General features: G+C 35.5%; 90 protein-coding genes, 13 tRNA genes, 2 pseudogenes and 3 riboswitches (1 of these 108 running past the window's edge). Of the genes and pseudogenes, 77 read left to right on the top strand and 28 right to left on the bottom strand.

What is annotated here, in order from left to right:
* The first annotated feature begins 16 nt into the window (after window positions 1–16).
* From ACK1U5_RS26675 to glmS, 13 genes are all read left to right on the top strand, one after another.
* Window positions 17–92: transfer RNA gene (locus ACK1U5_RS26675), tRNA-Val, on the top strand.
* 17 nt (window positions 93–109) lie between these two features.
* Window positions 110–193 (top strand) — tRNA-Tyr (locus ACK1U5_RS26670).
* A gap of 65 nt (window positions 194–258) precedes the next feature.
* Window positions 259–333 (top strand) — tRNA-Gln (locus ACK1U5_RS26665).
* A 5-nt stretch (window positions 334–338) separates the two neighbouring features.
* A tRNA-Lys gene (locus ACK1U5_RS26660) sits at window positions 339–411 on the top strand.
* An 8-nt stretch (window positions 412–419) separates the two neighbouring features.
* Window positions 420–491: transfer RNA gene (locus tag ACK1U5_RS26655), tRNA-Gly, on the top strand.
* Between the two features lie 10 nt (window positions 492–501).
* Window positions 502–574, top strand: a tRNA-Ala gene (locus ACK1U5_RS26650).
* Between the two features lie 117 nt (window positions 575–691).
* Window positions 692–1,837: a glycerate kinase gene (locus tag ACK1U5_RS26645; protein WP_050964583.1), complete on the top strand. Its 1,146-nt coding sequence runs from the start codon at window positions 692–694 to the stop codon at window positions 1,835–1,837.
* A gap of 210 nt (window positions 1,838–2,047) precedes the next feature.
* Window positions 2,048–2,941: an arginase gene (gene rocF, locus ACK1U5_RS26640; protein WP_000711563.1), complete on the top strand. Its 894-nt coding sequence runs from the start codon at window positions 2,048–2,050 to the stop codon at window positions 2,939–2,941.
* Window positions 2,942–3,189: 248 nt separating this feature from the next.
* Window positions 3,190–4,011, top strand: a complete 822-nt coding sequence (gene cdaA / locus ACK1U5_RS26635; protein ID WP_001115697.1) for a diadenylate cyclase CdaA — start codon at window positions 3,190–3,192, stop codon at window positions 4,009–4,011.
* On the top strand, window positions 4,004–5,497 hold the full coding sequence (locus ACK1U5_RS26630; RefSeq protein WP_061140065.1) for a CdaR family protein: 1,494 nt from the start codon (window positions 4,004–4,006) through the stop codon (window positions 5,495–5,497). The genes cdaA and ACK1U5_RS26630 overlap by 8 nt, the downstream gene beginning before the upstream one ends.
* A complete protein-coding gene (glmM, locus tag ACK1U5_RS26625; protein WP_000521476.1) occupies window positions 5,490–6,836 on the top strand; it encodes a phosphoglucosamine mutase in 1,347 nt (448 codons plus the stop codon). Before ACK1U5_RS26630 ends, glmM begins: the two co-directional genes overlap by 8 nt.
* A 288-nt stretch (window positions 6,837–7,124) precedes the next feature.
* Window positions 7,125–7,310: a hypothetical protein gene (locus tag ACK1U5_RS26620; RefSeq protein ID WP_001206405.1), complete on the top strand. Its 186-nt coding sequence runs from the start codon at window positions 7,125–7,127 to the stop codon at window positions 7,308–7,310.
* Between the two features lie 12 nt (window positions 7,311–7,322).
* On the top strand, window positions 7,323–9,125 hold the full coding sequence (gene glmS / locus ACK1U5_RS26615) for a glutamine--fructose-6-phosphate transaminase (isomerizing) (RefSeq protein ID WP_061140066.1): 1,803 nt from the start codon (window positions 7,323–7,325) through the stop codon (window positions 9,123–9,125).
* A 138-nt stretch (window positions 9,126–9,263) separates the two neighbouring features.
* Here glmS and ACK1U5_RS26610 read toward each other — a convergent pair whose 3' ends face one another.
* On the bottom strand, window positions 9,264–10,391 hold the full coding sequence (locus ACK1U5_RS26610; protein ID WP_080481925.1) for a DUF3994 domain-containing protein: 1,128 nt from the start codon (window positions 10,389–10,391) through the stop codon (window positions 9,264–9,266).
* Between the two features lie 604 nt (window positions 10,392–10,995).
* Here ACK1U5_RS26610 and ACK1U5_RS26605 point away from each other — a divergent pair.
* A complete protein-coding gene (locus ACK1U5_RS26605; RefSeq protein ID WP_069605349.1) occupies window positions 10,996–12,960 on the top strand; it encodes a S9 family peptidase in 1,965 nt (654 codons plus the stop codon).
* Window positions 12,961–13,067: 107 nt separating this feature from the next.
* Window positions 13,068–13,634 (top strand): DUF4256 domain-containing protein, encoded by a 567-nt coding sequence (locus tag ACK1U5_RS26600; RefSeq protein ID WP_114556461.1) that lies wholly within the window; start codon window positions 13,068–13,070, stop codon window positions 13,632–13,634.
* Window positions 13,635–13,706: 72 nt separating this feature from the next.
* On the opposite strand, the gene ACK1U5_RS26595 is transcribed toward ACK1U5_RS26600, so the two are convergent.
* The 3 genes from ACK1U5_RS26595 to ACK1U5_RS26585 all read right to left on the bottom strand — a co-directional run bounded on the left by ACK1U5_RS26595 (window position 13,707) and on the right by ACK1U5_RS26585 (window position 15,853).
* Window positions 13,707–14,213, bottom strand: coding sequence for a DoxX family membrane protein (locus tag ACK1U5_RS26595; protein WP_448814846.1), 507 nt, complete (start codon window positions 14,211–14,213; stop codon window positions 13,707–13,709).
* 237 nt (window positions 14,214–14,450) lie between these two features.
* A complete protein-coding gene (locus ACK1U5_RS26590; protein ID WP_000381492.1) occupies window positions 14,451–15,362 on the bottom strand; it encodes a sigma factor regulator N-terminal domain-containing protein in 912 nt (303 codons plus the stop codon).
* Window positions 15,362–15,853: an RNA polymerase sigma factor gene (locus ACK1U5_RS26585; RefSeq protein ID WP_000514134.1), complete on the bottom strand. Its 492-nt coding sequence runs from the start codon at window positions 15,851–15,853 to the stop codon at window positions 15,362–15,364. The genes ACK1U5_RS26590 and ACK1U5_RS26585 overlap by 1 nt, the downstream gene beginning before the upstream one ends.
* Window positions 15,854–16,267: 414 nt before the next feature.
* On the opposite strand from ACK1U5_RS26585, the gene ACK1U5_RS26580 reads away from it, so the two are divergent.
* Window positions 16,268–17,044, top strand: a complete 777-nt coding sequence (locus ACK1U5_RS26580; protein WP_002098920.1) for an SDR family oxidoreductase — start codon at window positions 16,268–16,270, stop codon at window positions 17,042–17,044.
* Between the two features lie 38 nt (window positions 17,045–17,082).
* Here the strand turns inward: ACK1U5_RS26580 and ACK1U5_RS26575 are convergent, their stop codons facing one another.
* From ACK1U5_RS26575 to ACK1U5_RS26560, 4 genes are all read right to left on the bottom strand, one after another.
* Complete coding sequence (locus ACK1U5_RS26575) at window positions 17,083–17,751, bottom strand: methionine ABC transporter permease (protein WP_050964590.1); 669 nt, start codon at window positions 17,749–17,751, stop codon at window positions 17,083–17,085.
* Entirely contained in the window at window positions 17,726–18,766 is a 1,041-nt protein-coding gene (locus ACK1U5_RS26570; RefSeq protein WP_000571308.1) for a methionine ABC transporter ATP-binding protein, read from the bottom strand. The genes ACK1U5_RS26575 and ACK1U5_RS26570 overlap by 26 nt, the downstream gene beginning before the upstream one ends.
* Before the next feature lie 12 nt (window positions 18,767–18,778).
* The gene (locus ACK1U5_RS26565; protein WP_000756992.1) at window positions 18,779–19,591 is read right to left on the bottom strand and encodes a MetQ/NlpA family ABC transporter substrate-binding protein; all 813 of its coding nucleotides are present in this window, start codon (window positions 19,589–19,591) and stop codon (window positions 18,779–18,781) included.
* An 85-nt stretch (window positions 19,592–19,676) separates the two neighbouring features.
* A riboswitch (SAM riboswitch) is annotated at window positions 19,677–19,791 on the bottom strand.
* 79 nt (window positions 19,792–19,870) lie between these two features.
* The gene (locus ACK1U5_RS26560) at window positions 19,871–20,779 is read right to left on the bottom strand and encodes an NAD(P)-dependent alcohol dehydrogenase (RefSeq protein WP_000643865.1); all 909 of its coding nucleotides are present in this window, start codon (window positions 20,777–20,779) and stop codon (window positions 19,871–19,873) included.
* 157 nt (window positions 20,780–20,936) lie between these two features.
* Here ACK1U5_RS26560 and ACK1U5_RS26555 point away from each other — a divergent pair, with 157 nt between their 5' ends.
* The 6 genes from ACK1U5_RS26555 (at window position 20,937) to ACK1U5_RS26530 (ending at window position 27,673) form a co-directional block, all read left to right on the top strand.
* Window positions 20,937–21,701: a hypothetical protein gene (locus ACK1U5_RS26555; RefSeq protein ID WP_000733615.1), complete on the top strand. Its 765-nt coding sequence runs from the start codon at window positions 20,937–20,939 to the stop codon at window positions 21,699–21,701.
* Between the two features lie 66 nt (window positions 21,702–21,767).
* Complete coding sequence (locus tag ACK1U5_RS26550; protein WP_000746275.1) at window positions 21,768–23,204, top strand: FAD-binding oxidoreductase; 1,437 nt, start codon at window positions 21,768–21,770, stop codon at window positions 23,202–23,204.
* Window positions 23,201–23,734, top strand: a complete 534-nt coding sequence (locus ACK1U5_RS26545) for an MFS transporter (RefSeq protein WP_000222367.1) — start codon at window positions 23,201–23,203, stop codon at window positions 23,732–23,734. Before ACK1U5_RS26550 ends, ACK1U5_RS26545 begins: the two co-directional genes overlap by 4 nt.
* A gap of 78 nt (window positions 23,735–23,812) precedes the next feature.
* The gene (locus ACK1U5_RS26540; protein ID WP_000674048.1) at window positions 23,813–25,531 is read left to right on the top strand and encodes a DUF3981 domain-containing protein; all 1,719 of its coding nucleotides are present in this window, start codon (window positions 23,813–23,815) and stop codon (window positions 25,529–25,531) included.
* A 117-nt stretch (window positions 25,532–25,648) separates the two neighbouring features.
* Window positions 25,649–26,908: a multidrug effflux MFS transporter gene (locus tag ACK1U5_RS26535; RefSeq protein WP_223153447.1), complete on the top strand. Its 1,260-nt coding sequence runs from the start codon at window positions 25,649–25,651 to the stop codon at window positions 26,906–26,908.
* A gap of 261 nt (window positions 26,909–27,169) precedes the next feature.
* On the top strand, window positions 27,170–27,673 hold the full coding sequence (locus tag ACK1U5_RS26530; RefSeq protein WP_000756517.1) for a hypothetical protein: 504 nt from the start codon (window positions 27,170–27,172) through the stop codon (window positions 27,671–27,673).
* Window positions 27,674–27,689: 16 nt separating this feature from the next.
* On the opposite strand, the pseudogene ACK1U5_RS26525 reads toward ACK1U5_RS26530, so the two are convergent.
* Window positions 27,690–27,915: pseudogene (locus tag ACK1U5_RS26525) on the bottom strand (DUF3951 domain-containing protein).
* A 169-nt stretch (window positions 27,916–28,084) separates the two neighbouring features.
* A riboswitch (SAM riboswitch) is annotated at window positions 28,085–28,190 on the top strand.
* A 136-nt stretch (window positions 28,191–28,326) separates the two neighbouring features.
* Here ACK1U5_RS26525 and ACK1U5_RS26520 point away from each other — a divergent pair.
* The 5 genes from ACK1U5_RS26520 to ACK1U5_RS26500 are packed head-to-tail and all read left to right on the top strand — an operon-like array spanning window position 28,327 to window position 33,626.
* The gene (locus ACK1U5_RS26520) at window positions 28,327–29,244 is read left to right on the top strand and encodes an ABC transporter permease (RefSeq protein WP_000289322.1); all 918 of its coding nucleotides are present in this window, start codon (window positions 28,327–28,329) and stop codon (window positions 29,242–29,244) included.
* A 16-nt stretch (window positions 29,245–29,260) separates the two neighbouring features.
* Window positions 29,261–30,265: an ABC transporter permease gene (locus ACK1U5_RS26515; RefSeq protein WP_000501529.1), complete on the top strand. Its 1,005-nt coding sequence runs from the start codon at window positions 29,261–29,263 to the stop codon at window positions 30,263–30,265.
* The gene (locus ACK1U5_RS26510; RefSeq protein ID WP_069605351.1) at window positions 30,222–31,232 is read left to right on the top strand and encodes an ABC transporter ATP-binding protein; all 1,011 of its coding nucleotides are present in this window, start codon (window positions 30,222–30,224) and stop codon (window positions 31,230–31,232) included. The genes ACK1U5_RS26515 and ACK1U5_RS26510 overlap by 44 nt, the downstream gene beginning before the upstream one ends.
* Window positions 31,229–32,002, top strand: a complete 774-nt coding sequence (locus tag ACK1U5_RS26505; protein ID WP_000205679.1) for an ABC transporter ATP-binding protein — start codon at window positions 31,229–31,231, stop codon at window positions 32,000–32,002. The genes ACK1U5_RS26510 and ACK1U5_RS26505 overlap by 4 nt, the downstream gene beginning before the upstream one ends.
* Before the next feature lie 13 nt (window positions 32,003–32,015).
* Complete coding sequence (locus tag ACK1U5_RS26500; RefSeq protein WP_000714099.1) at window positions 32,016–33,626, top strand: peptide ABC transporter substrate-binding protein; 1,611 nt, start codon at window positions 32,016–32,018, stop codon at window positions 33,624–33,626.
* Between the two features lie 24 nt (window positions 33,627–33,650).
* On the opposite strand, the gene ACK1U5_RS26495 is transcribed toward ACK1U5_RS26500, so the two are convergent.
* Complete coding sequence (locus tag ACK1U5_RS26495; RefSeq protein ID WP_001221553.1) at window positions 33,651–34,118, bottom strand: YusW family protein; 468 nt, start codon at window positions 34,116–34,118, stop codon at window positions 33,651–33,653.
* 172 nt (window positions 34,119–34,290) lie between these two features.
* On the opposite strand from ACK1U5_RS26495, the gene ACK1U5_RS26490 reads away from it, so the two are divergent.
* Genes ACK1U5_RS26490 through ACK1U5_RS26480 form a run of 3 tightly spaced genes read left to right on the top strand, consistent with a single transcriptional unit; the run spans window position 34,291 to window position 35,747 of the window.
* Window positions 34,291–35,190, top strand: coding sequence for a helix-turn-helix transcriptional regulator (locus tag ACK1U5_RS26490; RefSeq protein WP_000544203.1), 900 nt, complete (start codon window positions 34,291–34,293; stop codon window positions 35,188–35,190).
* A gap of 18 nt (window positions 35,191–35,208) precedes the next feature.
* A complete protein-coding gene (locus tag ACK1U5_RS26485; RefSeq protein WP_000922552.1) occupies window positions 35,209–35,400 on the top strand; it encodes a hypothetical protein in 192 nt (63 codons plus the stop codon).
* Window positions 35,397–35,747 (top strand): hypothetical protein, encoded by a 351-nt coding sequence (locus ACK1U5_RS26480; protein WP_000156942.1) that lies wholly within the window; start codon window positions 35,397–35,399, stop codon window positions 35,745–35,747. Before ACK1U5_RS26485 ends, ACK1U5_RS26480 begins: the two co-directional genes overlap by 4 nt.
* A 40-nt stretch (window positions 35,748–35,787) precedes the next feature.
* Here ACK1U5_RS26480 and ACK1U5_RS26475 read toward each other — a convergent pair whose 3' ends face one another.
* The 4 genes from ACK1U5_RS26475 to proC form a co-directional block, all read right to left on the bottom strand.
* A complete protein-coding gene (locus ACK1U5_RS26475) occupies window positions 35,788–37,428 on the bottom strand; it encodes a peptide ABC transporter substrate-binding protein (protein ID WP_000730942.1) in 1,641 nt (546 codons plus the stop codon).
* A 404-nt stretch (window positions 37,429–37,832) separates the two neighbouring features.
* Window positions 37,833–39,473, bottom strand: a complete 1,641-nt coding sequence (locus ACK1U5_RS26470) for a peptide ABC transporter substrate-binding protein (RefSeq protein WP_000726464.1) — start codon at window positions 39,471–39,473, stop codon at window positions 37,833–37,835.
* 132 nt (window positions 39,474–39,605) lie between these two features.
* Window positions 39,606–39,710, bottom strand: a riboswitch (SAM riboswitch).
* A gap of 152 nt (window positions 39,711–39,862) precedes the next feature.
* On the bottom strand, window positions 39,863–40,696 hold the full coding sequence (locus ACK1U5_RS26465) for an aldo/keto reductase (RefSeq protein WP_113710828.1): 834 nt from the start codon (window positions 40,694–40,696) through the stop codon (window positions 39,863–39,865).
* A 1-nt stretch (window position 40,697) separates the two neighbouring features.
* Complete coding sequence (gene proC, locus ACK1U5_RS26460; protein ID WP_000956278.1) at window positions 40,698–41,501, bottom strand: pyrroline-5-carboxylate reductase; 804 nt, start codon at window positions 41,499–41,501, stop codon at window positions 40,698–40,700.
* A gap of 116 nt (window positions 41,502–41,617) precedes the next feature.
* On the opposite strand from proC, the pseudogene ACK1U5_RS26455 reads away from it, so the two are divergent.
* Window positions 41,618–41,719: pseudogene (locus tag ACK1U5_RS26455) on the top strand (nicotinamide riboside transporter PnuC); the annotation flags it as partial.
* A gap of 67 nt (window positions 41,720–41,786) precedes the next feature.
* Here ACK1U5_RS26455 and ACK1U5_RS26450 read toward each other — a convergent pair.
* The 3 genes from ACK1U5_RS26450 to modA form a co-directional block, all read right to left on the bottom strand.
* Complete coding sequence (locus ACK1U5_RS26450; RefSeq protein WP_000353544.1) at window positions 41,787–42,638, bottom strand: GRP family sugar transporter; 852 nt, start codon at window positions 42,636–42,638, stop codon at window positions 41,787–41,789.
* A 300-nt stretch (window positions 42,639–42,938) separates the two neighbouring features.
* Window positions 42,939–43,613, bottom strand: a complete 675-nt coding sequence (gene modB, locus ACK1U5_RS26445; protein WP_000020526.1) for a molybdate ABC transporter permease subunit — start codon at window positions 43,611–43,613, stop codon at window positions 42,939–42,941.
* Between the two features lie 5 nt (window positions 43,614–43,618).
* Entirely contained in the window at window positions 43,619–44,425 is an 807-nt protein-coding gene (modA, locus tag ACK1U5_RS26440) for a molybdate ABC transporter substrate-binding protein (protein WP_001032231.1), read from the bottom strand.
* A 133-nt stretch (window positions 44,426–44,558) separates the two neighbouring features.
* On the opposite strand from modA, the gene ACK1U5_RS26435 reads away from it, so the two are divergent.
* Window positions 44,559–45,506, top strand: coding sequence for a substrate-binding domain-containing protein (locus ACK1U5_RS26435; protein WP_000675609.1), 948 nt, complete (start codon window positions 44,559–44,561; stop codon window positions 45,504–45,506).
* 65 nt (window positions 45,507–45,571) lie between these two features.
* Here ACK1U5_RS26435 and ACK1U5_RS26430 read toward each other — a convergent pair whose 3' ends face one another.
* A complete protein-coding gene (locus ACK1U5_RS26430) occupies window positions 45,572–45,673 on the bottom strand; it encodes a DUF3948 family protein (RefSeq protein WP_001060018.1) in 102 nt (33 codons plus the stop codon).
* A gap of 254 nt (window positions 45,674–45,927) precedes the next feature.
* Window positions 45,928–46,794, bottom strand: coding sequence for a LysR family transcriptional regulator (locus ACK1U5_RS26425; protein WP_000423040.1), 867 nt, complete (start codon window positions 46,792–46,794; stop codon window positions 45,928–45,930).
* Between the two features lie 127 nt (window positions 46,795–46,921).
* On the opposite strand from ACK1U5_RS26425, the gene ACK1U5_RS26420 reads away from it, so the two are divergent.
* Complete coding sequence (locus ACK1U5_RS26420; RefSeq protein WP_058839661.1) at window positions 46,922–47,890, top strand: DMT family transporter; 969 nt, start codon at window positions 46,922–46,924, stop codon at window positions 47,888–47,890.
* A gap of 21 nt (window positions 47,891–47,911) precedes the next feature.
* Window positions 47,912–48,052, top strand: a complete 141-nt coding sequence (locus ACK1U5_RS26415) for a YrzO family protein (protein ID WP_061140073.1) — start codon at window positions 47,912–47,914, stop codon at window positions 48,050–48,052.
* 60 nt (window positions 48,053–48,112) lie between these two features.
* Here ACK1U5_RS26415 and ACK1U5_RS26410 read toward each other — a convergent pair whose 3' ends face one another.
* Window positions 48,113–48,208, bottom strand: a complete 96-nt coding sequence (locus ACK1U5_RS26410) for a DUF3948 family protein (RefSeq protein ID WP_064774791.1) — start codon at window positions 48,206–48,208, stop codon at window positions 48,113–48,115.
* Window positions 48,209–48,545: 337 nt separating this feature from the next.
* On the opposite strand from ACK1U5_RS26410, the gene ACK1U5_RS26405 reads away from it, so the two are divergent.
* Window positions 48,546–49,151, top strand: coding sequence for a lysophospholipid acyltransferase family protein (locus ACK1U5_RS26405; protein WP_000277777.1), 606 nt, complete (start codon window positions 48,546–48,548; stop codon window positions 49,149–49,151).
* Window positions 49,152–49,223: 72 nt separating this feature from the next.
* Here ACK1U5_RS26405 and ACK1U5_RS26400 read toward each other — a convergent pair whose 3' ends face one another.
* Complete coding sequence (locus ACK1U5_RS26400) at window positions 49,224–49,319, bottom strand: DUF3948 family protein (protein ID WP_001060007.1); 96 nt, start codon at window positions 49,317–49,319, stop codon at window positions 49,224–49,226.
* Between the two features lie 305 nt (window positions 49,320–49,624).
* On the opposite strand from ACK1U5_RS26400, the gene ACK1U5_RS26395 reads away from it, so the two are divergent.
* The 6 genes from ACK1U5_RS26395 (at window position 49,625) to ACK1U5_RS26370 (ending at window position 55,696) form a co-directional block, all read left to right on the top strand.
* Window positions 49,625–50,602 carry a LacI family DNA-binding transcriptional regulator gene (locus ACK1U5_RS26395; RefSeq protein ID WP_448814845.1) on the top strand — a complete coding sequence of 326 codons (978 nt, stop codon included), beginning with the start codon at window positions 49,625–49,627 and terminating at the stop codon, window positions 50,600–50,602.
* A gap of 160 nt (window positions 50,603–50,762) precedes the next feature.
* The gene (locus ACK1U5_RS26390) at window positions 50,763–51,092 is read left to right on the top strand and encodes a PH domain-containing protein (RefSeq protein ID WP_001004251.1); all 330 of its coding nucleotides are present in this window, start codon (window positions 50,763–50,765) and stop codon (window positions 51,090–51,092) included.
* A gap of 118 nt (window positions 51,093–51,210) precedes the next feature.
* Entirely contained in the window at window positions 51,211–52,047 is an 837-nt protein-coding gene (locus tag ACK1U5_RS26385) for a YitT family protein (protein WP_000248040.1), read from the top strand.
* A 138-nt stretch (window positions 52,048–52,185) separates the two neighbouring features.
* Window positions 52,186–52,542, top strand: a complete 357-nt coding sequence (locus ACK1U5_RS26380) for a YxeA family protein (protein WP_000728422.1) — start codon at window positions 52,186–52,188, stop codon at window positions 52,540–52,542.
* A gap of 737 nt (window positions 52,543–53,279) precedes the next feature.
* Window positions 53,280–54,062 (top strand): TatD family hydrolase, encoded by a 783-nt coding sequence (locus tag ACK1U5_RS26375; RefSeq protein ID WP_044584061.1) that lies wholly within the window; start codon window positions 53,280–53,282, stop codon window positions 54,060–54,062.
* 128 nt (window positions 54,063–54,190) lie between these two features.
* Window positions 54,191–55,696: a DL-endopeptidase inhibitor IseA family protein gene (locus ACK1U5_RS26370; RefSeq protein ID WP_000513543.1), complete on the top strand. Its 1,506-nt coding sequence runs from the start codon at window positions 54,191–54,193 to the stop codon at window positions 55,694–55,696.
* A 35-nt stretch (window positions 55,697–55,731) separates the two neighbouring features.
* On the opposite strand, the gene ACK1U5_RS26365 is transcribed toward ACK1U5_RS26370, so the two are convergent.
* Window positions 55,732–57,381: a DUF2334 domain-containing protein gene (locus tag ACK1U5_RS26365; RefSeq protein ID WP_030029832.1), complete on the bottom strand. Its 1,650-nt coding sequence runs from the start codon at window positions 57,379–57,381 to the stop codon at window positions 55,732–55,734.
* A gap of 239 nt (window positions 57,382–57,620) precedes the next feature.
* Between ACK1U5_RS26365 and ACK1U5_RS26360 the strand changes: the two genes are divergently transcribed.
* Entirely contained in the window at window positions 57,621–58,151 is a 531-nt protein-coding gene (locus tag ACK1U5_RS26360; RefSeq protein WP_000713248.1) for a transglycosylase SLT domain-containing protein, read from the top strand.
* A gap of 167 nt (window positions 58,152–58,318) precedes the next feature.
* Here ACK1U5_RS26360 and ACK1U5_RS26355 read toward each other — a convergent pair whose 3' ends face one another.
* The gene (locus ACK1U5_RS26355; RefSeq protein ID WP_016119007.1) at window positions 58,319–59,113 is read right to left on the bottom strand and encodes a DUF4931 domain-containing protein; all 795 of its coding nucleotides are present in this window, start codon (window positions 59,111–59,113) and stop codon (window positions 58,319–58,321) included.
* 136 nt (window positions 59,114–59,249) lie between these two features.
* Window positions 59,250–59,378 carry a hypothetical protein gene (locus ACK1U5_RS26350; protein ID WP_001998915.1) on the bottom strand — a complete coding sequence of 43 codons (129 nt, stop codon included), beginning with the start codon at window positions 59,376–59,378 and terminating at the stop codon, window positions 59,250–59,252.
* A 421-nt stretch (window positions 59,379–59,799) separates the two neighbouring features.
* Here ACK1U5_RS26350 and ACK1U5_RS26345 point away from each other — a divergent pair, with 421 nt between their 5' ends.
* Both ACK1U5_RS26345 and abc-f read left to right on the top strand, forming a co-directional pair.
* Complete coding sequence (locus ACK1U5_RS26345; RefSeq protein ID WP_069605150.1) at window positions 59,800–59,934, top strand: RAxF-45 family protein; 135 nt, start codon at window positions 59,800–59,802, stop codon at window positions 59,932–59,934.
* A gap of 124 nt (window positions 59,935–60,058) precedes the next feature.
* The gene (abc-f, locus tag ACK1U5_RS26340; RefSeq protein WP_069605149.1) at window positions 60,059–61,939 is read left to right on the top strand and encodes a ribosomal protection-like ABC-F family protein; all 1,881 of its coding nucleotides are present in this window, start codon (window positions 60,059–60,061) and stop codon (window positions 61,937–61,939) included.
* Between the two features lie 391 nt (window positions 61,940–62,330).
* Here abc-f and ACK1U5_RS26335 read toward each other — a convergent pair whose 3' ends face one another.
* Complete coding sequence (locus ACK1U5_RS26335; RefSeq protein WP_000369254.1) at window positions 62,331–62,528, bottom strand: hypothetical protein; 198 nt, start codon at window positions 62,526–62,528, stop codon at window positions 62,331–62,333.
* Window positions 62,529–62,895: 367 nt separating this feature from the next.
* Here ACK1U5_RS26335 and ACK1U5_RS26330 point away from each other — a divergent pair, with 367 nt between their 5' ends.
* From ACK1U5_RS26330 to ACK1U5_RS26310, 5 genes are all read left to right on the top strand, one after another.
* The gene (locus tag ACK1U5_RS26330) at window positions 62,896–64,623 is read left to right on the top strand and encodes an ABC transporter substrate-binding protein (RefSeq protein WP_061140075.1); all 1,728 of its coding nucleotides are present in this window, start codon (window positions 62,896–62,898) and stop codon (window positions 64,621–64,623) included.
* A 103-nt stretch (window positions 64,624–64,726) separates the two neighbouring features.
* Complete coding sequence (locus ACK1U5_RS26325) at window positions 64,727–65,683, top strand: ABC transporter permease (protein WP_000860748.1); 957 nt, start codon at window positions 64,727–64,729, stop codon at window positions 65,681–65,683.
* A gap of 12 nt (window positions 65,684–65,695) precedes the next feature.
* Window positions 65,696–66,616, top strand: coding sequence for an oligopeptide ABC transporter permease (gene opp4C, locus ACK1U5_RS26320; protein ID WP_000451080.1), 921 nt, complete (start codon window positions 65,696–65,698; stop codon window positions 66,614–66,616).
* 10 nt (window positions 66,617–66,626) lie between these two features.
* On the top strand, window positions 66,627–67,607 hold the full coding sequence (locus ACK1U5_RS26315; RefSeq protein ID WP_000030767.1) for an ABC transporter ATP-binding protein: 981 nt from the start codon (window positions 66,627–66,629) through the stop codon (window positions 67,605–67,607).
* Window positions 67,604–68,569, top strand: coding sequence for an ABC transporter ATP-binding protein (locus ACK1U5_RS26310; protein WP_001294486.1), 966 nt, complete (start codon window positions 67,604–67,606; stop codon window positions 68,567–68,569). Before ACK1U5_RS26315 ends, ACK1U5_RS26310 begins: the two co-directional genes overlap by 4 nt.
* Window positions 68,570–68,603: 34 nt before the next feature.
* On the opposite strand, the gene ACK1U5_RS26305 is transcribed toward ACK1U5_RS26310, so the two are convergent.
* Window positions 68,604–69,476, bottom strand: coding sequence for a Cof-type HAD-IIB family hydrolase (locus tag ACK1U5_RS26305; protein WP_000766421.1), 873 nt, complete (start codon window positions 69,474–69,476; stop codon window positions 68,604–68,606).
* A 441-nt stretch (window positions 69,477–69,917) separates the two neighbouring features.
* On the opposite strand from ACK1U5_RS26305, the gene ACK1U5_RS26300 reads away from it, so the two are divergent.
* The 14 genes from ACK1U5_RS26300 to uvsE all read left to right on the top strand — a co-directional run bounded on the left by ACK1U5_RS26300 (window position 69,918) and on the right by uvsE (window position 83,049).
* Window positions 69,918–70,025 (top strand): DUF3948 family protein, encoded by a 108-nt coding sequence (locus ACK1U5_RS26300; protein WP_000664237.1) that lies wholly within the window; start codon window positions 69,918–69,920, stop codon window positions 70,023–70,025.
* A 34-nt stretch (window positions 70,026–70,059) separates the two neighbouring features.
* Complete coding sequence (locus ACK1U5_RS26295) at window positions 70,060–70,176, top strand: DUF3948 family protein (protein WP_000654250.1); 117 nt, start codon at window positions 70,060–70,062, stop codon at window positions 70,174–70,176.
* A gap of 34 nt (window positions 70,177–70,210) precedes the next feature.
* Window positions 70,211–70,327 (top strand): DUF3948 family protein, encoded by a 117-nt coding sequence (locus ACK1U5_RS26290; RefSeq protein ID WP_000654250.1) that lies wholly within the window; start codon window positions 70,211–70,213, stop codon window positions 70,325–70,327.
* Between the two features lie 41 nt (window positions 70,328–70,368).
* A complete protein-coding gene (locus ACK1U5_RS26285; RefSeq protein ID WP_000664237.1) occupies window positions 70,369–70,476 on the top strand; it encodes a DUF3948 family protein in 108 nt (35 codons plus the stop codon).
* A gap of 43 nt (window positions 70,477–70,519) precedes the next feature.
* On the top strand, window positions 70,520–70,630 hold the full coding sequence (locus ACK1U5_RS26280; RefSeq protein ID WP_001083690.1) for a DUF3948 family protein: 111 nt from the start codon (window positions 70,520–70,522) through the stop codon (window positions 70,628–70,630).
* A 393-nt stretch (window positions 70,631–71,023) separates the two neighbouring features.
* Entirely contained in the window at window positions 71,024–72,142 is a 1,119-nt protein-coding gene (gene hppD, locus ACK1U5_RS26275; RefSeq protein WP_000810922.1) for a 4-hydroxyphenylpyruvate dioxygenase, read from the top strand.
* Window positions 72,143–72,208: 66 nt separating this feature from the next.
* Window positions 72,209–73,165, top strand: coding sequence for a fumarylacetoacetate hydrolase family protein (locus ACK1U5_RS26270; RefSeq protein WP_000673989.1), 957 nt, complete (start codon window positions 72,209–72,211; stop codon window positions 73,163–73,165).
* Window positions 73,131–74,303: a homogentisate 1,2-dioxygenase gene (locus tag ACK1U5_RS26265; RefSeq protein WP_013141710.1), complete on the top strand. Its 1,173-nt coding sequence runs from the start codon at window positions 73,131–73,133 to the stop codon at window positions 74,301–74,303. Before ACK1U5_RS26270 ends, ACK1U5_RS26265 begins: the two co-directional genes overlap by 35 nt.
* A 231-nt stretch (window positions 74,304–74,534) precedes the next feature.
* Window positions 74,535–75,950: an amino acid permease gene (locus ACK1U5_RS26260; protein WP_030029850.1), complete on the top strand. Its 1,416-nt coding sequence runs from the start codon at window positions 74,535–74,537 to the stop codon at window positions 75,948–75,950.
* A gap of 108 nt (window positions 75,951–76,058) precedes the next feature.
* A complete protein-coding gene (locus ACK1U5_RS26255) occupies window positions 76,059–77,330 on the top strand; it encodes an MDR family MFS transporter (protein WP_000799725.1) in 1,272 nt (423 codons plus the stop codon).
* 228 nt (window positions 77,331–77,558) lie between these two features.
* Window positions 77,559–78,644, top strand: coding sequence for a D-alanine--D-alanine ligase (locus ACK1U5_RS26250; RefSeq protein ID WP_000161427.1), 1,086 nt, complete (start codon window positions 77,559–77,561; stop codon window positions 78,642–78,644).
* A 62-nt stretch (window positions 78,645–78,706) separates the two neighbouring features.
* Window positions 78,707–80,083, top strand: a complete 1,377-nt coding sequence (gene murF, locus ACK1U5_RS26245) for a UDP-N-acetylmuramoyl-tripeptide--D-alanyl-D-alanine ligase (protein ID WP_000595962.1) — start codon at window positions 78,707–78,709, stop codon at window positions 80,081–80,083.
* 305 nt (window positions 80,084–80,388) lie between these two features.
* Complete coding sequence (locus ACK1U5_RS26240) at window positions 80,389–81,990, top strand: DEAD/DEAH box helicase (RefSeq protein WP_000206585.1); 1,602 nt, start codon at window positions 80,389–80,391, stop codon at window positions 81,988–81,990.
* A gap of 96 nt (window positions 81,991–82,086) precedes the next feature.
* Window positions 82,087–83,049 carry a UV DNA damage repair endonuclease UvsE gene (gene uvsE, locus ACK1U5_RS26235; protein WP_000961161.1) on the top strand — a complete coding sequence of 321 codons (963 nt, stop codon included), beginning with the start codon at window positions 82,087–82,089 and terminating at the stop codon, window positions 83,047–83,049.
* Here the strand turns inward: uvsE and ACK1U5_RS26230 are convergent.
* Complete coding sequence (locus ACK1U5_RS26230) at window positions 83,042–83,614, bottom strand: rhomboid family intramembrane serine protease (protein ID WP_000908523.1); 573 nt, start codon at window positions 83,612–83,614, stop codon at window positions 83,042–83,044. The genes uvsE and ACK1U5_RS26230 overlap by 8 nt on opposite strands.
* Window positions 83,615–83,707: 93 nt before the next feature.
* On the opposite strand from ACK1U5_RS26230, the gene acpS reads away from it, so the two are divergent.
* From acpS to ACK1U5_RS26200, 6 genes are all read left to right on the top strand, one after another.
* The gene (gene acpS / locus ACK1U5_RS26225; RefSeq protein ID WP_000583417.1) at window positions 83,708–84,067 is read left to right on the top strand and encodes a holo-ACP synthase; all 360 of its coding nucleotides are present in this window, start codon (window positions 83,708–83,710) and stop codon (window positions 84,065–84,067) included.
* A gap of 156 nt (window positions 84,068–84,223) precedes the next feature.
* Entirely contained in the window at window positions 84,224–85,174 is a 951-nt protein-coding gene (locus tag ACK1U5_RS26220; protein ID WP_002004297.1) for a LolA family protein, read from the top strand.
* A 117-nt stretch (window positions 85,175–85,291) separates the two neighbouring features.
* On the top strand, window positions 85,292–86,461 hold the full coding sequence (gene alr, locus ACK1U5_RS26215; protein WP_000390617.1) for an alanine racemase: 1,170 nt from the start codon (window positions 85,292–85,294) through the stop codon (window positions 86,459–86,461).
* Window positions 86,462–86,769: 308 nt separating this feature from the next.
* Window positions 86,770–87,057 carry an antitoxin EndoAI gene (locus ACK1U5_RS26210; protein WP_000004570.1) on the top strand — a complete coding sequence of 96 codons (288 nt, stop codon included), beginning with the start codon at window positions 86,770–86,772 and terminating at the stop codon, window positions 87,055–87,057.
* A 4-nt stretch (window positions 87,058–87,061) separates the two neighbouring features.
* Window positions 87,062–87,412, top strand: a complete 351-nt coding sequence (gene ndoA / locus ACK1U5_RS26205) for a type II toxin-antitoxin system endoribonuclease NdoA (RefSeq protein ID WP_000635965.1) — start codon at window positions 87,062–87,064, stop codon at window positions 87,410–87,412.
* A 67-nt stretch (window positions 87,413–87,479) separates the two neighbouring features.
* Window positions 87,480–89,648 carry a Tex family protein gene (locus ACK1U5_RS26200; protein WP_061140076.1) on the top strand — a complete coding sequence of 723 codons (2,169 nt, stop codon included), beginning with the start codon at window positions 87,480–87,482 and terminating at the stop codon, window positions 89,646–89,648.
* Between the two features lie 57 nt (window positions 89,649–89,705).
* Here the strand turns inward: ACK1U5_RS26200 and cmpA are convergent, their stop codons facing one another.
* Window positions 89,706–89,822 carry a cortex morphogenetic protein CmpA gene (cmpA, locus tag ACK1U5_RS26195; RefSeq protein ID WP_001143642.1) on the bottom strand — a complete coding sequence of 39 codons (117 nt, stop codon included), beginning with the start codon at window positions 89,820–89,822 and terminating at the stop codon, window positions 89,706–89,708.
* A gap of 195 nt (window positions 89,823–90,017) precedes the next feature.
* On the opposite strand from cmpA, the gene ACK1U5_RS26190 reads away from it, so the two are divergent.
* From ACK1U5_RS26190 to ACK1U5_RS26155, 8 genes are all read left to right on the top strand, one after another.
* On the top strand, window positions 90,018–90,476 hold the full coding sequence (locus ACK1U5_RS26190; RefSeq protein ID WP_000344242.1) for a SprT family protein: 459 nt from the start codon (window positions 90,018–90,020) through the stop codon (window positions 90,474–90,476).
* 113 nt (window positions 90,477–90,589) lie between these two features.
* Window positions 90,590–90,664: transfer RNA gene (locus tag ACK1U5_RS26185), tRNA-Asn, on the top strand.
* Window positions 90,665–90,667: 3 nt separating this feature from the next.
* A tRNA-Ser gene (locus tag ACK1U5_RS26180) sits at window positions 90,668–90,758 on the top strand.
* An 8-nt stretch (window positions 90,759–90,766) separates the two neighbouring features.
* A tRNA-Glu gene (locus tag ACK1U5_RS26175) sits at window positions 90,767–90,841 on the top strand.
* Between the two features lie 5 nt (window positions 90,842–90,846).
* Window positions 90,847–90,922, top strand: a tRNA-Val gene (locus ACK1U5_RS26170).
* A gap of 25 nt (window positions 90,923–90,947) precedes the next feature.
* Window positions 90,948–91,024: transfer RNA gene (locus ACK1U5_RS26165), tRNA-Met, on the top strand.
* Between the two features lie 3 nt (window positions 91,025–91,027).
* Window positions 91,028–91,103, top strand: a tRNA-Asp gene (locus ACK1U5_RS26160).
* 87 nt (window positions 91,104–91,190) lie between these two features.
* Window positions 91,191–91,192: transfer RNA gene (locus ACK1U5_RS26155), tRNA-Gln, on the top strand; it runs 73 nt beyond the window's last position.

Below are 91,192 nucleotides of genomic sequence, written 5' to 3'. Positions count from 1 at the left end.
ACGGGTCACCACTTTTGGAGGATTAGCTCAGCTGGGAGAGCACCTGCCTTACAAGCAGGGGGTCGGCGGTTCGATCCCGTCATCCTCCACCATATATATTTAAAATGTCGGAGGGGTAGCGAAGTGGCTAAACGCGGCGGACTGTAAATCCGCTCCTTCGGGTTCGGCAGTTCGAATCTGCCCCCCTCCACCATTTTCTTTAAAATAACCTGAGAGGGTTTATTTTTTTGAAAAGATAACCATACTAGTAAATATTAATGGGCTATAGCCAAGCGGTAAGGCAACGGACTTTGACTCCGTCATGCGCTGGTTCGAATCCAGCTAGCCCAGCCATTTACGAGCCATTAGCTCAGTTGGTAGAGCATCTGACTTTTAATCAGAGGGTCGAAGGTTCGAGTCCTTCATGGCTCATCATTTTTGCGGAAGTAGTTCAGTGGTAGAATACAACCTTGCCAAGGTTGGGGTCGCGGGTTCGAATCCCGTCTTCCGCTTAATTAATAAGGGGCCTTAGCTCAGCTGGGAGAGCGCCTGCCTTGCACGCAGGAGGTCAGCGGTTCGATCCCGCTAGGCTCCATCTAAATAAAAAAGCTTACATCATATGATGTAAGCTTTTTTTGTTTTTAAAAAGACAACTTTTATACTTGTCGTTTAAAATGAAGAAAACGTAAAAATAAGGGATGGGGAGATAATTGTGAAAGTTGTTATTGCATCTGATTCATATAAAGAAAGCCTAAAAGCTATAGAAGTATGTGGAGCTATTGAAAGAGGTTTTAGAGCAATTTTTCCTAATGCAGAGTATGTGAAAATACCAATTGGAGATGGAGGAGAAGGGACGGTTGAATCACTTGTTGATGCTACAGGGGGGAGAATTATATCAATTAGTGTGACAGGACCGCTTAGAGAAGGTATACAAGCTTTTTATGGCATTTCTAAAGATAAAAAGACAGCGTTTATTGAAATGGCAGCAGCATCAGGATTACAGCACGTTCCAGTTGAAAAGCGCAACCCACTTATTACAACGACAAAAGGAACAGGAGAACTTATATTACATGCGCTAGATCAAGGAGTGGAGTACATAATTTTAGGACTTGGAGGAAGTGCTACAAATGATGGTGGGGCAGGTATGTTAGCAGCTTTAGGAGTAAGATTTATAAATGACAAGGGTGAAGTAATAGATCCATCTGGAGGCACATTACATTCGATTGTTGCTATTGATTTTTCACGAATGGACCCCCGCTTAAAGGGGGTAAAGATAGAAGCGGCATGTGATGTGGATAATCCATTAGTCGGAATGCAGGGAGCATCTTTCATATTTGGGAGACAAAAGGGTGCAAATGTAGGGATGATGAAAGAGCTAGATGAGAATTTACAACATTATGCGAATATGCTTAAACGATATGTATCTTTTGATGTATCTGAAATACCTGGTGCAGGGGCAGCGGGAGGAATGGGAGCGGCTGTTATTTCAGTGTTAAAGGGAGACTTGCGGAGGGGCATTGAAATTGTATTAGATTATACAAATTTCGATAAACATATAGAAGATGCAAATCTCATTATAACTGGTGAAGGTAGAATAGATAAACAAACTGCATATGGAAAGGCTCCTGTGGGTGTTGCGGGGCGTGCAAAACGTTTTTCTGTGCCTGTAATTGCTCTTGGAGGGTCTGTATCATCTGATTATTCAGCTGTGTACGAGAAAGGAATAGATGCGGTATTTAGTATTACAACGAGACCGATGACACTAGAAGAAGCATATAAAGTAGCAGAAGAAAATATTGAAATGACAACAAAAAATATTGCAATAGTATGGAAAATAGCATCAGAAAAACACTTCTAAATGTAGGAGTGTTTTATTATTATTATTTAATAATAGTGATTGCGATTGTTTCATTAAGTTAACTTTATACATAGAATAGTCTTGAAATTTGGTTTTCAGTATGAATATAAGTGAATAAATTGTATATCCATACAGAAAAATGTCGAGTTGAGTCAGACTATATAAAAGATTTAAAATATTTAGTGAAGGCATAAAAGGGGGATACTATCTATGAAAAAAGAAATCTCAGTTATTGGAGTTCCAATGGATTTAGGACAGATGCGTCGTGGAGTTGATATGGGACCTAGCGCGATCCGTTATGCAGGGGTAATTGAAAGAATTGAAGAAATTGGATATGACGTTAAAGATATGGGAGATATATGTATAGAGAGAGAAAAAGAGATAGATGAAAATACAAAATTAAGAAACCTTACACAAGTTGCAACTGTATGTAATGAATTAGCAAGTAAGGTGGATCATATTATAGAAGAAGGTCGTTTTCCACTTGTATTAGGTGGTGACCATAGTATTGCTATCGGTACATTAGCTGGTGTAGCAAAACATTATAAAAACTTAGGCGTTATTTGGTATGATGCACACGGTGATTTAAATACAGAGGAAACTTCACCATCTGGAAATATTCATGGTATGTCACTTGCAGCAAGTTTAGGTTATGGACATTCTTCACTTGTAGATTTATACGGAGCATATCCAAAGGTGAAAAAAGAGAATGTCGTAATTATCGGTGCGCGTGCATTGGATGAAGGAGAAAAAGATTTCATTCGCAATGAAGGTATTAAAGTGTTCTCAATGCATGAAATTGATCGTATGGGGATGACGGCTGTTATGGAAGAAACAATCGCATATTTATCTCATACTGATGGTGTACACTTATCATTAGATTTAGACGGTCTTGATCCTCATGATGCACCAGGTGTTGGAACGCCTGTAATTGGCGGTCTATCTTATCGTGAAAGTCATTTGGCGATGGAAATGTTAGCAGAAGCTGATATTATCACATCTGCTGAATTTGTTGAGGTAAATACGATTTTAGATGAGAGAAATAGAACGGCAACAACAGCAGTTGCTTTAATGGGTTCTTTATTCGGTGAAAAACTAAAATAAATGTAAGAAAAGCAACTGAGAAGTTGCTTTTTTTATTTGAAAATAGGCGTATAATAATGATTTATATTATACTGTACAATAAAAATGTTTGACATCTTACCAATTTGAGCTAAAGGGGGTTGTTTGTAATTGTCGTTTGTTTCATGTATGGTATAATTAACTAGTTGTTGGAAATACATACAGATAGAGCATAAAACAATATTTCAATATATGGATAGAATTGCTCGTAAGTAGGAGGAAGGGATAGCATGCCTTTTGAAGATACGACCATTTTGAAATATCTTAGTACGGCATTAGATATTGCCATTGTATGGTTTATTATATATAAGCTAATTCTTATAATCCGAGGGACGAAAGCTGTTCAACTTTTAAAAGGGATTACAGTTATTATCGTCGTTAAGATGATCAGTATTTTCCTTGAATTGCGTACGCTATCTTGGCTAACTGAACAAGTATTAACGTGGGGATTTTTAGCCGTTATTATTATCTTTCAGCCAGAATTGCGAAGAGCACTTGAGCAGCTAGGGCGCGGAAGTTTATTTTCGCGTGTTGGAACGCATGAGGATGATGAACCTGAAATGGTTGCAACAGCGATAGCAAAAGCAACCGAATATATGGGGAAACGTAGAATTGGTGCATTAATTACTTTGTCAAAAGAGACCGGTATGGGTGATTATGTGGAAACGGGTATTCCGCTGAATGCAAACGTATCATCGGAATTACTTATTAATATTTTTATTCCAAATACACCTCTTCATGACGGAGCGGTAATTATGCAAGGAAGTACAATTAAAGCAGCAGCATGCTATCTTCCATTATCAGAAAGTCCGTTTATTTCTAAAGAATTAGGAACTAGACATCGTGCTGCAATGGGAGTTAGTGAAGTTACTGATAGTATTACAGTAGTTGTGTCTGAAGAAACTGGTCAAATTTCTTTAACGAAAAATGGTAAGTTGCATCGTGATTTGAAGACAGAACAGCTGAAGGATATGTTATTAGCTGAATTTAGTGGAAACGAAAAAACGACTTCTTCGTCTTTATGGAATTGGAGGAGAAAGCGTCATGGATAAGTTAATGGAGAATCATTGGTTTTTAAAAGGGATCTCATTACTATTGGCGTGTATGCTTTTTATGTCAGCGACGTTAACTGAAAAAAATACGACATCAGGTATATTACCTTTTGCAAATGATACGAAAGAAACATTAACTAATTATGCTATTAATCTTAAGTATGATGAGGAGAAATATATTGTAAGTGGTATTCCGGCAGAGGGCGTTAAAGTAAAATTAGAAGGCCCAAAAGCATCAGTTGCTACAGCAAAAGCAAAAAAACAATTTGACATACCGGTTGATTTGCGAGATAGTCCAAAAGGAACTTATGAGATTTCTTTAAAAACGAACGGGCTTCCAGATGATGTGAAAGGAACAGTTCAGCCATCAACAATTAAAGTTACTCTTCATGAAAAGGCGAGAAAATATGTTCATGTAGATCTGAAATTATCAAATGAGGATCAGATGCCAGCGGGGGCTACTCTAGAAAAATCAAGCCTTAAACCGGATACTGTTGAGGTAGTTGGGACGAAAGAAGAAATTGAAAGCATTTCATCTGCCAAAGCGTATGTTGATTTAAAAGGTGTTAATAAAACTGTTACAAAAACGCCCGAAGTTACATTATACAATAAAGAAGGAAAACGTTTAAATGTAAGAACAAGTCCATCTAAGATTAGTGTAACGTTGAATGTGGCAACGCAAAATACAGCCAATAATACTGAAAAAACTGTTCCTGTAACGTATACGAAGAAGGGGAGTTTAGCAGAAGGATTGGCGGTTACAAATATCAGTGTTGAACCGAGAGAAGTAACGATAGCTGGTCCAAAAGATATTTTGGATAATATACAATCGCTAGAGGGGGTCGAAGTAGATCTTAGTCAATTGACAGAGTCTACAACATTCGATGCCTCTGTTTTATTACCCAAGGGTGTAACAAGTGCCAAACCGAATCAAGTGAAGGTTTCGGTGGGAGTGCAAAAAACAAAACAAACGAAAACAAAAACGATTGATGGTATCCCAATCCAGAAAAATGGACTTTCTAAAGATGTTACTGCTCAGCTACTTTCGCCGCAAGATGGAAAGATAAGTGTTGATATTTCAGGAGAAGCAAGTATAGTAGATAAAATAACAGCTGCTCAAATAACAGCGGTAATTAATCTGCAAAATGTATCTCCAGGAACGAAAGATATTTCAATTCAAGTGAGTGGTCCTGGTAATATTTCAATAGAGCCAAAACAAAAAAGTGCTAAAGTTACTATTGTGAAGAAAGAAAAACCAGATAAAGAAGTACAGGGTAACGGTCAACAACCGGATTCAAACACCGATCAAGAAAATCAAAATGAGAAACCAAAAAATCCTGAACCTGATTCAGAAAAAGAACAGGAAAAGAATCAAAACCAAAATCAAAATCAAAATCAAGATAAAGATAAAGAAACGAGTCAAGAACCAACAGTAGATAATCACAATCAAAAAGAGCAAGAAAAAGGAGCGAATCATAATGGGTAAATATTTTGGTACAGATGGAGTACGCGGAGTTGCAAATAAGGAGTTAACACCTGAATTAGCTTTCAAAATTGGACGTTTTGGTGGTTATGTATTAACAAAAGATACAGATCGTCCAAAAGTAATTATTGGTCGTGATACACGTGTATCTGGCCATATGTTAGAAGGAGCTTTAGTAGCAGGGCTATTATCAACTGGAGCAGAAGTAATGCGCCTTGGCGTTATTTCTACACCGGGCGTTGCTTATTTAACAAAAGCACTAGACGCACAAGCGGGTGTTATGATTTCTGCATCTCATAATCCAGTACAAGATAACGGTATTAAATTCTTTGGTTCAGACGGCTTTAAATTAACAGATGAGCAAGAAGCTGAGATTGAAGCTTTATTAGACAAAGAAGTTGATGAACTACCACGTCCGACAGGTACTAATCTTGGACAAGTGAGTGATTACTTTGAAGGTGGACAAAAATATTTACAGTACATTAAACAAACTGTTGAAGAAGATTTCTCTGGCCTACATATCGCTTTAGATTGTGCACATGGTGCAACTTCTTCTCTTGCTCCATACTTATTTGCAGACCTAGAAGCTGATATTTCAACGATGGGAACTTCTCCAAATGGTATGAATATTAATGAGGGTGTAGGATCTACACATCCAGAAGGCTTAGCTGAATTGGTAAAAGAAAAAGGTGCGGATATCGGACTTGCTTTTGATGGCGATGGCGACCGTTTAATTGCTGTAGACGAAAAAGGAAACATCGTTGACGGTGATCAAATTATGTTCATTTGTGCGAAGTACATGAAAGAAACTGGTCAATTAAAACATAATACAGTTGTTTCAACTGTTATGAGTAACTTAGGTTTCTACAAAGCACTTGAAGCAAATAATATTACAAGTGATAAAACAGCAGTTGGTGACCGCTACGTAATGGAAGAAATGAAGCGCGGAGGTTACAACCTAGGTGGAGAACAATCAGGCCATATTATCTTACTTGATTACATTACAACTGGTGATGGAATGTTAAGTGCACTTCAACTTGTAAACATCATGAAAATGACGAAAAAGCCATTATCTGAGCTTGCAGGGGAAATGACGAAATTCCCACAATTGCTAGTAAACGTTCGTGTAACAGATAAAAAATTAGCATTAGAAAATGAAAAAATTAAAGAAATTATTCGTGTTGTAGAGGAAGAAATGAACGGTGATGGCCGTATTCTTGTTCGCCCATCTGGAACAGAGCCACTTATTCGTGTAATGGCAGAAGCACCAACACAAGAAGTTTGTGATGCATATGTACATCGCATTGTAGAAGTTGTGAAAGCCGAAGTTGGCGCTGAATAATTAGCTGAATTTATATGAAAAAGGAGCACAAAAAGTGCTCCTTTTTCATATGTTTTATAGACGATGAAAAAAATTTCATTGACGGTTTATCCATGTTTGTTATAAGATGGTCTTGTTCTTTTTCTCAAAGGAAATATTGTAAATTATAAAAGCGCCAGAACTACAAATAGTGTAGTTGACGAGGTGGGGTTTATCGAGATTTCGGCGGATGACTCCCGGTTGTTCATCACAACCGCAAGCTTTTACTTAAATCATTAAGGTGACTTAGTGGACAAAGGTGAAAGTGTGATGAGAGAAGAGGAACGGATGAAAACTAGCTGTATAAGTATATACGGACTTAAACCCAATCGAGAGGAAGGTGAAAGCCGTTACAAGCTTACAGGGCTAGCAATATGTAATCCGTTTTTTAGTATAAATAAAAATGGTATCGGACTATGTCGTTACATGTTCGCAGAGCAGTGTAAGCATTTGTAACGGCGACTAAACATGTGTGGAATCGTAGGATTTATTGGAGAGCAAGATGCAAAGGAAATTTTATTAAAAGGTTTAGAAAAGCTAGAATATCGTGGATATGATTCAGCAGGTATTGCAGTACAAGCAGAGAACGGTGTTGTTGTATACAAAGAAAAAGGCCGTATCGCAAAACTTCGTGAAATCGTAGATGAGAACGTAGCAGCAAGCGTAGGTATCGGACACACACGCTGGGCTACACACGGTGTTCCAAGTAAAGTAAACGCGCATCCGCATCAAAGTACATCAAAACGCTTTACATTAGTTCATAACGGTGTAATTGAAAACTATGAATTAGTGAAAAAGGAATATTTACAAGATGTAACGTTCGTAAGTGAAACAGATACAGAGGTTATCGTACAGCTTATGGAACAACAAGTGAGCACAGGATTAAGTGTAGAAGAAGCGTTCCGTAATACGCTATCTCTTTTACATGGCTCTTATGCAATCGGATTACTTGATGCTGAAAATCCAAACATGATTTATGTTGCTAAAAACAAAAGCCCGCTATTAGTAGGTGTTGGTGACAACTTTAATGTTGTGGCAAGCGACGCTATGGCGATGTTACAAGTTACAGATCAATTCATTGAGTTAATGGATAAAGAAATCGTAATCGTAACGAAAGAAAGTATTACAATTAAAAACTTACAAGGTGAAACGATTGAACGTGCACCGTTTACAGCGGAATTAGACGCAAGTGATATTGAAAAAGGAACATATCCTCATTTCATGCTTAAAGAAATCGATGAGCAACCACTTGTAATCCGTAATATAATTCAAAAGTATCAAGATGAAAATGGCGAAATTGAATTAAATCAAGACATCCGCAATGCGATTTTAGATAGCGATCGTATTTACATCATTGCATGTGGAACGAGTTATCATGCAGGTCTTGTTGGAAAACAATTTATCGAGAAGTTTGCAAAAATGCCAGTTGAAGTACACGTGGCAAGTGAATTCTCTTACAACATGCCATTATTAACAAAAAGACCATTCTTCATTTACATTTCACAAAGTGGTGAAACAGCTGATAGCCGTGCAGTACTTGTACAAACAAATGAAATGGGTCATAAAGCATTAACAATTACAAACGTGCCTGGTTCTACGCTTTCTCGTGAGGCTGATTATACACTTCCGTTATACGCTGGACCAGAAATTGCAGTTGCATCAACGAAAGCTTACACAGCACAGCTTGCAGTACTTTCAATTTTAGCGGCTGATATTGCTAAAGCAAAAGGTGAAGTTCTTGATTTCGATTTAACACACGAACTAGGACTTGTAGCAAATGCAATGATAGAACTTTGTGATCAAAAAGAAGAAATGGACGCATTAGCAAAACAATTTTTAGCAACAACGCGTAACTGTTTCTTCATCGGACGTAGCGTAGACTTCTACGTAGGATTAGAAGGTGCGTTAAAACTAAAAGAAATCTCTTACATCCAAGCAGAAGGATTCGCTGGAGGAGAGTTAAAACACGGTACAATCGCTTTAATTGAAAATGGTACACCAGTTATCGCACTTGCTACACAAGAGCACGTAAACCTTGGAATTCGTGGTAACGTGAAAGAAGTAGTAGCACGCGGAGCTAACCCATGTATCATCTCAATGAAAGGCTTAGAAATGGAAGGTGACAGCTTCGTATTACCAGCTGTACACGAAGCGCTAGCACCGCTAGTAGCAGTTATTCCATTACAACTTATCTCATACTACGCAGCACTTCACCGCGAGTGTGACGTTGATAAGCCACGTAACTTAGCTAAGTCTGTTACTGTTGAGTAGGAGATTGGTAGGTTAATAAATATAGTTATGCGTTTGAAATAAATTTTGATAGTTTATAAAAAAGTCTGATCGTTTATAATAAATTAAAACTAAGAAAAGAACTCTGTAAAAATCATTTTACAGAGTTCTTTTAGTTATTTATTGTTTTACATAACAAATTGTTACTTGTTCGTCTATGTGGAAAATCTGTAATGCTTTACCATCTAAATTTTTAACCTCATATGATGAATAAATAGGTCGTTCCAATTTCACTTCTTGACCATTTTGAGTTCCTTTTTCCACCATTAGCGTTAACTGATGGGAAGAAACGTCTGCTTGGTATGTTCCTGTTAAGTAATTATCTTTATTTGGATAAGAACCATTTGCATATGTTTCAAATGTCTTATCTGCTTTTAGGACTAACGTAGTTTTGACTCCGTCTCCGTAATCAATACCCCAATTACCTACAAGCTCTGTACCGTCTTTATAGTTGTTCTGTACATTCTTAAACTTAGCCGAACCCTCGTCTGGTGTATCAATTTTTCCTTTGAATATACCAGTTTTATCTTGGGTACTGTATGTTTTAACTGTATTACCACTAGATAAACTCGGTGAGTTAGAAGAACTAGTACCACTTGTTGTAGAAGTAGTTGTTGAACTACTCTTAGCTTCCGCTTTTAACTTATCAAATACAGGTTTCCAAATGCGTTTTGCTTCATCTAATTTATTGTTTGCTTTATCTATGATTGCATCATCCGTATCTTTAAGTGTTTTAGAGTAATCAAATAACTTCGATACTTCTTTGAAAGATTCTTTTAACTTTTGAACAGCTTTTACAATTTCCTTATGATCTTCCTTGTATTTTCCTGGTGCATCTATACGCTCTATTTTATTAAATACTTTATCTAAGTCTTTAATACTATCTCGTACCTCTTCATTTGACTTACTTCCCTTTTTATTATCCCTCACAGAAGCATCATAGTAATCTAGACGTCTTAATAAGTCTTCTTCAATGTCTACCATAAGTTGTGGGTAATCCTCAGGTAAAACCATAATCATCTTAACATCTTTACTTTCTTCTTTTGAGTTAGTTGATTTTTCCTTTGTTTCAGATGATTTACCTTCTGTCTTAGTTTCTTTACTTTCTTGTTTACCAGATTCAGCATTTGTTTTTTCTTTTTCTCCAAATAAATTAGTTACACTACAAGCTGACATAGAAACTACTAATCCGGATGCTAGTAAAATTTTACCTGTACTCTTTTTGAAATTCTTCATATGATTTTTCAATTCTCCCTCTAAAAACATAAAATAGATGTGCTTTAGCCCCTTTAAAACTAAAAAACATACCCCTTCTATATTTATTTTATAATACCTTTCTATGTATAATATTTTACAATTAATTACAGATTCGGTCAAAATTTATCTTAGTTTAACGATGTTCACAAAAAAGATACGAAGCTTTATTCTTCAAGTAAAGATTCTAAGTGAGTTTTGATTAAAATTTTTTTATAAAAATCTCATACTTAGTTAAAAAGAGTAATTCTATTTTGATCAATCGTTTTTTCAAAATGAATTTTTTTGTTGTTAAATAAAGATTTGTGACTTCATTTTTATCAAATTTTATTCCAAACCAACATATAGTTATAGCTTTAAAATAAATTTACAAATTTGCACCCCTTTAGATATTTTATCTAAAGGGGTATTTTTGTGTCGAAAAAGAACATCTAAAATTGATAAGCGGAAAGAGCCCTATAGATTAAAGTTTTACTTTATCGGAGTCACTTTTATTTATCTGAATTTTCCGTTACTATTTTAAGTATCCGTGAACAATTTCCTTTATTACGACAAGAAGAGACGGTAGATTCATGGACATTACAAGGGGGCTTATTATATGAAAGTGAAAGCAAAAACATATTTAAGTATAGAAGAGATTATTTCATTACCAACCGTATCAAGTACAAACATAAGTGATGATGGTAAAAACGTAGCATTTGTTAAGAAGACGGCTGATTGGAAAGACAATACATATAGGAATCATGTATGGATATATGAAAAAGATAAGAAGCAGAGTTACCCATTATCAAATGGTGATATAGATAGTACACACCCATTATGGTCTCCAGATGCTAGGTGTATCGCATATCTTAGTCCAGTTGGTGACGGGGGAAATCAGATATTTGTTAAGTCACTAGATGATTATAGAGAGGTTCAAATTACTGATGAGAAAGAAGGAGTCAGTACATTCAAATGGGGTCCTACTGGCAAGGGGCTTTATTATGTTACGCAGTCAAAAGAATGTGAAGAGATAAAGAAACGTAAGGAGCTATATGGAGATTTTCAACATATAGGTAAGGAACACCAGAATGATTGTTTATATTACATTGAAATAGAAAAGGTGATACAAAGTGATACAGATGAACACGAGAACAGAGTTGTTTATCAATTAACGGATGGTAAGGACTTTCATATCCATGAATTTGATATTTCAAATGATGGTAAAAAGGTTGTATTTATAACGACACCAAGCTCAAATATGGCAGATTATATAAATGGAGATCTATACATACTCCATATTAAAGCTGGAGAGCTACAAAAGCTGAATGTGGATAAGTTGTTGGGAGGGAGTGTTTGCTTTTCTCCTGACGGCAGTAAAATATGTTACACAGCAAGCATAAGAGAGAAGGATTACTATAGAAACCATATACAAGATAGTACGTTAGAGATATATGATATGAATACTGGAGAGGTAATTCAGCCTCTAACAAACTTTGATAGTACAGTTATGCCATTACAGTGGACAGCTAAAGGAATTTTAATTAGATGGCAGGATAAAACGAATTATCGTATTGGATTACTAGCTGAAGATGGCACTGTGGAAGCATTAAGCGACAAGATAGATGGCTTTATAATGGATGCCTCTATAACAAAGGATGGAAATCATATAACCTATAATAAGGCTATAACAAATGAAACCTTTGAAATCTATTTAGACGATAAAAAAATAACGGATGAAAATAGCTTTTTCAAAGGGAAACTTAAAAGTAACAGGGAAATCATCTCATGGAAAAGTAGTGATGGTCTTGAAATAGAAGGTGTTTTATCAGCGCCAGTAGAGTTTGACACTAATAAAAAATATCCTTTATTAGTAGTAATTCACGGTGGTCCGGCTTGGGCATCTTTTCCGATATTTTCAGACTGCTTCAATGAGAAATATCCGATTGAACAGTTTGTTGAAAAAGGCTTTATCGTTTTAGAGCCAAATTACAGAGGAAGTTCAGGTTATGGTAATGAATTTTTAAAAGCTAACTATAGAAAACAGGGGATTGCTGACTACGACGATGTTATATCAGGAGTTGATAAACTAGTTGATCAAGGGATAGTAGATAAAGATAGAGTAGGAGTTATGGGATGGAGCAACGGTGGATATGTATCAGCTTTCTGTTCTACATTTAGTAGCAGGTTTAAAGCTATTTCAGTTGGCGGTGGAATAACTAACTGGAGTACCCATTATGTAAATACAGATATACCTTACTTTATTAGAATGTATTTAGGAAATACTCCATGGAATGATCCAGATATATATACGAAGACATCACCTATGACGTATATTAAATCAGCTTGTACGCCTACCTTAATTCAACATGGGGAAAAGGATGCAAGAATTCCGATTACAAATGCATATGATCTATATCAAGGATTAATGGATATGGAAGTTGATACAGAATTAATTATATTTAAAGGAATGGCATATAGTTCTGACCAACCAGGAGTTCATGTGGCTATTATGAAGCAGAACTTGATGTGGTTTTCACACTATATGCTTGAAGAGAGTATGGAGGGTTTTAGGACTTTGTAATAGATGTTTGTACAAGACATATGATTGAAACGGTCTTCATATTGAGATGATTTATTATAAAATATATACTTAAACTACTATCAGTACATACATCAGGGAGGACTAATATGACAGGAAATAAAAATGACTTACTAGTAGAAAAACGTGAAGAGTTATTGAAAGTATTGCAAGCTCGTTTTGAGAAAAACATGAACCGCCATGAAGGTCTTGAATGGGGTAAAGTTGAAGCGAAGCTGACTACTAATAATGAAAAATTGTGGTCACTTAACGAAATGGAAGTAACTGGTGGTGAGCCGGATGTTATTGGTTATGATGAAGAAAAGGACGAATATACTTTCTATGATTGTTCAAAGGAGAGTCCTAAAGGCCGCAGAAGTCTTTGTTATGATCTTGAAGCGTTAGAATCAAGAAAAAAGCATAAACCAGAAAATAACGCTATTGATGTGGCGGCCGCTATGGGTATTGAGTTATTAACGGAAGAACAATATCGAGAGTTACAAAAACTTGGAGATTTTGATATGAAATCATCGAGTTGGGTACAAACACCTTCAGATATTAGAGAGCTTGGTGGTGCTCTATTTTGCGATTATCGCTTTGGACATGTTTTCGTGTACCACAATGGAGCAGACTCTTACTATGCTGCCAGAGGTTTTCGTGGTTCGTTAAAAGTTTAAATTAGGATAAATAAGAAAAAGAGCCTATATTCAGGCTCTTTTTCTTATTTATATTTTAAAAGTAAATTGTTACTACGCAGTTTTACTTAATTTATATATTCCGTGGTTGTTTTTACGGAAAAGTTTAGGGAAAACATAGCCATCTAATCCAATACGTCCAGCGTTCTGCCCTGCAACTAAAATGAACATAGTCGAAATAAGCAGGTTTGGGTTTACACTAACAGTTCCGCTTAATAAAAATGAAAGATTCATTATGATTCCGAAAAATGCAGCTGTTTTTGTTAATCCGCCTAAAATCAAACCTAGACCTACTAAAATTTCTCCCCATTGAACTAAAAAGCTAAATAGGTCTGCGTTTGAAAGGACAAAATGTTGAAGAAAATCTGCCCACCAACTTTGTACTGCAGGATGGTCACCTGATGCTTGAGCAATAGCACCCTTTAGAAAACCGCTTGCGTCAAAAGATTGTCCGAAGACTTTGCCTATCCCAGCAGCGAGCCATGTATATCCTATGTAAAGCCGTAAAAGTAATAATATGAAAGTAGCACGTTTATCAGTTCTTAAAAAATTGATAACCATTGAAATCCCTCCAATATTGTATTTACACGTTTATTATATATCTAATGTGAAAAGATTCACAATAGATATAATGTGAACAAATTTATGATTTTTCATTTGTGAAATTGTACAAAGCATTTTGAAGTTTATTTTTGGAAGGTGAAGAATAAATGTGGTCTGGGAGCTATCTATTGTAGTAGAGAGCTCCCAGAGTAAATAGATTCATTTAGTTTTTTTAGTGTATCTGCGCATTACGTATTATTTCTCTGGCTTTATATAAGGAACAATTTGCGCAGTCACCCCTACAGAAGCACCACGAATAAAGTCTTGGTTTTCTAACGCCTTAAAGTTTTCCGTTCTCCCAGTTAGCATAACCCCTAAAATTTTCACTTGATCAAATGGTTTGTCCTTGTTTGATTTTAAAAACTTCTGGATATCTTTATCATGACCATCGTCATCGTATTGGTTAAGTGAATCAACGAACTCTTTATAGGCTTCTCCAGGTGACTTGTCTGGATTAAATCCATAAACGGGCATACCAGCAGGCCCTTTGCTTTCATCTCTAATTGGTGAGGTCATGTATAACCATACAATGTTTAAGTTGTCTGGAATCTTCTCTTTAATTTCTTGTAGTGTGTAGGGCTGGTTGAAAGAAATAGCAACTTCGGCAACATAGTTATTCATTTGTGAAACTTCCCCTAATTCATTTTGGACACCATCAAAATATTCCTTAATAGCGGGATTATAAAATGTTGCAAATTTTTTCTTTGTTTGTTTATCATACTCATAGAACTCTGTATCGGACCAATAAAATCCGGGTGTTAATTCATTGGTATCAATGTTGATACGGAGCCAACCATAGGAACTTGTTAAAGTGTTCCATGGGACTACATAACCATTAATATTTTTAGATCGATTTGATATAATATTGCCGCCAAACATAGTTGAATTACTTGTAACTTGAGAATCGATTTGCACATTAGGTTCGGCAATTGCATTATGTAAAAAGAGACTTTCGTGAAGCTTTGTCGAACTTTTCGCCGCAAAGTAATTGCCAACTTTATAAATTATAGGTATAAGCATGATTACAACGATAATTGAGGTAATGATGATTTTAAGTAACTGTTTTCTTTGAGCTTTTTTTAATGCATCTTTTAAAGAAGTATCCATTAAGGTTTTCCTCCTACTGTAGAATGAATTGTTTTACGTGCACGATGTAATTTTTGTTTTACGCTGTTCACTTGAATATCTAGTATTAGAGCGATTTCTTCATATGAAAAGTTGTAATAGTATTTTAAAAAGAAGGCTTCTTTATATTCTGGTTTTATATCTTTTAATAAATAGAAAATCTCATCTTTATTTAAAACAGCGTCTAATTCTCGGTCTGTATATTGTAATTTTGAATAAATATCTTCAGTTAAATAGATGTTCTGTTGCTCTTTTTTTCTCTTTAAGTCAATGTATTCATTTAATGCCACCCTAAAAAACCATGGTCGTATGTTACTCTCGGTTAGGTGATCTAGCAACGTATATACTTTATAGAAAGTATTTTGGATGATGTCTTCTGCATCTTCTTTTATAGCCCCTTTCGCTAGTAGTAGTTTGAACACTTCCTCCCCTAGATTGATAAGATAGGAGGTAAATATATTTTCTTTTCCCATCACTTTTCCTCCCTACACTTATACAACGAATAGGTAATGATAAATGTATACACTTAAATTTAAATTAGTTATTAACTATGGTTTATAGTACACGATACTTTATAAATAGGAGTGGTTATTTTATCTTTTGAAATATTAAATCTTTAGTGCTAAAATAAAATTTGGAGATATATGGAGAGGAGACAAAGACTCAATATGTGGATGAACTTGTAATGATTAGAAACTACTAGATAGATAAATTTTGCTCTCATAAGCGAGGGTTTATTTAGTTATCTGTAAATCATTCAAGGAATGCATATTTGGCTTGTACATCCCTTTTATAAGGATAGGTGCCTATTTTATGTATCTGTCTTTTTTGTGGGAAAGTTTATATCTCTTATATAAAATATGCGTCCTTTAAACTTGGAGGAGTATATGATGAACCAATTAAAAAATAAAGTAGCAGTTATTACAGGGGTAAGTCGTCTAGATGGTATAGGGGCAGCGATTTGTAAAGAATTAGCTGAATCAGGATACGATATATTTTTTACGTATTGGACAGCTTACGATAAAGAGATGCCTTGGGGCGTTGATAAAAATGAACAAATACAATTAAAAGAAGAGTTACTAAAAAACGGTGTTAAAGTATCAAGTATGGAGTTAGATTTAACTCAGAATGATGCACCAAAAGAGCTTATAAATAAAGTTACTGAACAATTAGGGTACCCTCATATATTAATTAATAATGCAGCATATTCTACGAATAATGATTTCTCTACGTTGACTGCTGAAGAATTAGATAAGCATTATATGGTAAATGTTCGTGCGACTACATTGCTCAGTAGTCAATTTTCCCGGGGATTTGATAAGAAATCTGGTGGTAGAATTGTTAATATTACTTCGGGGCAATTTCAAGGTCCTATGGCAGGAGAACTAGCTTATGCGACAACGAAGGGAGCTATTGATGCTCTTACTAGTACGTTGTCAGCAGAGGTAGCTCATTTAGGAATAACAGTGAATGCAATTAATCCAGGACCAACCGATACAGGATGGATGACTGAAGAGATAAAACAAGGGTTAAAGCCGATGTTTCCTTTTGGCAGAATTGGTGAGCCAAGGGATGCAGCTAGACTCATTAAATTTTTAGTAAGTGAAGAGGCCGAGTGGATTACTGGGCAAGTTATTCATTCAGAAGGTGGATTTAAAAGATAAAAAAGAAGGCATCTCACCAGGGTGAGATGCCTTCTTTTTTAATCTTTCTTCAATCTTCGTGCAACACCATTCCCTAAAGACTGTAATCCTTGAACGAGGATAATTAAAATAAAGACGGTTGCATACATTACTTCAGGCTCGTAGCGTAAATGTCCGAAGCGGTATGCTAAATCCCCTAGCCCGCCAGCACCTACAAGGCCAGCCATTGCTGTTGCGCCGATTAAGCCGATCGTTGCGATTGTTAATCCGAGTACAAGGGAGGAACGAGCTTCTTTCACCATGACGTGCCAAATGATTTTTATAGTAGAGACTCCCATCGCTTGGTAGGCTTCAATGACACCGCGATCGACTTCTAGTAAAGCTGTCTCCATTAAACGTGCGATATAAGGGGCTGTGAAGACGACAAGCGGTACGATAACACCTTGCACGCCAATGGACGTTCCCATTAGAAATTTTGTAAAAGGTAAAATAAAGAATAATAGAATGATAAATGGAAGAGAGCGAATGATATTAATAATTGTATTAAGAATAGGATAGATGATTTTATTTTCACGCTGCCCACCAGGTCTCGTTAAAACAAGTGTGACGCCAAGTGGTAATGCAATAAGGATCGAGATGAGTAATGAGATAGATGTCATTTGAAAGGTTTGGATTGTGGCTTCCCATATGACTTTACCCCATTCATCCAAAAAGGACTTGTTTCCCATAATCTGTTCTACCTCCTTCTACGATGATTCCTTGCTCTTGTAAAAATGATAAAGCATGGTGGATTTCATTTTGTTCCCCTTGCATATGAACGACTAGTTTCCCATATGCTTCATGTTTTAACTGCGTAATATTACCGGATAAAATATTCGGATACACTTGGAAACGTTTTGTGGCAACGGCTAAGGCAGGTTCCCCTGAAGTAGTGCCAATAAATGAAAGTGTTACAATTTCTCCAGTACTTTGTAGTTCTTTCTGTACCTCTTTTGGAATTTTCGCTGCAAATGCGCTATTTACAAATTTCTTCGTGGTTACATGTTGTGGGTTTGTGAAAATATCTTTTACAGTCCCACTTTCGACTACAGATCCATGTTCCATAACAGCAACGCGGTCACATATACGCTGGATGACATTCATTTCATGTGTAATGAGTAAAATCGTAATTCCGATTTCTTCGTTAATCTTTAATAACAAATCAAGGATAGAATCGGTTGTTTCGGGATCTAATGCGCTCGTTGCTTCATCACTTAATAACACTTCAGGTTCATGTGATAGCGCACGAGCAATTGCAACACGCTGTTTTTGACCACCAGAAAGTTCGCTTGGATACGCATCTTTTCGATTAAAAAGATCGACAATGCGTAAATACTTTTCTACTCTTTTTTCAATTTCTGCTTTTGGAATGCCAGCAAGCCGTAACGGTAATGCGATATTTTCATAAACGGTAACAGTTTTAAGTAAATTGAATCCTTGGAAGATTATTCCGATTTTTTGTCTCGCTTTTGCTAGTTCTTTTGTCGATAACGTTGTTAAGTCTTGTTCGTTTACAATGATATTTCCTGTCGTTGGTTTTTCTAATAAATTTACACATCGAATCAATGTACTTTTACCAGCGCCACTATATCCAATGATTCCAAATACCTCGCCTTTTTCTACTTTAAGGGAAGTAGACTTAAGAGCCTCAACATTCCCTTTTTTTGTTGTAAATACTTTGGATATGTTTTTTAATTCAATCATTATCGTCAGCTCCTACCAAGATGGTAAAACTGAACCATCAAATTTTTTCTCGATAAACTCTTTTACTTCCTTAGACTGATAAGCTTTCTTTAATTTATTTACAACGGCATCATCTTTATTTTCAGTACGAACAACGACCCAGTTCACATATGGTGAATCTTTTCCTTCGCGGAAGATAGAATCTTTCGCTGGACTTAATTTTGCACCTAATGCAAAGTTTGTGTTAATTGCAGCTGCTTTCACTTCACTTAGTTGCGTTGGTAATTGAGATGCCTCTAATTCGACAATCTTTAATTTTTTTGGATTTTCAATTACATCTTTTGCAGTCGCTTTTTCTGTAGCCTTTGGATCAACTTTTAAAACCCCTGCTTTTTCAAATAATTTTAAAGCTCGAAGTTCATTCGTTGGGTCATTTGGTACAGCAATTGCGTCGCCCTCTTTTAAGTCTTTTACATCTTTTATATCTTTAGAATATACGCCCATAGGGAATGTTACTGTTGAAAATACTTCAGCTAATTTCATATTGCGTTCAGCTTTAAATACATCTAAATACGATTTCGTTTGGTAGCTATTTACATCAAGGCTTTTTTCATCTAAAGATACGTTTGGCGCTACATAATCATTAAATACTTTTATATCAATTTCGAGACCATCTTTTGCTGCAACTTCTTTTACCTTTTCAAAAATTTGTTCATGTGGTCCACCTGTTACACCGACAGTAATCTTTTTCTCGTCTAATGCTTTTACCTCTTTATCTGAACTCACGCTACATGCGCCTAATAATAATACTGCTCCGCTTACAATGCTTAATAATACCTTTTTCATCTATAAATCCCCCTTCATATACGTTCCAAAATAAAAAGCACCTCCCAAAAATAAGAGAGGTGCCGAATAGACGAAATAGATTCCTCTCTTATCTTCCAAAACGAAAACTCGTTTTGCAGGAATTAGCACCTTAGCTTATACGTCATAAGCTCGGTTGCCGGGCATCATCGGGCCAGTCCCTCCGCCACTCTTGATAAGAGTATGTGTATGTAGTTTTGAATATGGTACTAATAGTAAATCGTATAAAAAGAATTGTTAATGATATTTTCTGAATATATTTTATTTTAAGATAATCGAAACATTCCCCTTTTTATGTCCTTTTTCTACATATATATGAGCTTCAGCAATTTCTTCTAATCGGTAAGTTCTATCAATAACAGGTTTTAGCTTTCCTGTTTCAGCTAGTTGTTTTAGTAGGTTCATATCTTCTTTACTGACCTTTGCCATCATTCCGTTCACAGATACATATTTTCCATTAGGCATTAATGCATCTGTACAAAGAGACTTTTTATATTTTCCAACTGCATCAAATATAATATCGTAGTGCTCGCCCTGCTTAGTAAAATCTTCTTTCATATAATCAATTACGTTGTCTGCCCCTAAAGCTGTTACTAATTCGAAATTCGAACTACTACAAATGGCTGTGACAGTCGCCCCGAAGTATTTAGCAAGTTGTATGGCAGCTGTCCCTACTGACCCAGAGGCGCCGTATATAAGTACTCGTTGCCCTTTTTTTATCTGTCCTTTTCTAAGGAAGTGCAATGCTGAAGTTCCGCCGAAAGGAATAACGGCAGCTTCTTCATATGTCACATTGGTAGGTTTTAATGCTATTAATCCACTTTCATGCACGCATGTGTATTCCGCATAACCACCAAGGTTTAGTTCTGTTAATGCAAAAACTTGATCTCCTTTTTTAAATTGTGTTACATCTGTTCCAATGTCTTCGATTTCACCGGATAACTCTACGCCAAGTATAGGTTTTCTCGGTTTTCTGAAACCTAATATGATCCGCATAGGAATCCAAAATAAGAGGGGGCTATTAAAGCCACGTATTCTACAATCTCCAGTCGATACACTTGTTGCGTGAATTTTAACTAATACTTCATTTTTTTTAGGTTTAGGCTTTTCTACATTTTGAAGCTGGAGAACATTAGGTGGTCCGTACTTTGTACAAATAATCGCTTTCATAATGACCTCCTGAAATGAGTTGTTATTATTTACATCATATTTAAACTTTTTCTCAAACATGTTGTTATATAGGAAATAAATTTAAAGATAAATATTACGAATTATATAGATTTCATAGGAAAAGAGATGATATTATTTTTGGGAAGGAGGGGACGTTATGAAAAAACTTATTTTAATTTCAAGTTTAGTACTTGCAGTCGGTCTAGGAGTAGGGTGTAGTAATGAGAAAACAAAAAAGACTGACGAACCGAAAAAAGAAGCTGTGCAGAAAGAAAAGGAATTAACAGCGAAGGATGTTTTTAATAAAGCGAATGAAGCTTTTAAAAACGAAGAAAATGTAACGATGACATATGATGTGGGAATAAAGGCTGAAGGAACAGAGATGAATGTAATAAAGGCTAAAATGCAACTAGAGCCGAAGAAAAGAAATTCTCGTTCTGAAATGAATGTTTCTGGTACAGAGGTTGTTGTTTATGATGTGGGTGGCAAAATTGCTGGTCAGTTAAAAAATCCTAATACGGGTGAAATTATGTCTGTACCAGAGGAACAATTGAATGCTAACGGAATGAACGCGACTCAAGGAATGGTAGATAATTTAGAGATTCCATCGGAAATTTTAAATAAAGTGAAGATGGAGAAAATTGGAGATAATTATAAGCTGAAGTTTGCATTAAAAGGGCAAGAGACAGAGAGTATGCTAGCTAGTATGGATGAAAAGCAGAAACAAATGCTACAAGGCCAAAATGCAAAGATAGAAGAAATAGATGGGGAATATATTATTACAAAAGATTTTAAATATGAATCAGCAAAGATAGATATGGTTATGAGTAGCAATGGTGAGGATAAAGCGCACATTATTACGGATGCAAAGTTTACATCGTATGATAAATTTGATCCAATACAATTGCCAGCAGCAAAGTAATCACTGTCAAGAGAGGTACCTGAAAGAAAGGGTATCTCTTTTTGTTGCTAATAAGGAGAGTGTCCTTTGAAAAAAAGAAAGATAGCAGCGGTCATTGTCGCATATACGGTTTTGCTTGCAACGTCTGTACATACGTATAAAAAACAAATTGATCATCCTATTATGAGTGATGTAGGTAAATTGCTTCCGACAAAAATAAAACGTGTTGAAAGTGCTACGGAAGAGCACTCGTTAATAAAATTAGTGCGAGATGCAAAAGTTTCAGGAGAGAAAATTTCCATTGCAGGCATGCAACATAGCCAAGGAGGACAGACATATTATCCGAATGGCACGATGCTCGATATGAAAGGATATAATAAAATATTAGAATTTGATCCAGAGAAGAAGCGGATTACAGTTCAAAGTGGTGTCACCTGGAATGATATTCAGAAGAAAATAAATCCTTATGGCCTTGCGGTACAGGTCATGCAGTCTCAAAATATTTTTACTGTTGGCGGTTCATTAAGTGTAAATGTACACGGGCGTGATATTCGTCATGAGGCACTGATTGATACAGTAGATTCATTTAGATTGTTAATGGCAGATGGCACGGTACGTAATGTAAGTAGAGAAGAAAATGCAGAGTTATTTCCATATGTCATTGGGGGTTACGGTTTATTTGGAGTTATTTTAGATGTGACGCTGAAGTTAACAGATGATGAATTATATGAAATGCACACGAGAATGATAGATTATAAAGAATACGCATCTTATTTCAAAGAGAAAGTGAAAAGAGATGAGAATGTTCGTATGCACTTAGCGCGTATTTCTGTTGCTCCAAATTCATTTTTAAAAGAGATGTATGTGACAGATTATACTTTGGCACAAAATCAAAATATGAGAGAAGAGTACAGTGAATTAAAGGAAGAAAATATTATAGCTGCACCGAAATTTTTACTTGGGTTATCACGTTATAGTGATTGGGGAAAGAATACATTTTGGGATATACAAAGAGGTTATTTTGAACGTACAGATGGAAAGTATGAGACGCGTAATAATGTTATGAGATCAGATAGTGCTTTTATGGAATATGAAAATCCAAATAGGACCGAAGTGTTACAAGAATACTTTGTGCCTATAGATGCTTTCACAGAGTATATAGATGATTTACGTAACGTATTAAATGAAGATGAGTTTAATTTACTCAACATTACGATTCGTTACGTGGAAAAGAATGAAAATGCAGTTTTGTCCTATGCGAAAGATGATATGTTTGCGCTGGTTCTTTTGATTAACCAGGGACGCTCAGAGAGTGAGATAAAGAAAACAGAGGATGTCATTCGAAAGATGATTGATGTTACTTTAAAGCATAATGGTAGTTACTATTTGCCGTATTATTCTTATCCAACGAAAGAGCAGTTAAAGAGGGCATATCCTCGCATTGAAGAATTTCTCAAGAAAAAGAAGGAAATAGATTCAGAAGAGAGATTTGTGAATTTATTTTATAGGGAGTATACGAAATGACATATAGAAGATTTGTGGCTTCGCAAAGTATCATCATGATGGCAGGAAGTATGGTATTTCCTTTTTATATATTATTGCTTCGAAACGTTGGAAATAGCTTCTCGCAATTTGGCTGGGCGTATGGCTTATTTGCTTTAACATCAGCACTTGTATATCCACTAGTGGGAAAGGTATCTGATCAAGTAGGGGATAAAAAATTATTAATCATATACGCTTGGTCCATGGCAATCTTAATGCTTTGCTTTCCAATTGCCACGGAAGTTTGGCATGTGTATATTCTTCAAATTGTAATGGGCGTTTTAGGTGCTGTGCAGCGTAATACTGAGAAGACTTCGTTAGCACGAAAGGTTGCGCAGGAAAAGGCTGGTTATGAGATTGGAAAATACCATGTGTGGACATCCATTGGCGGAGCAGTAGCGGTTATTGCCACGGGATATTTAGTAGATTTCTTTACGATTGGTACAATTTTTTATATTGCATCTATTCTATATGTAGTGAGCGGGATTGTATTAAGTAGTAAAAAAATATAACTATTCCTATTTTCACCTTAATAACCTTTATTTGTTATACTAAAAGGGAATACAAAAGAAAAGGGGACAGTGCCTTTGATGAAATTTGTAGTTTTAGCTATTCTTACTTTGTTTTTGATTCCATGGACAAGAAGTAGTAGTAAGCTTCGAGCAGTGGATAAGAAGGGAGATAAGAAGGTTGTAAAGGGTAAGAAATCATCTATTTTAGTTATTCCTGTTTTATTTTGGATAGGTATTGCAATCTATGAATACTTTTGGCTAATTGATGATCGAGTAGATTCGATTCTTACTCATTATTCTGTTGCAGTAGCAATTTTAATTGGGCTTGTTTTATTTTCACAAGATCAAATAGGGAAATTAGAAGGTACATTAAAAGGACTTCTAATGTTTATTTTACTCGCAAGTTACGGCTACTTTGGTTATTTGCACGATATAGTAATCTCGCAAAAGAAATATGATTCTGTTGTTAAGGTAGAGAAAGATATTTCAGAGCCATTTACTGAAAATGACCAGCCGTTTACAGTGCCGCCAAAGACAGCGGAGAATAAGATGAAAAAAGTATTTGGTGATATTCCAAAAGTAGCTTATTTTGAGCTAGGAGAATTAACGCCACAAATGGTAAACGGCGAGGCTTTATATGTAGCGCCGATTGAAGTTTCAGGATTTTTTAAAGCGCGTAAAGCTGAGACAATTCCAGGGTACGTAACGATGTCAGGTACGAATCCTGATGCGGAAGCGAAACTGCACCTCGGTTATAAAATGAAATATGTGCCAAGCATGTTTTTTGGTAATAATTTAGAGCGTGTGGTAAGGCAAGCAGAACCAAATTTAATCTTTAAAGGAAAACCTAAATTTGAGGTTGATGATAAAGGAAAACCATATTATACAATGACGTATGGTGAATTTATTTCAGGAAGATCTGGATTTGAGGTAGAAGGTGTTGTCGTAGTAGATGCACAAACAGGTGAAGTGAAAAGATATGATAAAGGAAAGGCACCTAAATTTGTTGATGGTGTATTAAATCATGAGACTGCATCTACGTTAAATACGTACTTTGGCAAATATATTCACGGATTTTGGAATACGAAATTCTCGCAAACAGATATGAAAATTCCGACTGAGTGGGGAACGAAAGAAGGCGTGACCCCGATCTTTGGTAAAGATGGAACACTGTATTATTTTACAGACTTTACTTCTCCAAAAGAAGGAGTAGATTCAGCTCTAGGCTATTCATTAGTAGATGCACGCACAGGCAAGCTATATTACTATAATGGAAAAGAAGTAAAGGGGATTATGGATGGTTCAGCAGCTACAGAAGTAGTAGATAATTCCTTTAAGAGAGAGAAATGGCATGGGACAATGCCTGTCATTTATAACGTATACGGTAAACCAGCTTGGATTATTCCGGTTGTTGATGACGGAGGCCTAGTACGTGCGCATACAGTTGTATATGCTGCTAATGCAAAAATATTTGCGACAGGTTCTTCGCAGAAAGAAGCGCTTGAGAATTATAAAAACGTAATGAGCGGTAATGGTGATACATTTAGACCAACCTCAACAGGAAAAGAAGCGCAAAAAGAAGGTATTGTACAACGTGTATATAAAGAAAAATCTGGTGAAAATACAATCGTGTACGTACTTTTAGAGAATGAACAAAAGGTATTTATGATACCAGTGAAGAAATTCCCATATGCTATGTTTACAGAAGTAGGAGATCCAATTCAAATTACATATTTAGATACGGGAGAGACGATGGCCTCGGTATCTAAATTTACGAATAGCAATGTGAAAAAGTAAAGCGGTAGAATTTCTATCGCTTTTTTTACATTATGAAAGAGGAAAATGCACTGTACTTGACGTATGTTTATGATGTAACTATAATTGTTACGATTCAGTGTGTATAGGAAAGGGTGAATTGAAAAAGTGAATGAAGTTAATCACGAAATATATAAACCTGTAAAGGCAAACAGGTTGTGGATGATTCTTGTATTAGGGACACTTACGGCGATTGGGCCATTATCTATTGATATGTATTTGCCTTCATTACCGAAGTTAACGGATGACTTGCAAACAGGTGCATCCCTAGCGCAGCTTACATTAACAGCTTGTTTGCTTGGGTTGTCAGTAGGGCAATTATTTGTTGGCTCAATTAGTGATATTTACGGAAGACGCAAACCACTTATTATTGCTCTTATTATTTATGTTGCTTCTTCTTTACTTTGTGCTGTTGCGCCATCTATTTGGACATTAGTATTATTGCGCTTCCTACAAGGAGCTTCAGGATCAGCCGGGATTGTTATATCACGTGCGATGGTAAGAGATATGTACTCAGGTTCTGAAATGACGAAGTTTTTCTCACTGCTTATGTTAGTAAACGGAGCAGCACCTATTTTGGCACCGATTATTGGGGGGCAATTGTTACAGTTTACAACGTGGCGCGGTGTTTTCATCGTTCTTGGAGCAATTAGCGTATTCATGTTAATCTCAGCTACTTTTGTATTGCGTGAAACATTACCTCCTGAAGAAAGAGAAACAGGTGGTTTGTCAGGGACTTTGGCGACGTACGGAAAATTGTTAAAGGACCGTCTATTTATGGGATATGCATTGTCACAAGGATTAGTAACAGCGGCAATGTTTGCATACATTTCGGGCTCACCATTTGTGTTGCAGAACATATACGGAGCATCACCACAGCAATTTAGTTTATTCTTTGCGATTAATGGCATCGGTATTATTATTGCTAGTCAGGTAACGGGTCGTTTAGCGGGGAAAGTGAATGAGAAGACATTATTTGTTGCGGGTATTATTATCGCAGCTGTTGGTGGCCTATCTTTACTACTGACAATCGTACTAGGAATAGGTTTAATTGGTGTTTTATGTTCGTTATTCCTTGTCGTATCAAGTGTCGGGGTTGTATCAACAACTGGGTTCTCATTAGCGATGAGAAATCAGAAACAAGCTGCAGGAACAGCATCAGCTTTATTAGGTTTATTACAGTTTATTTCAGGAGCTCTTGTTGCTCCGCTAGTAGGTATCGGTGGAAGTAATACAGCATTACCGATGGGTATTGTTATTGCGCTTTGTGAAGTAGGAGCAGTGTTATGTTATCTATTTATGGCCAGAAGAAGTGAGAAACAGTTTGAACTGCAGCAAAAACAAAATCTAGAGGCTTAACAAAAAAGAACTGATTCAAAGGGAATGTTTGAATCAGTTCTTTTTTCATTTCTTTGAAATACCTCATACAGTTTTGTAAGGTGATGTAGTAAAGCATTGCAAAAGTTATTTGTATAAAGTGACGATACTGTGACAAACATGTTGGTATATATATTACGGTGTCGTCTTAAGTGTAAAAAGTAGGATGTTCTCGGTATAATAACAAGTGGAGATAAAAGAAACTATAATGAGTAATAGTTGTAGATAAAAGGAGAAGAAGAGATGAAGAAGGTTTTGGGTATTGCCGTAATGGGAGGAATGCTCCTTCTAGCAGGATGTAATGGAAATAAAGATACGAAAGAACCGAAAGAAAAGGTAGAGCAATCTACAGAACAAACAGAAGAGATGAAAGAATACCGTGCAGTACATGAAAAATACGATATGAAAATGAATAAAGAAATTAATAAAGCACTGCAGTTATTTGAAGTAGCAAAAGAAAAGGGCGGTAAGGAAATAACGACTGCTACATATAAAGAAGATGTGCAAAAGGTAACAACGAGCATGTTAGAAGATATTGATCATATACGTAAAGAAATTCGTGTTCCGAAGTCGAAAGAGCAAGAACATGAAGTATATGTTGGTTTCTTGAATGAATCGGAGCAAGCAATGAAAAAATTACAGAAGTTAGCTAAAGAAGAAGATTCATCGTTGATTCGTGATATAGAAATTAATTTTGCAACAGCATCGACATACTATAAACGTTTTCAAGCAGAAACGAAAAAATAACCTTGCCTGTGCAAGGTTATTTTTTCTTATTACCATCTCCGTCTTCATCTTCATCTTCATCCTCGGATACTAATACCTTCTGCTCTTCGTGAAATTCGGAAATAGTTTGCCCGGTAATATTATCGAAAGGAGTATAAAAAAGTAATACGTTTCTTTTTAATAAAGAGTTTATAGAAGCCGATGATGACAAGTATAACGATTGTTAAGGGTAATCCTATAGTAGCAAGAAGTAAGGGGTCCATCTTATAACTCCTTTAACATCATTTCTTTTTATTATAAGCTGAAAAATGTAATTTCGATAAATGGATTAAAAACTGATTTTTCTAAATATACCCAATTTGATTGACTTTTCATTTTTTCAGAATTATAATTCGAAATATACAATTTGAACCAAATAATAATATAGCAATTTACTTATCCAGAGAGGTAGAGGGACTGGCCCTATGACACCTCAGCAGCGGGTTCTGTAGTAGGAACACCGTGCTAATTCCAGCAAGCAAGTCTTGAAAGATAAGTGATGGGCCTTTGTTTATTAAGCCTTGATCTTATTTTTTAAGATCAAGGCTTTTTGTATTCTAAAAAGAGAAAAGGGAGTAATGGAAAAAGTACGTTCATAAAACTAAGTAAATATATGTGTTTAGGGGGTTATTGAAGTGTATGTAATTAAAAAATTATCAGTTATGGTGTTCACGCTATGGGTTATTACGACGGTGACATTTCTAATTATGCATATTATTCCGGGGGATCCATTTTCATCAGATGCAAAAATCTTTCCTGAAGAAGTGATCCAAAACATGAGAGCGAAGTATCACCTTGATGAACCGTTGTGGAATCAATATGTGGCTTATTTAGACGGTGTAGTTCATTTTGATTTTGGTGAATCTGTTCAATCAACCGGGCAAGGTGTATCAGAAATTATAACAACTGGCTTTGGTCCATCAGCAATTATTGGTCTACAAGCACTTGTTATTTCGTTGTTAGTCGGAATTGCTGCAGGTACATTTGCTGCTCTATATCATGGGAAAGTAATTGACTATAGTGTGAGTTTGCTCGCAATTCTAGGTATTTCTATTCCAAGTTTTATTTTAGCACCACTATTTATACAAGTATTCGCTATTCAATTCGAGCTTTTACCAGTAGCCTCTTGGGGAACATTCGAACATACAGTATTGCCATCCTTTGCGTTAGCGTTAGGGCCAATCGCAGTGATTACAAGGTTTGTTCGTTCTAATATGATCGAAGTACTGCAGAGTGATTATATTAAGTTAGCAAGAGCAAAAGGCATACCAATTAAGAAGATTATTATAAGACACGCTCTTCGAAATGCGATTGTTCCAGTACTTACATTTGTTGGACCGTTAATGGCTGGACTCTTAACGGGGACTTTCGTTATTGAAAAAATCTTTTCAATTCCTGGCCTAGGAAAATATTTTGTAGATAGTATTTTTAACCGAGACTATCCGGTGATTATGGGAACAACAATTTTCTATAGTGCATTATTAATTACTTGTATTTTCATTACAGATATTATTCACCGTATTGTTGATCCACGTATTCGTTCTATTACGTAAGGAGGGGGATGTTTAGATGGGGGCTTATGAAATTAATGACCAGTTATTAACAAATGAAGAGAAAAAAGAATTAACGATAAATAAAAATCAGCAAACGATTAGCAGAAAGAAAGAAGTGTTTCGTAAGTTTATATCGAATCCAATCGCAGTTTTAGGAACAGTGACGTTATTGCTAATTATTGTTTTCTCGCTTATTGGCGAAAGTTTAACTTCATTTACTGCGAGTGAACAAGTAAAAGAGGCAACAAATTTACCGCCGAGTAGTGAACATTGGTTTGGAACAGATGATCTAGGGAGAGATATTTGGGCACGTACTTGGGCTGGTGGGAAGATTTCACTAACAGTTGGATTAGTAGCAGCTGCCCTCGATATAGGGCTCGGTGTACTGATTGGTGGATTTAGTGGATATGTGAGAGGGCGTAATCGCCTTGGAACGTTAATTGATGAGTGGATTATAAGAGGAATTGAAGTATTATACGGCATCCCATATTTATTAATTGTTATTTTACTATTAATTGTTATGAAACCAGGTCTTTTCACCATTATTATCGCCCTTGCATTAACGGGATGGATTGGAATGGCTCGTCTCATTCGAGCACAAGTATTGTCTTTAAAACAACGAGAGTTTGTTATTGCAGCAGAGCGATTAGGTACATCACATATGAAAATTATATATGGGCATTTAATTCCGAATTTAACAGGGATTATTATCGTCAATTTATCATTTACAATTCCAGCAGCTATTTTTTCAGAATCATTTTTAAGCTTTATAGGACTTGGGGTACAATCACCAGCGGCAAGTTGGGGGACGATGACGAATGATGCACTCGGGACATTATTGAGCGGAGAATGGTGGCAGCTATTTTTCCCAGCAATCATGATTGCACTCATTATGTTCGCATTTAATGCAATTGGTGATGGTTTGCAAGATGCAATTGATCCAAAAATCGTCAAACGGAATCGAAAGGAGAAAAAACATGGGACAAATCTTATCTTTAGAAAACGTAACGTTAGCCGTTGAAAAAGAGGATAGTAAGCAAGCAATTGTGAAACATGTTTCCTTTTCTATTAACGAAGGTGAAATAGTTGCACTTGTAGGAGAAAGTGGTTCAGGAAAAAGTGTTACAGCACAATCCATTATCGGCTTGAATCAAGAATTAATTCATATCGATGATGGAAATGTATCTTTCCAATCAAAGGAATTAACGAATTTACAAGAATCAGAATGGAATCAAATTCGCGGAAAAGATATTTCCTTTATATTTCAAGATCCGCTTTCATCTTTAAACCCAACGATGAAGGTAGGCAAACAAATTACAGAAGTAATTTTGCAACATGGGAAAAAGTCGAAAAGAGAGGCAAAGGGAATTGCGATTAACTTGTTAACAGATTTAGGGATACATGAAGCAGAGAAACGCTTTGAACAGTACCCACATCAATTAAGCGGGGGGATGAGGCAACGTATTTGTTTAGCAATTGCGTTTGCTTGTCATCCAAAGCTTGTAATTGCAGACGAGCCGACAACAGCGTTAGATGTAACGATTCAGAAACAAATTATGGGGCTATTAAAAGAAAGAAAAGAAAAACAAAATACGAGTATTTTATTAATTACACATGATTTGGCACTTGTACGTGAGGTAGCTGATCGAGTAGTTGTTATGTACGGGGGACGTGTTGTTGAAAAAGGAACGATACAGGAGGTAATAGGTTCTCCTAAACATCCATATACGAAAAGCTTATTACAAGCCATTCCGAATATGGATGTTTCCGAAAAGGTATTACGTGCTATAGAAGGAACGACACCTTCCATTGAAACATTAAATAGCTTTGGTTGTCCTTTTGTAAATCGTTGTCCAGTAGCCATAAAAGAATGTATTCATCGTTTCCCAGAGAGAACAACGTATTCTAAGGAGCATAGTTCACATTGCTGGCAGCATGTTCTGGAGCATAATAAAGCGAAATCAAAAGAGAAGGTGAATGCCTCATGACGACAGATTTAATTACTGTAAAGCAAGTAACGAAAACATATGGAAGTAAAAGTAAAGAAATCACAGCGTTAAAAGATATATCACTTTCTATCCCGAAAGGAACAACACTTGGCATTATTGGTGAAAGTGGTTCAGGAAAAACAACACTTGGAAAGCTCATAGCAGGGATTGAGAGTCCAACGTTTGGTGAAATTGATTATAACGGTCAAGTTGTTCACATGCTGAAGTCAGCTCATAAGCGAGATTTTTTACAGAAAGTACAGTTCATTTTTCAAGATTCTACAGCTGCATTAAATCCGCGCTGGAAAATACGCGATAGCGTAACGGAGGGTTATATTTCATTCGGTTTAGGTGATAAAGGATTGAAGGATAAAGTAGCGGGTGATGCCCTGGAGCGTGTTGGATTAGATAGAAGATATATTGATCGATATCCGCATGAATTTAGCGGAGGACAACGTCAACGTATCGCTATTGCAAGAGCGTTATTGTGTGAGCCAGAAGTATTGATTCTTGATGAACCAATTTCAGCATTAGACGTTTCATTGCAAATTCAAATTGTACATCTGCTGCAAAAAATCCAAAAAGAACAAGGTTATACATATTTATTCATCGCTCACGATTTACCGATGGTTCACTATTTATGTGAAAAAGTAGCTGTCTTATACAAAGGAGAACTTGTTGAATTTGGAAATACGGACGAAGTATTCCGTAATCCACAACATTCTTATACAAAAACATTATTAGCATCAACACCAAAAATTTCAGGTTAAAGGAGAATGTAGGATGAAGAAGTTTTTACTGTTTGTCATTATGACTGTTTTAGCAATTACTTCTGTTGCTTGCGGTAAGAAAGAAACGCCAAAGGCGAGTGCTGGTAAGGGAGAAGGAGATCGATTAGTAACGAATATTAGTAGTGATCCATATACACTTGATTCTGCTATTGCAACAGATAGCACGTCAGGTTATATAATTGGGCAGTTGTTTTCAAGTTTATATACGCAAGATAGTGATGGGAAATATCAAAATGAATTAGCGGAGAAAGAAGAAGTAAATGCTGATGGAACTGAATATACAATTCATTTGAAGAAAGATATTAAATGGTCAGATGGTTCGCCTATTACAGCAAATGATTTTGAATTTGCATGGAAGCGATTATTAAATCCAAAAACGGGTTCTATGAATGCGACAGAAATGTATTTTATTAAAGGGGCAGAGGCGTATAATACTGGGAAAGGTGAAGAGGGGCAAGTTGGTATTCAAGTTGTTGATCCTCAAACATTAAAGGTAACCCTTGAACACCCAGTTGCTTCTATTAAACAAAAACTAGCAAGCTCACTATTTATTCCATTAGCTAAAAAGTCGATTGATGATAATAATAAATTAAAAACAGATCCAAAAGAGTTAATTACGAATGGGCCATTCACGTTAAAAGAGTGGAAGCATAACCAGGCTATTACAGTACAAAAAAATAAAGAATTCTATGATAAAAAGGTAACTCTAAAAGAAATTGAGTTTCGTATTATTCCAGACTCTAAAACAGCGTATCAATTATTTAAATCCAAAGAATTAGATTTACTAAGTGGTTTACCACAAGAGATGATCGAAAAAGAAAAAGGAAATAAAGAATATAAGCGTGTTGCAGGTTTCTCTTCGTATATTTATTCGTTTAACGTAGAAAAAGAGCCGTTTACAAATGCGAAGGTACGTAAAGCATTTTCATTAGCGGTTGATCGTAAATTTATCGTTGAAAAATTGTATAAAAATAATGCGCAAGAAGCATATGCATTCGTTCCAGAAGGAGCAAAAACACAAAGTGGCCGTGATTTCCGTAAAGAAAAAGGTGATTACGTTAAATTTGATCCAGCAGAAGCGAAAAAGTTATTAGAAGAAGGCATGAAAGAACAAGGCTGGTCTACATTACCTGAAGTAACATTAAAATTCACTACAGATACACAACATAAAAAAGTAGCAGAAGCAATGCAAGAAATGTTTAAGAAAAATCTTGGCGTAGATATTAAATTAGAAAATAAAGAGTGGAAGAGTTACATCGACACATACAAGCAAAGTGATTTCCAATTAGCTTATATGGGATGGGGCGGCTCTTTATTAGATCCAATTACTAAACTAGATTTATATGCAGGTGATGGTCCGAATAACTATGCAAAGTGGCATAATAAAGAATTTGACGCTTTAATAAAAGAAGCAAAAGTTGAACAAAACGAGGATAAGCGCTTTGAATTATTACATAAAGCGGAAGATATTATGTTTACAGATTCACCATTAATCCCAATTATTTTCCCAAGTGCCTCATATTTACAAAAATCATCAGTATCTGGTGTCCAATTCATTATTGGTTCTAGTCCAGAATTAAGATACGCAAAAATTAAAAAATAAAGAAGTAGGCAACCGCCTACTTCTTTATTTTATTTCTCTTTTGTATTCTTTTTTCGTTCCATCAGAGAAGACAACTTCTAAATCAAATTTTTGATAGTCTTTATCAAGTTTGAACACGTTCACTACTTGATCGATTACTTCTTGGTCAGCAGTATTTTTATCAAATTTTAATTCTTGTAAGAGTGGGCTTAATTTTGTGATAGCCTCGTCTCCTGTTAATTTTACATCTGCTTTATGATCTTCAATTTTTGCTTCCATTTTCTTATCAGCTGCTACATTTTTATAGTCTGCTTCGTAGTCTTTCTTTGTATCTTGGTAGTCTGCCTTTAAATCGAATTCATTGAAGTTTAGTTTTAAATCTGCAGGAGCCTCATTTTTTGCTTCTTCAGTCGTCTTTTTATTAGAAGTTGTGTCTTCTTTTGCAGGAGCTTTACATCCTGTTAATGCAGGTACTAGCATAAGAGCTAATAAAACTGATAGTAGAATTCTCATTATAAATTCCTCCTTATGTAAATTCGTTCTATACAAGTTTTTCCCAAAAACATGTAATTATGTATGTGTTGAAAATAAATTATTATTCTGTAGTTGCAAGGGCTAATCCGCAATTTAAATCAAAAAAGATTTGTATGTATATGGTAAATTGAAGTTGTGAGGAGGGGCTAAAATGCATGAAGAATATAAAGAGATAATAAAAAAATCAATTGAATATATAGAGAATCACTTACATGAGGAGCTTACAACAGAAAGAGTGGCATCTCACAGTGCAGTATCGATGTACCATTTTCATCGCATCTTTCAAAGATATGTTGGGATGAGTGTAACAGATTATATTCGAAAGAGAAGGTTAACTCATGCTGCGCAAGTTTTAGTGTCAACGGAGAGAGCTGTTATTGATATTGCAGTGCAATACGGTTTTTCCTCACAAGAGGCATTTACGAGAGCTTTTAAAAGAATGTTTCAATTGCCACCAAAGAAATATCGAAAGTACTTTCAGTCATTTTATATAGAAAGAGAGGGTGTTTCAATGCAAAAAGGTATACCGAAAGGATGGATCTTAAGTGGAAGTCATCCTGCTGAATATGAGATGGGTTTAGATTATGAAGTTGTCCATCAGGGGAAAGTATCTGCATACATAAAAGCAAAAGAGAATGTTACGCACGGAGGATTTTCAACATTAATGCAAATGTTCCGAGCGGATAAATATGTAGGAAAGAGATTACGTTTTACAGCATTTATTAAGAGTGAAAATGTAAGAGATTGGGCAGGATTGTGGATGCGAGTAGATGGAAAAGATACAGAACCGCTCGCTATGGATAATATGCAAAATCGCCCCATTAAAAATACGAATAACTGGCAATCGTACTCGGTTGTATTAGATATAAAAGAAGAAGCACTTGGTATTGCATTTGGTGTTTTATTATCAGGAGAAGGTTGTGTGTGGCTAGATAGTATTCGATTTGATGAAGTAGATGAAAAAATTCCTTCAACAGATTTGGCAGAGAACTTTTATGAAACACTTTTAGAAGAGCCGGTGAATCTACAATTTGAAGAAGTAGAAAAATAAAAAACAAGGAGAAAAGATATGCTCAAATATGTAAAACTAATAAGTATTAGTTTAGTAATATCGTCTTGTATTATGGGAGTTAATTATTTAGTTAGCTATCTTTGGTCAGGGCATATACCTTCTTTGACGTGGAGAACATATTTGATGTTTGTGTTTATATGTATGATGAGTTTTGGTTCAATGCAAAAAGAAGGAAAAGAGGATTATTGACAATAGTCTTCTTCGCCTTTCTTTCATTAACACAAATGGTTGTAACTGTTTTTGGAGATGCAGGTATGATTTTCAATATCATCTCACTATCGTTACAACTTGTAAGTTTGGGTGTAATTGTACCACATGAAATGCTTTCTAAAACATACCAAACAATCAGTGAATTATTTCCTGCAATATATGCAGGAAATGGCTATTATACAATAATATTTGGAGGAGTTAGTTTAGAAAGAAATATTATTTCATTATTAGTTATTGTATTGGTTATACAATTAGTAGCAGGTATGATTTTAGCTATAAAAGGAATGGCAAAGGGAAGAGGAAGCTCTGTAGTTAAAGTTGTATAAAAGTAAAAAGGTATCCTTCATGGGATACCTTTTACTTTTGTTACTTTGCAACTTCTGTCCACTTGTAGTTAAACTCACCACCGAAGTCAGTTGTTACAAGTCCTTTAATGAAAGAGCGTTGTAAGTAAGAACGACCTTGTTGGTATAAAGGAGCGACAGCGCCGTCTTGTAATAGAATTTTTTCAGCTTGCTTCATTGCTTCAAAGCGTGCTTTTTCATCGCCAGCTAAATCTGTTTTCACTTTATGAATTAGCTCATCGTACTCTTTGTTAGAGTATTTATCGAAGTTATAAGCACTATCTGTTGTAAATAGATCTAAGAATGTAATTGGATCAGCGAAGTCAGGGCCCCAGCCGTCAATACCAATTTCATAGTCACCACTTAATAGTAGTTTTAGCTGTTGTTTACGTGGTTGTGGTTTTAAATTCACTGTTAATCCGTCTAAGTTCTTTTCTAATTCACCTTTTAAATATTCACCAGTCTTTTTAGCTAAAGCATTGTCACTTGTTAATAGTTCGATTGTTACTTTGTCAGTACCAAGTTCTTGTTTTGCTTTTTTCCAGTTTTCTTTCGCTGTTTTCACATCATCCTTGACTAGATTTCCATTTTCTTTACGGAAGTCGTTGCCTTCTGGGCTCTTTGCGAATTTCGCAGGAACCATTCCTTCAGCTGGAACAGCGCCGTTATTTAAAATTGTTTCTACGTAAGCTTTTTTATTCATTGCGCCGTTAATAGCAAGGCGTGCATGTTGATTTTTTAATGTTTCATTTTTTTGATTTAATCGTAAGAATTGAATGCCGACTTCAGCGCGTTCCTTGAAGTTTGGATCGCTCTTATATTTATCAACAAACTCTGCAGTTAAAGCAACACGATCAATTTGTCCTGAATCATATAAGTTCACTTCTGTAGACTTATCTTTAACGACATTGAAGTTGATTTCTTCTAATTTTACCGTTTTAGCATCCCAATAGTTAGGGTTTTTCTTCAATTGGAAGCTTTGTTCATGTTTCCAGTTCTCTAATGTGAAAGCACCGTTGTAAATTAAATGATTTGTTTCCAAACCATATTTATCACCTTGAGATTTTAAGTACTCTTCATTAATTGGTAAGAATGTTGAGAATGTCGTTAAGCTTAAGAAGTAGGGAACAGGACGGTCTAGTTGCACTTCTAACGTTTTGTCATCAACAGCTTTGACCCCTAGTTGATCAATTGGCAATTGTTTTTGGTTTATTTGTTTCGCATTCTTTATATCGAAGAATAAGAATGCGTATTCAGCTGCTGTATCAGGATTTACGGCACGTTGCCAAGCGAAGGCAAAGTCCTTTGCTGTAACAGGAGTACCGTTTGACCATTTTGAATCACGCAGATGGAATGTATATTTTGTTTTATCGGGACTAATGTCAACCGACTCAGCGACACCAGGAACCGGTTTATTATCTTCTCCCATTGCATATAACCCTTCAAAAACATTGCGCATTACGTTCATGGATTCCCCATCCGTTGCTTTTGCAACATCCATTGTTGGAATTTCTGAAGCGAATGATAAGTTAATTGCCTGTTTATCAGGTGCTTTATCGTTTGCTTTCGCTCCGCTTGCATTATCCTTATTTCCCCCGCAAGCAGTTAGTAATAGACTTGCCCCTAAAACAGATGCAACAACAGGTATAACTTTTTTCTTCATTGTTCGTTCCTCCCTAAATGTGTTGTTCGTAACGTCATAATGTCCATGTCTTGAAGTAGCTATAGAAGGAGATAAAACCTATTATAAATATTTGTTTATAGGTAATCAGGTGTTCTATATGTATATACATGTTGATCTATAATCTATCGTTATATGTTTCAACGTAGTAGACATTATATTTTGATGGTGAAATATTTCGTTTCTTTGATTATTTAGAATATTAACACTGGAAAGAACTATATGTCAATAATAAAAATAGATTGTTAATTTCTTAGAATAATATATTGAAAAAGCGATTTTCATGTGTGAGAGAACCTATTTTTAATATATTTTGCTAAAAAAACAATTGGTGTGGGCTAATAATAAGTGGGGATGAAGAAACCCCCACTTATTAAAGTTTCACTTTATTTTTCAATTTTTGCCCACTTGAAGTTTAATTGCCCTGCAAAGTCTACTTGCACAATTCCTTTCACATAAGAACGTTCTAAATAAGATTCGCCTTTTTGGTAAAGAGGAGCGATAACAGAGTCTTTAAATAATATTTTCTCGGATGCTAGTAATGCTTCCCAGCGAGCTTTTTCATCACCAGCTAAAGTTGTTTTCACTTTTGCTATTGTTTCATCGAATTCCTTATTAGAGTAATGATCTAAGTTATAAGGGTTATTCGTTGTAAATAGCTCAAGGAATGTAATTGGATCCGCAAAGTCAGGGCTCCAGCCATCAATTCCGATTTCGTAGTCACCTTTTAATAAAAGCGAAACTTGTTGCTTACGCGGTTGCGGTTTTATATTTACTGTTAATCCATCTAGATTCTTTTCTAGTTGTCCTTTTAAGAATTCACCAGTTTTCTTATCAAGGTCAGCATCACTCGTTAATAATTCTAATGTTATCTTTTCAGAACCAAGCTCTTGTTTAGCTTTTTTCCATAACTCTTGTGCAGATTTTGTATCAACTTTTGTTAAATCGCCATTTGCAGTACGGAAGTCTTTTCCTTCAGGTCCTTTTGCAAAGTTTTTTGGAACGAGACCAAATGTTGGTGTAGATCCATCATTTAATAACGTATTTACAAAGGATTTTCTATCAATTGTTTGATCAATTGCTTGGCGTGCAGAAACGTTTTGAAGCACTTTGTTTTGTTGATTCATACGTAAAAATTGTACGCCTACGTTTGGACGTTCTTTAAAGTTAGCATCCTTTTTATATTTATCGACGAAGTCAGATGTTAGTTTTATACGATCTAATTGTTTTGACTCGAATAAATTTACTTCTGTTGATTTTTCTTTTACGATGTTAAAATTGATTTCTTCTAGTTTGACAGTATCTTTATCCCAATAGGTAGGGTTTTTCTTGAATTTAAAGCTTTGTTCGTGCTTCCAATCGCTTAGTGTAAAAGCTCCGTTGTACAAGATTGTATTATCTTCTAAAGCGTACTTATCACCTTGTGCTTTAAAGAATTCCTCGTTAATTGGTAGAAATGTTGGGAACGCTGTTAAGCTAATAAAATACGGAACAGGACGCTCCAATTCTACCTCAAACGTATGGTCATCAACTGCTTTTACACCAAGTTGGTCGGCTGGAAGTTCTTTGTTGTTAATTTTTGTTGCGTTTTTAATATCAAAGAATAGAAATGCATATTCAGAGGCTGTTGCTGGATCTACGGCTCTTTGCCAAGCGAACACAAAATCTTTAGCTGTAACAGGAGTGCCGTTTGACCATTTTGAATCTCGCAAATGGAATGTGTATTTCGTTTTATCGCCACTTACTTCATGAGATTTTGCAACACCAGGAACAGGTTTGTTACCTTCACCAAGATTATACAAACCTTCAAATACGTTTCTCATTACTTGACCAGAATCAGTATCTGTAGCACGAGCCGTATCCATTGTTCGTATTTCAGTAGGTGAAGATAAGTTTAAAACCTGTTTACTAGGTGCCTCGTCTTTTGCATTTGCTCCGCTTGCTTCGTTTTTATAACTACCGCAACCAGTTAATAAAATACTTACTCCTACAACTGATGCAATACCGGGTACAAACTTCTTTTTCATTTGATTTTCCTCCTAAATAATTAAGTTTGGATGATGATGAGGGAAATGAAAAATAAAAAATCCCTCTTTTCATATTGAGAAAGAGGGATTTTTACGTACAAGTTATGCACCCGTATATAAACGAAGTCCCTCATTCTATCTTTCAAGCATAAAGCTTGCAGGAAGTGGCACAGTATTCAAAATGAACCTGTTGCCGAGGTTTCAAAGGGCCAGTCCCTCCACCTCTCTTGATACAATGAGTAAACGAATAAATTTTATTAATTTTTGTGTTTCTTTGATAATTCAAAATCTTACACCTTGAATAATGAAGTGTCAACTAAATGAAATATAGTTTAAATTTTCAGTTTTATTAAATGGAAAAATCACTGCATAGGGCAGTGGTTTTTCTACTAGAAGTTAAAGTTATCTGGATCTGGACCAACGCGACGATCTTCATTTAAAGCTTGAATTGCTTTCATATCATCAGCACTTAATTCAAAGTCGAAGATGTTTGCATTTTCAATAATGCGATGTTCTTTAATTGATTTGGGAATTGTTACAACTTCGTTTTGTAAATCCCAGCGTAAAATAATTTGCGCAGTTGATTTATTATATTTTGTCGCAATTTCTTGTAACGTTGGATTATCTAGTTGTTGTCCTTGCATTAATGGTGACCAAGCTTCAAGCTGAATATTATGTTCTTTACAGAATGCATGTAACTCTTCTTGTGCTAAACGTGGGTGGTATTCCACTTGGTTGACCATTGGCTTAATTTCAGCAATTTCAAATACGTCTTGTAAGTGGTGAATGTGGAAATTACTCACACCGATAGCGCGAACACGGCCATCTTTATAAAGTTTTTCTAATGCTTTCCATGATTCGGTATATTTCCCTTTTACAGGCCAATGTACTAAATATAAATCTAAATATTCTAGACCTAATTTCTCTAATGTAGTTTCAAATGCTTGAAGTGTTGTTTCATATCCTTGATCGCTATTCCATACTTTTGAGGTAATAAATAATTCTTCGCGTGAAACACCGGATTCACGAATCGCTTGTCCAACGCCTTCTTCATTTTGATAGATTGCTGCAGTATCGATGCTGCGGTAGCCATTTTTAATTGCTGCTTTTACAGAATCAATTACTTCTGAACCATCTTCTACTTTAAAAACACCTAAACCAAACCAAGGCATTTTTACACCGTTATGTAATGTTGTATAGTCTTTTAAACTTGTTAAAATCATATTATTTCCCCCTAGCTTTTTTGTTTGTTGCTTCTACTGCTTTTTGAATTGCCTCTGAAAAATTATATTCGTATAAAGTTTTGAGACCCTCAGCTGTGGAACCACCTGGCGTTGTTACTTGTTCGCGGAGGTTAGCTGGATTTTGCGTTTGTTCGAGCATAGAAGCAGAGCCAGAAATCATTTGAATGACAAGATGTTTTGCGGTTTCTTCATCGACTCCATAACTTTTTGTTGTTTCAATTAAGCTTTCAGCAAAGTAATAAAGGAAGGCTGGTGCACTTCCAGTAACTGCAGTAAGCTGATGAACTTCTTCCTCAGTACAAAGTTGCGAAGTACCAATACCTTTTAAAAGCAGTTGCAGGGTTTCTTGATGCATCTCATTTACTGATTGTCCCATTGTATATAAGGAGATAGATTTTCCAATTTCAGCAGCTGTATTAGGCATAATCCAAGCAACAGGCGTGCCCTTTGGGAGTCTAGCTTCTAAATAAGATGGTCCAATGCCAGCTGCGACTGTTACGACTAGTTGATTTGATATTAACGGAGATAGCTCAGCTAATAACTCTTCATGAGCAGAAGGTGGCATTGCTAAAACAACCGTATCAACAGATGTAACATGCTGTTTCCAATCTGTTGCAGTAGACACATTATATCGATGTTGTAACTGTTTTAGCTTTTCTACGTTGCTTCGATTAGAGACGATAATTTCTTCGATGTACTCTTTGCTTGTTTTAAGTAATCCGGAAAATATAGCTTCTGCCATACGACCGGCACCAATAAATAAAATTCGATGTTTAGTTAGCATATTCTTTATTCCTTTCTAGTAGAGATATGTTATAAAAACGATATCATCTTTAAGAGAATGTTGTAAAAAGAAAAGACTTACCGTAGATGGAATGGATAATGAGAAGGCGGAAATTCATGCTAATATTAACTGTTATTAATCTCTTTATATGTGTAGCTGGTTTGCTAGAGTGGAAGAACAATTATAGGGGGCAAGAACATACAAATAATTATATCTAGAAAATAATTAGAATTGAAAAACCCCTGAAGCATATATGCTTCAGGGGTTTACTAATAGAATATAAGATTATGCTTTTGTCATACCAAGTAATACAGCGCCGCCGATAATTAAAACACTACCTAGTGCAATAAAGATCAATTGACGTTTTGTTTTCTTTTCACCTAAGAATACAATCGCACCGAATGTTGAGATAACGATTCCAGTTTGAGATAATGGGAAGCTTGTTGCTACTCCAACACGTGGTAATGAAAGAAGTAAGAATAAGTTTCCAGTTCCCCATAGTAAACCAGACAAAGCATTACGGATTGCATATTTGTTAAACGGTTTATGTTTAGACGTCAGTACAACCGCACCAACAAACATACCAACTGCTTGTGGTAAAATAGCAGACCAACCATCAATATTATACCAACGAATAATAATTACATATACAAGATAGCCGAAAGTAGAAACAATTAAAGTAAGAAGTCCTTTTTTCAATTGTCCAGGTGGCTGAGCATTTTCTTTATCATCTAATGATGTGAATACAACACCAACTACAATTAATAGGATTGCAATCGTTCCCAGAATGATCGTTGTAGTAGTAGTCCACTCACGGAAAGCGATAACCCCAAAGATAGAAGTTGCAACAAGTTGCATACCAGTAGAAATCGTTACAGTAGTTGAAACACCTAGTTTTTCAACTGTTTTTAATTGGTTTACTTGTCCTAAAGCCCAGAATAAACCTGAAATAAAACCAACAATTAAGATTGTCATTGTTAAAGCTGGTTGAGTAAATACATACATAATTGTTGCGAAGAATAGAGCACCGATTGTCATACCTACCGTTTGGCTATATGCACCACCGCCCATTTTTACGCTTACTAATAAGATGTTTCCCCATGCAATTGCAGGAAGAAGCGCTAATAAAATGTCCATTACAAGACTCCCTTCGGTTTGCTATACCAATATAGTTACATATCGTTCTAACGATCGGTAATGCCCCACTAATAGAGTAGAAGATTACCGATCGCTAAAACAGGATGAAGAATTCACAATATAAATGCGTTTTCATTTCTTCATTTTTTGAAACACCTCCATATAATAACAGGAAATTGCCTATTTTAGAAAGTGAATTCAAATAAAATGTATATTTAAATAAGAGGTAAAATTCAGTTATTTCCCATTGGTATATTTTATTTCCTAAGAAATAAAGAAGCAGCTTCGACAAAAGCTGCTTTAAGAGTTAGTAATTCTTTTATTAATAAGTTGAATACATAGTAGAAATACGAGTGACATACCGATAGTAATAACTACAAGTGTCCAGGCGAGTTGCATATTACTTGCATCAATAGCCATGTAAATTGCAGTTGGGATTGTCTGTGTTTTACCAGGAATGTTCCCAGCAAACATGAGTGTAGCACCAAACTCACCGAGCGCGCGGACAAAGCTCAAAATCATCCCGCTTAGTAAGGCAGGAAATGCGAGTGGAAGTGTAACGTGCAGAAAAACTTGATATTCACTTGCGCCAAGGTCACGAGCACTTTCTTCAATTTGTACATTTGCGATAGAAAATCCCGTTTTCGCTGATTGGTACATAAGCGGAAATGCAACAACTGTAGAAGCGATAATCGCAGCAGTAGATGTGAACATAATAGACTGCTGAAATAATGATTCAACCCACTTTCCGATCGGGCTGTTGTTTCCAAAGATGATAATGAGAAAGAAGCCGATAACAGTTGGTGGAAGTACCATTGGTAATAAAAATATGGTTTCTAATAGTACTTTATATCGCCATGAGGAGCGAGCTAGTGCTCGCCCGACAATTGTCCCTAAAATTGTAACGAGAATAGTGGCGCACGCAGCTACTCTTAAAGATAGAAAGACAGGCGATAAAATAGCATCAATGCTCATAGTGATTACGACAGAACTGTAAATCCATATTTCTTAAAGATAGATTGTGCATCTTTTGACTGCAAATACTCATAAAATGAAGTCGCCTCTTTCTTATGTTTAGATTCCTTTATAACACCTAAAGGATAGTGGATTGGCTCATGAGAAGTAGCTGCTGCTGTCTCACCAATCTTTACTTTATCCGAAATGAGAGCATCTGTTTTGTATACGATGCCAGCATCGACATTCCCTGTTTCTACATATGTTAACACTTGGCGAACATCTTTTGTAAATACGACTTTATTTTGAACATCATTCCAAAGGTTTTCGTGTGTTAGAGAAGCCTTTGCATATTTGCCAGCAGGTACAGATTCAGGTGTACCAAGTGCAATTTTTTTGATTTTCTCATCTTTTAAATCTTGAAATTTTGTAAGTGAACTATCTTTAGGGATGACTAGAACTAGTTCATTTCCAAGAAGATTTTTCCCTTCTTTTTCACTAATGAATCCTTTTTTTACAAGGGTTTGGAATTTATCTCCTGCTGCAGAGAAGAATAAATCAGCAGGTGCACCTTGTTCAATTTGTTGTTGAAGTGCTCCAGAAGCACCGAAGTTAAAAGAAAGTTTGATATTTGGCTCTTTTTCTTTATATTGTTTTTCGATTTCTTTTAATGCATCTTGTAAGCTTGCAGCAGCTGAGATAGTCAGTTCAACTGTTTTATCCTCTTTAGCAGCTGACTTTGTATGCTTTTCCCCACTTGTACAAGCAGCACTAAATATAAGAAGGAAAGAAAGTATAAGTGCCCCGATGGAACGTAATGTAAATTTATTCATAAAAAAATCCCCTTTCGTTTTGATACATCTAATTATAACTAATTATATCTAAATATAACTAGTTATAATTGAATGTAATTTGAACATATATCTATTTTTAAAAAATAGGAGAAATATTCTTTTCTTTGTTACAATGAAAGGAGAAAGTGAGGAATCGTCTATGGATCATCATTCCTACACAACGGAAGAAGTAGCAAAGCGATTAAAAGTATCAAAATTAACTGTATACGACTTAATTAAAAAAGGAGAACTTCCTTCTTATAGAGTTGGTAGACAGATGCGCATTGATGCAGCAGATTTAGAACAATATATAAAGCAAATGAAAACAGGGAAAATACAAGGTACTCCTGTAAAGAGCGAAGATAGTAGAGGCTTGGATACATGTATTATTAGCGGACAAGAACTAACGTTAGATATGTTGGCAAAACGTATAGAAAATCGCCTGCCAAGTTCAAATATATTAAGGGCATATCAAGGTAGTTTAACGAGTTTAATAAAAATGTATCAAGGAGAAGGAAGTATCGTTAGTCTTCATTTGTTTGATGGAGAAACGGGTACATATAATGTTCCTTACGTAAAACGTATTTTAGTTGGACAACCATGTACTATGATTAATTTATTAGCAAGGAACGTTGGGTTTTATGTGCAAAAGGGAAATCCTAAAAATATAAAAACATGGGCCGATTTATCTCAATCATCTATACGATTTGTAAATCGAGAAAAAGGTTCTGGTATTAGGGTGTTAGTCGATGAACAATTGCGCATTCAAAAGTTAAATAAAGAACGTATTAGTGGATATGAATGGGAAGAATCGAATCATCTTGGTGTTGCCACGCAAGTTGCAAATGGAAAAGCTGATGTAGGAGTAGGTTCAGAAAAGTTTTCGCAAATTGTAAATGTGGACTTTATTCCAATCATGAAAGAACAGTATGATTTAGTAATTTTGAAGAATAAAGAAAATGAAGAGTTGATTGAAGTTGTAAAAGACATTCTGCAATCGGAAGAATTTCATAATGAATTAAATGCGATTGGCGGATATGATATTACGAAAACAGGTCAAATTGTATGTGAAACAAACTAAAAAGCTGCTTGTCTATAAGACGAGCAGCTTTTTCTATATATAAAGGGGGTTGGGGAAACAAAGTGTTAAACAAGACCTTGAGCAAGTGTATAAATGAAAGCCGTAAGAAGAGTAGCTCCACTTGCAAGTCCGATAAAGTCTGATTTGTTGAAAGTAATGTTGTTCATTATAAACTCTCCTTATTTGTTTAATGTAGTTGCAACAGCTTTTGCATCGACAAGTGCGGATAGCACCATGCTCATTGTATTTAAAAATTTATTTGATTTCATATTGTTCATCATGCGTATCCGCTCCTTTTCGAATTGTTGTTGCCCTGCTTATGTCTTAATTATAGGAAATATGGCTACTTGCAACTATCGAATTAGCTTACGAAAGACTTACACTTTTGTAAGAAAAAAAGACATTCATGTAAGAATGTCTTTCACAGCATATTGATATGATGATGGTCTTCAATTGTTTTTAAAAAACTACGCATTGAATTCGTCATATAGCTATCTTTACGGCGTATGAAAACCGTTGAAATACTGCCGTATTTTTCAGGGATTGCATGACAATGTACCTTACCTGCTTTAGAAAGATGATGGACAGCAGACTGTGGTACGAGTGTAATTCCGAGGCCGAGTGCAACGCTGTTTAATATTGTCTCTAATATATTGAATTCCATAATTCTTTTTGGTAGCAAACCTTCATCTTTAAGCCAACGTTCTAGTTTGGAGCGGTATCCACATCCTTGGTTAAAAACGAGTAGAGGCGTTGTTGTAAATTCTTCTATATGAAAGGCTTTATTTTGTGTTATAAGCATTAATTTCTCTGTACTAACATCGTATTGTTCGATTAGTGGATGTTTAATAGGACCTGATATAAAGGCGCCATCCAATTGATGATCAAGTACTTCTCTAATTAATTCTTCTGTTAGACCCGCTTGTAATGATAAATCGACATTTGGATAGCTTTTATAGTAAGAAGATAAAATGGTAGGCAGTGTACTTACTGTTTCGACTGTACCGATTTTTAATATACCGGAGGGTGTTTCGCTATCTAAAAATACTTGTTTTAGTTCGTCGACATCTTGCAAAATTTTACTAACATAAACGAGCATTTTTCTTCCTTCAGCTGTTAAAGTCATTCCTCGTTTATGGCGGTAAAAGAGTGGGGTTTTTAATTCGTTTTCTAGTTGTTTAATACGTGTAGTTACATTTGATTGTACATAATTTAATTCCTTTGCTGCGCTACTTACACTACCCTGATCGGCAACGCTTTTAAAGATTTGTAAGTCTCGTAATTCCATTTTGTAATCCCCCTTGATGTTAACTATCATTATAAATGATAGTTAACATCATTTTGAATCATTTTACGTGATATATTTTTTCTTTTACAATTCTCTTTGTGCAAATAGAAAGAAACGGGGGATTGCGGTGAGAAGAGGTCAAATGATAATAGGGGCTGTAGCGTGTTTAATTGCGAGTATGTCATGGGGAGCGATGTTTCCAGTTGCTGATCATGCGCTAGAATACATAGATCCATTTTATTTTTCGCTTATTCGCTATGGAGCAGTGGCGATAATGCTGATTGTATTGTTGTTAGTGAAAGAAGGAAAACAGGCATTTCGTTTAGAGGGAAGAGGAAAGTTACTCGTCTTTTTTGGAACGATGGCATTTACAGTATATAATGTCCTCATATTTTTAGGGCAAATGTTGATGGGTAAGTCGGGTGTAATGGTAGCTTCCATTATGGAAGCACTTATGCCGATGATTTCTATTTGTATTTTATGGGGATATAAGCATATAAAACCGAAGAAGTATATGATAACGAGTATGGTTATTGCTTTTGTAGGAGCTGTGTTTGTTATTACAAAAGGTGACATGAGTTTCTTTGTAACATTGAAAGATAATATGTTCCCATTAGCATTTATATTTATTGGTGTTATAGGCTGGGTTATTTATACGATGGGTGGTCAAACGTGTAGTGATTGGTCAACATTACGTTATTCTACGTTGACGTGTGTATTCGGTACGACTGTTACAGGAATTATAACGGTAATTATTACGTGGCTTGGATATGTTTCAGTTCCTAGTATGGGAACGATTTCTATTGTGAAATATGATTTGTTATTTATGATGACATTGCCAGGTATTGTAGCGCTACTTGCTTGGAACTACGGTGTGAAAATTTTATCATCCATTAATGGGATTTTATTTATTAATTTTGTACCAATTACGACTTTAGCTATTATGATGATGCAAGGGTATCAAATCACAATGTTTGATATTATAGGGACTGTACTTGTTATTGCAGCACTTATTCGCAATAACGTTTGCCAGAGAAAAGAAGAAAATATAAATAAGAGAGTTTTACAAGAAGAACAATTACGTCAAGCTGTTTAATAGGCAAATGGAGGATTTCACATGTTAGAAAGTTTATTGTTTTTCTTCGCCGTCGGAGTTGGCTGTGAGCTTGCAGCAATTAATCGAAATGGTCGTAAAAAGATAAAACAACAAGCTGAGCTGATACAGCTTTTAAAAGAGTTGAAAGAAAGAAAAAATTAAAAAGACGACCGGGCATAGATGGTCGTCTTTTTCTATATAAAGGGGAAAGGGGACACAAAGTTATACAAGCATAGCAGCGTAAATAAAAGCAGTAAGAAGAAGAGAGCCGCTAGCTAATCCTAAAAAGTCTAATTTGTTAAAAGTGATGTTATTCATAATACATTCTCCTTACTTGTTTAATGTAGAAGCAACAGCTTTTGCATCGAAAAGAGCCGATAATACCATGCCCATTGTATGTAAGAAATTGTTCGTTTTCATTTTGTTCATCATATTAATCGACTCCTTTTCGAATAATTGTTGCCCTGTTTCTGACTTAATTGTATGAAATATAGTAAGAAGTAACTATCGAATTAGCTTACAAGAAAATTACACTTTTGTAAGAATTGAAATTTAACAATTCATACTTATTTTTATTACCAACTCCTAAAACTTAGTGTTATAATTGTTGTAAGAATATGATTATACTTCGGATGTTTAGAAAGGAACGAAATAAATGTATAAACCAATTACATTTTTGTTGAAATATATATTTAAAACAGCTGGGAAAGTAGAAGTGCAAGGAAGAGAAAAGCTACCAGAAGGTGGTCCGTATGTTGTTGCGTGTACACATACAAGTTTTATGGATGTATTAATGTTAGCTACAGGGATGTACCCAACTCAAATTCATTACATGGCAAAAAAAGAATTATTTGAAGGGAAATTCAAAAATTGGTTCTTTAAAAATGTAAATGCATTCCCTGTAGATCGCGCGAATCCGGGACCGAGTACACTTAAAATTCCATCACGTTTATTAAAAGAAGGAAAGGTAGTAGGGATTTTTCCGAGTGGAACGAGATCAGCGGAAGATGTTTCATTAAAAGCGGGTGCTGTGACAATTGCGATGCGTTCTAATGTACCTTTAGTGCCGGCAGCTTATGTTGGTCCATCAAGTGTAAAAGAATTAATAAAGGGGAAAAAGGCAAAATTGATTTTTGGAGATCCGATTCAAATTGAGGCTGGAGAACAAATAGATCGAAAAACCGCTATGAAAATGATGACAGATCAATTAAATGAGAAGTTTGAGGAGTTAAAAGAAGCTTTGCAATCAAATCAAAAATAAGAAAAGACGACCGGGCATAGACGGTCGTCTTTTCTATTACTATTTATAATAAAGGGGAAAGGGGACACAAAGTTATACAAGCGTAGCGGCGTAAATAAAAGCAGTAAGAAGAAGCGAGCCACTAGCTAGTCCTAAAAAATCTAATTTGTTAAAAGTGATGTTATTCATAATATATTCTCCTTACTTGTTTAATGTAGAAGCAACAGCTTTTGCGTCGATAAGAGCGGAAAATACCATGCCCATTGTATGCAAGAAATTGTTCGTTTTCATTTTGTTCATCATATTAATCCGCTCCTTTTCGAATAGTTGTTACCTTGTTTCTGACTTAATTGTATGAAATGTTGCGGAAAGTCACTATCGAATTAGCTTACAGAAAAATTACACTTTTGTAAGAGAAACAAATGAAGGTGTAATGATAAGAAGATTTGACATATGTTCATGAGATTCATTAACTTAAAGATAGAGGTGAGTGCATGGCTAATATTAAAGATATCGCAAAGATGGCGGGAGTTTCAGTTACGACTGTTTCGAGAGTGTTGAATGATCACCCATATGTAAGTGAAGAAAAAAGGAAAGCGGTTATAGAGATAGTTGAGAAATTGAATTACTCGCAAAACGCAAATGCTGTTCATTTATCAAAAGGAAAGACGAATATTGTTGGTGTGATTTTACCGTATATTAATCATCCGTGTTTTGATGCGATGGTGAGCGGAATGATGGAGATTGCGTTAACTCATAATTACAGAGTGTTACTTTGCCAAACGAATTATAATAAAAAAGAAGAAATGAAAAGTTTACATATGTTAAAAACAAAACAATTGGATGGTCTTATTATTTGTTCACGTGCAAATGATTGGGAAACGATAGAACCGTATGCTTCTTACGGCACAATAATTGCTTGTGAAGATAATGATATTTCAAACATCTCAAGTGTATATACGAATCATTCAGCGGCCTTTCAATTAGGAATGGATTATTTGATTGAGAAAGGTTATAAAAAAATTGGCTATTGTACGGGAAGAAAATTAGGGCCGAGTAGTCAAAAGCGTTTTGATGTTTATAAACAGCAATTGCAATCTATAGATGAAGAGGTTAACGAAGAATGGGTTTTTACAGAATGTTTTACACTAGAAGATGGTGTAAAAGTGGCTCATAAGTTAAAAGAGATGCAGGATCTTCCTGGAGCATTAATAGTAGCAGGTGATGAAGTTGCGATTGGGGTTATGACAGAGGTTGAAAAATTAGGGATTCAAGTTCCTGAGGATTTAGCGATTATTGGCTTTGATAATCAACCTATCTCGCAAGTGTTACAATTGACAACTATTGATCAAAATTTAAAGGAGATAGGGAAAACTGCTTTTGAAATGTTGCATAGAAAAGTGAATGACGAGAGTTCTAAACAAGAAAAGCTGGAAATTCCATACGAACTTGTGGAACGCTCTACAGTTTAATCTTAATCCGTTATGTGTATAATCGCATAACGGATTATTTTTTTGAAATATCTTTGACAGGAAACGCGTTTCATACTTTATAAAGGAGTTAAACCGGTCTGTAATATCCATGGATTCTTTTCAAGTGTTAAAGCAGTGAATAGAATTTGGAGGAATATGCATGAATGAACTTTTATCGAGTATGAAAAAGTATGTAGATGATGATGAAAAGATTTTGGTTTTTGTGGTAGGGATCTTTGAGAAGGATAATTTCATGTTATGTTATCAACATGGAATTTTTGTTGCCACTACTAGACGCCTCCTGTTTTACGGGAAATTTCCTTACTATCCTTCAACATTTAAAGAGTACTCATATGTGCATATAGATAGCATAGATTTTCATCCGTACTTTGAGTTTACTTGTAATCATGAAACCATTCGCGCTAAGTATATTCAGAAAGGGAATGTGGAGCAATTTGTCCGTGCAGTTAGAGCAAATATGAATAATTAATCAACCCTCTGTTTAAACATAATATTTCAATTTTTAAGAGGGAAAATGCGGAATAAAAACCACTTCTAAACCTCTAGGAGATAGTGATACAATGTCAAATGGGGGGAGGGTATGAACTATGGTTAATCAACGTATAAAGGAAATAACACTAATTACAATTGGTTCATTATTATTCGCAATTGGTATTAATTACTTTGCAATTCCAAACCGTTTATCGGAAGGTGGAATTATTGGTTTAACGGTTGTTACGTACTACTTATTTGATTGGTCACCAGGGATTGTGAATTTTGCTATAAATGCAATTTTACTAGCTATTGGTTATAAATTTTTTGATAAGAAAACAATGATTTATACAATTTTAGGGATTGTAGAAACATCTTTGTTTTTATACGTTACAGAACATATTGAGTATCATGTAAATAGTGATACATTATTAGCAGCTTTATTTGCTGGTTTATTTGTGGGTATTGGATTAGGCTGTATGTTCAAAGCCGGAGGTACATCGGGAGGGTCAGCAATCTTAGCTCGGTTAGCAAATCAATATTTAGGTTGGAGCGTAGGTAAAGGCGTACTAATTATTGATATTGTTGTAATTGCTGGTTCTGTATTTATAATAGGGCAAGAAAAGGCAATGTATACACTTGTAGCTGTGTTCATCGGAGCGAAGGTGATTGATTTCATTGTAGAAGGAATGGATACAAAAACGGCTGTTACGATTATTTCGAATCAACCAGATTTAATTCGTGAAGCTATTACGAAAAATATGACACGCGGTGTTACTGTATTAGAAGGGCGCGGCGGATATACTGGTAAAAATAAAGAAGTTTTATATGTTGTTATTAATAAACAAGAGCTTGTTAAGTTAAAACAAGTTATTAGCCGGGTAGATGAAGATGCTTTCGTTGTTATACATGATGTACGTGATGTACTTGGCGGTGGCTTTAAAGCAAGCTAAAAGGTGAACGAGTAAATTCGTTCACCTTTTTTAATTCTTACAAAAATGTAAGTGTAATGTAATGAGATTCAATAGTAGATTTTATTCCCCCTTTTTAAAATGGATGTATATATATCCTGCAGAGGAGGAATGTTTATTATGAAGAAAAAAATGATCACTACTATAATAGCGATGATAGTGATAGTAGTAATGTTACTGCCTACGAAACTTGGACCGGTTATCGATAAATATAATCCATTTTATAAGACGAAAGAATACTATACGGTTGTGAATACAATTGGTCAGCATATTGGTGATGAGTGGTATGAATATGAATTTATTGCATTCGATGAACGTGGTAGAGAGCAGAAAATAAAGAAAACGGTTAAGCATATGTTAAAGAGAGATGAAGCATTAAAGGTTTTTGCGAAAGGACGTTACGGTGAATCGATTGAAGAGATTGAGGTTGCAAATATTCCTATAAATGCGAAGAGTAAACTTTTAACGATGAGATAGTGAAATATACCCCCAGCTATTTTTTGTCGAAAATAAAAATACTAGGTAAGGGTATTTTAGGGGTTAGCAAAAAAGCCTTAGTCCATATAGACTAAGGCTTTTTTATTATATAAAGGGGAAGGGGGTACATTGTAGTAGCATGGGTGAAAGGTATAAGAAGAGTAGCTACTAGCAATGCAATTTGGTTATGTGATTGTTCTTCTTATTTGGCTTACTTTCTAACTTTATTGTACGAAATATAAGTAAGGGAAACTATCGAATTACATTACACATAACTTACAAACATGTAAGTCTTCTGTAATGTAATTCGATAGTTAAAAGATAGTAATTTTCATATAGTGTAACTAGAAAGTCTTAATGTATTACTTTCTGTTTGTAATGAAGAATGAAAAACCAACTAATTTTTAATAATCCTCATCTGAATAAAGATGAGGATCCTTTTTTAAACCTTACAACATTGTAAGGTTTACGTAAGTTAATTCGATAGTAAATTTGTCATATTTTTTGCATAATAGATACAGATAGAAAAATAATTAGGGATCTAGTAAGAAGGGAGAAAAATGGGATGCGTAAAGAAGAAGTAGTGAAGTTACCAATTAAAGATTTCTGTAGCTACTTTACTGTTGCCGTAGTGTGTATTGGATTATTTGATATCATAACAAACTTAATTGTTAAATAATATAGATGCTAAAACAAGAAAGGAAGTCCTTTCTTGTTTTTTTTATGGGGGCATAAAGATGAAATGGATTGATAGTCATATACATGTTGATCAATATAAGGATGAAGAGAAGAACAGATTACTGAAAGAGGTGGAAAATAGTAATGAAATAAAGGGGCTTATTGCTGTATCTATGAATTATCAATCTTGTAAGGAAACGTTATCTTTAGCTAAGAAGTATTCCTTTATATATCCAGCGATAGGGTTTCATCCAGAGCAACAGATTCATAAAGAAGAGTGTGAACAGATTTATAAACTTATTGAACAGAACGCAGAGGAAATTGTTGCGATTGGTGAAGTAGGTTTGCCCTATTATTTGAGGAAAGAAGATGAAAGCATTGCTGTAGATCCATACATAGCTGTATTGAAAAAATTTATAGAACTAGCTAGTAAGTATAATTTGCCGATTATATTACACGCAGTTTATGAAGATGCTGACATTGTATGTGATTTGCTAGAGAAATATAAAGTTTCACGTGCACACTTCCATTGGTTTAAAGGAAGTGATGAAACAATGAAACGGATGATGAAGAATGGTTATTATATTTCGATTACACCGGATGTTTTACATAAGGAGAAGATTAGAAAAATTGTTTCGTATTATCCGCTTGAATATATGATGGTAGAAACAGATGGACCGTGGGAATTTCAAGAGGGTGTTATAACGCACCCGAGAATGATTCGAGATGTATTAAAGGAAATTAGTGTTATAAAAAACATATCTGTTGATCAGGTTGCAGAAACAATATATGAAAATACCATTCGATTTTACCCCGCTATTTGCCGGGGATTAAGACCCTGACTGATTAAGGTTTCGCTTTATTTGAAAGGATAGGAGAGGTACTCTTATTCTTTTTATTATGGATATTTTTTCTAATTTTTTCTATAATTTATGATATGTTTAATTTGATGAAGGAAGTAGGGGAGAAAATGGGGAAAGCACATAAAAAAATAGCTATTACAATGATGATCGGTGCACTTTCAGTTGCAGCGTTTGGTTGTGAAGCGGAAAAGAAGGCTATAAATCCCAACGCAACGCAAGAAAGTAAAGAAGAACAAATTGATCCAGTAGTTGAAAAACAGATGAAAGAAACTGAGAAAAACGGGAATTCGGTTGGAAACAGTTCTAATAAAGGGAAGATGGCAGAGAGTAATGGATGGGTTTACTATGCGGTAAATGGTGATAAAAATACAGGAGGCATTTATCGTACGAAAGATCAATTTCAGACTTCGGAACGTGTAGTGGAAGGTGTAAATGCTTCTTACATAAATATAAAAAACAAAGCTTTATATTTTATTCATACGGATGAAGAGAAGAATGCGGGATTATCTTCTTTAATGAAGTATGATATATCAAATAAAAAGTTAGATACGTTAAAAGCGGATACAAATTATGTTTATATAAAAGATCAAACTTTATTTTATCCGAAAAAATATTCTGAGCATGGTGGTTTTGATATTGTAGGGATCGCAAAAATCAATTTGAAGACGGGACAGGAAGAAGAAGCGGCATTTAAAAATTCTGGTTGGTCTCGAACGATAGATGATAGTATTCTACATTGGAATAAAAATCGTGGAACACAAATGACAAAAGATAATAAAACTTGGTCAAAAGAAAATTATGCAACAATATCTAGTGCTACGTATAATAATGAAAAATTATATGCTGTTGTCGACTTTTCGTTACCTTTTGAAACAAATGAAGCTGAGCATGGCATATATGAAATAGACGTTCAACAAAATAATGAAAAGTTATTGGTAAAGGATGCCTTGCAGATGAATGTGAAAGGGGATACTTTTTATTATTTAAAAAAGGATGGAGTATATAAGAAGAAAATAAATGGTGGAAATGAAAAGGTAATTTATAATAAAGCGGTTGAACCAACTAAATCCTATTTATATTTTGTAGCAGGAGATATGTATCTCTATACGGATAATGGAACTATCATGAATTTGGATACAAAGAAATCAAATGAAGTAAAAGATAAGAAGCTAGCAGATAACGTTATGTTACAGAAAGTATGGAATGCACAGAAGGAACTGACTAATGTTCAAATGGCTGCACTAACAGGAAACCCAAAACGAGTAGGGGATTTTTCATACGGGGAATTAGTGAACCCTATTTATAATAAGAAAGATAATTTAGAGACTACGCTATCTACGTACTTCTCAAAATCATTTATTGCACAGTATATGAAGAGTAAATATATTAAAGAGTTAAATGGAAAAATGCACTATGCTATTGGAGATCCAGGGTCAAAAGCAGCAACTAAATTTACAAAAATTATTTCTGCCGAGTTAAAGGATGGGAAAATAAAAGCGCAGGTAGAAACGTATAATGACTATGATAATGTAACGGAAAAAGTAGAAGTTGAATTTATTTATGAAAATAATCAATGGGTTATTAATAACATGCCACGTTTTGGTTTAAGTTAAAAAAACCACCAAGCAGAATGCTCGGTGGTTTTGTATTAGGATTCTAATTTTCTCGCACGTTTTAATAATAAAAGAAAGACAATGATAACGAACCCCAGTATAAGGAAGAAGCCATATTGCTTTATATAATCAATTATGTCATTCGCACTGGTTGGTTTTTCAACGTGAATGCCGTCTTTATTCGTCGTAATATGAATATCTTTCATTTTTACTTCATTCTTTTCCTTTTGTAAATCAATCCATTCTATATTTGGAATACTTTCTAGATCTTTTAACACTTCTTTTAATGGTTTCACACCTAAGTAAGGATGATAAAATGCCCCAATAATCCCATCGGATAATTTAGAAACAGATAGAGCACGTTCTTTCATTTTAGCGATAGTTTGTGGCGTATCTTCTTCAATAAATCCGACTGTTTCAGGCAATAGTTTCATTCCATGTAAAAATGACGGAGTACTTGTATAATATGGTGAGTGCATGGATTTCCAAGTTGTATCATTTAACTGTAGTTGTCCTACATAAGTTGAAAAGTACCTTGATAATATTTCATATCCTTTTTGAGACATCGTGTAATGAGGTGCTTCAAAGGCAACAGGATATAGTTTAGCATCTACAAGTTCTTGAATTCCTTTTTCAATATGATTTTTCGTATATTTTTCCTCGAATTCTTCCCCTTTTTTTACATATTGGTTATATGCCTCTATATTTGGAAAGTCATCTTTTGTCTTCGGTTTTTCATGCTTCGGTTGGCGAATTGGTTGATCTGTTTTGACATCCCAAAATTCAAAGCCCTCACCTGTTTCACTGTCATAAAATTGGTGAGTATAACCATGCATAATAATTGCTGCACCATCATCTTGCATAGAGCGTAAAAGATCAACTAGTTCTGGTTTATCTTTTAAATGTATTATCTTTCCTGTATCTGGATCTTTATATACCGGAATAACAGTAATCATGTAAGGCATCTTTTTCTCTTTTAGTAATTTAGCAATTTCTTTCAATTGATTTATATCTGCTGCTGGGTGAACATCCTCAAGACGTAAATAAGCTTCAACTTTATTTTTCGTTGGTTTTTGGCTGAAATAAGAAAATAACATTTCACCGACGTAATGAGACATCCAGTCAAAGAGGTTAGGTGTTGCGACATAATAAGATATTTCATGCTGAACGATTAGTGGGTTAGTGTTATTTGAGCTTAAAGCGTTAGCAAGCACAGTTCCATTCGTATCAAATGATTGAATTAATCGTTCCTCTTCTAAGGTATTTTTTAGCTTCTTTTCTGGATATTCAATTTTATTAACTCGTATATCGTCACTCTTCAATGTAATGAAAGAAAAACGCTTAGATAATTGTTCAACATTTTGTCCTAATACTAATACAGGGCCGGAGAAGTTTTCTAGAAATTGTTTCGTTTCATCAGAAAACGCTTCTTTTGTTTCACCGATATAAACAATATGTGTATAGGAGGATACGTTATTAATTGAAGTTGCTTCTTTTAAGTTTTTTACGGTTATATCATTTGTAAAATGTCCTAATTGAGTATTAAGGATTTGGACATTATTTGAAACTTTATCGTCTTGTGTACTATACAAAACAAGTACTTTTGGTTTTGATGATGTTTGTGCAGAGGTGTAGGTAGGGATGAGTAGTAAAATGCTGAACAAGAGTGTTAGGCATTTTTTCATTTTGTACGCTCCTATTCTATATATAGAGTTTAGTTTACAATTATATACAAAAAATGCGTTATAGTCTATGAAAGTTACATTTTTGCACGTATTTACCAGCTGTTTTTTCACAAAATCGGTCTAAAGCATGATGATAATACGTATAGTTATTTGCTATGATAAAAGAGTAATAGAATGTAGGTAATTGTAAAGGGAAGGCTGAAAGGGGACAAATTTCAGCGGAGAAAGAGGTAGAGGTAGTGAAGAAATTCTTTGTAGGATTTTTAGTTGTTCTTGGAGTATATTTATATTTCCAAGGAAAGTCTGAAGGAATGGATAAGCTAGTGAATGGAACAAGCTATGTTGATTCAGAAGAAGCAAAACAGATGAAACAAATCATTATAGAGGAAGCGAAGAAAGTAAATCTTCCGGAATGGATACCTCTTGCAATTGCCGAGCATGAAAGTCGATTAAATCCAAGAAGTGTTGGAGATAATGGAACTTCATTTGGATTGTTTCAACTACACCGCGGCGGCGGGCTTGCACCAGAACATTTAACTGATGATGAGCTGAAAGATCCACGTACAAATGCGCAAATTGCAATGCCGCATTTAATGAAAGGATATAAGCGTGGGGTGCAAAAAGGTTTGACTGATTTTGCATTACTGAAATATATAGCGAATACATCTGGATGGCCAGGGAATTTAGGGCCAGAGTGGACGGATAATAACATGAAGTATAACATCGGATTAGAAGATGTGTACTATCGAAATAAAGGTGTAATAAAGTGAAACTTTAATCAGTGGGGGAGTCTGTTCATCCCCCGCTGATTATTAGTCTTCACCAATCGGGCTTTTACGAGCAGTTAATCTTCCGCCTAACTTCTAGCGTTTTCCGGATTTTGAGGTGGAAGTTTTACTGCTCGTTAATGCGGGGTAAAAGAGTAGGTTTTCTATACCTACTCTGTTTTTTTATGAATAATTTCATCCTTTTCTTTCGTGAAATACTGCGTGAGTTGTATTTTCACCTCTTCTAGTTTTGTAGAAACTTGCGGTATTTTATATCCTACATACAATGGTGAAACGACAAATCTAGGTACAACTTTACAAATGATTTTTCCATTTAAGTAATAGAAGAATAAGTTATAACTACTGCATCCTTTATGGAAATCTATCAGTATGTAACGTACAGTTTGCTGAATGTAATTTGCCATTTCATCTATATATGAAATATTATCAATGATTATATTGAATTCAGTGAAGCCAATAATGGGATGCTCTGAAATATTAAGCTCAATGCGTTCATTTTTTTGAACAATTACTCCTTGGAAATTTTCTTCTTCAATATTTTCAAGATAATTTACATATTTCATTCCGATAATTTGCATGTGTGCATGATGCAAACTTCCACCTGAAAATGGACCGTGATTTTTGTATAAAATTACAGATGCAAATTCTTCGTTCTTCTGTAAGTGTAACCAATGTTGAATAGAAAATTGCATTAATTTTCGCATATGTTCTTCTGTATATGTTGCGATATGATCTTCGCAATTATCCGTTTCAATCAGCACCGTTTGAAATGTATCTTGTAATGTAGGAAATTTATTTTTTAACCAAATAATAGAACCATCAGTTGCTAAAATATCCGTTAAATGTTCTTTATCGCAAAATGGACATGCAGCGCTTCTATTCCGAATACTTTCTGGTTTTTGTTTACCGATATCGTTTAAAAAATATAGTTGTTGTGTATCCATTTGTATATATGCCCCTTTAAAATATGTGTAAAAATCCCGCTTAATACATTCGGGAAAAGGAGAAGGAAATCCTCTAAAGACAATATGGAAAAAATAAAAGACAAGATATCCTCATTACGATAGGGTACCTTGTCTTTTATTTTTTCTCTAATAGTGTGTATGGATAATATAGAACATTTTCATTATTTTTCTTTTTTCTATTTTTTATTGTGTATAAAGTGATTGCTGTGCTTGCAATTATAATAATGGCTTTCTTCATATTCATATACCCCTTTTTATTGTTGGTTTAATTCTTGGCTAACTGCTTTTGCATCGACTAAAGCGTGTAAAATCATTTTCACCATGTTCATCATATTTCTTCACTCCTTTTTATAGTTCATTTAGTTCTTTTACAACTGCTTGTCCGTTCACTAATACCTCAAAGATTGCTTTTACGATTTCTTTCATCATGTTTGTTTCCTCCTTGTGTTTGTCACTCTTGTTTTACATCTTTATTGTATAGGGAGGCATCTTTTCGTACTATCGCTTTCCATTACGTGAACATAACAGTTTTGTAAGATTTGATGTCACTTATTGAAATGTTTAGTCTATCTTCATTATTTTCAGAAAAATTACTATTCAAACATGAAATTGGAAAGTATAATAAAGAAGTAAGTATTAAATTCCGTACGAAAGGGGTGAATGAGATGAAACGTTCTTTAGCTACGCGTGCCAAATTTTTAGATTTTATCTATTTTTGTCGTGCGATTTTTCATGATGTAGTTGTTAACGGGATACGTATGCCCTTTTTTAACAATTGCATAGTGACTATTGAACGATAGAAATCTCTTCACCCATTTTTAATAAACGTGTGAAAAGGGAGCTATTTGGCTTCCTTTTTCTATGCCGAAAACCATGGGGAATGTTTCTTTCTCATGGTTTTTTATATTGAAAGGAGTACGGAAAATGACTATTTGTAGTGTAAATAATGTAACGAAATCTTTTGGTGGAAACATCATATTTGAAAATATATCGCTTGAAATAAAGAATGGTGAACGTGTTGGGTTAGTTGGTCGTAACGGTAGTGGGAAGACAACAATCTTTGGGCTTCTAACGGGAATGGAGAGTTTGGATGCAGGAGCCATTCATATGAAGAAAGGTACACGTATTGGTCATGTCGCACAAATTCCGAAGTTTGATGAGGCCATGACTGTATATGATGTATTGAGTTCCGCTTTTAAAGTAGAAAAGGAATTAGAAAAAGAAATGCATGCTCTAGAAAAAAATATGGCGGAGGAGCAGGAACAATCTGCTTTGCAAAAGCTAATGGAGAGGTACGGAGTAATTCAAGAAAAATTTGCATTTCTCGGTGGTTATGAAATAGAGGCAAATATAATGAAGGTAGCAAATGGCTTACAAGTCACAAACTTATTTCCAAGAGTATTTACGGAATTAAGTGGAGGAGAACAGACGAAAATAAGCCTTGCATATATGCTATTGCAGAAACCAGATTTACTTCTATTAGATGAACCAACAAATCATTTAGATTTGTTTGCAGTTGAATGGTTAGAGAAATTTTTAAAAGAATATAATGGAACAGTTATGGTTATTTCACACGATCGCTATTTCCTTGATGAAGTTGTAACGAAAATTTTGGATTTGGAAGATGGAGAGATTCACGTGTACCATACGAATTATTCTCAGTTCGTTGAGGAGAAGGAAGAAAGGTTACTTCAAGAGTTTCAAGCTTATCAAGAGCAGCAAAAGAAAATAAAGAAAATGAAAGAAGCAATTAAGCGCCTACGTGAATGGGCAAATCAAGCGAATCCTCCGAATGAAGGATTGCATAAAAGAGCGAGGAATATGGAACGTGCGTTAGAGCGTATAGAGAAATTAAAGAGACCGATTTTAGAAAGAAAACAGATGGGTCTTCAGTTTGAAGGGCAAGAGAGAAGCGGAAAAGATGTTGTTGTAATGAAAGAAGTGAGTAAAGGTTTTGCTGGCCGATCTTTATTTGAACAAGCGAATTTACATGTTCGTTTTCAAGAGCGTGCTGCTATCGTTGGTCGTAATGGTACAGGGAAGACTACATTATTAAAACTACTATTAGAAGAAATAAATCCAGACGTTGGTGAAATTCGAATTGGTAGTAGTGTCAAAATTGGTTATTTATCACAACATGCATATGAAAATATGAAGAGTAATGTATTGGAAGCATTCAGAGAGAATGTGGCTGTAACAGAGGGAGAAGCAAGACATATATTAGCTAAGTTTTTGTTTTATGGTCCAGCAGTATTTAAGAAAGTAACGCAACTTAGTGGTGGAGAAAAAATGAGATTAAGACTTGCGCAACTTATGTATCAAGACATCAATTTTCTAATTTTAGATGAGCCGACAAACCATCTTGATATTGAATCAAGGGAAGTTTTAGAGGAAGCTCTTGAGCAATATAACGGGACGATTTTAGCTGTTTCACACGATCGATATTTTTTAAATAAGTTATTTGAAAAGACGTACTGGATTGATAGATGCAAATTATTTGAGTTTGCAGGAAACTATGCATGGGCTCGTCAAAAGTGGGAGGAAAAGCTTGAGAAGCAAGTAATAAAGCAGAAACGCCAAGGGAGAAAAAGTGTTGAAACGGTTCCTGTAAAAGAGAAAGAAGCTAGGAATCTTGAAGAGATTGAAAATGAGTTAATGCATGTAGAAGAAGATATATATGCAATAGAATGTGGAATGGAACATGTAGCTGATGTTGAAAAACTTGAAAAATTATATGAGGAAAAAACGAAGAAAGAGTTGTTACGAGCAGATTTATATAATGAATTAGAGAATATTGTGGAGTAATGAGTAGAAAGCCACTTCCTTTCAGTTTTGCTGGAGGAAGTGGCTTTCTTCATAATGATATTTTGCTTTAAAGGTTAAATGAAGCGATGTGTTTCACGTGAAACAGTAACTTAGATAAATCCGTGTTCCTCAATTTGCATAGCTTGTGAAACATATGAAAATAATAAGGTGAAAAATAAATGTCATTAGTGGTTTTTGGATAGGAGTAATTACAAAAACAAAGGCTAATTATTTCCCGAGAGATAAAGTGAGGGCCTTTACGGGCACCCCGACCCAGACCTAATTTCTTTTGCTTTCGCTGAATTTTGAGGTGGGGGTCTTACTGCACGGCAAATAGCGGGATAAATATGTGTAACAGAGACTAGTGAATGGAAACGAAAAGAGAGCAAAGTTACAGCTTTACGCGCTGAACTCTGCTCTCTTTTTGCGTGGCATCTTCTCTCGTTGAAATTATAATAGCGATCCCGAGCATAATAAAAAAAGCTAAAAAGAGGACGAACTTTGGGAAGAACGGGAATAGTAATAGCGCTCCGACTATCATAATTGTTAATAATACGTAGTGCAGGACGTATTGGAATAGGTTGTCCATATTTTCGCCCCCTTTTTGGTAATTGGTTATTAGTATTCTATGTTTCATGCTGAAGGAATAGAAGTAGATTTTTAAGTTTTAATACGAATTATAGCTGAGTTTTCTTAAAGTATAAATGTAGAGTGGTAATTTTGGAAAAATTCTCAAAATATTTATTTAGAAAGAATTGACAAAACATAATGAACGATATAAGCTAATAACCATAAAGTCTACCGGAAAGGTCGGAATAAGATTGTTACCCCTCAAAAACATCTATTTTTTTCTGATTAAAACCGACTTTTCCGATTGGCTATAAATGTGCTGTGGGAGGCATACATAAGCTAATAAGTTCAAAGGGTATAACTATTAAACAGTTAGGGTGGGGACAATGAAGAAAAAGACAAAAAAATGGGCTGGTGTATTTTCAGTATTACTGAGTAGTTCGCTTGTGTTATCTGCTTGTGGGGGACAGGAGGATACGGCTTCTACAGAGCCGGTTAAGCAGCAGGATTTAAAAAATGTGAAAATTGAAAAGATTGCTGCGACAGATAAAACGAAAGTGCCAGACAAAGCGAAGAATAGAAAAGATACGTTAGTAGTTGGTATTAGTAAGCCAGGCGGCGTATTTTTACCATACTTTCAACAAAATGGTTGGGATGGAAACGTAACTTCAGTTATTTTTGCATCTCTCGTATCAACCGATAAACAAGGGAAACCAATTCCAGAATTAGCTGAGAAGTGGGACGTTTCTTCTGATCAGTTAACATATACATTCCATTTACGTAAAAATTTGAAATTTAGTGATGGATCGCCATTAACGGCGGATGATGTAGCTTTCACATTGACGCTTTTACATGATAAGGCATATGAAGGTGAAGTAGATATCTCTCAATATGCCGTTAAAGGTGGTAAAGAATATAAAGAAGGAAAAGCAACTTCAATTGAAGGTATTCAAGTTGTTGATCCACAAACAATTAAAATTACAACTGAAAAAGTGAATTCACAAGCTATATTTGTTTTAGGAGGTACAGTACTATCAAAAGCTTATTATGGAAAAGATTATAAGCAAAATACAAGCTTAGATTACTTAAAAGATTTATATGGAAAGCCATTAGCTGCGGGTCCATATAAATTTGAAAAGTATATTCCAGGTCAAGAAGTTCGTTTTGTTGCTAACGAAAATTATTATGCGGGTAAACCAAAAATTCAAAACTTTATTTATAAAATTACTTCTGGTGATACGAAGCTTCAGTTATTCCAAACAGGAGAAGTTGACCATACTGGCTTAGGTACCGGTGATGAGGTTCTTGAACAGGTTAAGGCTTTAGAATTCGCAAATATCCAAATCGAAACAGCGCCGTCATTTAGTTATATTTATATGAATAATAATAAGCCTTACTTAAAGGATAAAAAGGTTCGCCAAGCACTTATTTACGGATTAGACCGCAAAAAATATGTTGATACAGCGTTAAAAGGATACGGTACAGTAGCCAATGTACCAATTCATCCAACTTCTTGGGCTTATACGGAAGAAGGAGTTAATAAATACGAATACGATAAAGGAAAAGCGAAAAAATTATTAGATGAAGCAGGGTGGAAAGTTGGTTCGGATGGAATTCGTGAAAAAGATGGTCAAAAATTAAAACTTTCTTATTTCGGTCCAAGTTCGGCTAAAGATAGTGATTTATTAATTCCGATTGCGAAAGAGAATTATAAAGAAATAGGTGTAGAGTTTAATCCTGAATTTATGGACTTTAATACGATGCTTTCTAAGGTAAACAAAGGAGATTATGATTTAGCTTCCGTTTCGACACCGATTACAAGTGACCCGAGTGAAACAGCTGGTGAATATTTGTCTACTGCAAATGAAACTAGTCTTGGTTATAAGAATGCAAAAGTAGATGAGCTAATTCAAAAAGGTATTGAAACTGTAGATATCGAAAAGCGTAAACCTATTTATAAAGAATTGTATAAAGAATTAAGTGATGATCCACCAGTAATTCTATTAAACTACCGTAGAACAATTACTGGTTATAACGGGAATATAAAAGGAATTGATCCTGAAAAGTACAACAGTATTAGTGCAAACTTACCAGTATTATCATTTGAAAAATAACGATAAGAATGTATAAGTAGAAGACATTTTTTCATTCGGTTAGTAATGTGCCGCTTTGAAAAAATGTTCTTCTATTTTAAGCATAAGATTGGAGAGAAAAAGGGTGAAAACATATATTGTTCGTAGGTTGTTACAAATGATTCCTACACTGCTTGGTACATCAATTATTATCTTCGTCCTGTTCGCACTTCTTCCTGGGGATTATATTGATTCAAACCCGAAAATTACACCGGAAAGAGCAGCTGAACTGAGGGAATTATATGGGTTGAACAAACCGATTGTTGAGCGTTATTTTCATTGGTTAGGTAATGCATTGCAAGGGGACTTTGGCTTCTCGCTTCAATATCAAGAGCCTGTAACGTCATTATTAAATAAATTTATTTGGAATTCTTTTAGTGTAGCAATTATTGCATTGTTTTTTATTTGGCTAATTGCACTTATTATCGGTGTATTCTCGGCGACGAAGCAACATTCTTTATTCGATAAACTTGTAACAATCGGTGTTTTTGCAGCAATGTCATTCCCTTCATTCTTTATCGGCTTGTTTTTAATTAAGGTGTTTGCGGTTGACTTTAAGTTATTACCGATAGGTGGAATGATTGATGTTGGCAGTAATTCAACAGGATTTGCTTACGTGATAGAAGTTGCAAAACATATGATTTTACCAGTATTTATTTTGACGCTTCTCGGGGTTGGCTCGCTAACTCGGTATTTTAGAACAAGTATGTTAGAGGTTGTAAGACAAGATTACATACGAACAGCAAGAGCGAAAGGTTTGAAGGAGAAGACGGTTATTTATAAGCATGCATTAAAAAATGCAATATTACCAGCAATTACGTTATTAGCATTTGAATTACCGGGATTGTTTTCTGGGGCAATTATTATTGAACAAATTTTTAACTGGCCAGGGATTGGTAATATTCAATTAGAAGCATTAAATTTTCGTGACTATACAGTATTGATGGCATTTACGATGTTTCTTTCTTGTTTAACAATCGTTTCAAACTTTTTAGCAGATATCGTATATGCAGTTGTTGATCCAAGAATTCGGTTGAAGTAAGGGGGGAAAGAAATGGAGACTGTTACAGTAATTACAGAAAAAAAAGAAAAAAAGAGCAGAAGCGAATCATCACCATGGCGACAAGCTTTTAAAAAGATAAAGAAAAATAAGATGGCACTTGTAGGGTTTTATGCATTAATTTTTATGTTTTTATTTTGTTTTATCGGTCCGTTCTTTTCTCCATATGCATCAGGGAAAATACAAGTTGCGCTCATTAACAAACCACCTAGTGTTTCTCATTGGCTTGGTACAGATCAATTAGGAAGAGATATTTTAACAAGGCTTATGCAGGCGGGACGTATTTCATTAACCATTGGTTTAGCTTCAATGGTTTTATCGGTTATACTTGGAGCTTTATTAGGAGCGATTGCAGGTTTTTATCGTGGTATTGTGGACAATATTATTATGCGGCTTGCAGATATTTTAATGTCAATGCCAGGATTACCGCTACTTATTATAATGGGTGCGATTTTATCAGAGTGGAAAGTACCGTCTGATTATCGTTTGTATGTCATTATGATTATTTTAAGTCTAGTAGGTTGGCCAGGGCTTGCACGCCTTGTAAGAGGGCAAATTTTATCACTTAGGGAGCAAGCATTTATGCAAGCTGCGGATGTGTTAGGAATAAAAGATTACCGGAAAATTATATATCACTTAATACCTAATGTTTTACCCATTTTAATTGTTGTATCCACATTAGGTGTTGCAGGTTCTATTTTGGGAGAATCCGCACTAAGTTACTTAGGTCTTGGAGTCGTTCCACCTACACCATCATGGGGGAACATGATTAGCGCAGCTAACTCATTAATCGATTTCCAAAAGCGTCCATGGTTATGGATTCCGCCCGGTTTTGCAATCTTTATAACAGTTGTATCAATTAATTTACTTGGTGATGCACTTCGTGATGCGTTAGATCCAAAGATGAGACGGTAGGTGAGAAGATATGAGTAAAGCGGTAGTAGAGCTGAAAGACTTACAAACACATTTTCAAACTGACGAGGGGACAGTAAAGGCTGTGAACCATGTTAGCTTTGCGGTTCGAGAAGGGGAAACAGTTTGTGTAGTAGGAGAATCAGGTTGCGGAAAGAGTGTAACAGCTTTATCTATTATGGGGCTTATTGCTGAATCTGGTAGTGTAGTGGGTGGAGACATTTTATATGAAGGAAAAAGTCTTTTAGGAATGAAAGAGAAAGAACTTCGTAGTTTACGAGGCAATGATATTGCAATGATTTTCCAAGAACCGATGACATCGCTAAACCCCGTCTTCACTGTAGGGGAGCAAATTGTAGAAACGTTAAGAGAGCATGAATTACTTAGTAAAAATGAAGCATATAAGAAGGCAATTGAGTTAATTCGTAAAGTTGGCATAGCCCGCGCTGATGAAATCGTCCATTCTTATCCGCATGAACTGAGCGGTGGGATGTTACAACGTATTATGATTGCTGTTGCGCTTAGTTGTAATCCTAAGTTATTAATTGCAGATGAACCAACAACAGCTCTTGATGTTACCATTCAGGCTCAAATATTGGATCTACTAAGACAAGTGAAAGAAGAATTTAAAACGTCGATTTTATTAATTACACATGACTTAGGTGTCGTAGCGGAAATGGCTGATTATGTTGTCGTTATGTATGGCGGGAAAGTTATTGAAGAAGCCCCAGTACTAGAGATATTCCAAAATCCAAAACATCCTTATACGAAAGGATTATTGAAATCAAAACCAGTAATGGGAAAACGAATAGATAAACTATATTCTATTCCAGGGCAAGTTCCGAATTTAGTTGGTTTAGGTGAATTTTGTTACTTTAGTGGGCGTTGTGAGCATTGTATGGAAATATGTGAAAAAGAAGCCCCAAATCTAAATGTAAATGATGAAAATCATAAAGTAGCTTGCTGGTTATATGAGGAGCGTGCGGAACAATGAGTGAACCATTATTAGAGGTGAAAAACCTAAAGGCATATTTTCCAATTAAGGGTGGCGTATTTAGTAGAACAATTGGGCATGTAAAAGCAGTTGATGGAGTAAGTTTTACTATTAATAAAGGTGAAGTGTTTGGTCTCGTTGGTGAATCAGGGAGCGGGAAAACAACAATAGGAAAAACAATTTTACGCCTCGTTCAAAAAACGGAGGGAGAAGTGAAGTTTAAAGGGAAAGATGTTCATTCTTTATCCAAGGATGAATTAAGAAAACATCGCCCTAATATGCAGCTCGTTTTCCAAGATCCATTTAGCTCATTAAATCCGAGAATGAGAATTGGAGAAGCGCTTGGAGAGCCAATGTTGGCCCACGGATTAGCAACGAAAGAAAATGTGCGTGAAAAGGTAATTGAAGTATTGGAGTTATGTGGATTAGCTCCTTATCATATTGACCGGTATCCCCATGAGTTTTCTGGTGGACAACGTCAGCGTATCGTAATCGCAAGAGCTATGGTATTAAATCCAGAATTCATTGTAGCTGATGAACCTGTAGCGGCACTAGATGTATCTATCCAAGCACAAATTATTAATTTATTTAGTGAGTTACAGGAGAAAAGGGGATTATCTTATTTATTCATTTCGCATGATTTAAGTGTAGTAGAACATTTATGTACGAAAATCGGAATTATGTATTTAGGTACGATTGTGGAGACAGCACCGCGTGATGAGTTGTTTACCAATCCGCTACATCCTTATACGAAAGCATTGTTATCAGCTGTTCCAATACCAGATCCAACAGTGAAGCGAGAACGAATTATACTAGAAGGGGATATTCCAAGTCCAGCAAATCCACCTTCGGGCTGTCGTTTTCATACACGTTGCCCATTTGCAACGGATGTTTGTAAAAAAACAGTACCAGAATTCCGTAATGTTGGTGTAGAGCATTTTGTTGCTTGTCATCACGTATAAAAAAGGACTCTTTCAAATTGAAAGAGTCCTTTTTTTATTTACTAGATGAAGTTTGTTTCAATACAAATTGCTCGATTGCGTGAGCAACACCATGTTCATTGTTTGTTAGTGTTACAACATCACATAGCTTTTTTACATCTTCTTCAGCGTTGCCCATTGCAACAGATAAGCCCGCTACTTCTAACATCGGTACATCATTAAAATTATCACCAATAGCAACTGTATCTTCAATAGGGATATTAAAATGAGCTGCCATCTGCTGTATCCCGTTTCCTTTATGTCCATTCTTATCCATAATTTCTAAGTTAGTAGGAGCCGATGCTGTAACCATAATATCAGCATCCTCTTGTAATATACTTAATAGCTGTGCGCGATGCGCTGCATTAAACGTTAAAATGAAGAATTTAGATATTTCTAGTTCTTGGTTATTTACAACATCTTCTATTTTTTTGAAATCAGTAATTAGGTTCGATTTCTTTTGCTTTTCTGTAATTCGTTCAAGTTCCTCTAATGTAACATCAAGCGCATGCTTATTTTCTTCGAATGCTTGCATCACTTGATCTTGCCATGTATATGGAGAATAAACTCCTTTATTTGTATATAGCTTATATGGGAAACCTTCAGATTCTAGTAATTTTGCAAGTTTGTACACTTTGTCGTTTTGTATACAACGCGAGTTAATTACTTTTCCATCCACATAAACAATAGCCCCATTGCTTGCTCCGACTGGAAGAGATAATTTATATTCTTCCAATAGCTTTAAAGCATCCTCTTTCGCACGACCAGAACAGATCATTACAATATGACCGGCTTCTTGTGCAGTTTGGATTGCTTGTAGGTTTTCTTTGGAGATTTCAAGATTAGATGATAGTAGTGTACCATCCATATCTAATGCGATTAATTTCAAAATGACCACCTCTTTGTTTTTATTATACATAGTTATATAGAGGAAACATATAAACTTATCTTGGAAAGACGGTATTTTATCTCATATTAAAAGTAAGTAAAGATTAGATAGGTTTAGTGGCGCTAAATAAACAATTTGTAACAAAAATAGAGAGGAATATGACTACATTTCACTTTATGACTGTAATGTTACACGAATGTTACGAACGTGAACTTAGTGAAAAACGCATTAAATAAAGGTTTTTGAGGGTTATTATAAAAAAACGTAAAAAAAGTGTAATAAATTTTACGTAATTATATTGCAACGTAATAATAGTTATGTTACATTAATGTTACAAACGTTACGTTATCAAATTTAATGTAACGTTAACATAAAAACTATGAAATAAACATTTCTTAGAAATTACATATAGATAACTTATAAAAAGGGAGGATAAATGATATGAAAGAGCAAGTATTACAAGTAACAAAAGGTGACTTCGTAGGATCAGCAAGTGGAGCAGTAGTATTAACAGCGTTAATCGTATTTCTATCAAGCGTATTAGTATAATAGAAGCTTTGTAACAAAAGAAAAAGAAGGGAGAATGAAAGATATGAAAGAGCAAGTATTACAAGTAACAAAAGGTGACTTCGTAGGATCAGCAAGTGGAGCGGTAGTATTAACAGCATTAATCGTATTTTTATCAAGCGTATTAGTATAATAGAAGTTTTGTAATAAAAGAAAAAGAGAGGAGAATGAAAGATATGAAAGAGCAAGTATTACAAGTAACAAAAGGTGACTTCGTAGGATCAGCAAGTGGAGCAGTAGTATTAACAGCGTTAATCGTATTTCTATCAAGCGTATTAGTATAATGGAAGCTTTGTAACAAAAGAAAAAAAGGAGGATAAATGATATGAAAGAGCAAGTATTACAAGTAACAAAAGGTGATTTCGTAGGATCAGCAAGTGGAGCGGTAGTATTAACAGCATTAATCGTATTTTTATCAAGTGTATTAGTATAATAGAAGTTTTAAATTAAACAAAAAAGGAAGGAGAATGAGGGATATGAACAGTGAACAAGTGTTTCAAGTAACAAAAACAGATTTATTAGGATCCTTAGGTGGAGCGGTAATATTAACATCATTTATTCTATTCCTTGCAAATGTATTAGTATGAGATATATAAATACAATCATTCAAAAAAAATAAAGACTCTAACGTATTAGTAAGTAGTTAATATGTTGGAGTCTTTTTTATATTCTTCTTATATACCCTCAAGTATTAAAGTTACCTCATTATCCAGCATTCATGGCTAATTAAACGCTGCGGTTGAAACTTGATTCAACGAATAATCAAAAATCCACTGAATAAAATCCCGCTTTATTTCAAAGAGAAAAAAGTCGAATTTTATATGTAAGAAAAAAAGAGGAATTTGACAGAAAAGATAGAAAATTTTAAAGGTCAGAATTTGTTAGCTTGCTAACTAATTTCTATTAATTAATGTTGGAAGCGTTTTCGGTTGGTTTTAAGTATGGACCATTTAATCTATTTACAGGGGGATGAAGATATTATGAAACAAAAATCTATGGATACGCTAGCTGCACAAATGGAGGACTTTTTTCCAGTACGTGATGTAGATCATTTGGAATTTTACGTAGGGAATGCAAAGCAATCGAGTTATTATCTTGCGAGAGCGTTCGGATTCAAAATTGTAGCTTACTCTGGATTAGAAACTGGAAACCGTGAAAAGGTATCTTATGTTCTTGTGCAAAAAAATATGCGTTTCGTTGTGTCTGGAGCTTTAAGTAGTGAAAATCGTATTGCAGAGTTTGTAAAGACTCATGGTGATGGCGTGAAGGATGTGGCACTACTTGTTGATGATGTTGATAAAGCATACTCAGAAGCAGTGAAACGTGGTGCTGTCGCAATTGCTCCACCGCAGGAATTAACAGATGAGGACGGTACATTGAAAAAAGCAGTTATTGGTACGTATGGTGATACAATTCATACGCTTGTAGAGCGTAAAAATTATAAAGGGGCATTTATGCCAGGATTCCAAAAGGTAGAATTTAATATTCCATTTGAGGAGTCTGGTTTAATTGCTGTTGATCATGTAGTTGGTAATGTTGAAAAAATGGAAGAGTGGGTTAGTTATTACGAGAATGTTATGGGCTTTAAACAAATGATTCATTTTGATGATGACGATATTAGTACAGAGTATTCGGCGTTAATGTCAAAAGTTATGACGAATGGAAGTCGTATTAAGTTTCCTATTAACGAACCAGCAGACGGAAAGAGAAAGTCACAAATTCAAGAGTATCTAGAATTCTATAATGGAGCTGGTGTACAACATCTTGCTTTATTAACAAGTGATATTGTTAAAACAGTTGAAGCGCTTCGTGCAAATGGGGTGGAGTTTTTAGATACACCTGATACTTATTACGATGAGCTAACTGCACGAGTTGGAAAAATCGATGAAGAAATTGATAAGTTAAAAGAATTAAAGATCTTAGTAGATCGTGATGATGAAGGTTACTTACTACAAATCTTTACGAAACCAATTGTAGATCGTCCGACTTTATTTATTGAAATCATTCAACGTAAAGGTTCTCGTGGATTTGGTGAAGGAAACTTTAAAGCGTTATTCGAATCAATTGAAAGAGAACAAGAGCGTCGCGGAAACTTATAAGATTTGTATCCACCAGCAAAAGTCCCTTTGCTGGTGGAAATTTCATTTTTATAAGGAGGAATCAGGATGAAATTTGTTACATTTTGTCTTCCTTCAAAAGAACTACGGGCTGGATGGCTTGAAGGTGACAAAGTAATAGATATGAATCTTGCTAGTGAAGGGAAAATCCCTTCTTCTATGATGGATTTTTTAGAGAAAGCGGATGAGTATGTAGAAGTAGTGCGGAATATTAAGAATCCAAATAAGGGTATATATGCTTTAGAAGAAGTACAATTGACAGCTGCTCTTCCTAATCCGAGTAGTATTCGAGATTTTTACGCATTTGAACAACATGTAAAAACAGCTCGTGGACGAAGAGGATTAGATGTTGTGCCTGAATGGTATGATATTCCGGTTTTTTATTTTACTAATCATCGTGCTGTAATTGGTTCCGGTGATTTTGTAATTGGTCCGAAAAAGTCTAAAAAGCTTGATTATGAGTTGGAGATTGCTTGCGTAATAGGAAGAGAAGGGCGAAATATTTCTCGAGAGCAAGCAGAGGAATATATTTTTGGTTATTGTATTATGAACGACTGGAGTGCGAGAGACTTACAAGCAACAGAAATGAAAGTAGGTCTCGGTCCAGCGAAAGGAAAAGACTTTGCAACTTCATTAGGAGCACATCTCGTTACGAAAGAGGAATTAGACGTTTATCGTAATGGTGATCGATATAATTTAGAAATGACTGCTCATGTAAATGGAAAACTATTATCAAAAGGAAACTTCCAAGATATTTACTATACATTTGCTGAAATGATTGAACGTGCTTCAGAGGACGTTACGTTATATCCAGGAGATGTGATTGGTTCTGGGACAGTAGGAACAGGATGTATTTTAGAACTGGGTACAGAAGAGTGGCTACAAGATGGAGATGTTGTAGAACTGTCGATTACTGGTTTAGGTACACTACGTAATACGATCAAAAAAGAAAAGGAAGCGGGTGATGGGCATGTTTTATCGTCACATGGGAGAACTACCTCATAAACGACATGTACAATTTCGTAAAAAAGATGGGTCGCTTTATCGTGAACAGGTAATGGGAACAAAAGGTTTTTCTGGTACGCAGTCTATTTTGTATCATCATTATATGCCAACAGAAGTAGGTCATTCTGCATTATCGCATTCTTGTCAGTTGCAGTATGAAGAGGATGTTGCTCTTTCTCATCGCCACTTTCGAACGAAAGAAAGTAAAAAAAGTGGTGATGCAATAAGTGGACGGAATTTCATACTTGGAAATGAAGATTTATTAATTGGAGTAGTGAGTCCAACAGAAAAAATGGATTATTTCTATCGTAATGGTGATGGCGATGAAATGTTATTTGTTCATTATGGAACAGGGAAAATTGAAACGATGTTTGGAACGATTCACTATAGAAAAGGCGACTATGTAACGATTCCAATTGGAACGATTTATCGTGTTATTCCAGATGAAGGAGAGACTAAGTTTCTTGTTGTAGAGGCAAATAGCCAAATTACAACGCCGCGTCGTTATCGAAATGAATACGGACAATTGTTAGAGCATAGTCCGTTTTGTGAAAGAGATCTTCGTGGTCCAGAAAAATTAGAGACATATGATGAAAAAGGCGAGTTTGTCGTAATGACAAAATCAAGAGGCTATATGCATAAACATGTTTTAGGACACCACCCGTTAGATGTTGTTGGATGGGATGGCTATTTATATCCGTGGGTATTTAATGTAGAGGATTTTGAACCAATTACAGGGCGCATTCATCAGCCACCGCCAGTACATCAAACATTTGAAGGACATAATTTTGTTATTTGCTCTTTCGTACCACGTTTATACGATTATCATCCAGAGTCAATTCCAGCACCATATTATCATAGTAATGTTAATAGTGATGAAGTTCTTTACTATGTAGAAGGAAACTTTATGAGTCGCAAAGGTGTGGAAGAAGGTTCTATTACACTTCATCCGAGCGGGATTCCCCATGGACCGCATCCGGGGAAAACAGAGGCAAGTATAGGGAAGAAAGAGACGCTTGAATTAGCTGTTATGATAGACACATTCCGTCCGCTTCGTATTGTAAAACAAGCACATGAAACAGAAGATGAAAAGTATATGTATAGCTGGATTGAACAAGGTTCATATACTGTGAAATAAGTAAAAAAGGCATGCTCTCAATAAGGGGACATGCCTTTTTTACGGAATCGACATGTATAATAATATCAAAAAAATAATGGAAAGATATATAGAAAGAATAATAAGGATCGTGCATATTCAGAAGAATTTCTACTTGTTTCGACAAAAGTATTGACTAGGAAAAGCGTAATGAGTAAAATAAAAAAGCGAATTAAAAATTTTCAGAAAATTTAAAACTTGGAGGAGTGAAAGATGAAGCAAATTTTTCAAAAGAAGCCAATTGCAAAGTTAATGCATGAAAGTAAGCAAAAAACGTTAGCAAGAACATTGGGTGCGCTAGATTTAACTATGCTTGGAATCGGAGCAATTGTTGGAACTGGTATTTTTGTTCTAACGGGTGTTGTGGCAGCGAAACATTCTGGGCCAGCTATTATATTATCATTTGCGATTGCCGCGTTAGCTTGTGCCTTTGCTGCATTTTGTTATGCTGAATTTGCTTCTTCAGTTCCTGTCTCGGGCAGTGTGTATACGTATACATACGCGACGATGGGGGAAGTGTTCGCATTTTTAATTGGCTGGGACTTAATGCTTGAATATTTACTTGCTACATCTGCTGTAGCAAACGGTTGGTCTGCATATTTTCAATCTTTATTAAAGGGGTTTGGAATTCACATTCCGACTATTCTCTCCTCGGCTCCTGGTACAGGAAAGGGTGGAATAATTGATTTACCTGCAGTTCTAATTATTTTAGTGATGACAGTTCTTTTATCTAGGGGTGTTCGTGAAAGTGCACGAGTAAATAACATTATGGTATTTATTAAAATAGCAGTTGTTCTTATTTTTATCTTTGCTGGTTTTAATTATGTGAAACCTGAAAACTGGACGCCCTTTATGCCATTTGGTTTAGATGGTGTAATGGCTGGAGCGGCTACAGTATTCTTCGCATTTATAGGATTTGATGCAGTTTCAACAGCGGCAGAAGAAGTGAAACGTCCGCAACGTGATTTACCAATTGGTATTATTGCATCGTTATTAATTTGTACAGTTCTTTATATCGTTGTTTCGCTTATTTTGACAGGGATTGTTCCATACGGCCAGCTAAATATATCAGATCCAGTTGCTTTTGCACTTCAATTTATTGGACAAGATGGTTTAGCGGGGGTAATTTCAGTAGGAGCAATTACAGGAATTACAACAGTAATGCTAGTTATGATGTATGGGCAAGTTCGTGTTTCTTATGCGATGAGCCGAGATGGTTTACTGCCGAAGCGTCTTGCTAAAGTTCATCCGAAATTTAAAACGCCATTTTTAAATACATGGACAACGGGGATTATTGCGGCACTGATTTCAGGATTAATAGATTTAAATGTTTTAGCACATCTTGTAAATATGGGGACATTGTCAGCATTTGCACTCGTAGCTGTTGCGGTAATCGTAATGAGAAGAACTCATCCAGACTTACCAAGGGCATTTAAGGCTCCGCTTGTACCATTTTTACCAGCATTAACAGTGATTTTCTGTTTATACTTAATGCTTCAATTATCGGGGACAGCGTGGATTAGTTTTGGGATATGGATGGTTATTGGTATAGCGGTTTACTTCTTATATAGCCGAAAACATAGTGCTTTAAATAATAGTAAAAAAGATGAAGATGTTGCAAATTTATAAGCGAAAAAATCCATTCTAATTCTGTTAGAATGGATTTTTTTATTTGAAAATTTACATTTTTCTGAACTTGTTATAAGATAATTGTTGGCTAACTAAAGGGGTGGAATGATGAAAAATACGTGGCGTGAGTTAAGGGAGATGGACCGTAACGTATGGATTCGATTTATTGGAGAGACGTTAAATGGAATTGCAATGATGATGTTAATGCCTTTTTTTGCATTATATTTAAAAGATAAGGTAGATTCGTTGTTGGAAGTTGGGGTTATTATGGCGCTTTCTCCAATTGCTGCAAGCTTTGGATCACTTATAGGAGGGAGAATTGCTGACATATATGGAAGAAAGCCTATTATGATATTTTCTATGGCAAGTAATGCATTATTAATGCTCGGTTTTCTATTTATAGAAGGATTTATTCCATATGCAATTTTATCTATTTTTTTAGGGTTGAGTAATTCTTTATTTCATCCAGCTGCATCAGCTATGGTCGCAGATGTAACGGCACCAGAAAAAAGAACAGAGGCATATGGTTTATTACGAATGGGACACAATATAGGTGCTGCGATTGGTCCGATAATGGGAGCATCAGTAGTTGTGTTGTCAAAGAACCTTGTGTTTATTATTGCCTCTTCTACAATGCTATTTTATGCGTTACTTGTATTACTTCTTATTCAAGAGACGATGCCAAAAAGGACAGATAGGGAAGAACATAAAGAAAAGGAATCTGGGGCAGTTTGGAAAATTGTAATGCGAGATAAGGCATTAATGATTTACTTATTAGCAGGTATTATTATTTCGATGGGGTTTTCTCAAACGGAAGGCATGTTGCCACTACATTTTGATAATGAAATGAAGCGTATTTTTGGAACGAATAATCCATATCCATATTTAATGGCGTTAAACGGATTATTAGTTGTTTTATTCCAGTTTCAAATTTCAAAATGGGCTACGGATAAACCAGTCGGGAAGACGATGTTATATGGTGCATGTTTATTCGGGATTGGATTATTTTTTATAGGGTGGTTACCGAAGTGGTTTGGAGAATTTAATACAAATGCTACAATTATTTTAATAACACTACTGTTCGTTTATGCTATATATACGTTAGGTGAAATGATTATGTCGCCTGTACAGATGACATTTGTAGCAAATTTGGCCCCTGAGCATTTGAGAGGGACTTATATGGGAGCTGCAAGTTTGCAGTGGATTACAGGAAGCGCATTTGGTCCACTTTTGGGAGGTTTTTTATTAGATCGATTACTTGGTCACTTTCTATTTACAATTTTAGCTGTAGGATGTGTAGTTGCAGGTATTGTATATGTTTCTTTAGATCGCCTTGTGGAGCAAAGGCAAAAAGAAACACTAACCAAACAATCTTCTTAGTGAATAGGTGACATACACAAAAAAGGGGATTTCTACATATTTTAGGTACATAACTAGATTAGATTGCCATTTTATTTTGTGTAGCTATATAGAAAATGAAATGAAAAACCAATAAGTGATGTTATTTAATTATTTATGGAAGTTACATTTTATTTCAAATAGGAACTACCTATTTTTATAAAAAGTGCTAAAATAGAAAAATGAAAACAATTGGTTAGGGTGATTTCATTGACGAAAATTAAATTAGGTTTATTATATGGTGGAAAATCAGCTGAGCATCAAGTTTCGCTACAGACGGCTCTTGCTGCTATTAAAGCGTTAAATCAAGATAAATTCGAGATTCATCCAATTTATATTACAGAACAAGGTCAATGGGTACGCGGTGAGCGTATTGAAGGCGAAGTAACAGATGTTGAAGCTTTAAAAATGAGCGGTGCAGAAAATGCGATTTCTCCGTTATCATTAAGTACAGAAATTATCCCATCTGCAGCTTCTGAGGAGAATGCTATTGACGTTATTTTCCCATTACTACATGGACCAAACGGTGAAGATGGAACGGTTCAAGGACTATTAGAATTAATGAATATCCCTTATGTAGGAAATGGTGTTCTAGCATCATCTGCTGGTATGGATAAAGTTGTTATGAAAAACATCTTTGCAGAGGCTGGTTTAAAACAAGCAAAATATGCATCCTTCATTCGTAGTGCATGGGAAAAAAATCGTGAGGAAGCTTATTCTAAAGTAGAAGATAAGTTAGGATATCCTTGCTTCGTAAAACCAGCGAACCTTGGTTCAAGTGTTGGTATTAATAAGTGTAAAAATCGTGAAGAACTTGAGGATGCATTTGTAGAGGCATTCCAATTTGATCGCAAAATTATTGTAGAAGAAAATATTGTAGGTCGTGAAGTAGAAGTTGGGGTACTAGGTAATGATGAGCCGAAATGTTCAGTTGTAGGTGAAATCGTTCCGAAAAAGGACTTCTATGATTATAAGTCGAAATATATCGATGGTGATACGGCGCTAATTATTCCAGCTGAAATGACAGAAGAAGAATCTAATGTAATTAAGCGTGATGCAATTATTGCATTCCAATCATTAGACGGTGCAGGTTTAACGCGAGCTGATTTCTTCTTAACGAAAGATGGAGAAGTGTATATTAACGAAGTAAACACAATGCCAGGATTTACACCGTTCAGTATGTTCCCTCTATTATGGCAACATACTGGGTTACCGTATCCAGAATTAATCGAAGAGCTAATTCGTTTAGCGATTGAACGTCACGAAGAAAAACAAAAAATTAAATATACAATCTAACAAAAAAGGAGGAAGCACTATTCGTAGGAATAGTGCTTCCTCTATGTAAGGAGCGTTTCTATATGATAAAGCGAATGTTAAAGCAAGTGGAACAGATGGTAAATGGTACTGGATTAGCAGAGCAATATGAGGGAATTACTATTCAAGGCGTGTCTATTGATACAAGAAAAATTGAAAAAGGAAACTTATATGTTCCGATTCAAGGGGAGCGCTTTGATGGACATGCTTTTGTAGATAAAGCTGTTGAAAATGGAGCTGTGGCTACATTATGGATGAAAGATGTAGCGAATCCACCTGAGAATCTTCCGGTTATTTTTGTGGAAGACACGCTATCGGCATTGCAAATGTTAGCGAAAAACTATCGCGATCAATTGGATGTTAAAGTTGTAGGTGTAACGGGTAGTAACGGTAAGACATCTACGAAAGATATTGTAACAAGTCTTCTTGCGACTAAATTCAAAGTGCAAAAAACAGAAGGGAACTTCAATAACCATATCGGATTACCTCTTACCATTTTAAACTTAGAAGAAAATACAGAAGTAGCAGTATTAGAGATGGGTATGTCAAGCCGAGGCGAAATTGAATTCTTATCTAAGTTAGCTCGTCCTAATGCAGCTATCATTACGAATATTGGTGAGGCACATTTAATGGATTTAGGGTCTCGTGAGGCAATTGCTGAAGCGAAATTAGAAATTGTTACAGGGTTACAAGAAGGTGGCGTGTTCGTATATAACGGAGATGAGCCTTTATTAACGAATCGTGTTCCTGAAATGAATTTAGCAGCAGAAACGGTTACGTTTGGTGATGCAAGAGCAAACGATTATTATCCAACGACTGTAACATTACAAGCAACTGGGACACATTTCAAAATGAATAGAGATGAAAATATTTCATTCTACTTACCTGTGTTAGGAAAACATAATGTGTATAATACACTTGCTTCAATGGCAATTGCGAAACATTTTGGTGTAACGTGGGAAGAGATGAAAGAAGGTTTAGTAACACTTCAAATGACGGGCATGCGTATGGAAATTGTGAAAACAAATAGTGGTTTAACAATTATCAACGATGCTTATAATGCAAGTCCGACGGCTATGGAAGCAGCATTCCATTTAATGAATGGTTTAGATGGTTTTGCTAAAAAAATCGTTGTGCTCGGTGATATGTTAGAACTTGGAGATCAAGAAGTACAGTTCCATTATGAGGTAGGAAAATTAATCGATCCAGCAAAAATCTCGTATGTATTCACATACGGTAGATTAGGGGCTCAAATTGCTGAAGGAGCGAAAATTAATTTCCCTAATGAACGTGTAAAGGCGTATGATAATAAAGAAGAGTTAGTAAAAGATTTACAAGCAGTAGTCGATGTGAAAGATGTTGTATTAATAAAAGCATCTCGCGGTATGAAATTAGAAGAAGTAATTACGATGTTGAAATAATTGGTGTATATAAATAGGGATGATAGTTACGAAAATAGAAGAAACTTATAATAAGCGCTTACAGTAAATATAAAAAAATAAAAGTGAAGAAAAAAACTCTGAATATGAAAATAAGGTAACAGTTGGGTTTGCTTTTTACACATACAAAACTTATAATTGATAAAGTGTAATAACGTTTAGAAGTATTTTCGTGAAGAATATACGCCCGTTTATATACGTGAGCATTCAGGAAAAGGGCTTTTCCGCAAATTCGGAAAACGCCTTTTTTTAAATGATAAGTATAGGATAGAAAAGGAGAAGTAACATTGACAACATTTCGAGAATTAGGATTAAGTGATTCTTTACTGCAATCTGTTGAAAGTATGGGCTTTGAAGAGGCTACACCAATTCAAGCTGAAACAATTCCACATGCATTGCAAGGTAAAGATATTATTGGGCAAGCGCAAACAGGTACAGGGAAAACAGCAGCATTCGGATTACCACTACTAGATAAAGTGGATACACATAAAGAATCGGTTCAAGGTATTGTTATCGCGCCAACGCGTGAATTAGCAATTCAAGTTGGAGAAGAATTATACAAAATTGGTAAGCATAAACGTGTTCGTATTTTACCAATTTATGGTGGTCAAGATATTAACCGCCAAATTCGTGCTCTAAAAAAACACCCACACATTATTGTTGGTACGCCGGGTCGTATTTTAGATCATATTAACCGTAAAACACTTCGTCTGCAAAACGTAGAGACAGTTGTTCTTGACGAAGCGGATGAAATGTTAAACATGGGCTTCATTGAAGACATTGAAGCAATTTTAACAGATGTGCCAGAAACACATCAAACATTACTATTCTCAGCGACAATGCCGGATCCAATCCGCCGTATTGCTGAGCGTTTCATGACTGAGCCTCAACACATTAAAGTAAAAGCAAAAGAAGTAACAATGCCAAACATTCAGCAGTTCTATTTAGAAGTGCAAGAAAAGAAAAAGTTTGACGTGTTAACACGCTTATTAGATATTCAATCTCCAGAGCTTGCAATCGTATTCGGTCGTACAAAGCGTCGTGTTGATGAATTATCAGAAGCATTAAACTTACGTGGTTATGCTGCAGAAGGTATTCACGGTGATTTAACTCAGGCGAAACGTATGTCTGTATTACGTAAATTTAAAGAAGGTTCTATTGAAGTTCTTGTTGCAACAGACGTTGCTGCACGTGGTCTTGATATTTCAGGCGTAACGCACGTATATAACTTCGATATTCCACAAGATCCAGAATCATACGTTCACCGTATCGGTCGTACTGGTCGTGCAGGTAAAAAAGGTATTGCAATGCTATTTGTAACACCACGTGAATCAGGACAATTAAAAAATATCGAGCGTACAACAAAACGTAAAATGGACCGCATGGATGCACCGACACTTGACGAGGCATTAGAAGGTCAACAACGTTTAATCGCTGAAAAGCTTCAAAGCACAATTGAAAATGAAAACTTAGCATACTACAAGCGTATTGCAGAAGAAATGTTAGAAGAAAATGACTCTGTAACAGTAGTAGCTGCTGCTTTAAAAATGATGACTAAAGAGCCGGATACAACTCCGATCGCTTTAACATCAGAACCACCTGTTGTTTCAAGAGGCGGCGGTTCTAAAAAACGCGGCGGTAACGGAGGCGGATACCGTGATGGTAACCGTAATCGTAGTCGTGATGCACGCGGCGGTGGCGATGGACGTAATCGTGACCGTAACCGTGATGGACGTAATCGTGACGGAAACCGTGATCGCAATCGTGATGGTAACCGCGATCGTAATCGTGATGGTGGTAGTCGTGGTCGTAGAGGTGAAGGCCAAGGGCGCCCTGGTTCTTCAAATGGACGCGGCGAAAGAAAACATCATAGCCGTCCACAAGCTTAATAAAAAAAAGAGAATGCCCTTTGCGGGCATTCTCTTTTTTTTATTTCTATAATTGTGCATACTACATAATAGTTATGATAGAAAAGGGGCTGTTATATGCTTGTAAGGCTTGGTTACGTTGCGATGAGTGTACATTTGAAGAATGCATCTCCATCTCAAACGATGACGTATGCACAGTTTCAGAAATTAGATGATCGTGCTGCTGCAATTCGTAAACTTGAAAGAATTGCTAATTCCAATTTAGAAAATTGTTTACGTTTATTAAAGCATAATAAAGGGCATGACATATCTTTCTTTCGGCTCAGTTCAAAGCTCATTCCTTTAGCGAATCATGAGGAATTGCTAGAGTGGAACTATATTCGTCCTTTAAAAGAAAATTTAAAAAAACTAGGTGAATATGCAGTTCATATGAATATGAGAATTGATTTCCATCCAGATCATTTTGTTGTACTAAATTCACCTGAGGAGAGTGTTTTTAAACAATCTGTAAAAACATTGCAGATGCACAAAAAATTATTAAAAGGTATGGGGATTGAACATAAGCAACGATGTGTACTGCATGTTGGAGGAGGATATAAAGATAAAGAACTTGCATTAGAGCGCTTTATAGAGAATTGGTCGAATGTCCCAAGGGGTATTCAAGAAATGATTATATTAGAAAATGATGATACAACCTTTACGTTAGAGGAAACATTATATTTAGGAGAAAAATTAGATATTCCCGTCGTATTTGACTTGCATCACCATATGATGAATAATGAGCAAGAAGATTGGTATGAAGACTGGGCACGTGTCGTTCATACGTGGGAAACGTCTTTGTTGCCGGTTAAAATGCATATCTCTAGCCCTAGAGAGGGAAAAGATCCAAGAGCTCATGCAGATTATATTAATGTAGAGGCATTTTTATCTTTTTTAAGAAGGATAAAGGGAAGTGTTCCGCAAATTGATTGTATGATTGAGGCGAAGATGAAGGATGAGTCTTTATTTCAATTAATGAGAGATTTAAGTGAACAAGTAGATGTAGAAATTATCGATGGTGCAAGCTTTTATATTAAATAAGCTTTGCACCATCGTTTTTTTTGGTTAAAAAAGGGGTTAAAATGCCACCGGTTATTAAACCTGTTAAATGACTGATCGGATTGGCAGAAGGGTTAAAGAAAGTAAATAGCAGTAATAGAAGAATCATAATTGAGAAAATGGCAATTTCTTTTGGTTTTGAAGAGCGGTATCGATTGTACAATAAAAATAACTGTGCACCTAATAGTCCGAAAATACCACCTGATGCACCTGCGTGAATATATTCAAGCGGCATAATAATATAAGAAGAAATATTTCCAGAAATTCCAGAGAGAAAAAATAGAATAAAAAAAGAAAAGTGTCCGAGTTGTTTTTCGATAGAAGAACCAAGAGCAAACAAAAAAATACTATTAGAAAGAAAATGTTGTAAGTCTACGTGTACGAGAAGAGAAGTTATGACACGCCACCATTCTCCTTTAGCGATATATTCATTAGAGGCTGCCAGTGGCAAGAGAAAAAAGTCGCCTAATATCATCATGACTAAATGAATAAGAAGTAAGGTAAGAATAGTCGGTTGTAAAGAAATATGAGTGGATCTTATTAGCATACGGTTACTTTCACCCCTTTTGCATCAGAAAGATTCTCTGTTATTCTTATCAATATGAAAGAAGAAAGTTAAATAGAAGAAGGGGATTTCGAAATGATTATAGGGATTGGTATCGATATTATTGAATTAAATCGTATTGAAAAAATGCTAGATGGAAAGCTTAAATTTATGGAACGTATTTTAACGGAAAATGAACGTAATGTTGCTATGGAGCTGAAAGGAAGTCGCCTTACAGAGTTTGTAGCTGGAAGGTTTGCAGCGAAAGAGGCGTATTCAAAAGCTGTAGGTACTGGTATCGGAAAAGAAGTGAGTTTTTTAGATATTGAAGTGAAAAATGATGAAAGAGGTAAGCCAATTCTGATTACAAGTACAGAGTATATTGTTCATTTATCAATTAGTCATAGTAAGGAATTTGCTGTTGCTCAAGTTGTTTTAGAAAGCTCGTCACGCTAGTCTGCATATTTTATATCTTTGTCTCATATATTTGAGGTAGCGATAAGGAAGGTACATCTTCCATTCATTTATAGGGGCAAAGGGGCTGAATTGATGAAAAGGCGTCTGTTTTTAGTTCTTGTCGGTTTGTTGACCGTTTTTGTGTTGGCGGGTTGTATGGAAAAGAAGCAAGATGATGTCGTGAGAGATTTAGAATCAAAAGTAAAAGGGATGAAAAGTTATCAAGCTGAGGCAAAATTATCTATTAAAACAGGCAATGAGCCTCAAGAGTATAACGTAGAGATTTGGCATAAGGAACCGTCTTTTTATCGTGTGAATTTAAAAAATGCAAAAAAAGATCAGAGCCAAATTATTTTGAGAAATGAAGAAGGTGTATTTGTATTAACGCCAGCACTTAATAAGAGCTTCCGTTTTCAAAGTGATTGGCCGCAAAATAGTAGCCAGGCTTATTTATATGAATCACTTGTAAGAGATATTTTGCAGGACAAGAAAAACCTTACTTTTGAGAAAACAGATAAGTATTATATTTTTAAAACAAAAACAAACTATCAACATCAAAATATGTTGCCGAGACAAGAGATTACATTGAATAAGAGCGACTTGACTCCAGTTTCAGTGAAGTTAATGGATAATGATCAAAATGTTCTTGTGAAAGTAGATTTCTCTAAAGTGAAATTCGATGCGAAATTTGATAAAGGTGCATTTGATACGAAACAAAATATGTCTAGAGCACAGGTAGATGTTCAAACAACAGCGAAAGAAGACAAACCGTTTGCTATTTTGTATCCACTTGATACACCACAAGGTATGACTCTGCAAGATGAAAAAGAGTTGAAGACAGACAGTGGCAAGCGTGCGATACTCACATACACTGGAAATAAGAAATCCTTTACTTTAATACAAGAAAAGGCAAAAGTTGCAGAGGCATCATCAGCGGTAAGTGTAAGTGGAGAACCAGTTGATCTTGGGTTTACGATTGGTGCATTAACGAAAGACTCTGTAACGTGGTCGCATAACGGAGTAGAATATATGCTCGTGTCTAAAGGTTTAGAGCCGAAGGAGCTGTTAATGGTTGCTCGTTCAGTTACAGCGAAGCAGGTGAAGTAAACTTCTTAGACGTGGTGATATATGTGCACCACGTCTTTTCTTAGTTTGAAGGTGGATTTCATAAAAGAAGCATATAAAAGAATAAGCTTCGCATATCGTGTATAAGGAAGTGTATTTATGGAAGAAGCACCATTTTACCGTGACACTTGGGTGGAAGTGGATTTAGATGCCATTTATAACAACGTTACACATATTAAAGAGTTCATCCCAAGTAATGTAGAGATTTTTGCTGTAGTTAAAGCAAACGCATATGGGCACGATTATGTACCGGTGGCTAAAACGGCATTAGAAGCAGGTGCAACAAGGTTAGCTGTTGCTTTTTTAGATGAAGCTTTAGTGCTTCGGAGGGCTGGTATTACTGAACCGATTTTAGTGTTAGGTCCCTCGCCGCCGCGTGATGTAAATGTAGCTGCTGAAAATGATGTAGCGCTAACTGTTTTTCAAAAAGAATGGGTGGAAGAAGCAATTAAACTTTGGGATGGTTCATCTGTAATGAAATTCCATATTAACTTTGATAGTGGTATGGGGAGAATTGGAATACGTGAAAGAAAAGAGCTAAAAGAATTTTTAAAGAGTTTAGAGGGTGCACCGTTTTTAGAGTTAGAAGGAGTATACACGCATTTTGCAACGGCAGATGAGGTTGAGACTTCGTATTTTGATAAGCAATATAACACGTTCTTGGAGCAGTTAAGTTGGTTGAAAGAATTCGGAGTGGATCCTAAGTTTGTTCATACAGCTAATAGTGCTGCGACGTTACGTTTTCAAGGGATTACATTTAATGCAGTGCGAATTGGGATTGCAATGTATGGATTATCTCCTTCTGTAGAAATACGTCCTTTTTTACCATTTGAATTAGAACCGGCGCTATCACTTCATACGAAAGTCGCTCATATTAAACAGGTAATTAAAGGTGATGGAATTAGTTATAACGTCACCTATCGAACGAAAACTGAAGAATGGATTGCGACTGTAGCGATTGGCTATGCAGATGGGTGGCTTAGAAGGTTACAAGGATTTGAAGTGCTTATAAATGGTAAAAGGGTACCGATTGTAGGGCGAGTAACAATGGATCAGTTCATGATTCATCTTCCTTGTGAAGTGCCACTTGGTACGAAAGTTACGCTTATTGGAAGGCAAGGAGATGAGTATATTAGCGCTACAGAGGTTGCGGAATACTCAGGGACTATTAATTATGAAATTATTGCAACAATCAGTTTCCGTGTGCCAAGAATATTTATACGGAATGGTAAGGTTGTAGAGATAATTAATTACTTGAACAATATATAGAAGGTAGTATGATTGCTTCTTGTCATTGGAGTGACTGTTCATTGCTGGATAATAAGCTCTTTTTGATGAGAAGCTTTTTACTTATAATCATTTTTTATATAAGTTGCACGTAAGTTTTGAAGAGGGGTTCTATTGTTTTGAGTTAGTTATGAGATAAAAAATTTAAGAAGATGAATGTTTTGTTTGTGAATTGGAAAACATAAGCAAGGAATAAGGAAGTCTTTGCAACAGGCTCCATACAATGGTATTATTACAATAGGTGTCATATATATATTTGGGTGTGTAGTTGACGGTGGAGGTGTATTTTTGTGTCCGAATCAAGTGTAACTACTGAAATCGTGGTTCGGTTGCCAAAGCAAATGGTAACGGAATTGGACGGAATTGGAAAACAAGAGAATAAGAATCGCCATGAACTAATTTGCCAGGCAACACAATTGTTATTGCGTCAACATAAGACGAAGAAACGCTACCAACATGAATCAATGCGACGTGGGTACATTGAAATGGGAAAAATTAATCTTGGTATTGCATCTGAAGCTTTCTTAGCAGAGTATGAAGCAGCTCATACAGTAGAACGCTTAGTTAGCGGGGGGTAATATTTTGATTGTAAAACGCGGCGACGTGTATTTTGCAGACCTTTCCCCAGTTGTTGGTTCTGAGCAAGGAGGCGTTCGTCCGGTTCTTGTCATTCAAAATGACATCGGAAATCGTTTTAGTCCAACGGTGATTGTAGCGGCTATTACTGCACAGATTCAAAAAGCGAAATTACCCACTCATGTGGAAATTGATGCGAAAAAGTATGGTTTTGAGAGAGATTCTGTTATTTTACTTGAGCAGATTCGAACAATCGATAAGCAACGCTTAACGGACAAAATCACTCATTTGGATGAAGTGATGATGAGTCGTGTAGATGAAGCGTTACAAATTAGTTTAGGACTAATAGATTTTTAAATCGGCAGTTTAAGTTGCTCTCTTTGAAGGGCAACTTTTTTTATTATAGAGGAGGTTACGGTTGTATATGGAAATGGTAGATAATCGACAAGCGTTAATGAAAATGTTAGTGAAAGAATTAGGCTTTACCGAAAAGCAAGTTCGTCATGTTATTCAATTAACAGAAGAAGGTAACACAGTTCCATTTATTGCTCGTTACCGAAAAGAATGGACAGGCTCTTTAGATGAGGTGCAAATTCGTACGATTTTAGAGAGATGGCAATATATGATGCAACTTGAAGATAGGAAGGAAGAAGTTCTTCGTCTTATTGATGAGAAGGGGAAACTGACAGAAGAGCTACGACAGCAAATTGTTAAAGCTACAAAGTTGCAAGAAGTAGAAGATCTATATCGTCCATATAAAGAGAAAAGAAGAACGAAAGCGACAATCGCTAAAGAAAGAGGATTAGAACCATTAGCTGAATGGTTATTGTTATATAAGAAAGAAGATCCGGCTAAAAAGGCAGTGGAATTTATTAATATAGAGAAAGAAGTGCAATCTGCAGAAGAAGCTTTACAAGGTGCACAAGACATTATTGCAGAAATGGTTTCAGATGAAGCTGCGTATCGTAGTTGGATTCGAAATGTTACTTTTAGAAAAGGTGTTATGTCTTCGTCCGTGAAAGATGAAGAAAAAGATGAAAAGAATATATATGAAATGTATTACAGTTATGAAGAACCATTGCAAAAAGTAGTACCACATCGTGTATTAGCAATGAATCGTGGCGAGAAAGAAGATATATTGAGAGTTGCTGTTGTTCCGCCAGTAGATGAGATAGTAACTTTCTTAAATAAGAAAGTAATTCGTGATAACGATTCGAAAAGTGCACATTATGTACAATTAGCGATTGAAGATGGTTATAAACGATTAATTCAATCTTCAATCGAAAGAGAAATTCGTAAAGAATTAACAGAAACAGCTGAAGAACAAGCGATACATATTTTCTCTGAGAACTTACGTAACTTATTATTACAACCTCCGATGAAAGGGAAAGTCGTGCTAGCGGTAGATCCGGCATATAGAACTGGTTGTAAATTGTCTGTAGTAGATGATACGGGGAAAGTACTACATATCGATGTTATTTATCCGCATCCACCTGTTCGTAAATATGATGATGCAAAAACGAAAGTTCTTTCTATTATAGATAAATATCAAGTTGAAATGATTGCAATTGGTAACGGGACAGCATCTAGAGAAACAGAAGAGTTTATAGTAGATGTATTACAAAGTGTGAACCGAGATGTCTTTTATATTATTGTAAATGAAGCGGGTGCTAGTGTATATTCAGCTTCTGATTTAGCTCGTGAGGAATTCCCAAATTTACAAGTTGAAGAGAGAAGTGCCGTTTCTATTGGAAGACGTCTGCAAGATCCACTTGCTGAACTTGTGAAAATTGATCCTAAATCAGTTGGGGTTGGACAATACCAACATGATGTATCTCAAAAGAGACTGAATGAGTCATTAACATTTGTAGTAGAAACAGCTGTTAACCAAGTTGGGGTTAATGTAAATACGGCTTCGGTTGCATTGTTACAATATGTTTCAGGTTTATCGAAAACTGTTGCGAAAAATATTGTGGCAAAGAGAGAAGAAGATGGGAAATTCACAAAGCGCACGGAATTAAAGAAAATCCCGCGTTTAGGTGCAAAGACGTATGAACAATGTATAGGTTTCTTACGTATACTAGAAGGAGCGAATCCATTAGATCGAACAGGTATTCATCCGGAGCAATATAAAAATGTTGAATTGTTATTGAAGAGTCTAGGGTTATCGATAGATGACGTAGGACAACCGCAATTACAAAAGAGATTGGAAGAAGTAGAGATTTCTAAGTTATCTCAAGAAACAGGAGTTGGGGAGCCGACGTTAGTTGATATTATAGATGCGCTTATTAGTCCAGAAAGAGATATGAGGGATGAGTTGCCTAAACCACTTCTGAAAAAAGGGATTTTGAAATTAGAAGATTTAAAACGTGGTATGGAACTAGAAGGAACAGTTCGTAACGTTGTTGATTTTGGTGCTTTTGTTGATGTTGGCGTAAAGCAAGATGGTTTAGTACATATTTCTAAACTTAGCAAACAGTTTGTAAAGCATCCGTTAGATGTTGTGTCAGTAGGGCAAATTGTAAAAGTATGGGTAGATGATATTGATACAAAAAAAGGACGCGTTGCACTATCTATGTTGCCGATTGAATAGTAAGAGAAGAGAGCAGACGAAACTGCTCTTTTTTTATGGAATAAAAAGTGTAATGGATTATGAGCTTTGATGTATTTTGCTATAATAAAACCAGCATTCATTTAATAATTTAATTTGATACCGGTTTTTTTCGAAATATGCACGTTGCATTTGTTTTTTTAGCCACGTAGGCATAGGAATCCCTCCTTGTTTAATCCTGCTCTCAAAAATCTAAAATGCTATTGATGAGAGGTTGGTGAGTGGATTTCTATTCATGTTTTGTTTTTAGAAACCACGTTTCTTACATGAGGATGGGTATATGTACTATTTAATATATGTATAAGAAGGGAGAAAAGTGTAAAAATATTTTTTTGTTTAGGAGGAATGAGAGTGGATGAGCAAGAAATTCAGCGACTAGTGGAAGAAGTGTCACTACAATACTTTGAGGTACCGTTCTTACATAAAGCAGTGTTTAATAATAGATTACGTACAACTGGTGGGCGTTATTTATTAAAGAGTCATAATATCGAACTGAATTATCGATATTACGAAGTGTATGGTGAAGAAGAGTTAGTCGGGATTATTAAACATGAGCTTTGTCATTATCACTTACATATTGCAGGAAGAGGGTATAAGCACAGGGACAGGGAATTTCGTGAGTTGTTAAAGAAAGTTGATGCACCACGTTTTTGTAAACAAATGATTAATGAAGAGAAGGAAAAAAAGATTTATAAGTATGAATGTATGGAGTGTTCACTTCAATATGTAAGAAGGCGTCAAATAAATACAAAAAGATATGTCTGTGGAAAGTGTAAAGGGAAACTCAAACCGATATCGAAAACATCTTGACAGTAAAAACGCAATCCAGTATATTATAAACATGTCACGTTTGAACAAGATGTTGTTAAAAACTTCTTGACTTACAGAGAGAATTTTTATAAGATACAAATTGTCTTCATTATTCCGCAGTAGCTCAGTGGTAGAGCTATCGGCTGTTAACCGATCGGTCGTAGGTTCGAGTCCTACCTGCGGAGCCATACAGAGAAGTACCCAAGTGGCTCAAGGGGCTCCCCTGCTAAGGGAGTAGATCGCTAACGCGGTGCGAGGGTTCGAATCCCTTCTTCTCTGCCATACATATTGGCCCGTTGGTCAAGTGGTTAAGACACCGCCCTTTCACGGCGGTAACACGGGTTCGAATCCCGTACGGGTCACCACTTTTGGAGGATTAGCTCAGCTGGGAGAGCACCTGCCTTACAAGCAGGGGGTCGGCGGTTCGATCCCGTCATCCTCCACCATATAATTTTATATGAATAGTATTGTCGCGGGGTGGAGCAGCACGGTAGCTCGTCGGGCTCATAACCCGAAGGTCGCAGGTTCAAATCCTGTCCCCGCAACCAAATGGTCCCGTGGTGTAGTGGTTAACATGCCTGCCTGTCACGCAGGAGATCGCCGGTTCGACCCCGGTCGGGACCGCCATTTTAACTTCTGCTATATAGCAGTTGTTTTTTATTGGACATTATGGTACAATAACATTTGTCTTTGAAAAGAAGATAATTATTTCGATG

The organism is Bacillus sp. XB1 (assembly GCF_053557995.1).
Note: the sequence above shows the minus strand (reverse complement) of the source record. Positions and strands in the feature narration are given on the sequence as shown.

Excerpts from the sequence above, each read along its gene's own strand:
- alr (WP_000390617.1), top strand. The coding sequence starts at position 85,292 with ATGGAAGAAGCACCATTTTACCGTGACACTTGGGTGGAAGTGGATTTA.
- ACK1U5_RS26600 (WP_114556461.1), top strand. The coding sequence starts at position 13,068 with ATGACAGGAAATAAAAATGACTTACTAGTAGAAAAACGTGAAGAGTTA.
- ACK1U5_RS26530 (WP_000756517.1), top strand. The coding sequence starts at position 27,170 with ATGAAGAAGGTTTTGGGTATTGCCGTAATGGGAGGAATGCTCCTTCTA.
- ACK1U5_RS26590 (WP_000381492.1), bottom strand. The coding sequence starts at position 15,362 with ATGGATACTTCTTTAAAAGATGCATTAAAAAAAGCTCAAAGAAAACAG.
- ACK1U5_RS26630 (WP_061140065.1), top strand. The coding sequence starts at position 4,004 with ATGGATAAGTTAATGGAGAATCATTGGTTTTTAAAAGGGATCTCATTA.
- ACK1U5_RS26355 (WP_016119007.1), bottom strand. The coding sequence starts at position 59,113 with ATGGATACACAACAACTATATTTTTTAAACGATATCGGTAAACAAAAA.
- ACK1U5_RS26220 (WP_002004297.1), top strand. The coding sequence starts at position 84,224 with ATGGAAAAGAAGCAAGATGATGTCGTGAGAGATTTAGAATCAAAAGTA.
- ACK1U5_RS26475 (WP_000730942.1), bottom strand. The coding sequence starts at position 37,428 with ATGAAGAAAAAAGTTATACCTGTTGTTGCATCTGTTTTAGGGGCAAGT.
- ACK1U5_RS26290 (WP_000654250.1), top strand. The coding sequence starts at position 70,211 with ATGAAAGATATGAAAGAGCAAGTATTACAAGTAACAAAAGGTGACTTC.
- ACK1U5_RS26375 (WP_044584061.1), top strand. The coding sequence starts at position 53,280 with ATGAAATGGATTGATAGTCATATACATGTTGATCAATATAAGGATGAA.
- ACK1U5_RS26570 (WP_000571308.1), bottom strand. The coding sequence starts at position 18,766 with ATGATTGAATTAAAAAACATATCCAAAGTATTTACAACAAAAAAAGGG.
- ACK1U5_RS26370 (WP_000513543.1), top strand. The coding sequence starts at position 54,191 with ATGGGGAAAGCACATAAAAAAATAGCTATTACAATGATGATCGGTGCA.
- ACK1U5_RS26200 (WP_061140076.1), top strand. The coding sequence starts at position 87,480 with ATGGAAATGGTAGATAATCGACAAGCGTTAATGAAAATGTTAGTGAAA.
- modA (WP_001032231.1), bottom strand. The coding sequence starts at position 44,425 with ATGAATAAATTTACATTACGTTCCATCGGGGCACTTATACTTTCTTTC.
- ACK1U5_RS26620 (WP_001206405.1), top strand. The coding sequence starts at position 7,125 with ATGAGAGAAGAGGAACGGATGAAAACTAGCTGTATAAGTATATACGGA.
- ACK1U5_RS26435 (WP_000675609.1), top strand. The coding sequence starts at position 44,559 with ATGAAAGGAGAAAGTGAGGAATCGTCTATGGATCATCATTCCTACACA.
- ACK1U5_RS26425 (WP_000423040.1), bottom strand. The coding sequence starts at position 46,794 with ATGGAATTACGAGACTTACAAATCTTTAAAAGCGTTGCCGATCAGGGT.
- ACK1U5_RS26450 (WP_000353544.1), bottom strand. The coding sequence starts at position 42,638 with ATGGACATTTTATTAGCGCTTCTTCCTGCAATTGCATGGGGAAACATC.
- ACK1U5_RS26510 (WP_069605351.1), top strand. The coding sequence starts at position 30,222 with ATGGGACAAATCTTATCTTTAGAAAACGTAACGTTAGCCGTTGAAAAA.
- ACK1U5_RS26285 (WP_000664237.1), top strand. The coding sequence starts at position 70,369 with ATGAAAGAGCAAGTATTACAAGTAACAAAAGGTGATTTCGTAGGATCA.
- glmS (WP_061140066.1), top strand. The coding sequence starts at position 7,323 with ATGTGTGGAATCGTAGGATTTATTGGAGAGCAAGATGCAAAGGAAATT.
- acpS (WP_000583417.1), top strand. The coding sequence starts at position 83,708 with ATGATTATAGGGATTGGTATCGATATTATTGAATTAAATCGTATTGAA.
- ACK1U5_RS26580 (WP_002098920.1), top strand. The coding sequence starts at position 16,268 with ATGATGAACCAATTAAAAAATAAAGTAGCAGTTATTACAGGGGTAAGT.
- ACK1U5_RS26230 (WP_000908523.1), bottom strand. The coding sequence starts at position 83,614 with ATGCTAATAAGATCCACTCATATTTCTTTACAACCGACTATTCTTACC.
- ACK1U5_RS26335 (WP_000369254.1), bottom strand. The coding sequence starts at position 62,528 with ATGGACAACCTATTCCAATACGTCCTGCACTACGTATTATTAACAATT.
- ACK1U5_RS26280 (WP_001083690.1), top strand. The coding sequence starts at position 70,520 with ATGAACAGTGAACAAGTGTTTCAAGTAACAAAAACAGATTTATTAGGA.
- ACK1U5_RS26540 (WP_000674048.1), top strand. The coding sequence starts at position 23,813 with ATGAAATTTGTAGTTTTAGCTATTCTTACTTTGTTTTTGATTCCATGG.
- ACK1U5_RS26485 (WP_000922552.1), top strand. The coding sequence starts at position 35,209 with ATGCTCAAATATGTAAAACTAATAAGTATTAGTTTAGTAATATCGTCT.
- rocF (WP_000711563.1), top strand. The coding sequence starts at position 2,048 with ATGAAAAAAGAAATCTCAGTTATTGGAGTTCCAATGGATTTAGGACAG.
- murF (WP_000595962.1), top strand. The coding sequence starts at position 78,707 with ATGATAAAGCGAATGTTAAAGCAAGTGGAACAGATGGTAAATGGTACT.
- glmM (WP_000521476.1), top strand. The coding sequence starts at position 5,490 with ATGGGTAAATATTTTGGTACAGATGGAGTACGCGGAGTTGCAAATAAG.
- ACK1U5_RS26330 (WP_061140075.1), top strand. The coding sequence starts at position 62,896 with ATGAAGAAAAAGACAAAAAAATGGGCTGGTGTATTTTCAGTATTACTG.
- opp4C (WP_000451080.1), top strand. The coding sequence starts at position 65,696 with ATGGAGACTGTTACAGTAATTACAGAAAAAAAAGAAAAAAAGAGCAGA.
- ACK1U5_RS26595 (WP_448814846.1), bottom strand. The coding sequence starts at position 14,213 with ATGGTTATCAATTTTTTAAGAACTGATAAACGTGCTACTTTCATATTA.
- ACK1U5_RS26405 (WP_000277777.1), top strand. The coding sequence starts at position 48,546 with ATGTATAAACCAATTACATTTTTGTTGAAATATATATTTAAAACAGCT.
- ACK1U5_RS26560 (WP_000643865.1), bottom strand. The coding sequence starts at position 20,779 with ATGAAAGCGATTATTTGTACAAAGTACGGACCACCTAATGTTCTCCAG.
- ACK1U5_RS26395 (WP_448814845.1), top strand. The coding sequence starts at position 49,625 with ATGGCTAATATTAAAGATATCGCAAAGATGGCGGGAGTTTCAGTTACG.
- ACK1U5_RS26545 (WP_000222367.1), top strand. The coding sequence starts at position 23,201 with ATGACATATAGAAGATTTGTGGCTTCGCAAAGTATCATCATGATGGCA.
- ACK1U5_RS26410 (WP_064774791.1), bottom strand. The coding sequence starts at position 48,208 with ATGAATAACATCACTTTTAACAAATTAGACTTTTTAGGATTAGCTAGC.
- ACK1U5_RS26465 (WP_113710828.1), bottom strand. The coding sequence starts at position 40,696 with ATGATTTTAACAAGTTTAAAAGACTATACAACATTACATAACGGTGTA.
- ACK1U5_RS26415 (WP_061140073.1), top strand. The coding sequence starts at position 47,912 with ATGTTAGAAAGTTTATTGTTTTTCTTCGCCGTCGGAGTTGGCTGTGAG.
- ACK1U5_RS26515 (WP_000501529.1), top strand. The coding sequence starts at position 29,261 with ATGGGGGCTTATGAAATTAATGACCAGTTATTAACAAATGAAGAGAAA.
- ACK1U5_RS26345 (WP_069605150.1), top strand. The coding sequence starts at position 59,800 with ATGAAACGTTCTTTAGCTACGCGTGCCAAATTTTTAGATTTTATCTAT.
- ACK1U5_RS26585 (WP_000514134.1), bottom strand. The coding sequence starts at position 15,853 with ATGGGAAAAGAAAATATATTTACCTCCTATCTTATCAATCTAGGGGAG.
- modB (WP_000020526.1), bottom strand. The coding sequence starts at position 43,613 with ATGAGCATTGATGCTATTTTATCGCCTGTCTTTCTATCTTTAAGAGTA.
- ACK1U5_RS26310 (WP_001294486.1), top strand. The coding sequence starts at position 67,604 with ATGAGTGAACCATTATTAGAGGTGAAAAACCTAAAGGCATATTTTCCA.
- abc-f (WP_069605149.1), top strand. The coding sequence starts at position 60,059 with ATGACTATTTGTAGTGTAAATAATGTAACGAAATCTTTTGGTGGAAAC.
- ACK1U5_RS26350 (WP_001998915.1), bottom strand. The coding sequence starts at position 59,378 with ATGAATATGAAGAAAGCCATTATTATAATTGCAAGCACAGCAATCACT.
- ACK1U5_RS26265 (WP_013141710.1), top strand. The coding sequence starts at position 73,131 with ATGTTTTATCGTCACATGGGAGAACTACCTCATAAACGACATGTACAA.
- ACK1U5_RS26490 (WP_000544203.1), top strand. The coding sequence starts at position 34,291 with ATGCATGAAGAATATAAAGAGATAATAAAAAAATCAATTGAATATATA.
- ACK1U5_RS26270 (WP_000673989.1), top strand. The coding sequence starts at position 72,209 with ATGAAATTTGTTACATTTTGTCTTCCTTCAAAAGAACTACGGGCTGGA.
- ACK1U5_RS26390 (WP_001004251.1), top strand. The coding sequence starts at position 50,763 with ATGAATGAACTTTTATCGAGTATGAAAAAGTATGTAGATGATGATGAA.
- ACK1U5_RS26605 (WP_069605349.1), top strand. The coding sequence starts at position 10,996 with ATGAAAGTGAAAGCAAAAACATATTTAAGTATAGAAGAGATTATTTCA.
- ACK1U5_RS26295 (WP_000654250.1), top strand. The coding sequence starts at position 70,060 with ATGAAAGATATGAAAGAGCAAGTATTACAAGTAACAAAAGGTGACTTC.
- ACK1U5_RS26380 (WP_000728422.1), top strand. The coding sequence starts at position 52,186 with ATGAAGAAAAAAATGATCACTACTATAATAGCGATGATAGTGATAGTA.
- ACK1U5_RS26260 (WP_030029850.1), top strand. The coding sequence starts at position 74,535 with ATGAAGCAAATTTTTCAAAAGAAGCCAATTGCAAAGTTAATGCATGAA.
- cdaA (WP_001115697.1), top strand. The coding sequence starts at position 3,190 with ATGCCTTTTGAAGATACGACCATTTTGAAATATCTTAGTACGGCATTA.
- ACK1U5_RS26430 (WP_001060018.1), bottom strand. The coding sequence starts at position 45,673 with ATGAACAACATTACTTTCAACAAATCAGACTTTATCGGACTTGCAAGT.
- ACK1U5_RS26565 (WP_000756992.1), bottom strand. The coding sequence starts at position 19,591 with ATGAAAAAGGTATTATTAAGCATTGTAAGCGGAGCAGTATTATTATTA.
- ACK1U5_RS26400 (WP_001060007.1), bottom strand. The coding sequence starts at position 49,319 with ATGAATAACATCACTTTTAACAAATTAGATTTTTTAGGACTAGCTAGT.
- ACK1U5_RS26365 (WP_030029832.1), bottom strand. The coding sequence starts at position 57,381 with ATGAAAAAATGCCTAACACTCTTGTTCAGCATTTTACTACTCATCCCT.
- ACK1U5_RS26255 (WP_000799725.1), top strand. The coding sequence starts at position 76,059 with ATGAAAAATACGTGGCGTGAGTTAAGGGAGATGGACCGTAACGTATGG.
- ACK1U5_RS26300 (WP_000664237.1), top strand. The coding sequence starts at position 69,918 with ATGAAAGAGCAAGTATTACAAGTAACAAAAGGTGACTTCGTAGGATCA.
- ACK1U5_RS26495 (WP_001221553.1), bottom strand. The coding sequence starts at position 34,118 with ATGAGAATTCTACTATCAGTTTTATTAGCTCTTATGCTAGTACCTGCA.
- hppD (WP_000810922.1), top strand. The coding sequence starts at position 71,024 with ATGAAACAAAAATCTATGGATACGCTAGCTGCACAAATGGAGGACTTT.
- ACK1U5_RS26505 (WP_000205679.1), top strand. The coding sequence starts at position 31,229 with ATGACGACAGATTTAATTACTGTAAAGCAAGTAACGAAAACATATGGA.
- ACK1U5_RS26500 (WP_000714099.1), top strand. The coding sequence starts at position 32,016 with ATGAAGAAGTTTTTACTGTTTGTCATTATGACTGTTTTAGCAATTACT.
- cmpA (WP_001143642.1), bottom strand. The coding sequence starts at position 89,822 with ATGCCTACGTGGCTAAAAAAACAAATGCAACGTGCATATTTCGAAAAA.
- ACK1U5_RS26555 (WP_000733615.1), top strand. The coding sequence starts at position 20,937 with ATGAAAAAACTTATTTTAATTTCAAGTTTAGTACTTGCAGTCGGTCTA.
- ACK1U5_RS26575 (WP_050964590.1), bottom strand. The coding sequence starts at position 17,751 with ATGGGAAACAAGTCCTTTTTGGATGAATGGGGTAAAGTCATATGGGAA.
- ACK1U5_RS26385 (WP_000248040.1), top strand. The coding sequence starts at position 51,211 with ATGGTTAATCAACGTATAAAGGAAATAACACTAATTACAATTGGTTCA.
- ACK1U5_RS26315 (WP_000030767.1), top strand. The coding sequence starts at position 66,627 with ATGAGTAAAGCGGTAGTAGAGCTGAAAGACTTACAAACACATTTTCAA.
- uvsE (WP_000961161.1), top strand. The coding sequence starts at position 82,087 with ATGCTTGTAAGGCTTGGTTACGTTGCGATGAGTGTACATTTGAAGAAT.
- proC (WP_000956278.1), bottom strand. The coding sequence starts at position 41,501 with ATGCTAACTAAACATCGAATTTTATTTATTGGTGCCGGTCGTATGGCA.
- ACK1U5_RS26470 (WP_000726464.1), bottom strand. The coding sequence starts at position 39,473 with ATGAAAAAGAAGTTTGTACCCGGTATTGCATCAGTTGTAGGAGTAAGT.